Raw genomic sequence first — 111,412 nt, 5'->3', positions numbered from 1 at the left:
TCTTGCGAGCCCTGTTGCGCATATTTGGTTCTTAAAATCATTACCAAGCCGCATCGGTCTATTGCTAGACATGACGCTACGTGATATCGAGCGTGTGCTTTATTTTGAAAGCTATATCGTCACAGAACCTGGTCTGACTTCTTTAGAGAAGTATCAGTTGCTTGACGACGAAGATTACTTTAAAGCTCTTGAAGAATTTGGTGATGAATTCACCGCCAAGATGGGTGCTGAAGCCGTTCAAGATTTATTAAAAGACATCGATATCGATATCGAAATTGATGAGCTACGTGAAGCCATTCCACAAACCGGTTCTGAAACCAAGCTTAAAAAGATGTCTAAGCGTCTTAAGTTATTAGAAGCATTCCGTGATTCTAATAACAAGCCTGAGTGGATGGTAATGAACATCTTGCCAGTATTACCACCAGATTTGCGTCCTCTAGTACCGCTAGAAGGTGGCCGTTTTGCGACGTCAGATCTAAATGATCTATATCGCCGCGTGATCAACCGTAACAACCGTCTAAAGCGTCTATTAGAGCTAAGCGCACCTGATATCATCGTACGTAATGAAAAACGTATGTTGCAAGAATCAGTTGATGCCTTGCTTGATAACGGTCGCCGTGGTCGTGCGATTACGGGTAGTAATAAGCGTCCATTGAAATCTTTGGCTGATATGATCAAAGGTAAGCAAGGTCGTTTCCGTCAAAACTTACTTGGTAAACGTGTCGATTACTCTGGTCGTTCGGTGATCGTTGTAGGTCCGACTCTACGTCTACATCAGTGTGGTCTACCGAAAAAAATGGCACTTGAGCTATTCAAGCCATTTACGTATAACAAACTATTGTCTCATGGCTTAGCGACGACGATTAAAGCTGCTAAAAAGATGGTAGAGCGTGAAGAGCCGCAAGTATGGGATATGCTGGCCATGGTTATCCGTGAGCATCCAGTACTATTGAACCGTGCGCCAACACTTCATAGATTGGGCTTGCAAGCATTTGAGCCAGTATTGATTGAAGGTAAAGCCATCCAGCTGCATCCTCTAGTTTGTACTGCGTTCAACGCCGACTTTGATGGTGACCAAATGGCCGTTCACGTGCCATTGACCCTAGAAGCTCAGCTTGAATCACGTGCCTTGATGATGTCAACCAACAATATCCTGTCACCTGCGAACGGTGAGCCAATCATCGTACCGTCACAGGATGTTGTACTGGGTCTATATTACATCAGCCGCTCGTCAGTCAACGCCAAAGGCGAGGGCATGATTTTTTCTACCGTTAATGAAGCGTTACGTGCCATTGGTTCAAACGATTTACATGTTAATGCCAAGATTAAAGTACGTGTGACTGAAACGCATATCGATGATGATGGCAATCGTACCAAAGAGACAAATATCCAAGATACGGTCGCTGGTCGCTTGTTAATCTGGAATATCATGCCTGTAGGTATGTCGTTTGACGAATGTAACGAAGAGATGACGAAGAAAAACATCTCTAAGTTGATCAACTCTTGCTACCGTAAAGTTGGCGTAAAAGAGAGTGTTATGTTTGCTGACCAATTGATGTATCTTGGTTTTGCACAAGCGACGCTATCTGGTGTGTCTATCGGTATCGATGACATGGTCATTCCACCACTGAAAAAGCAGATCATCGAAACAGCAGAAGCAGAAGTTCGCGAGATTGAAGATCAGTTCGAGCAAGGCTTTGTAACCGCTGGTGAGCGTTATAATAAAGTGGTTGATATCTGGTCACGTACCAATGACAAAGTCGCTAAAGCGATGATGGATAACTTGGCTACTGATAAAATCATGAATGCCAAAGGTGAGGAAGAAGAGCAGAAATCATTTAACTCTATCTTTATCATGTCAGATTCTGGTGCTCGTGGTAGTGCGGCACAGATTCGTCAGTTGGCTGGTATGCGTGGTTTGATGGCAAAACCGGATGGCTCTATCATTGAGACACCGATTAAAGCCAACTTCCGTGAAGGTTTGACCGTACTTCAGTACTTTATCTCAACGCATGGTGCGCGTAAAGGTCTTGCCGATACAGCACTAAAAACCGCTAACTCAGGTTACTTGACGCGTCGTTTGGTTGATGTGGCACAAGATTTGGTTATTACTAGCGAAGATTGTGGTACTGAGCAAGGTCTGCTTATGAAGCCGCATATCCAAGGTGGTGAGATCATTGAGAAACTTGGTGAGCTAGTACTTGGTCGTGTAACAGCACGTGATGTCACTTACAACGATGATGCTGATAAAGTATTGATTCCTGCTGGAACCTTGATTGATGAGCATTGGGTTAAAGTACTCGATAATAACGCAATCGATGATATCTGGGTACGTTCAGTGATTACCTGTGACATCGAACATGGCGTTTGTTCACAGTGTTATGGTCGTGACCTTGCCCGTGGTCATAAAGTCAATATCGGCGAGTCAGTCGGTGTTATGGCAGCGCAGTCTATCGGTGAGCCTGGTACTCAGTTGACCATGCGTACGTTCCACGTGGGCGGGGCAGCAAGCTCAGCTTCTGTGGACAATAGCATCTCAGTCCGCAGTGCAGGTCAAGCGCATTTTGAGAACATGAAAACGGTACAGCATACCGACGGTCACTTGGTTATCGTATCGCGTTCAGCCGAAATCGCCTTAACGGATGAGCTTGGTCGTGAGCGTGAGCGCTATAAAGTACCTTATGGTTCAAGCGTGCTTGTAAAAGATGAAGAGCAAGTTGAAGGCGGTCAGACTATCGCTAAATGGGATCCGCACACGCATCCTATTATCACAGAATTTGCTGGTACCGCACGCTTTAGTGAAATCACTGATGGCTTGACGGCGACAGTAAAAGTTGATGACGCGACTGGTATGAGCTCGTTTGAGATTCTAGCGACTCGTGACCGTTCAAGTTCAGCAAAAGACTTACGTCCGGCGATCATCTTGAACACTGACGAAGGTAAAGAAGTGGTTTACTTCTTACCTGCTGAAACCATCATTCGCGTGAGCGATGGCGAAAAAGTTGCCGCTGGTTCGATCCTAGGCCGTGTACCACAAGCATCATCAGGTACCAAAGATATTACCGGTGGTCTGCCACGTGTTGCTGATTTGTTTGAAGCACGTCGTCCAAAAGATCACGCTATCATGGCAGAGATGACAGGTGTCGTAAGCTTTGGTAAAGAGACCAAAGGTAAGAACCGTTTCATTATCACCAATGAAGATGGCGAGATTCATGAAGAGCTGATCCCGAAATGGCGTCAGATCAACGTTTTCGAAAACGAAACCGTTGCTCGCGGTGAGATTATTGCGGATGGTCCACAAAACCCGCATGACATCTTACGTCTAAAAGGACAAACGGCGCTTGCTGATTATATCGTTAACGAAGTACAGGACGTTTATCGTCTGCAGGGCGTAAAAATCAACGATAAGCACATCGAAGTTATTATTCGTCAGATGCTGCGTAAAGTTGAGATTACAGACGGCGGCGATTCAAACCACTTTAAAGGCGATCAAGCAGAGTACGCTGATATCAAAGCATTGAATGCTAAGCTTGAAGCGGAAGATAAATTCCCAGTACAGTTTGAGCGTCAATTATTGGGTATCACCAAAGCAAGTCTTGCTACTGAAAGCTTTATCTCAGCGGCATCGTTCCAGGAAACCACACGTGTCCTAACGGCTGCTGCGGTCACTGGTAAAGTCGATGAGCTACGTGGTCTAAAAGAAAACGTCGTCGTTGGTCGCTTGATCCCTGCTGGTACTGGTTTGGCATATCATAAAACTCGTAAGGAAAAAGCAGAGCAAAAACTGCAGGACAAAGATCTAAATGCAGCGTTCGATATATCTGCAACGACTGATGCCACAGACTTTGCAAGCTTCGATGAAGCATTTGCTCAAGAGCTGAATCAGGGTAATCATTAATTCAGATTACGCTTAGCTATTTTCATCTATAAAAAAGCCAGCCTAAGTTGCTGGCTTTTTTTTGCTTTAAAATTCCCTCACGATATTTTTTTCTTGGGGAATGACTTTATAAAATAGTACACTGCTATAACTGAACCTTTTAAACACCGCTAGATTTTGGGTGTAATGTTCATAAGTCCTCATAGCTTCTCATCATTTTTAACCGTATTTACTCAAAAGGATAAGCGCATGGCAGATAAAACTCGCGTTGCCAAATACCAAGCTGACCGCACCAATCAAAAGCTGTATTTTTGCCGTTTGGCCTGTCAAGCCGCTGCAAATACTACTGACAAGCAGTTATATCAAGCGCATTGTGAGACCGCTATTTTTCATCTATACGGTACGTTTTTGGCTTTTTTACAAGAGCTGGGTCATTTTTATCATATCACGCTGACGACACCAACCTTGCGAGATATTGAAGAGGCACTAAGTGAGCGTACGCAAGTATCGCCTGAGATACAGCGCCTAAAACAATTACAACAGCAAGGGTTTTTAGCAGATATAGAGCATGCATACCAGCGTTGTCTATATGCCGTGATATCTGAGCATGTAGTAGATAAGGCGGTCGATGGCAAAAAAGAAGCGCCTGATTTGATTGTCAATGTTGTGACATTGTCCAATCAATGGTTGCCAGATGAGGCGACCATACGTGAATGGCGCCAGCAGTTTTTGGAACTGATTGAGCAGCTACGTGCTGGTATGGTAGAGTTTTAATCCTCATGAGATTATTGACTGGCTAGCTGCTGTTTATAAGCGGATTAGGATATAAGACTGTATGTAATGGGAATAGGCTCTATAAAAAAGGCTGACTCAGTATTTACTGAATCAGCCTTTTTGAACGTAACAGAATAGAAGAAGTAGAGGCTATAAGTGATTCATTACTCAGGCATGGCTGGCATACGTTCTACAGGCTTGACTACTAATGGCTTTTGCTTCTGCGCTGGGCTATTAGTAATACCATTATTGGTAGCTTCAGAGGTCTTAGGTTCCGGTGTCTCAACAGGTTTTGGCGCAGGTGGCTGGCGTTTTTGAACAGACGTCTTGACCGGTTTTTCAGATTTGCCGACGTCGGTTTCCTCACCCTCAAGCTCAGTAACTCCCTCATCCATCAAATCTATAATACTTTGCTTTTGTTTTTTTGATTTGGCGCGATTATTAATGGAAACCCATTGACTAGGGGTGTTTTTAAGCTGGGCTTTCATAAAATCCATCCAAACGGGTAGGGCTGCTACGCCGCCATATTCTCGCCGACCCATGGTTGCTGGTTGGTCAAATCCCATCCAGACGACGGTCGCATTGGTAGGGTGGAAGCCTGCAAACCAAGCATCTTTTGCCTCGTTGGTGGTACCTGTTTTACCACCAATATCATCACGTCCCAAAGCCCTGGCTTTAAACGCTGTACCTCGCTGTATCACATCACGTAAAATATCTGCCATCTCATAAGCGACTTTTGGTTTTAGAATACGCGGTGCTTGTTCGGCGCGCACATATTGCACAACGGGTGCTTTTAAGCGATCTGATTCTGGGCCGGCATCGTAAATGCTCAAGTCAGTATTGTTACTTTCTTTAGTAGTATCGCTGTTTTCCTGATTAGCTGCTACCTCAGTGTTCGTATTTTCATTTGCAGGTGATTCTGTCTCTTTATCAGCCTCAGCTACTTTTTTATCATATTCAGCAGCCAGCTTTTTATTGACATCGTCGAGCTGCTCATTAAAACATAGGGCACAAGCTTGCTGAGGATTGGCTTGAAATAAAAGCTTATTATTATAGTTGTAGATTTGTTCGATAAAATAGGGCTGTATACGATGCCCACCATTGGCGAAGGTGGCGTAAGCGGTGGCCATTTGCAATGGGGTTGCTTGACCTGTACCCAATGCTAAAGACAAGGTAGTTGGTAGCTTCTCTTTATCCAGTCCAAACTCATCTAATAAATTGCGAGCATCAGAGATACCAATCGCTTGCAAAAGACGAATAGACACGAGGTTACGTGATAAATAAAGTCCACGGCTCAACGTAATATCACCTAAAAAGCGGCCGTCAGAGTTTTTTGGCTTCCAATCGCCGACTTGTAGCGGGCGATCTGAGACTATGCTGTCTGGACGATACCCTTTTTCTAGGGCAGCAGTATAGACAAGGGGTTTAATGGTCGAACCCGGTTGGCGCCAACCCTGCAACGCGCGGTTAAACTTACTATGATTAAAATCAAAGCCACCGACCAAGGCGCGAACGCCACCAGTATCAGGATTGAGAGAAACCAAACTGCCTTGTACCTCAGGTATTTGACCAAGTTGCCAGCCACCATTCGCAGTCGGTATCAGGCGAATAATATCGTTTTTACTCACTATTTGACTGGCATTACTGGGAAAATAACCGATACGATCAGCAGAGATATATTTACGAGCCCAGCGCATACCAGACCAGTTAACGGTCACACTTTCGCCAGACAGCATGGTTGCCTCAAAACTACTGCTATTCACTTTAGTCACTTTGGCGGGGATCATGTTGCTATAACGACGGAACTTTTCCAGCGGTTCGCCGTTGGCCTCAGCACCGCGCCAGCCATGGCGATGCTCATAAGCGACCAAGCCTGTTAAAACTGCTTTTTCGGCATCAATTTGTGCTTGACTATCGACCGTCAGGCGCACCCGCCAACCGCCATGCATGACCTGCTCACCATAACGATCAACCAAAGCTGCGCGCGTCATTTCTGCCAAATATGGCATGTTAACATCCAGCTTTTCTTGATAAAGCTTAATGCCAATGGGCGCATTAATAGCTTCGTCATGTTGAGCTTTGTCGATGTAACCCAATTCATGCATGCGACCAATAATCCAATTACGACGCGTGAGCGCACGGCTTGGATTGGCAACAGGATTGTATTTAGAGGGGGCTTTTGGCAAACCTGCCAGCATTGCCATCTCGGCAATGGTGAGATTCTCAAGCGATTTACTATAGTATTTTTTGGCCGCTGCCCGAATACCATAAGCGCCTTCGCCTAAGTATATTTTATTGACATAAAGGGTGAGAATATCGTTTTTACTCAGCTCGTCTTCAATTTTACGAGCCAAAAACAATTCTGTCAGTTTGCGATTTAAGGTACGGTCTGGACTTAAAAAATAGTTTTTGGCGACCTGCATGGTAATGGTTGAGCCACCTGTTTGGCTTTCATCGTCCGTGACCACTTCAGTGACCGCGCGTCCCAAACCTTTAATACTAATACCACTATGTTGAAAAAACGAGGAATCCTCTGCTGCCAAAAAAGCGTGGGTCAAGTCTTCTGGTATCTCTTCAAAGGTAATAGGTAATGATAAACGATTGCCATATTGCCCAATCAATTTATCATCACTACTATATATCTGTAATGGCATCTCTAAAGTTGCCGTCTTAATCTCTTGCGTACTTGGCAACGTTGGTGATAAATACATCGCCATGCCATAGAAACCGATAGGAATGGCAAGCGCCAATACCACCGCTAAGGCTAGACAAGCAATGAAAAGCCCCACCAAAAAGTGAATGAGACGAACAGTGGCATTTTGTTTGGTCATAGTCAGACTTATCGATTAAGGTTTGCAACAGATGAAAAACATTATACCTTGAACAAAATAGCCAAGTAATAATAAATGTGTAAGTTGGCCTGTACAGGACATTTAAATGCTTGAATCTATCTGTTAAGTAAAGTATTGTACTAAATTATTACAAATAACTATCAGATTGTACACTTAATATAAGGTATAGAGTTTGTGAGGCTATTTACTTCTAAGAGTCGACATTTGATTGGCGTGGATATTTGTACCACCTCAGTGAAGTTGGTTGACATACAGCGCCAACAAGGCGTTTTCCACCTAAGATCTTATGGTACTGAAATATTACCTGAAGGCGTAGTCATCGACAAACTCATCGTAGATACGGAAATGGTAGGCAATACTATAGCAGGCTTGGCAAGGCGTTGCCAAGCGGCGGGTAGTAGTGCCGCTACAGCAGTTTCAGGGTCAGCGGTGATTACTAAAATCATCGATATGGATATGATGCTAAACGATGTCGAACGTGAGGCTCAAATTCGTCTGGATGCTGACCAGTACATTCCGTATCCGTTAGAAGACGTCAACTTGGACTTTGAAGTATTGGGTCCGTCTCTGATTAATGATGACATGGTACAAGTGCTGCTTGCAGCATCTCGTACAGAAAACGTTGATCAAAGGGTGGACGCTTTAGCCTTTGGCGGTCTGCAAACCAAAGTGATGGATATTGAGTCGCATGCCATTGAGCGTGCTTTTGGTTTGATGGCGCAGAGTCTGCCAAATTTACCAGACTTGGTGGCACTGATTGATATCGGGCACAATCAAACAACGTTATATGTCGCCAAAAATGGCGAATTTATCTATAGTCGTGAGCAGTTATTTGGAGGCAGTCAGCTGACAGAAGCCATTCAAAACCGTTATGGTCTGTCTGCTGAAGAGGCGTCTATTAGTAAGCGCGAGCGTGCTCTACCAGATGACTACTATACCGATGTTTTAACCCCATTTATAGAAAATACCATTCAACAAATCACGCGCTCTTTACAGTTTTATTTTTCTTCCAGTCAATACAGCAGTATCGACCATGTGGTCCTTGCTGGTGGCAGTAGTTCCATCGCAGGACTTGCTGGCATGGCGCAGCAGCGCTTGGGCGTGCCCGTCACTATTGCAAATCCTTTTATCAATATGACCATTGCGCCGCATATCGATCATGAGCAATTGGTCATTGATGCACCCAGCTTAATGGCCGCTTGCGGTCTGGCGTTAAGGAGCTTTGACTAATGGCTCGTATTAACCTACTGCCCTGGCGAGAAGAAGAACGCGCCCGCCGTAATAAAGAGTTTATCACCTTAGTGGTGGCAGTGACCTTGCTGTCTCTACTAGCAGCATTTGCAACGTGGAGTTATTTTAATAACGAACTCGATGAGCAATTGGATGCCAATGCACTGATTGAACAAGAAAACGCTCGTTTGGATAAAGCCTTGGTTGAGATTGACAGTTTAGAGCAGCGCCGTGAAGATATCATCTCACGTATGCAAGTGATTCAAGACCTGCAAGGTCGCCGTCCTGTACCTGTACGATTATGGGATGATCTTGCTAAAGCCATTCCGCCAGCGCTTTATTTGAACAATCTCAAGCGTGAAGGGGATGTACTGACATTGACAGGACTTGCTGACAATCCAAACGTGGTATCAAGCTTGATCCGTAATCTTGATAGCAGTAAGTGGATGGGCAATTCAGCCGTGAGCAACATTCAGCAAAACATCACCGCTTATCAAGCAGCACCCGTTTTAGAAAATACGGCCACTACGCCGGGTGAACAACCGCGCCCTATTTATCCTGAAGACAGCTATGTACAGTTTGTCATAACGACCAAAGTACAGTCTGAAACGGCTGTTCCTGTAGAAGGTGCTGATGGCGCTGTGGTACCCGGAGGCGAGTTATGAAGCTGAGCCGTAAAAAACCCCGTATCAAACTTAAAAAGACGGTGATAAAACAAAGAAAACAGTTTGATCTAAATGAATTTCGCCGCAGTTTTGAATCCTTGGATTCTGAAAACTATGGCAGTTGGCCGCTTCCTGTTAAGGTGACAGTCATTGGTTTTATTATTGCTTTGATCGCGGCTTTATCATGGGCATTACCGATCAGCAGTAAAATCGATGAAATCACAGCAGCAGAAAGCCAGCAGCAAACCTTACTCGATAGCTACCGCGAAAAAGAATCGCGCGCACGTCACTTGCAAGCTTATCAAGCTCAAGTGATTCAGATGGAAGCAGAGTTTAATACTTTGCTCGATCAGCTACCAAAAGACACCCGTGTATCAGAATTGGTTGAGGGTATCAATATGACGGGCGTCGGCAGCAATATACGTTTTCAAGACATCTCTGTCGAGCCTGAGATTGAAAATGAATTCTTTATTGAGCAGCCGATTCGTATCGCAGCGCTGGGCGATTACCACCAGTTTGGCAGCTTTATCAGTGGTTTGGCCGCTTTACCAAGGATTATCACCATGCACGACTTTGAAGTCAGTAATCCGCAGCCAACCTTAGATGTATTACCTGAGCTGAATTTGGTATTGCAAACCAAAACCTATCGTTCAAAAGAGGCAGATCCTGAAGGTGATGCAGCGGCTACTGAAGCTGCACCCACCGATGCTACTGCAGGAGGCAACTGATGACCAGCCAAACACTGTCTAAGTTAAGGTTATTGCTGTTAAGCGCTGCTGTTTTATCTATAACTGGTTGTACCGATCGTATCGGTTTGGCAGAACAAGCAATGGCTGATATCCGTAATCAGCCTGCGCAGCCGATTGAGCCGCCGCCTCAGGCGGAATTGGTAGAGGATTTTGTCTATAGTGCCAGTGCGCAGCGTAGTCCATTTTTGCCGCCAAGTTTGGTAAACGTACAAGGTCCTGCAACCTCTATCGATGGGGTGCGCCCTGACATAACGCGTGTAAAAGAGCCGCTTGAACAATATGAGCTGACGCAGCTTATCTTTCGCGGTGTGGTGATCTCGCCTGAAGGTCGACAGTATGCATTAGTACAGCGTCCTGATGGCTCAGTTGCGAGTGTGAGAGTAGGTAATTATCTTGGATTGAATGACGGTCGTATTGTTGAAATCACGCCGACTCAGATTAACTTGATTGAAATTGTGCCAGACAGCCGTGCTGGGTTTGTTGAAAAACCCCAGTCACTGGTGTCCCCTATAAGCTAAGTCGGCAGATTTTTTGAGGAATAAATAATGACAGTACGCAACAACAAGGTAATGATGATGAGCAACCGCGTATCTTCTACTTTCGCCATTTCTGCACTGGCTATGAGTATGGTAGCCGTAAGTAGCAGTGCCTATGCCGAGCAGCGCATCAACAATATTTCTGTGGTGCAGACAACGCCTAGTGTCACTCAAATGCGTTTGGGGTTTTCAGGTGCGCCAGTATTACCAGCCGCTTATCAGCTCGACAATCCTAGCCGTTTGGTGCTGGATTTTGAACAGGTACAAAATGGTCTAGCCAGTCGCTTTAATGAATATAATGTCGGTCTGGTCAATGAGGTCACCACCTTAAACAGTGACAATACCACCCGTCTTATCGTTGGTCTAAAAAAGACCGGCAACTATACTACTGCGATTGATGGCAATGAGCTATTGCTAACCGTTACTGACCCTAATCGTCCAGTGATTGCTCCGGTGGTCAAGAAAGTCATTACCAACGACCCCGTCCAAGATGTGCTTAATGGCAATGCGGCTATTACTACCACGGCTGTGGTCACGCCCATTGTTGAAACCAGTAGTGTGGCTGTTGCGCCGATTAGAACGACCGTCACCAAAGCCCAAGTACCTGCTGATACCATGGTGGTACGCGTCAATCCTTTATTAAGCCCGCAACTTGCCTCTGCACAAGTCAGTAAGCAGTATAGCTACGATGGGCTCAGCGCTGTGAATTTTTCAGCAGGGAATGGTGGCGGTGGTAACGTCAGTATCTCACTTGCCAATGAAGCGATTCCGGTAGATGTTCAGCGCCAAGGTAATAAGTTGGTTGTGCGTTTGACTGGTAGTACCGTCCCTAGGAATCTGCTGCGCCGCTTAAATGTGAATAGCGGCTTGGTCGATAGTATTGATACCAAAAACCAAGGTCAAAATGGTGTGATCACCATTAATCTGAAAGACGATTTTGAATACCAAGCCTATCAATCTGGCAATCAGCTAAATATCGGTATCAGACGACCTGAGCTGCTACGCGAACCGACACTTGAAGAAAAAGTCTATACCGGTGCAGCGTTATCGATGGAATTCCAAGACGTTGAGATTCGTAGTGTTTTAGATATCTTGGCGCAGTTTACAGAGATGAATATCGTGGCAAGTGATTCGGTCGCTGGTAACATTACCTTGCGCCTGATTAACGTCCCTTGGGATCAAGCGCTTGATATCATTCTTAAAAGTAAAAACTTGGGTAAGCGTGAAAACGGTAATGTCATTTTGGTTGCGCCCTCAACTGAGCTAGCTGAACAAGAGGCGCGCGAGCTTGAAGCACAGCAAGCGGTTGAGTCTTATGCGCCGCTACGCACTGAATACATCCGTCTAAGCTATGCAAAAGCGGCAGACGTTTTGACCCTTATCTCTCAAGGTAGCGGTAGCGCTGGCAGTAATAATGCCGGCGGTAGCACTACTGGCAATACTAATGATAGTAATAACTTGCTGTCTAATCGTGGAACTGTCACAGTCGATGAACGTACCAATACTTTGATTGTCAAAGACGTGGCAGCCAGCATTGAAAATATCCATAAGCTGATTGGTAAAATCGATATTCCTGTCCGTCAAGTGATGATTGAGGCACGTATTGTTAGCGCCACCGACAGTTTTAGTAAAGAGATTGGGGTTCGCTGGGGCATCTTGTCAAATGGCGCTGCCAATAACCGCAATTTGTTGGTCGGCGGTAGCAATCAAACCTTGTGGGATCTAAAAGATTTTGATGTGGAGACCACGACGATTAATGGTCAGACCGTTTCATATCCGAAATACGATATTACTCGCCCAGATAATTTAAACGTTGATTTGGGTGTTGACAATCCAGCGGGTCGTATTGCCTTTGGCTTGCTTGGTATTTCTGACTTTATGCTTGATCTTGAGTTGTCAGCGATGCAAGCTGATAACCGCGGTGAAGTGATTTCTACGCCAAAGATTTTGACGTCCGATAAACAAACGGCAAAAGTCTCTTCTGGTACGCAGATTCCGTATCAAGAAGCATCCGCAAGTGGCGCGACGACGACGAGCTTTAAAGAAGCTGCCTTAAGCTTGGAAGCCACGCCAAACATTACCCCAGATGGTAAGATTGGTTTGCAGCTGCTCATCACCAATGGCACACCGACCATTATCAATAATCAGGTTGCTATCGCTGAAGACTCTATTTCGACCAACGTTATTGTCGAAGACGGACAAACCATAGTATTAGGCGGCGTCTTCAAGAACCGTACCAATAACGGGGTCGATAAGGTACCCTTCTTAGGTGATTTACCCTATATCGGGCGCGCCTTCCGTAAAGATGTGCGCAGCAATACCAAAGAAGAGCTGCTGATATTCATCACGCCAAAACTGATCAACGATGGTATTAGCCGCTTAAATTAGTCAGGTTTTAAATCAAAGAAAGCAAGCCTTAGTGCTTGCTTTTTTAATGGTTGATTTTTACGCTGGCAAGGATTTTACTAACAATAATCACAGCGCATTACTAGCCAGAATATCAATGACGTTGTATCATACCTAATTTAGCTGAGTGAGTGCTATGGTTGAGGAATTACCGTCGGTATTTTTGGTAGGGCCGATGGGAGCAGGGAAGACCACAATCGGTAGATTATTGGCAAAGCAGCTCGGGCGAACGTTTGTAGACAGTGATTGGTATATCGAGTCGCAGACTGGTGCCGATATTGCTTGGATATTCGCCAAAGAAGGTGAAGCGGGCTTTCGCGAACGAGAAACGCGCGCAATTGATGAGCTGACCCAGCAATCGCAGATTGTCCTAGCGACAGGTGGCGGTGCGGTCATGGCAGCTGAAAATCGTGAATTTCTAAAGCAGCGCGGTATCGTTATTTATCTAAATGCACCTGTTGATGTGCAAATGGCTCGTACTGCTAAAGACAAATCACGCCCATTATTACAACAGCCAAACCCCAGAAAAATACTACAAGGTTTATATAGCGCGCGAGATCCCTTATACAGGGAAGTGGCGCATATCATCATGCCGACAGGGCATACCTATCCACGGCACATGGTCAATCAATTATTACATCAGCTTAACGCATTTTGTATCTCTACCGATTCAGAGCCCAAAAAAGACTGATGTTAAAAAATGATTGGTATAATCAATGATAGCAAATAGTTAGTGAATTAACTTTTATTCATAAGACTTTAGGAGATTTTCATGACATCGCCACTGTTCCATGCTGACTTGACAGTACATACGCACAGTCATGACTATCCTATCGTCATCACTGAAAACCCACTAGCAGAAAACCGCAGTATGGCAAGCCAAGTTGCGCCTTATATTACCGGTCAACAGGTATTGATCGTTACCAATGGAACCATTGCCCCGCTTTATCTAAAAGCCCTGCAGCAGCCACTAGAAGCACAATTTACTGTACAGGTTTGTGTGCTGCCAGATGGTGAGCAATATAAAAATCAGTCAAGTATCAATCAGATTTATGATGTATTGATGGCCGCGCATTTCAATCGTGATGTGACCTTGATTGCGCTTGGTGGTGGTGTGGTCGGTGATATGACAGGATTTGCAGCGGCAAGCTTTATGCGCGGCGTCAATTTTATTCAGATACCAACGACCTTGCTCTCGCAAGTAGACTCAAGTGTCGGCGGTAAAACCGGTATCAATCATCCGCAAGGCAAAAACATGATTGGTGCATTCTGGCAGCCACAAATGGTATTGGCTGACATGAGTACGCTCAAAACCCTGCCAGCGCGCGAGTTGTCAGCAGGCCTTGCTGAAGTCATCAAATATGCGCTGATTATGGATGCAGATTTTTTGACTTGGCTTGAGCACAATCTGCCTGCGATGATGGTCTTGGATTTGGCGGTACTTGGTGAAGCAGTGAAGCGCTGCTGCCAGTACAAAGCTGAGGTGGTGGCGCAAGATGAACGAGAATCAGGCGTACGCGCACTATTAAACTTTGGTCATACCTTCGGTCATGTGATTGAGACTCATGAAGGTTATGGCAATTGGTTACATGGTGAGGCGGTTGCGGCAGGCATGGTACAAGCGGCTGAGCTGTCGCAGAAAATCGGCTGGCTGACAAGCGATGAGGTTGCTCGCGTTAAACGCATCTTATCGTTGGCCAATTTACCGATCACGCCGCCGCCTATCAAGGTTCAGACAGCACTTGATTTGATGGGTCATGATAAAAAAGTGAAACACGGACAAATCCGTCTTATTTTGTTAAAATCATTAGGTAAAGCGGTACTAACCAATGACTTTGACCCGCATCTGCTTACCGATGTGCTTGCGATGCATGCACCGCAAGCGATGATATAACATCTATTGCAAATAACTATGAGCAGTTGGCTGTTTTTAAGATAGATTTTAAGAAAGAAATAGCACAGTGCTAGCAGTGATAATTTTCTTGCTTTTAACAGACTGTATACTGCTTAATTTTATCTATATGATTTTTATGACCTTATCCTAAGCACATCTTTACCAAGGACACCCCCATGGCAGCATCTCGCTCGACGACTCGCACCGCGAGCCAATTCTATCGCCGTCAAGCATTGATCTGGCTGATAGCGACTCTGATGTTGGGCGTGTCGACGGCTTTGGTCTGGATGTTTAGCCAAACGCCAGCGATGGGTGCCAAGATAGAAAACGCGCCCATAGCAGCGCCGAAAGCTTTAAGTGCAGAGCTTGAGCAGCCATTAAAAATTGAGTCGTTGCATGAGCTTGATACCGATGTACAGCCAATCAGCTTTGATGAAACGGTTCGTGATTTGCGCAGCTACCCTGATGAGTTTAAAGATAAACGTTATCTGCTTGCCAATAAGGGCAAGTGGACCGTACAGGTTATGAATGTCGCTGAAAATGATGTGATTGTGAGTTATCTAGAAGGGCGTGAAGACCGTAGCAAGTTTACATACTTTCGCTATCTTGATGAAAACAAGCAAGTGCGTTATATGCTAACATATGGCTTGATGGGTAGTCCACAAGAGGCAGTCGGTGCGGCTAAGCTGATAGATTTTGAGCTACCTGCCAACGTGCGCGTATTGCCTGAAGAGATCAATCGCTACGTTAGTATCATCGATAATTACGAGCGCCCTGATCCTGTAAAAGATCTGAGCACCAAACGCACTCGTGCCGTCAATCTGCGTCCAACCAAGCGCGAGGTGCCGTTACGTCAGAAAACATCAACGGAAAATAACAGCGAGCAAATCGCAAGCAGTGCGAACAACCGTACTCCTCAAGAATCAACCAATAGCAGTGCGCCTGAAAGCATACGTCAATCCGCTGATACCTCTGATACTTTAACCGTTAATGAGGAGCGTATTTTTGGTATGGAAGAACAAGGTTCTACTGCCTCAGGATCTAAGAATACTGAAGGTAATGCAGCGAAGAAACCGCCTGTGGTTGCCACGCCCAAGCCGCCAGCTGCCAGTACCAATAATGCCAATACTAATAACGGCAATAACGCAAATGCTAATTCTAATAATGCCAATGCGGCCAATGCTGCTAACAAAAATCAGAATACAGGCGCGGCGAATAAGAATGTTAATAATAGCTCTAACAATGCAGCACCAAAAGCCAAAAATGACAGCATAAAAGAGCTGATAGAAGAAAAGAAAGAGTAATTCTAAGTAAGAATATGCATGAATAAGCCCACTAAACACTATAGTGGGCTTTTTTTATGAATTATTTATTTATGGATTTTAATGTCTTATATAACCATTAATAATATAAACGCTTACAAAATCTGATGGATGAATGGACAGAAAAGACTAGATTTTTTGTCAATCATTCACTAAGATAAGGATGGGTGACGTTCTGTATAGTTATCGTAAATGGTCATTTATGAGCCAATTATCTGATCAGATTTTATCATATATAAGATAAGCGATTAACAGGAATTACCATATCTCAAGCGCTGCCACTTGCTAACGGGCTATTACTTATCCAATCTAGCCTGTATGTCGCAAATGGCGCAAACTCTCTTATTATCATCCTTATTAGGATTGTTAAGGCGCTTGAATATAGGCGTCTTATATTCACATTTAATGGATAAACTGCGTTTTTTCAGCCACTTGCCATTTTACTCTTTAACGATTATAAGATTCATATTGAAACCTATAACCAGCATAAAATCGACAAGTAATCGCGCTGAAGTGCTTGGTAACTTAAATTTATGATGAATACGGCGTTATTGATCAAGGTTATCTGGCAAACCGCGTTAAATTGATGTCTTAACTGACGCTAGGATGCATGGCACTTTGATAATTTTTTATCATACCCCGTGCACTGGCAATAATTTCTCTGCTCGCGCTTTATTTATCCGGATATGTAAATATAATCCAGCCCGTTCTGCTTGCGGAGAATGGTTTGTGCATCACATTGGTTGCATAGACTGCCGCTCACTTAAAAGGACCAGCTATGTCAATGATTTCCTCCCATACGCATTTGGCCTCGCCAGATGATTTTTCTGACAATTGTGGCTTTGGTTTGATTGCTCATATTGAAGGTCAAGCCAGTCATGACTTGGTGAAAACAGCCATTCATAGCCTTAGTTGCATGACCCATCGTGGCGGCGTTGCTGCTGATGGCAAAACCGGTGATGGTTGTGGTTTATTATTAGCGACACCCGTTGCTTTTTTTAAAGAGATTGCAGCAGAGCAACAGTTTACAATAACGGATAATTTTGCAGTAGGGATGGTATTCGTTAATCCAGATATGGCAATGGCCGAGCATAGCCAACAAGTTTTAAATGAAGAGCTTACTGCGCAAGGCTTAGAAGTAGCAGGCTGGCGCGATGTACCGCTTGATTTAACTATTGTCGGTGAGATTGGTCGTCAGACACTACCAGATTTTAAGCAAGTATTTGTCAATGAGCTAGAAGGCTTGTCTGCAGATGATTTTAACCGTAAGCTGTTTGTCGCCCGTAAAAAAGCCGAGCAGCGCTTGGTTGATGATGAGCTATTTTATGTCTGCTCACTGAGCTGTCAGACCATTATCTACAAAGGTTTGGTGATGCCATCAGATCTGCCAGCTTTCTTTTTAGATTTACAAGATGCGCGTTTGGCATCGCACATTGTGGTATTCCATCAGCGCTTCTCAACCAATACGTTACCGCGCTGGCCACTAGCTCAGCCCTTTCGCTATCTGGCGCATAACGGTGAGCTAAATACCATCTCGGGTAACCGCAGCTGGTCTGAGGCGCGTACGCCAAAATTAAAATCAGATAAACTGCCCAATTTGAATGAGCTAACGCCACTGGTTAATAGCAGTGGCTCAGATTCATCTAGCTTAGACAATATGCTAGAAGTCTTGATGTCAGGCGGTATGAGTTTGTTCCATTCGATGTCGATTTTGGTGCCACCAGCATGGCAAAATGTCGATAGCATGGATATGGACTTGCGGGCGTTTTATGAGTTTTACTCACAGCACATGGAAGCATGGGATGGTCCGGCGGGTCTTGTGATTCAAGATGGTCGCTATGCCGTTTGTATGCTGGATAGAAACGGATTGCGTCCATCACGTTGGGTGACGACAAAGAATGGCTATATTACGGTTGCCTCAGAGGTCGGGGTTTGGGACTATCAGCCAAAAGATGTCTTGGCAAAAGGTCGTGTTGGACCGGGTCAAATGCTGGTTATTGATACCCAAACCGGTCAAATTATGGACACCAAAGCCATTGCGACCTTACTTAAAAAAGCGCATCCATATCGTAAATGGTTACGTGAAGAGGCGACCCGTATCCGTGATGATGAGCGCTTAGAAGAAGAGCTCGCAGCGCAAGCATGTCGCGGCGAGCCGCTCAAAGCGTTGCAAAAGATGTATCACATCACCAATGAAGAGCGTACAGAAATCATCCGTCCTAATGCCGAAAACGCGCAAGAGCCAGTTGGTTCGATGGGTGATGATACGCCAATGGCTGTGCTGTCGCAGCAAATTCGCCATGTTGGTGATTTCTTCCGTCAACAGTTTGCACAGGTGACCAATCCACCGATTGATCCGCTACGTGAAGCTATCGTCATGTCGTTACAGACTTGCCTTGGTGCTGAGACCAATGTGTTTGCACCATCAGCGAGAGACGCCCATCGCCTTATCCTGTCATCGCCAGTATTGTCAGCAAGTAAGATGCAGCAACTTGCAACCTTGGATGATCCTGCCTTTAAGATGGCACGTATCGACCTAAATTATGATCGTACATTAGAGCTGTCCGCCGCCATTATCGCGATCTGTGAGCAAGTTGCTAGCAGTATTCGCGCGGGTTATACCTTGATTGTCTTATCTGATAAAGATATCGCGGTAGATAAAGTCCCTGCCAACGCTATAATGGTCACAGGGGCGGTGCATCATTATCTGATTGCCCAAGGTATTCGTACCGATGCCAATTTAATTATCGAAACTGGTCTAGCGCGTGACTCACATCAAGTAGCGGTACTGATTGGCTTTGGTGCGACCTGCGTCTATCCGTATCTTGCTTATGATGTCATCGATGATTTGGTTGCGACGGGTGAACTGCTTGGTGATCCGATTCAGGCACGGGTAAATTTCCGTAAAGGCTTGGATAAAGGTCTGCTGAAGATTTTATCAAAAATGGGTATCTCTACCATTGTCTCGTATCGCGGCGCGCAGTTATTTGAAGCGGTTGGTCTGTCTGAAGAAGTGGTTAACCTATGCTTTAAAGGCGTGCAAAGCCGTATTAAAGGTGCAACCTTTGCAGATTTGGCAGCAGATCAAGCTCAGCTTGCGGCAAATGCCTTTAAGCGCCGTGCACCCCTTGACCAAGGCGGCTTATTAAAATTTGTCTTTAATAAAGAGTATCATGCCTTTAATCCTGATGTGATTAATAGTCTACACCTAGCGGTACGAACGGGTAATTATGACAATTACCGTCAATATGCAGAAATCGTCAATAGCCGTCCGGTTGCCACTTTGCGAGATTTATTACAGCTTAAAACCGACAATCCGCTTGAAGTAGACGAGGTTGAAGATATCTCAGCTATTTTGTCACGTTTTGACTCCGCTGGTATGTCGCTAGGTGCGCTATCGCCAGAAGCGCATGAAGCGATCGCGATCGCTATGAATACCATTGGCGGTCGCTCAAACTCAGGTGAGGGCGGTGAAGACCCTGTCCGTTATGGCACCTTACGTAACTCAAAAATCAAGCAAATCGCTTCTGGTCGTTTTGGGGTCACACCCGCCTATTTGCGTTCAGCCGAGGTTATGCAGATCAAGGTTGCTCAAGGGGCAAAACCGGGTGAAGGTGGTCAGCTGCCGGGCGGTAAGGTCAATGCTTTGATTGCGCGACTGCGTTATTCAGTGCCGGGTGTGACGCTCATATCACCGCCGCCGCATCATGATATTTATTCGATTGAGGATCTGGCGCAGCTGATTTTTGATCTTAAACAAGTCAATCCTGATGCCTTAGTTTCGGTCAAGTTGGTTTCACGCCCAGGCGTTGGTACGATTGCGACGGGTGTGGCAAAAGCTTACGCTGATTTGATTACCATCTCAGGTTATGACGGCGGTACGGCAGCATCGCCACTGTCCTCTATCCATCATGCTGGCTCGCCTTGGGAGTTAGGTCTTGCTGAAACCCATCAATCACTACGGGTGAATGGCTTACGTCATAAGGTTCGTATCCAAACCGATGGCGGTCTAAAGACAGGACTTGATGTGGTCAAAGCGGCGATTCTTGGTGCGGAAAGCTTTGGCTTTGGTACCACGCCGATGATAGCAGTCGGCTGCAAATACCTGCGTATTTGCCATTTAAACAACTGTCCAACGGGCGTTGCTACGCAAAAAGCCCAGCTACGCGATGATCATTTCATCGGTGAAGCTGAGATGCTGATCAACTTCTTTAAATTTGTCGCAACTGAAACCCGCGAATGGCTTGCCAAGCTTGGTGTACGTACGATGGAAGAGTTGGTTGGACGTACGGACTTGCTTGATATATTAGAAGGCAACACGACTAAGCAGCAGCATCTCGATTTATCGCCTTTATTATTTAGCCATCCTGCTAGTAGCGGCAAAGCGCAAACGTGTCAGGTTGCGCGTAATGAGCCATTTGATAAGGGCTTACTTGCTGAGCAAATGATCAGCGATATGCTGCTTAATATTCGTCAAGGTAATGGCGGCGACTATAGTTATCATATTGGTAACTGTGATCGCTCGATTGGCGCGCGTATTTCGGGCGAGATTGCAGAGGTATGGGGCAATCTTGGCATGAGTGACAAACCTATTAAGCTGCACTTGACCGGCACAGCAGGTCAAAGTTTGGGTGTGTGGAACGCTGGCGGCCTGCATATTGAGCTTGAAGGCGATGCCAATGACTATGTCGGTAAAGGCATGGCGGGTGGCGAGATTGTGATTTATCCACCGAATGATTCTAGCTTTGTGACGCAAGATACTGCTATTGTCGGTAATACATGCTTGTATGGCGCGACAGGTGGCAAATTATATGCCGCAGGTACGGCAGGGGAGCGTTTTGGTGTTCGTAACTCTGGTGCTCATGCGGTGATCGAAGGTACAGGCGATCATTGCTGTGAGTATATGACTGGCGGCATCATTACCATACTTGGGCGCACCGGTCTCAACTTTGGCGCAGGGATGACGGGCGGCTTTGCTTATGTACTCGATTTGGAAGGGGACTTCTTTGATCGCTGCAACCATGAGCTGATTGACTTAAATCGTATCTCAAGCGAGCAGATGGAAAGCCACCGTATCTACTTACAGCACGTTATCGAGCAGCATGTCGATAAAACGGGTAGCGCATGGGGTCAGACGATATTGGCGGATTTTGAACATTACGCACGTAAGTTCTACTTGGTTAAGCCAAAAGCGGCAAACGTTGCAACATTGCTAAAAACCACGACCGCTGATCCACAATAATTGATCTGATTTATTGATAGCGCTGCGGAACCTACAGATATCATAAGTACATAGCGCTATTTTAAAGAGGAATTTATAGATGTTTTGAGCAGGTAAATGACCGTCAGTATCCGTAAATTTGCCTCGTTGAGGCTACAGATATGGGCGGTCGTTAGCCACGATAAAAGACCCCTATATAAAAGAGACAATACCATGGCAAAACGCTTAGAAAATAGTTTTCAGTTTTTAGATGTACCACGGGTTGAGCCGATCAAAAAAGACATTGCGACTCGTTCAACGGAGTTTGTTGAAATTTATCAGCCGTTTGAAAACGAATCAGTAGCACAGCAGTCGCACCGTTGTCTTGAATGCGGCAATCCATACTGTGAATGGAAGTGCCCCGTACATAACTACATTCCTAATTGGCTAAAGCTTGCCGCAGAAGGGCAGATTTTCCAAGCGGCAGAGTTGTGTCATCAAACCAATACTTTGCCTGAAGTCTGCGGACGTGTGTGCCCGCAAGACCGCTTATGTGAAGGCGCTTGTACGCTTAACGATGGTTTTGGTGCGGTAACGATTGGTAATGTTGAAAAATATATCAATGACACCGCTTTTGCCCTCGGCTGGCGTCCTGATATGTCAAATGTCGTTTGGACAGATAAAAAAGTTGCCATCATTGGCGCCGGTCCTGCCGGACTTGGGTGTGCGGATATCTTGGTTAGAAATGGCGTCAAACCGGTTATCTTTGATAAACGCCCAGAAATAGGTGGTTTATTAACCTTTGGTATCCCAGAGTTTAAAATGGAAAAAGACGTCATGCGTAACCGCCGTGTCATCTTTGAGGGCATGGGTATGGAGTTTCGTCTTGAGACAGAAATCGGTACCGATGTCACTATTGATGAGCTGCTTAGCGAATATGATGCGGTATTTATGGGTATGGGTACTTATACCTATATGCGCGGCGGTTTTGCTGGTGAAGAGTTAGAAGGTGTTTATGACGCCTTAGATTACTTGATTGCCAACGTCAATCGCTGTAATGATTGGGAAAAAGACCCAACAGAATATATCGACTTTAAAGGTAAAAAAGTGGTGGTGCTTGGTGGCGGTGATACCGCAATGGATTGTAACCGTACCAGTATCCGCCAAGGTGCACATCAGGTGGTCTGTGCTTATCGCCGTGATGAGGAAAATATGCCCGGCTCACGTCGTGAAGTGGTCAATGCCCGCGAGGAGGGCGTCGAGTTTCTATTTAACCGTCAGCCAACTGAAATCATCGGTCTCAATGGCAAGGTCAACGCGGTTAAAGTCATCACGACCCAACTGGGTGCGCCAGATGAGAACGGTCGTCAGTATCCTGAGCCAATTGCCAACTCAGAGGAGATTATCCCCTGTGATGCAGTGATTATGGCATTTGGTTTTCGCCCAAGCCCCGCTGATTGGTTTGAATCGCAGCAGGTTGCTATGGATACATCTGGTCGAGTGCTGGCCGCAGAAAAACAAACCTTTAAATTCCAAACCAATAATCCCAAAATCTTTGCCGGTGGCGATATGGTTCGTGGCTCTGATTTGGTCGTTACTGCCATCTGGGAAGGTCGTGAGGCAGCTGAAGGTATTTTAGATTATTTAGAAGTGTAGTAATCAGTCTGATTGACAGCCAAATGCTCGCTTACGGTGCTTTTCTCTGCCGATGTGATAGCATGCTCATGCTTTGACACTTAACGTCTTTTATCTTTTAATAGGTAAAAGGCGTTATTTTTATAGATTTTTTACTTTTAATTTGTTTAATCATAAGAGATGTCCTGCGTGAAACCGACTATCTGGCAGCGATTTACCGCACCGCTTATTGAACCTTATGCACGCTATCAGCATGCTGATGTGTTACATGCCATCCGCTTGGGCGTGGCTATTCTCGTCGCATTATTGGTCAATAAGCTCACGCATTTGCCACATGGTGAGTGGACGACCATTACTGTGTTCGTGATCTTAGGTTTATTACAGTATCAAGGGGCGATTTATACCAAGGCAAAAGAGCGCATATTAGGGACTTTGCTTGGGGTTGGAGTCGGTCTAAGTTTTCTGTGGCTGATTCAGGATATCGGTGGTTTTCTGTGGCTATACTATATATTAATTAGTGTTATTAGCGGCATTATTGGTTATGTAGCTGTGAAGCAGCTTGGCTATATTGGTTTACTCACGGGCATTACGATGCTGATGATTGTCTCAAGCCCCGAGCACAGCAATATTGCCCAAGACGGTCTTTACCGTGCCTTTAATATCTTGATTGGGGCAGGCGTTGCAGTCGCGGCAACTCTGATTTTACCGCTAAAATCGACGTTAATGTGGCGATTTTTATTGGCAAGTAACCTTGAAACGTGCAGCAACTTGTATGCAGGGGTTGGCAATCATATCGATTCTGAAGTTCTGGTGCCAAAGCCGTTTAAATATACCAAAGCGACCAGTTCAGCCAGTATTATTTACCCAGCAAGCAGCTCTGTACCTGATACCCCAGTCAATAAATCTTTGGTAAAAGCTTTACAAAAAATCAATAAGCGCCTGCTAGCCGTGCGTCCGCATATCGCTGCCACTGCCAGCGAATCAGGAATCAGTAAAGAGACGTTAGAGACGATTCAGCGTACGCACCGTAATATTATTGGTACGATTGATTTGTTATTAAGTGCGGCGCCGCGCTTGGCCAATATCGAGATTGATGATGAAAATCATATCTTACTGATCCACTATCAGCATGAGTTGACACAAGCGATGCAGCATATGGCAGCAGTATTGCGTAGCCCAAATGACGAAGTCTTTCGTCCCATTACCCGCATTGCGGTATCAGAATATCCAAGCGTAGAAAATTTAGGCTTTGAGTGGCAAGGCTACTTTTGGTTGACCCAAACCTTACAAGTGCAATTGCAGCAGCTCAGTGACTTATTACAGGCGACTAAACCGCAATGGTTTGCAGCCTCCGGTCTGCGCTACCAGCGCCGTGAGCAGCGCCGCATTGAACATAAAGGTAGCGAAACCGATTTGCACTTATAAATAGAAAAACAAATAAAAGACAAATAAAAAACGCTGTCTTAAATCGTCAGCGTTTTTTTATGACCGTCATGACTAAAGATAGCTATTAACCATCAGCCATTTATCCTCATATTTTAACCAATAAGAATTAACGACCGGTTTTGAGCTTATCCCAATACTGCTGATAAATTTGCAATGCTTCATCGCCAACATCTTCTTGGAACTCAGCTTTTGCTAGCACATCTTTACTTGGATAAATGGTTGGATTGTTTTTGACCTCATCTGGCATCATCTCACGGGCTGCACTATTGGGCGACGCATAACCTATCTCTTCACTAACGATTTTAGAGTTCTCTGGACGCAATAGATAGTCTATAAACTTGTGCGCCGCGTCGACCTGCTTGGCATTTTTAGGAATGACAAAGTTGTCCATCCAAAGAATAGCGCCCTCAGTTGGATATTTATATACCAAGCTGGTCAAACCTTCGTTATTGGCGATGATAGCTTCACCATTCCAGCTCATACCGACGCTGGTTTCACCTTCCATATATGGCATACGTGAGGCATCTGAGTTAAAGGTTTTGACATTTGGCATCAAGGTTGTGAGCTTCTCATAAGCGGCTTTGATCTCATCAGGATTTTTACTGTTGCCAGAGTAGCCAAGGGTCAATAGCGCCATGCCAAATACTTCACGCATATCATTCATTAGCATGACTTGTCCTTTATACTCAGGACGCCATAAGTCATTCCAGCTATTGACCGTAGCTGGATCGACAATCTCGCCATTGATAGCAAGTCCGGTGCTGCCCCACATATAAGGAATCGAGTATTTGTTTTCTGGGTCAACCTTGGTATTGGTAAACGAGGTATCAAGATTTTTAAAGTTACTCAATTTAGACTTATCAAGTTCTTGTAACAGACCCTCTTTTGCCATTTTTTCGACATAATAGGTCGATGGAATTGCTAAGTCATATTGGCTAGAGTCATCAAGCAGTTTTAGCTTAGCATACATGGCTTCATTAGAGTCAAAGGTGGTGTAATTGACTTTGATGCCAGTCTCTTCAGTAAAACCATCAAGAATCTCTTGCGGCATATACTCTGACCAATTATAAAGGTTAAGCGTCACATCAGTGGTCGCCGCTCCATCGGTAGACGCGTTATCAGATTTGCTACAGCCAGTAATAGCGAGCCCGATAGCAGCGCATAGCAATATTTTAGGCAGTGCTTTAATAGAGGCGCGAGTAGAGCAATTGGATGAAGATAAATGGGACAAGATAGCTCTCCTAAACAAGATAAGTAAGTTAAAAATAGGCGCATGATACAGATATGGTGCGGTTATGGTTATGATGCGCGGCAATTTAAAGGGCAGCAATTTAAAGGTTAATAATTCAAAGAGTAATGGCTTAAATGGGTTCGGCGTTAACCAATGCTAGAAATACTGCTCGCGAAATGATCTCCATCAATCATGCTATGATAAGCGTGATTTGGTCTTTAGCCAGCGCTTTCTAAGTATAGTCATACTCTAACCATAACATAATAATAAAGAATACAACATCATGGCTCAAACCGTTATTCCAGCATTCCTTACGGAGAAAGTCGCCATCGTCACAGGTGCCAGTCGTGGACTTGGTGCGCAAATTGCTCTGCAGATGGCAACAGCAGGCGCAAGCGTTTGCGTCAATTATTTACATAGTAAAGCAGCGGCTGAAAAGGTTGTTGCTGATATTGAAGCAGCAGGCGGGCGTGCTTTTGCCTACCAAGGTGATGTGACTGATTTGGTACAAATGCAAGCAATGGCAGCAGAAGTTATAGAACGCTTTGAAGGTATTGATATCTTGGTCAACAATGCTTTGCCAAGCTATCAGTTTAATCCAAGTGCTGATTACACCAGTATTGAGACGGTCGAATGGTCGCATTTTTCTCAGCAAATTGACGGCATTGTGAAAGGGGCGGTCAATACTGTGCAAGCGGTACTACCGCAAATGAAAACCCAGCAGATGGGTAAGATTATCAATATCTCAACCAACTTAGTCTATAATCCAGTGGTCACTTATTATGACTATACCACCGCAAAATCTGCGCTCATTGGTCTAACACGCAATTTAGCGGCGGAGCTTGGGCAATACGGCATTCGGGTGAACTTACTAGCAGGTGGACTATTAAAAACCACTGACGCGAGTCAATTAACCACTGAAGAAGTGTTTGACTATATCGCCACGACCACGCCATTACGCCAAGCAACCTCAGTTGCCGACTTTGCCAATTCCGTATTGCTGATGGCATCTGATTTGAGCGCGGCAATTACTGGTCAGTCAATTGCGGTTGACGGTGGTCTGACCATGCCATAATTGCTTTATGGTTAAATAAGCTTGAGCTGTACATGATTTAACTACCTAAGAGAAGTTATATGAGTAACCGTAAAATCGCTGGCATCGTTACTGCCGTGCTAGGACTGAGCGCCATTATTGCTTTTTTTAATAATGGTATGGATACGCCCATCTTAACTTGGCCATTAGAAGCTTATCTTGGCGTGGCATTCACGCTTGGCTGGTTGACCAGTATGCCCACGTTTTTGGCTTATTTACTGGCGGCATTGATATTTATTTTGCTTGCAATAGGGTTTTATAAGTTGGGTATCTGGGTTTATGGGTTAGTAGCGGGCCGAAGTTAAATGACTAGGTAAACAGCAGGCGAATATTAAACAGTAAAATGCTAACGAGATATCGGCAAGGGTGTTTACTGCTTTTAAATCCCCTTTTATGCTGGCAATAAATGCTTAACCACAGACTGAATACCATGCTCTTCAATCGTACCTGTGACAAAATCGGCACGTTCAATCAGCTCAGGCTTTGCATCGCCCATTGCCACCGCATAACCGACCAAGTCAAACATCTCCAAGTCATTTAGCCCATCACCAAACGCCATGCAGTCGCTGGCATCAATGTCAAAGTAGGCACATACATCCAATATCCCGCGTGCTTTTGAGGCGTCAATTGGCAAAATATCAGCGACAATCTCATGCCAAGGTACCAGTTTTAAGTCTTGCTCTGCAAAGTTCACCTTTTGCATTTTCTCATCTTGATCATCAAAAAATACTGAGCACTGGTATACGGTATTGAATCGGCAATAATCAGGATCGATGATGCTACAGCTCTTTATTTTATCGTGATATCTGTCTTGCCACTCATGTTCATCAGACCAAATAATATGAGTAGCAGAGTCAAATTTATAGACCAAGCTGTTTTGCTGACAAAGCTGCGTAATGGTAGAGGACTGCTCATCAGATAACGGATAGTGGCTGATAACGCCCTCATTATCAAAGCTATATTGCCCATTCATGCAGATAATGGCATCCAAAACGTCCGCTTCAAGCAAGGCGATGATATCAAGTGGCAATATGGGTTTTGAGCGTCCGGTTGAAATCACCAGTTTGATATCCGTCTTCGCCAGTGCTTCTAGGGTTGCTTTATTATGAGGGGCAATCTCACCATTTCGACTCAACGTATCATCGATATCAAAGAAGATAATTTTGGGGGTAGGATTTTGAGTAGCCATAATATCCTTGGCGATTTTGTCTTCGATAAACATAATGATCCTATGGTTTTTTAGTTTTTTTAATACTGATAATTCAGATACTACTACAATATGTCTAAAGATATAAATATCTATAGAGTAACTTAGGATGTTGTAAATTTACCTATTTATCAGGTATTTGCTTTGCTGGTGATATAGACAATACTAAATAAAGTAGATACACAGACCTATGCTGCGGGACTGTTACAAATTTTTCTTGCTTGCTGTTCCTACGTTGACAGAGGCTGCGTAAAATTTATTCCATTTCCGCTGTATCGTTTTTATATTGACCTGCCTCTACCGTAGACTCATGCATATTTGAAGAGTTAACAAAAACCCTAAATGATGTGACTAAATTAACAGTATCAATTTATTATAAGGTTATGTTTAATTGTCTAAGCTTCTAAAGAAAAAAGTTTCTAAATAAAAAAAAGACAGTGTGGTTTTATTGGCAATATCCCATCTATAAATGAGCATATGTTAAAGATGAAGCTATGCTATAGGAAAATAAAGAGTAGACTTGTGGCTTATTAGAATAATAATATCGCAGCAATGATGCTAATTTTTATAGTACAATTGTGCACTGATAATTATCGGCATTCTTTCATTAAAATCCTAGTGCGTATTTCTAGAAAGTAATAATGCTAGATGACAAAAAATTATGAAGAAAAAATATTATTGATCATACTTTATTTTGAAGTGTATCTTAAATTAGATTGGGTTTTTATAAATAAGGTTTTTCATGCATATAACACCAAGCCAACCTTCAGAAACTAGAAAAACGCATGGCGAGCATATTCTTATCAACATGACATACATTGCCAAGAATGTCGATCTAGATTCGGGAATTGAGCTGACGCGTGCTCTTGAGTATTGGCGAAGATATTTTGAAGAAAACGATATAGTTTCAGCCTTAGTCATTAGCGAAGGTTATTTCGTTCAAAGCTTTCAAGGAACAAGGCCTGCTATCAGCAGCGCTTTAGAAAAGATACTTGACAAGCATTCAACCATTTTTCCTAACATTGTTAGTATAGAAGAAATAGAATCGCGTCAATGGGATGGGTTTTTAATCAAACATCTAACATCGAGCGCTGAAAATGAAGAATACGCATTAAAAAGCTTCTCAGCAGGTCTTGATTATAATCCGTATCTTATGAACAGTACTCAGATTACAAGTTTTCTAAAAGCGATCTTTGAGGATAGCGCATCCAGCAAATTTTAATGACTATGATGCGTTTACTATCAAGATAATGCGCTTTAGATAGCGTAAAAAAGCCGTCTATACAGGGCGTATAGGCGGCTTTTGGCTCATTAATTGATCTTACATATTGAAACGATCAAACTTATTCTGCTACCTCAACACTGGTCACATTCTGAAAGCCCCGTGGCAACTGACCGCCACGACTACCGCGTTTAGAGGTGTAGTTGGCTAGATCCATCGGTCTCAAGGTTACATGACGCTTACCTGCCGTAATGACTAAGCTGTTCTGCAAGCTAAGCGGCGTGATAGTCAGCACCTCTTCATCGCCTTTTAAGTTAATCATCTTATTACCCTTGCCTCGAGCCTGCTCTGGTAAGTCAGCAAGCGCAAATATCAATAGATAGCCAGCATTGGTCACGACGGCGATATGATCAGGCGCTACATTTGCATGGGTATTGTTACCGTCAGCATTGGCAGTCGTTTCTACTTGAGAATCGATACGGGCGATGGGTAATAGGCGGCTATCAGCAGCTAGGTTAATGATGTTTTTACCCGCTTTTTGGTTGCTATCAAGATTGCCAAGGGTGTTGATAAAGCCATAACCTTGTGAGCTGGCAAGGATAATGCGCTGGTCATTGGCACCCGTTAATAGTTGTTCAAAAGTCGCGCCTGCTGGCGGTTTTAAGACGCTGGTGAGCGGATCGCCTTGACCACGAGCAGAGGCAAGATTATGGGCGTCGATACTATAGCTACGACCCGTGCTATCAAGGACATAGATTTTCTCATTGGATTTACCCCGTACGTGCGCTTGATAAGCATCGCCTGAACGATAGCTCATGCCAGCAGCATCGACGTCATGTCCTTTGGCCGCGCGGATCCAGCCAGCTTTTGACAAGATAGCGGTAATCGGCTCGCTTGGTACAAGGTCAGATTCTTTTAACGCCTGTGCTTCTTCACGCTCTGCCAGCGGTGACACCCGCTCGTTGCCGTGCTCTTTCATATCGGCGCTAAGCTCATCGATCATCAAAGTGGTCAGGCTATCGGGATTGTCCAAATACTCTTGAATGATGGCGCGTTCAGCCGCCAGCTCATCTTGCTCTCGGCGTAGCTCAATTTCCTCTAATTTTGCCAACTGGCGCAGACGAATGTCCAAGATAGCATTGGCTTGAATCTCAGTCAGATCATAATCCTGCATTAAAGATGATTTTGGATCGTCTTCTTCACGAATAATACGAATCACTTCATCGATGTTAAGATAAGCAATCAATAAACCTGCGAGGATATGCAAGCGCTTATCAATCTTATCAAGGCGATATTGTAGACGGCGCGTGACCACAGCGCGGCGGCAAACGAGCCACTCTTCTAAGACTTCTTTGAGGTTTTTAACCTGCGGCTTACCATTTAGGCCAATCATGTTCATATTGACGCGGTAATTGCTCTCAAGATCCGTGCTGGCAAATAAATGACTCATGACCCGCTGTACATCGACGCGGGTAGATTTGAGCTCTAAGACGATACGGCAAGCATTTTCATGATCTGATTCATCATGAATGTCTGTAATCCACGGCAGCTTTTTGTCGATCATCAGTTTAGCAATTTGCTCTTGGATTTTATTGCCAGATACTTGATAAGGAAGGGCGTCGATGATGACGAGATTTTTCTCTTTTGGGTCAATATGAAAAGTCGCGCGCATCTTGTAGCTGCCACGTCCGGTCTCATACATAGCTTGTAAGTCTTTTTTGCTGGTAATGATCTCAGCTGGCGTCGGCAAGTCAGGCGCGGGTATCGATTGGGTAAGCTGTTTCACTGACAGCTCAGGGTTTTTGAGCAGACGAATAGCGGCGCGTACCACTTCATTAAGATTATGCGGCGGGATATCGGTCGCCATACCGACCGCGATACCGGTCGTACCATTTAATAGAATATTGGGCAGGCGGGCAGGTAGGGTGGTTGGCTCCAGCATCGTGCCATCAAAGTTGTCTTGCCAGTCGACCGTACCTTGACCGAGCTCGGTAAGCAAGGTATTGGCATAAGCGGACATTTTGGCTTCGGTATAGCGCATAGCAGCAAAGGATTTTGGATCATCGGGGCTACCCCAGTTGCCTTGACCGGTGATCAGCGGATAGCGATAGCTAAACGGCTGCGCCATCAGCACCATGGCTTCATAACAAGCGCTATCGCCATGCGGATGATATTTACCCAAGACGTCACCGACGGTACGGGCAGACTTTTTCGCCTTTGCCGTCGATTTTAGCCCAAGCTCGCTCATGGCGTAGACAATACGGCGCTGGACAGGTTTTAGGCCATCAGCGATATTGGGTAGCGCCCGATCCATGATGACGTACATGGCGTAGTTGAGATAGGCTTGTTCCGTAAACTCCGCCACGGAGCGGGTATCCATCGGTTCATTCGTAAGGATTGGGTCGATCGTATGGTCAATAACATCGGACATAAGGTAGGTTTCACTTATCAGTTTTAATAGGTATCTCTAGTTGGTGCAAGCATATAAATAGGATGGTGCTATCGTAAAGGATATTGTCACAATTAAAAAGCCACAACTTGGTATAAACGACAGTGCATGACGTGCCTAAACTGATGGTTTTGTTGAGCCTGATAACCGCACGAAATCGCGGTCAGTAGCTTTTAGAAAGTAAGATCAGGGTCATGTCTCTTGAGATAATAAATATTTAGCAGTAAAAATGGGTTTTTTGACTATAATTCTAACTAACTCATTGATATCAATATAAATATGGGTCGTCAAGTGACTTTACGAACTCGAGTAGCATTTTTTTATATTGAGTAGTTTGTATAAAGTGTGTATGTTAAACCATAAAGGGCTATTTACTACTAAATTGTTGACTCAGCACCATATTTTTGCAGCGCCAGCCTTGCCATCACCACGCTAAGCTGTCGCACCGAATCTTTGCACGTTTATCACATTGTGATGATTATGAGTTTACAGTAGCGCACTATTTACTAGGAGAAGTAAGATTATGGAAAATCAAGGTAAACAAATTCGTCGTAATGATCAAGTATGGGTGAAAACTTATGAAAAGCTGGGTATTCAATACAATATTGATATGCCAGCTGCCAATACTTCTTTGATCGATTTATTTGAACAGAATTTTAGTAAGCACGCTGGTAAAACGGCGTTTGTCTGTATGGATGTAAAACTCTCCTACGAAGATTTAGATCGCTATAGCAAACAAATTGCTGCCTACTTGCAAGCGCTTGGGCTGCAAAAAGGCGATAAAGTTGGCGTTATGATGCCAAATATTTTGCAGCTACCTGTTGCGGTGTTAGGTGTTATCCGCGCTGGTATGACTTTGGTCAACGTCAATCCTCTTTATACCTCAAAAGAGCTTGAGCATCAGCTGACGGATTCTGATACCAAAGCATTATTTATTTTAGAGAACTTTGCCAAAACCTATGAAGAGATTGGTAAAGACCTGGTTGATCATGTAATCGTAACCTCGATGGGCGACTTGATGAGCCCATTAAAAGGTTTTATCGTCAATATGGTCGTACGCCATGTGAAAAAACTGGTACCAGATTATAATCTTAAAAATAGCACCAGCTTTAAAACGGCTCTGAATCGCTTTCCTGCGAAAAACTACAAGCGTCCAGATAATATCTGCCTTGATGATATTGCTGTTCTCCAGTATACCGGTGGTACCACAGGTGTTGCCAAAGGCGCGATGCTGACCCATGGCAACTTGGTTGCTAACTTGATTCAATGTGATACGTACCTTGGTGATGCTTTTGATAAGTTTGACGGTATGGCTGAGCAGCCTGTTATCATGACGGCGTTGCCGATGTATCATATCTTCTCATTTACCGTCTGTGGCATGTTCGGCTTGTATCGTGGCTGCATCGGTCTACTGGTACCCAATCCGCGCGATGGCGCAAGCTTAATCAAAGCATATAAAGACTATCCACCTGCGTTTTTCCCAGCAGTCAATACGCTGTTTAATGCGTTGGCAAATAGTGATGCCTTTAAAGCCTTAGACCATAGCAAGCTTGAGATGTCGATGGGCGGCGGTATGGCGGTTCTAAAAGACACGGCTGATAAATGGCAACAAATCACTGGCAATGTGATTGTACAAGGCTATGGTCTGTCAGAAACCTCTCCAGTTGCATCAGCAAACCCGCAAGGTACAGGTGAGTTTTCAGGCAATATTGGTCTGCCAATGCCAGCGACTGACATGGCTATCTTGGATGAAGAGGGCAATGAAGTTGCCCTTGGGGAGCGCGGCGAGATTTGTGTTCGTGGTCCGCAAGTGATGAAAGGCTACTGGAAACGTGATGATGCCACCGCTGAGGTTATGACATCTGACGGTTATTTTCGTACTGGCGATATCGGCGTGATGGATGAAGAAGGTTACTTCAAGATCGTCGATCGCAAAAAGAATATGATTTTGGTCTCAGGCTTTAACGTCTATCCAAATGAAGTAGAAGATGTGATGTCAGGCCATCCAAAGATTTTAGAATGCGGTGTCATCGGTATCGAAGACGAAAAGAGCGGCGAAGTGCCAAAGATATATGTCGTTCGTAGTGATAACAGTTTGACCAAAGATGAAGTGTTGGCATACGCCAAAGAGCATCTGACCGGATATAAGCGTCCGCGTTATGTTGAATTTATCGATGAGTTGCCAAAATCTAACGTCGGTAAGATTTTACATAAAGATTTGCGCGTCCTTGAAGAAAAAAACCACGGTTAAAACATGTACCATCAATTTTTAACCGTTTTTAGCTTTGTTGGTTATTGCTCATCAAAAATGTAAATGGCTTGATGAGTGCTAGTAAAAAATAGACAGTAATAGTAGCTATTATATATCGTTGTAAAGGATGGTTATCAATGATGATAAGGTCGCTTATATAGGACCTTATCATTTTTCGTTGTTCTATCGTGTTTTGGTGGTAGTCATAGAGAATTATCCGCAAAACTGATATAGTCCGTAACGATATTTTTTGCACTCGACGATAAAAATGTGGATTTTTTAGCCCAAAGCGTACGCAGCATGATTACCCTAAAGCACTTTAGTCGGGCTGGTTTTAGCGGTTTTGTGGTAAATAATAGCGTTGAGTGTGAAGATGATCATTTTGATTTGAAAGCGTTGTGAGTGACAAGGTTTTTTGCGGGTGAGCAAAAAAGCAGTCATATTCACAAGTCTTTGATTTTGTAAATGAGTGACTAACGACCACGGTGATTTCATTAGAAATATTTTATATTTTAACGGCCACATTTAAGGAAAATTATGACTGATAATATCAATAAAGAGATGACAGACCATAAAGCTGCGAATAATACTCAGTCAAAGGCTGAAACTAATGCGTTTCCGACGATGCCGACGATAGCGAGCGACAGTCCATGGTTAAGCGCTTATGAGCGCTATGGTATTAGTTCTACTATCGATATGCCAGATGACAATACCTCTTTACTTGATGTTTTTGAGCGTAATTTTAGCCGTTATGGGCAAAAAAATGCCTATATCTGTATGGGTGCTTCTATTACCTTTAAGCAATTGGATTTATATAGCCGTCAAATTGCCAGTTACTTACAGTCATTAGGGCTGGTGAAAGGTGATAAAGTCGGTGTTATGATGCCCAATATCCTGCAATATCCTGTGGTGGCTTTGGGTATCATTCGCGCAGGTATGGTGCTGGTAAATGTCAATCCTTTATATACCAGCCGCGAGTTGTCGCATCAGCTACATGATAGTGGTACAAAAGCCTTATTTATCGTGGAAAACTTTGCAAAAACTTATCAAGATGCGCAAGATAAAGGTCAAGTGAAGCATGTCATCGTCTGTAAAATTGGCGATATGCTGGGCACGGTTAAAGGAGCAGTGGTCAATCTCGTTGCGCGCCATGTCAAGAAAATGATTCCTGCTTATCGTTTGCCAGAGAGTACGAGTTTTAAGCAAGCCTTAAATGCGGTATCAGCCAGCAAATATAAGCGCCCTGATTTAAACTTAAGCGATGTGGCATTGTTGCAATATACGGGCGGTACGACCGGTGTAGCTAAGGGGGCGATGCTCTCGCATGGTAACTTGATCGCCAATATGCTACAGATCAGCGCGCTTATGGACAGTGCTTTTGAAGAGGATGTAGACGCGACGGATGTGCTTTTGACCGCGCTGCCGCTATACCATGTGTTCTCGTTTATGGTTTGCGGGATGTATAGTATGTACCAAGGTTGTGCTGGTTTGCTGATTCCGAATCCACGTGATCTTGATGGTTTGATCAAAGAGATGGGCAAATATAAGCCAGCCTTTATCCCCGCCGTAAATACCTTGTTTAATGGTTTGGTACATAAGGAAAGTTTTGCAGATTTAGACTTCTCTAGTTTAAAAGCTTCTATCGGTGGCGGGATGTCAGTACTACCAAGCGTGGCAAAAGAGTGGCATAAAATCACGGGCTTGCCGATCGTTGAAGGTTATGGCTTGTCTGAAACCTCCCCAGTAGTCGCCTTTAACCCGATGACCATTGCTGAATTCACCGGTAAGATTGGTATCCCAGCGCCCAGTACCGATGTCATTTTGATTGATGATAATGACAATACAGTCGCTATTGGTGAGCGCGGTGAGATCTGTGTCAAAGGTCCACAAGTCATGATTGGTTATCAAAATCGCCCTGAAGAAACCGCTGAAAGCTTTACTGCCAGTGGTCATCTTAAAACAGGCGATATCGGTATCATAGATGAAAAAGGCTTTATCAAAATCGTTGATCGCAAAAAAGATATGATTTTGGTCTCAGGCTTTAATGTCTATCCAAACGAGATCGAAGAAGCCATGAGCGAGCATCCAGGTATAGTGGAGTGCGGTGCGATCGGTATTCCAAATGAGGATCGCGGCGAAGACCCTAAGCTATATGTGGTCAAAAAGGGTAACGTGACCGAACAAGAGCTGCTTGATTTTGGCAAAAAGCAACTGACCGGCTATAAGCGTCCGCGTCATATTCAGTTTGTTGATGAATTACCAAAATCAAACGTCGGTAAAATCCTGCGTAAAGAGTTGCGTAAAATGGAAGGGTTAGAATAACTTTTACCACGATTTTTTCTCAAAACAGCGGTGCGATAGCGTGTGTGAATCTTGCTATTGCGCCGTTGTCACGTTAGGATAACCTAATATTTAGCCCCGCTAGCGCACTCAGCTGTCATTGATTGGCAGATATGGGTTTGCTGGAAATACTGACTGGCTCAGCACACAACGACAAACCTTTTGTTTTACACTACTGCTTTTACAACTTCGTACTAGGGAATTTTATGCGTATCGACAACCGTGAGCTTAACCAACTTCGCTCAATCACCTTTGAGCGCCATTATACTAAGCATGCCGAAGGCTCAGTATTGGTCAGCTTTGGTGATACCAAAGTATTGTGCACAGCAAGCGTGGAGTCTGGTGTACCTCGTTGGCTCAAGGGTAAAGGTAAAGGCTGGATCACCGCTGAATATGGCATGCTACCGCGCGCAACCAATACCCGTAATCAGCGCGAAGCGGCTCGCGGCAAGCAATCAGGTCGTACCCAAGAGATTCAGCGTTTGATCGGTCGCAGTCTGCGTGCGATGATTGATTTGAGTAAGCTTGGTGAAAATACCATTTATTTGGATTGTGATGTGTTGCAAGCGGATGGCGGTACTCGTACTGCGAGCGTGACCGGTGCCGCAATCGCCCTTATCGATGCCTTAGAGAGCCTTCAAAAAAGCAAAAAACTAAAAGCGGATCCGCTGATTGGTTTGGTTGCAGCCGTTTCTGTCGGTATGAAAGATGGCAAAGCGTACTTGGATTTAAACTACGAAGAAGATGCCAGCTGTGATACGGATTTGAACGTAGTGATGACCCAAAAAGGCGAGTTTATTGAGTTACAAGGGACTGCAGAGGAAAAGCCATTCACCCGCGCCCAAGCGGATGACATGTTGATACTTGCTGAAAAAGGCATCGCTGAGCTTATTGCTATGCAAAAGACCGCACTTGGCTGGTAGTTTCGCTGTTAATGATTTTTAATTGCCAATTAATAGGTAGTAATCCATGCTTAAGCTGACTGATGACGGCGCCAAAATCACTTTACAAGGACAGCCTCAAGCGTTGGACAATGGGCTGTTTTGGTTTGGTGCGGCGTTATTGGTAGGCGCAGTATGCGTCGCGCTGGCGATGAGTTTATTACCAGTACGCTGGTCAATTGGTGCGCTGGCGCTGCTGATTATCGGTAGTTTCTTTTTTAATCGCCAGCGTCAACAGCATAAAAAAGCGACAGCGGGTAATATCAGTAGCGGCATCTTATGGGTGCGAGCTGGTGAACTGGTACATGACAATCAAGGTAAGCGTACGCCTATCCAGCTAACTGACAGCGATACGATAAGTCTTGTCGGCGAGCAATTAGAGATTATTGATGGCAATTCTAAATGTAAATATCATATTAGCGGCTTTGATAATCTCCAAGAAGCCACTGCTACCAAAGCCATTCTACAAGGTCAAACCCTGACCAAACGTCACGTCACTATCAAAATGAGTCACGATTAAAGCCCTTATTATAAAATATTTTTTTAATATTAAAGTTTTTAACCTGCTCATTTTTCCTTATTTACGTACCGCTTATCCTTATATTTATACCTTTGGTCGCTCACTTAAACGTGATAAGGCTTGCAGAATCCTGTCCAAATGGTTTATAAGTAGGATTGAAAAATCTCAGCATATTTATAATGAACACGGTTATCGTTACTATGGTTATTGATATTATATTGACAAGGAGTTAGTCATGTCGCGTTTGCCCAAACGGTCAATCACAACGTCGTGCAGTGCATTATTACTTACTTTGGGTGCTGTCGGTCAGGTTCACGCCGATAGTATGAGCAGCTTAATTGCTCAAAAATCGTCTCTCACTGAGTATGGCGCCCGCTATACGCCATCGTATCCCGCTGTCCCTGCTGCTAAAATCAGTACGCGATCCACCATCCAACGTGCTAATACGTCTAATAGTTATCGTTCAAATACAAGTAATACCCAACCAAGCTATTCTAGTAAGAGCTATGCTAATAACAGCTATGCTAATAAAGGCAGCTTTAACCAAAACACTTATGCCGCTAACAACCAAACTCACTATCAGTATCCTGAAGTACAGCGCCAAGCATCAAGCGTTTTGCCGGCATTTTTATCAGGGAATTACGATAATGTCGATAGCGAGTATCTACCAATACTGAGTAATGCTGAGACGCACAGTAGTCCGGCTGCTCGTGAAGTGATTAGCACTGCGCGTAAAATGGCATTGAATGAGCGTACGATTATTCAAGGTGGCTGCTGGGATTATTTGAATGCGGTATTTAAACGGGCGGGGGTGACACGCGATACCATCCATAAAGGTACTTATGGTCAAGGCCCTTATGCCAATAGTGGCGAGATTGAAGTTGGCGATTGGCTTTACTATATCAATCATGGTTATAACGGTGTCGAGCACAGCGGATTGTTTGTCGGCTGGGTCGATGAGCAAGCAAAGCAAGCGCTGATACTCAGCTATGCTGGTGAAAGCCGCCGCGAGCCTGCGCGCTACCGTGTCTATGATTTGAGCAATGTTTATCAAATTATGCGACCAAATGTTTGATAGGAATCTTGTCAATATCATTTGTTTGGCTATAAAAAAGCGTCCATGACTTTATGAAGTGATGGACGCTTTTTTATTAAGCATTGCTTGGGCTAGATTTAGAGCTACAGCCTATGTTAAAAGGGTTTAACCACCACCAAAAACACGATAATAACTAAAGCAAAGACGGGCACTTCATTGAACCATCGCCAAAATACATGCGACTTATATTGTGGGTTATCGACCAGCTTTTTACGATAAAAACCACAAGCGCCATGATAAGCGGACAATAGTATCACTAAGAATAACTTTACGTGTAGCCAGCCTTGGATTTTATAGACATCCCAACCTAAAACCAGCATCCATAACCCAAAAGCCCAAGTCGCTATCATCGCTGGGGTCATAATGCCGCGATAAAGCTTGCGCTCCATAATAGTAAAGCGCTCTTGGCTAACCTTGTCATCGCTCATTGCATGATAGACAAATAGGCGCGGCAGGTAGAAAATCGCTGCAAACCAGCATACCATCGAGATGATATGCGCCGCTTTAATCCAATTAAAATAATCTGCCATGCGAAAGTCTCTTTGGTTATTTTAAACAATGATAAATGCGGGCAAGCTTAGCGTAGATTTCCTGATAATGGTAGCACTAAGCCAAAACTACTTAGCTTAGCTGGCCAAAACTACTTGCGATTGATGACCGCTCATAGCATCCATGACCGGCACTAGCTTTGGTGCACGAGGGGCGGCAAATTGTTTGGTCAAACCAAGTTCGCGCATCAGTCTATCGTCACCTGATTGACTGGCGTTGCCCGTAGTCAGCAGTTTATCACCATAAAAGAATGAGTTGGCACCCGCCATAAATGCCAATGCTTGCTCAGCGTCAGATAGGCTTTCGCGACCAGCAGATAGGCGTACATAGCTACTTGGACAGCAAATACGCGTCACAGCAATGGTACGAATCCATTCAAGCACTGACAATTGACCTTCTGCCAACACCTTATCACCGATTGGCGTACCTTGAATCGGCACTAATAAATTAACGGGGATAGACTCTGGTGCTTTCGGCATTTTTAGTAGCTCGTGCACCCAGTCAATGCGGTCGTCACGGCTCTCACCCATACCGACGATATTTCCACTACAGACATTGATACCTGAGTTGCGTACGTTGGTGATGGTATCTAGACGTTCATCGTAGCTGCGCGTACTGACGACCTGCTCGTAATAACTTCTTGATGTATCTAAGTTATGATTGTAATAATCAAGGCCTGCATCAGCCAATTGTGCTGCTTGGTCAGTATCTAGCATACCTAGCGTCATACAGGTTTCAAGTCCCAGTGCTTTGACTTCTTTGACCAGCTCGACCACATAAGGCATGTCTTTGGCACTAGGGTGCTTCCATGCGGCGCCCATACAAAATCTTGATGAACCTGTGGCCTTTGCGCGTTTGGCAGCAGCAATGACCTTATCGACTTCAATACGTTTTTCTGCCTGTAGCTTGGTGGTATCACGGTGGTGACCAGATTGTGAGCAGTAGCCGCAATCCTCAGGGCAATTGCCAGTCTTGATAGACAACAAGGTGCTGATTTGTACTTCATTGGCATTGAAGTGTTGACGATGTATGGTTTGTGCTTGCAATAATAAATCCATCAACGGCAAATCGAACAGTTGAGCAATTTGCTCGCGACTATATTTGCTGTCAGTAGATGGGGCGGCATCAGTCGTTAACGATGTTAAAAAATCATTGTCATTGCTGTTATTTGGCTCTGTAACATTAAGCAGTGCTGACATAGTATAAATCCTTTTATAGAGATATTAAGCATGGTCGTATATGGTAAGTATGGTCGTAGAAGATAAACAGCAACTGTCGCTCAGCTGTTTTAATTTTTTGGTAGTATAATCTACAATAAAAAAGGCTGCGCTATAGTATAGCGCAACCTTTTTAGAAAATCAGAATCTAGCGCAGCAGATATTTAGCTATCGCTGCTGATTATTCCATTATTTACCCAACTTGTGCTTAGCAACGCCGACCCAGTGATTGGCAAGTTTCTGGGCTTTATAAGCATATGGCTTGGCTTTTTGGATATAAGGTTTACATTCTTCTGGAATGGCTGGCACGATATGCTTAGCAAGTTTATTGAACCACATCATCAGGCTATAATCACCCTCGATGTTTAAGTTGCCTTCTTGTACAGCCGTCATAAAGGCAGGTAAGCTACCTTTAGTCAAAAGCTTGACCCCAGTCATAGAGTCTTTAAAGTTAATAGTCAGATTCGCGTCTTTAGCATGCCCACTATGTTGGCTAAATGCACCATTATCAAAGCTATAATAACGTGCCACATCCGCTTCAGTGCTGGCAAGCTCAATAGTAACCTTGCGATCTGCAAGTATGGCTTTTACCTCTTCATTATCGCTATCAGCGAGCATAGACAAGCGATAACCAATCACTGCCAATAAAACATCTAATGGATCAGACTTAATATCCAAAACCGGTACGGTAAACATAGACACACTCCTAAAAAATAAGACGCAAGATAATGCGTACTTTATAACACTTTTTGTGACAAATATATAAGTGGATTATAAATGATTGCTAGGGCTCAATTCTTTAGGAGTTACGTAGAGCATGTTAAGCATCTTGTAACATTCAATGACAAATATGGCAGACATAGTGGGGGACAGGTTTAATAAAAACGTGGCTGATAGTCGTCGTCATAGACAGGGGTGTGCTCGATATAGCGCGCCGCATGTCGCTCTCGCTCTTGTATCATGCTGCGACTGACATCTTCGTAACGCAGTGCTCGATATAACACCCAAGCGCCCAAAGGCAGCCAGCTGATACCCATCGCAACCACATAATTATGCCACTCTGACCATACAAACCATAGGGTCACTAAATGATGAATCACTTCGACCGCTAACCAGTATCCCATGCCACCAAACAGATACCAAAGCAACCAGCGCTGTGATGACAGGGCAATGGCAATAACTGCAATTAAAAATAAACCATAGCCCAATATGGCACTGGTACTCAACGCCTCGCTACCTGATATAGAAAATATTGTTAATAACATTGTTCATCTCGCTCTTCATAAGGTGAATGTCAACGAGGCTATTATGGAAGTTTGTAGCCCAAAGCTAAAGCCTCTAAAGGCGACTTTGCGACAACAGCTGACGTTTGATTTTTTAAAATCATAGAGCAAAATCACTGTCATATCTTGCAGAGATAAAAACCAAAAAAGCGCCACGATATGGGCGCTTTTTTGATAGTAAGATTTAATATAGTAAGTTCAATATAGAAGAGTTATGTTAAGAATAGCATTATGCTGGTATAAATTTCTCTCGCTTGCTGTGCGCTTTGCACTCCAGAGGCTTCGCAAAATTTATCCCAGCAGTACTGTATTGTTTTTAAATTGAATCGACTATAGCAAGAGTAGACAGATACTAAGGACGCAGGCTACGGCGACTCCAAAGTGATAAGGCAGTCACAAGAATAGCGCCCAATAGCATCAAGCTTAAAGTCGTCAACCACTGCGCGCCAGTAGGGTAGTGCCATGGCATAACATTATGGACAGCTTCACTATTTAATGTCCCTAGCGCATCGGTTTTCCATGGCCAAACTTTGACCAGTGAGCCTGCGATAAAGCCAATCAGTAGTGCTAAAGTCGCTTGATAATAACGGGATAATAACCATTTGAGCATACGGGTAAAGAGTAATAATCCCGTTGCCATACCAGCCACAACGGTCAAGATAATGGCAAAGTTTAAAGTATGGACCGCTTCAAGCACCGTATCGTAAGCGCCCATCAGCAGTAAAATAAAAGACCCTGAAATACCAGGAAGTATCATCGCACAAATAGCGATAGCACCGGCAACAAACAGATAAGGCAAGCTTGGCGTCGTGTTCATCAAAGGCAAGCTACTAATAACAACGGCGCTGGCTATTCCAAGTAAAAACAATAGTGTCCGCCCGATGTTCCAGCGTTTAATCTCACTCAACAACAAAAAGACAGTGGCAATAACCAAACCAAAAAAGAAAGACCAAATCATCAAAGGTTGATGGTCCAATAAATGCTTAATAATACCAGCAAGCGTGGCAAGACTGGTGGCAATACCCATCAATAAAAACAGTAAGAAAGTCGCATCGACTTGTCGCCATACTGCGATTAAACCCTTGATACCACCCTCTTGACGAAACACTTGCCAAAGATTGGGACCGACGCTGCTCAACGCGTTAATTAAGCGCTCATAAATACCTGCAATCAGCGCAATCGTACCACCAGAGACGCCCGGTACAATGTCAGCAGCGCCCATTGCTAGCCCGCGCACATAGACACCCAGTAACTGCTTAGGACTGTCGTGATAAATTGGGCTGCTCTCATCAGCCGCAGGTTGGTCAGCCGTAAGTTGATCAGCTAACTGGGTGGAAGATGACGGCGCATCTGGCCGTGGTGATTGTGATGCCGTCATGGACAATCCTTTTTATTGGATAAGATAAAGTTATTGAAACCGCTAAAAGTGGCAATACGCAATGACAATCGCGACTGGCAGTATAGTATAGTCAATACTAAATAAAGTAGATACGCAACACCATGCTGCGGGACTGGAATAAATGTTTACGCAGCCTCTGTCGACGTAGGTACAGCAAGCAAAAAGAATTTATTCCAGTCCCACTGTCTTCTTTCTATATTAACCAGCCTTTAGCGCCAAGAAACACTGTAAAGCAGAGAATAAACCATAAAAGCTGGACCAATTAAAATATATTGGCTCAGCTTTTTTAAATATAGATTGTGAGTAATTAAACTTCGCTACGGTCGCTGCTGCGCGCAAATGCTGGATAACCTAGTGCATAGAGCACCCCTTCAAGCCCCGTAACATTGATAGCGGCATCGGCGCGTGCTTGTACGATAGGTTTGGCATTAAACGCCACGCCCAAATCAGCCAGTGCCATCATCGGTAGATCATTAGCACCATCACCCACGCATACCACTTGTGACATATCAATCCCTAAGCGCTCAGCCGTATGCGTTACGATAGCTGCTTTTTTGGCACCATTAACGATAGGCAGCTGGATATGACCGGTGACCTCACCTTCCTCAATATCTAATGAGTTGGCATGGACCTCATCGATACCCAGTTGCTCAGCGATATAGCGCGCAAAATAGGTAAAGCCGCCTGAGACCAGTACCGTATGATAACCCAAAGCCTTTAGCGCGCTGATGGTAGCCAACGCACCTGTCGATAACGTCAAACGACTACAAATCTCATCAAGCACGCTGGTTGGAATTCCTTGCAATAACGCCACGCGCTGTGCAAAAGACTCATCAAAATCCATCTCGCCCCGCATGGCAGCTTCAGTGATGGCTTCTACTTGCTCACCAATACCTGCCGTTTTTGCCAGCTCAACGATGACTTCTTGTTCAATCAAGGTAGAGTCCATATCAAAACAAGCAAGCTTATGCGTGCGCAGCATATGACCGACCGATAAGATATGACAATCAACGACATCCAGATGATCGCTTACGGCGGCGCTTTGAGCGTTGTTATAAGCTTCAGTCAAGTCATGACGCAGGCGTGTGGTCAACTGATCATCGATGATATGAGCAGCTGCGGTTTTTTTGGCAGGATGCATCAGAGTATCAGTCACTGGCACCAATAAATAACGGAAGACTTGCACATCGACAAATGAGCGTTTGGCAAAAGGTTGCGTGGTGTCTATATCCGCGATCTCAACATCTACAACATTGGCATCGGCGTCTTCTGCGACCGTGACCAGATGCCAGTTTGGCTGCTCATCGACCCATGATTGTACATACTGGTGAATATCAAGTGAGGATACCTGTGTTGGCAATACCACAATCAAAGCAAAAATAGGCAAGGATTGTAGTGCGTCAAAATCCTGTACATTGGTCCCCTCTGGTAATAACGAGGCCACGGAATCAACCGCCTGTTGCCATGCTTTGCTGTCTTTTGGTAACGAGTAAGAGGTATTGTTTGGCATCGCTCAATTGTCCCTTGTATGCTGATATAAGATTAGGAATAATAACAGCTTTAGGGGGCAGCGACTATAGAGGAGGCGCAAAGTATCAGCGTCGAATAAAACAACAAATAAAACAGCGACTGTCGCCAAAAGCCTAAATAAAATTGAAATGACTCATTACAAAAAAATTATGATACGCGCTAACGCCATAACCCTTACTATGGTGATATAGTAGATATAAATGAGTGGACGGACGTGTAATAAATATAGCTTAAATGCCTGCGCCACACATAATTGCACAACATAACTACTGTACGATAGCAGCGTTTAATTAGCTGTCTTATAAAAGAAGATTATTTAGACAATGTGGTATTGAATTGAACAAATATAGCCGCATACTCTTGCAAAAATGAGCGAATGAGCACTAGCCTCGTTTTTTAACTCCATTTATCCAAAAAAGTTTCCCATATCATGACCTACTTAGCGCCGCGGCAAGGGTTGTTTGCCATCATTCTTCTGGTTAGTTTTTGTTTGCAAACCCTATTATTGGTCATCAGTACCGATCAACAGCTGAGCAACAGTCGTGCGCAAAAAGGCGAGCAAATGGTCGCCCAGCTCATCGATGAAGCACGCCTGTCTTTAGAAAACAAGGACCGCGTCAGCTTAAGTGTCATTGCCAATCGCTATACCAGCGAGCAGGACGTGACCCGTATCCTGATTAAAGACAATAATGGCGATATCTTGGTGCCGGTCGGCAATGCACCGATGCAGCAGGGCGACACCATTAGCCAGATTGCAACCAAAGGCGATGCGGTCATCGGCAGTGTGGCATTGACACTAAAAGACATCAGTAAAGGCGAAATCATCGCCATGCAATGGCCCTTTGTCATCGGCTCGATGGTGCTGCATTTATTGCTCTGGCTGATTTATAGCTATATCGCCCGCCCAACCAAAGAGCAAATCAATGCCATCAGCCGCGATGTTCAAGACTTGCATCGTGAGCAATATACGCAGTTTGATCAGCGCGGCTATGATCGTGAGCGAGAACGTCGTCATTCGATGTCTGCTGCTGACGAACATGGAAAAGGTAGTAGCCAAAGTGATAATGTAGGCAATCATGATCATGACTTATCCGGAGGAGGCTCTAATACCCAAACAGCTACTGGTACATCGAATAACCAGCAGCCTAATACGCGTAAATTAGATATCCATAGTGCGGTCAATCAGTATGTGAGAACCCAGCAGAATCAGGACTCGACGCCCGATGATGATACAAGTGGCACGACCGGTAATATGACGGACAGTGATGCTAATGATCCTACTGCCTATAAAGCTGACGACAATGGTCAGCATGCTAACCATCATGCCTCTCGATTGTCTGCCACCAGAGCATTTGATAGTGTCAGCGTCCAAATAGTCTTTCATGATGAGTTCAATATGCTTGAGCGCTTGGCGCCGTCGCAGCGCCTGCCATATTTGGCACTCTGTACGCAGCTACTAAACCAAGCGGTGACTGAGCTGCTAAAACAACCTTTGTTGTTGGGTGTAAGCGCAATCAATGAGCCAAATTTTGATGAAAGTGGCGCTTATGTGATGCTTAAAGCGGATAATAGCCATGCAAAAGTTGCATTGGCAGGCGTGATGCTGGCCAAGCTGTACTTGATGCTCAATAAAATCATCCATGACAAACATATTGAGTTGTCACGATTTGCCTTGCCCGCCAAAGCTGGCGTCAGTGATAACGCCCAAGTTGATGCCATGACGCATCTACTAGACAGTATTGGCAAAAAGGAGCAGATGCTGATTTTGTTGCCGAATGCGGGTTTAAAACAAATCAGTCATCATGTACAGGTACAAAGTGTCATGCGTCCAACGACTGTCTACGAGCGTGAGTGTGCGATATTTGATGGTGGCAATGATGCCATGATCCAGCGTTTGGCTGATGTACGTAATGCGGTATTGATGATCGATGACTCAGAAGAGTAGGGTGTACTATCCTATTTAACGGACAGAAATTGTCTACAATTGCCTGCTCGTTAATGACCAACAATGACTTGTTGTTGACTTGTAAATGCATCATAGTGATAAAAAGCATTGACAAGGCTCAATAGAGACTTTATAAGGCATATATATATTGATAACTTTTCAGTAATTTTGCCAAAAAAGATAGGAGTTGGTCATGAGTGATGCTGATATTGATGACGATTTTGATGATGATTTCGTTGACGATGATGATGCCAAGATGGTGGAAGAGGCTGAGACGAGTGTACGCACACGCTTAAGTAGCCTTGAGAAACGTCGTCTGATTGATAATTTGCTAGAAGAGAAACGTTTGGCCAAAGAGCTAAAAGACGATCTAGATGATATTGATAATTTCGATGAAGATGGTGATGATTGGGATGATGACGAACTTTGATTCGTCGTCATTACCGTGACGTTGATAGACAAATATTTTTATGATCATTGCTAAATGTTGATTGATTATTTTATGGCTATTAGCTGACCATCGTTAACTAATTGTCCCCATTATCCTAAGTATGCTGTGCTAAGCTGGTTAGGTTGTGCTTTTCATGGTAATCATAATATGAGCTATAATGCTGCGTATCAGTAATGATTACTACCTATTTAACCAGCTATGTTCTAACGCTTTACTTTAGCCATATGCAGTTAAAAATCTTTGGCTAAATCACCTGACTTTCAGATAATTATCATCTTTATTCCTCTCGTCATTTTATATAACCTATATTTGTTGCCTACGGCGCAATCCATCTTTTAAGGATAACTTCATATGACTAACCAACTCAGCTTTGATGAACTGCTTGATTATTTAGACAACGAAGAAAGCGCCTTTGTGCTTGATAGTGTTGCGACCCACGGTTTTTTGACCGCAACCGTTATCGGTCGTCCATTGCCGAATTGGTTAGAGGCGCTATTTGAAGATCATGTGAGCGAGATCCCAGCGAACGTGATTGACGGTATCCAGCGCTGGCGCGAATCTATCATCGCTGAGCTAAAAAACGAGACGCCTATTGAGCTACCATTTGGTGAAGATGCGGGCAATGAAGAAGTGGCAGTCGATTTTTCTGATGATTCAGATATCGTAGCGTGGTCCATTGGCTTTGTTGATGCGATGTATGGCGATGAAGCCACTGATTGGTTTGAAAATGAAGAAACGGCGGAAGATGTGGCAGTTTTGACCTTGCCGATGATTGTGCTAAGCGGTATTGATGATGAAGATCCTGAGCTTGCTGAGATGCGTCGTGACCAAGATAAAATGGTGCAAATGGTCAACAGTATTGAGGGCAACTTAACTGAGCTGTTTTTGTTGTTTCATACCAACGATTAACTCAAACGATAAGTAGCGCTAAAATAACTTGCGTGGCTATCGTTGACTAGCTATCGATGCCTAGTTATCGATAGCTAAAGGCTAGCTGAATCATTCTATAGATTACCAATAAGGTCGTGCTATGACTGTACAACTCTCCAATCTTGAGCACTTGCCCAACTATCAGATTACTGAGCGCTTGGATGTGGTATACGGCAGTACCGTACGCTCAAAACATGTTGGTAAGGACTTGTTTGCTGGTCTAAAAAACATCGTCGGCGGTGAGCTTACTGCCTATACCGAGCTGTTAGAAGAGTCGCGTCAAGAAGCGATAGATCGCATGATCGTCAAAGCTGAAGCATTGGGCGCTGATGCGGTCGTGGGCTTGCGTTTTTCGACCTCTAGCATTGCGCAAGGTGCCTCCGAGCTATTTGTTTATGGTACAGCGGTCAAAGCTGTGCCGATGCCACAGCAACCTGTTTATCAATCAAATCAATCATCAAACCAGCCGCCGAGCAATCACTCAGGTGATGCAGATCTCCCTAATCACGATCGCAATCAAGCAGCGCCTCAAGCGCCAAAAGCAGACGACGATTTACCGCGTTTTAATCCCTTTGGTTAATGAGCCACAAAAAAAGCCGCAGCGCTTTTTGATGATAAGCGAGGTTCCATGAATCAATCGTTCACCCAAATGCTGATGAACTATGCGCCTTTGCTGGTGTTATTTATCGTTGGCTGGTTCTTTGGGGCGCGTCATGAGCGTCAGCATTTGGCAAGATTGGCGACTGCCGAAGCTGAGCTGAGCTATATTATCATCTCAAGTGAGCGTTTTTATACGCCCATACTGGTGGACAATACAGAAGGTGAGCTGGTGCTTGGCAGCGTCGTTATCGCCCAAGATTATTTTAAAATGGTGATTGCCAAGGTGCTGAGCCTCTTTGGTAAAAATCTCACCACCTATGAGACCTTGCTTGAACGCGCTCGCCGCGAAGCCTTGGTACGTATGCGCACCCAAGCACAGGCAAAAGGCTATAACCATATCTATGGGGTACGTCTTGAGGTCAGTAATATCAATCAGTTGGGCAGCATGGTAGAAGCCATTGCCTATGGTACCGCCGTCCTTACTCCTGAACCTGTCAACAAGACCCTAAGTTAAACCTTGATACACGTATTTGACCTTGAATACCATTTCTTTAGCGCTAGTATCAACTATGCTCATTAATTACCTTCTATAAAATAGACAGCCTCGTTTCTGCTGTCCTTATCGCCTATTCGATCGCCCGACAAATTGGCTAAATTGCCATAGCATCTAACAAAATCTGCCCATCTGCGTTAAAATCACGATATTGATTATTAATCCTATTTTTTTGACCACATTCATTGTTAATAAAAGACCCTTCTATTATGAGTACATCCAATCCCACTATGACGACCCAGACCAATCTAACCACTTCTATCCAAGCGGCGCTTAGCCAACTTGAAAATGCCTACAATCCTCTACAAGTTGAAGCGGGCATGTATCAAGGCTGGGAAGACAGCGGTTATTTTAAGCCAAGCTTTGATAAAGACGAGTCATTTTCTATCGCCTTGCCACCGCCAAACGTCACGGGCTCGCTGCATATGGGACACGGCTTTAATAATGCCATTATGGATGCGCTGACCCGTTATCACCGTATGGATGGTGACAATACCCTGTGGCAACCGGGTACCGATCATGCGGGCATTGCAACGCAAATGGTGGTTGAGCGTCGTCTGGAGGCCGAAGGTATCAAGCGCCGTGACATGAGCCGCGAAGACTTTATCGATAAAGTGTGGGAGTGGAAAGAAGAGTCGGGCGGCAATATTACCCGTCAGATTCGCCGTTTGGGCAGCTCGGTCGACTGGTCGCGTGAGCGCTTTACCATGGATGATGGCTTATCTAATGCAGTTAAAGAAGTGTTCGTGCGCCTGTTTGATGATGGTTTGATTTATCGTGGTAAGCGCTTGGTCAATTGGGACCCTAAGTTCCAAACCGCGCTGTCTGATTTAGAAGTGGTCAATCATGATGAAAAAGGCAGCTTGTGGCATTTCCGTTATCATTTCACTGATAAAGGCATAACGACCCAAGATGGTAAAAACTATCTGGTCGTCGCCACCACGCGCCCTGAAACCTTGCTTGGTGATACCGCCGTTGCCGTCAATCCAAAGGACGAGCGTTACGCGCACTTAATTGGCAAAACCATCACCTTGCCAATCACTAATCGCATCGTGCCTATCGTTGCCGATGATTATGTCGATATCGAATTTGGTACTGGCTGCGTCAAAATTACCCCAGCCCATGACTTTAATGACTATGAGCTTGGCCGTCGTCATGAGCTGCCATTGATCAATATATTGGATGCTCATGCCCATATTCTGCCAGCGATGGAAGTCTATCCTGATTTGCAAACCCGTGAGCCAAATCTTGAAACCACGCCTAGCGACTATGCTGGGCTTGAGCGTTTTGCGGCGCGTAAGTTCCTTGTCGAGCAAGCAGGCGAGCAAGGTTGGTTAGAAGAGATTGAAGACTATGCACTCAAAGCCCCGCGCGCTGAGCGAGGCGGTGCCATCGTTGAGCCGTGGTTGACCGATCAGTGGTATGTCGCCGTTAAAGAGTTGGCTGGCCCTGCGATTGACGCGGTAGAAAACGGCCAAATTGAATTTGTCCCTGCCCAATATAAGAACATGTATATGGCATGGATGACTGACCTACAAGATTGGTGTATCAGCCGCCAGCTCTGGTGGGGACATCGTATTCCAGCATGGTATGACGATGCGACGGGCGAGATTTATGTTGCCCGTGATGAAGCGGAAGTGCGTAGTAAATATAACCTCGCCGCTGATGTGAAATTGCGCCAAGATAACGATGTGCTTGATACGTGGTTTAGCTCGGGGCTTTGGACGTTTAGTACCCTTGATTGGGCGGACGTCAATGCGGATCCACGCGTGATGGATACCTTTCACCCGACCAGCGTCTTGGTCACAGGCTTTGACATTATCTTCTTTTGGGTTGCGCGCATGATCATGATGACCATGCACTTTGTCAAAAACGAAGATGGCACGCCGCAAGTACCGTTTAAGACCGTTTATGTCCACGGTTTGGTACGTGATGGTAATGGCCAAAAGATGTCCAAGTCGAAAGGTAACGTCTTAGATCCGATTGACCTTATTGATGGTATTGATCTAGAAGCGCTGGTAGAAAAACGTACCAGCAATATGATGAATCCAAAAGATGCGGCCAAGATCGAGAAGCAAACGCGTAAAGAGTTCCCAGAGGGTATCCCTGCCTTTGGTACCGATGCGCTGCGCTTTACCTTTACCTCCCTTGCTAGTACTGGTCGCGATATCAACTTTGATCTAAAACGTGTCGAGGGCTATCGTAACTTCTGTAATAAAATCTGGAACGCCAGCCGCTTTGTCCTCATGAACTGTGTCGATAAAGAAGGTAATGCACAAGCGATTGACCAGACTGCCAACGCAGATGTTTGGGAATTGCCAGAAAAATGGATCATGAGTCGTCTAAACTCGACCATTAGCAATATCCATCAGCATTTTGCTCAGTATCGCCTCGATATGGTCAGTCATGATATTTATGAGTTCATCTGGAATGAATACTGTGACTGGTATGTTGAGCTTGCCAAAGCCAGCCTTAATGATGACTCGGTGACAGATGAGCGTAAAGCGCAAATCCGCTACGTGCTGCTGCATGTGCTCGAGACCGCGCTACGCTTTAGCCATCCAATCATGCCGTATTTGACCGAGCAAATCTGGCAGACGGTTGCGCCGCTACTAGATCGTAAAAACACTGATAGCATCGTCGTTGCTGACTATCCACAAACCGATACTGCCCAAATCAGTGAGCAAACTGAAGCCGATATGGAGTGGCTACAGGAACTAATCGCCAGCGTGCGTAATATCCGCGGTGAGATGAAACTGGGTAATGCCGTACGCTTGCCAGTACTGCTACAAAATATCTCTGCTGATGAAGATGCGCGTCTATCACGTATCAAAAACCAGTTTAAAGCGCTTGCCAAAGTTGAGAGCTTAGAGATCGTCAAAGAAGGTGATGAGGTGCCGCTATCGTCATCAAGTATGGTCGGTCAGCTACGGGTTCTCGTACCAATGAAAGGGCTAATCGATCCAACCGCTGAGCTGGCACGTTTGGGTAAGTCATATGATAAGCTGAAAGGACAAGCTGAAGGTATCGCGCGTAAGCTGGGTAATGAAGGCTTCATCAGTAAAGCACCTGCGGAAGTGGTCGAAAGCGAGAAAGCAAAATTGGCTGAGCTAGAAGGGCAGTTGACCGCGATGACGGCGCAGATGGAAGAGTTAAAAGCGTTGTAATTTGAAAGTAGATATCTGTATTAGCAAAGAACGCTGTTACAATTGTGATGGCGTTTTTTATTGTCTACTATTTAGTTCTCTAATAAATTATTGATCCTTATAAAAGCTGAATATTTGTATGCTATTATCATCAAAATTTTAATGCGTTACTAGCATTTAGCAAGGACAGTACGTATGAAATGTTGTTTCAAGAGTTGTAATAATAAGGTTTTTAAAACCCATGACAAGTGTGCGTTGCATTGCTTTAATAGTAACATTCAGGTAGACAAAGATGACTTTAACGTTTTTTGCAAGCTGCTTTTTAGTCTTTTATCTGAGAAAATATTAGAGCATCGACATTTTATTGAGAGCAAAGATGGTAAGATTTTAAATAACTATAGTGAATCTGATTTTAAACATATAAATATTACAGAGGATGAAGATCTAAAAATTAAGATAGGAAGAGTAGATATATCGATTGAAAATATAATTTTTCCTAAAAATGAAGATAAATACAATAATATTTTAAATTGTATGACTATAGCTAAATATTTAGGGCGTATTAATTTTATAAAATGCCAGTTTGATAACGATAATTTTATTGGAGTATATAATAGCTATTATGATAATTGTATATTTACAAGAGATATATCCATAATTCCACACCTGGTAATAAATACTAGAACGTTAATTCCTAGTGAGGATTATAAATATAAAAAATGTAGTTTTAAGGGTGATGTAAAGTTATCATCATCTATTTTCGGAAATAAAATAGATTACAATTTTTTCAAAAACTGTGATTTTGAAAATAATATATACATTAGTGGATTAACTATAGAAAATAATGTGTTTTCATTTTCGGAACTACCTGAAAGTAAAAAAAAGATAAAGGATTTTGATAATATAAAAAAATGCTATAAAATTAAAAATTTGTTTATAAGTGATTGTATTTTTGAGTCTAATTTCAAAATAAATGGAATTAATAAAAAACAAATAATGGATTTTAAGTTGTTAGGTTTTAGTTTTGAAGATGATACTTTGACTATGAATATTTTAGAGATAGTAAATACTAAGTTCAAATCAAAGTTCGAAATTAAGTATAGGATAATTGAAGATTTTAGATTTGAAAACTCTAATGTAGATGGTATTTTTGATGTATATAGAAGTTCTTTTATAAAAGCTAGATTCCATAAAAGTATTTTTGAAGAGTTTGCTGCATTTGAATATGTAGTATTCGGCGACGGTAAAAGAGAGAATATAACGGATTTTATTTATACTACTTTCAAAGATTTTTCTAACTTTAGGAATACAAAATTCACCTCAGGTCTAAATTTTTCTAGTGCAAACATAAAGCAAGAACCTAACTTCTTAAATACTGATATTAATTTAGAAGGAACAGATAGAGAGACTTTAAGGATAATAAAAAACTCATTTGAAAAAGTAAATAACAAGATAGAATCAAACAGGTTTTTTATATATGAAATGATAAGATATAGAAAAGAGATAAGTGGTGATGTTGAAGAAAGTGTAAATTTTTTAAAATTATTTTTCAGGGTGGTTTTTTCTTGCAATGAGTATGTATTAAATATAATAGGTTCAGGACATGTTTTCAAAAATATAATGAGTACTTTTTCTAAAAAATTTGTACTTAGTTCGAACTATTATATATCTAGATTTGGTGAGAGCTATATCCAACCGTTTATAATATTCTTATTTTCAATAAGTGTTTATACCGGTATTTTAGAAGTGCATAAAGATATTTTTAGTGAGAAACCTATAGCACGGTATGCTGTATTACTTAGAAATTTCGTAACACAAGACTGGTTTGTATCTCTGTCAAAAATTTTAAATGCCTGTGCTGCTAATGTTCCTCTATTCAGTAAAGCACTTGAAAACAAGAGTGGGATTCAGTTCATTAGCTTACTGTTTTTTATATGGTTCGGTATACTCACATGGCAAATTATCGTTGCTGTTAAACGGAATACACAACATTAAATAAGATTGGGATAGCTTCATGAACCTTACCGTCGGACAACGCTCGCCTTTAGGCAATCTTGCTATTGATGATACCGCACCAATCACGCTCAAGTTCACACGTCAAAGCCCGATAGAGATGGACATTAGTTGCTTTCCCTTAGACGCAGCGGGCAAACTGATCAATGATGATTACATGGTGTTTTATAATCAGCCAACCTCACCTTGTGGGCAAATCAAGCTAACCCATTACGAGTCGCAGCCAACGGCGAATAGAGGCATCCAAGCCGAGTTTGAAGTCAATTTATCCAAACTGGCTGAGAATATAGACAGCTTGTTTTTTGTGTTATCAGCCGACACGCCGCTGAATCAAATTCAATTGTTAGAGATTGGCATTTGGCAGCAGTCACAAAAGGTACAGGCAGCGTATCAAGCAGCAGACTTTGCTCAGCAGCAAGCCAGTATGCTCATGCAGCTTTACCGTAAGAGTGGCGTTTGGCGAATATCTAACGTGGCGCAAGGCTTTAATGGTGGACTTGCCGCCATCGTGCAGCATTTCGGTGGTGATGTAGAAGAGGGCAATTCGACAGCAGCAGACGTAACTGCAACGCCAGTTCAAGCAAAACCATCGTTAGAAAAAGTGATGCTAGACAAAGCGCCAAAACTCGTCAATCTAGCCAAAAAAGCCACGATATCGCTTGAGAAACGCCAATTGCAGCAATTAACCGCAAAGGTAGCGTTGGTGTTAGATGCTTCAGGTTCAATGAACAGACAATATAAACAAGGCCGCGTGCAAGAGGTGGTCAATCGTCTATTACCATTGGCAGTGAGCTTCGATGACGACCAAGCGCTAGACTGCTGGGCGTTTGCCCGAGATCCACAGTATTTGGGCGAGATTGGGCTGAGCAACTATGACGATTTCATTGATAACGCTCATGGCGGCTGGCGCAAATGGGCACTTGGCCCACATGTGAATAACGAAGCAGAAGTCATGAAAGCCGTGACCGAGTTTTATCAAAAAGACGGCTTGGATGTGCCCGTATACGTGCTATTCATCAGTGATGGCGGAGTGAATGACAATCGTGGTATCACGAGAGTGATGACGGAAGCTGCGAAACTACCGATATTTTGGCAGTTCGTGGGCTTGGGTGGTCGTGGTTATGGCATCCTAAAAAAACTAGACGACATGGCAGGGCGTGTGATCGATAATTGCGACTTTTTTGAATTAGATGACTTGGATGATATCAGTGAAGAAGCGTTATATGAAAACATGCTAGAAGAGTTTCCAAGCTGGCTAAAAGAAGCACGTGAGATAGGATTGATAGCGAAATAAATTGGGATAGTATCTTTAATAATAAAACCGTTCATAGCTTGGCTGTGAGCGGTTTTTTAATGGCAAAAATTTAGTTAAAGGGTGTGAGCTCATTTACCCAACCACTAACCAAACATACCTATTGATAGCAAAACCCTCGTAAAAATAGCCTTGTACCGTTTTGAGTGATATTGCATGCTTAGCTACCTATATAGGTAGGCAGTTTTATAAATGATTATCTGATCTATGATATTAGCTGTCTAACCTTTATCAAATATCAGCCACTCCATACCATTTAATGACAGTATTTTTATGAGCCAACACAAAAAAGCCTTTTATTATCGACCCAAGACCAATCAACATACCAGCCCAACCGTACGATGGACGTTTTTATTATTGGGCTGGCTATTTTTTGTCTTAGGGATTATCGGTGTGCTGCTACCAGTCATGCCAACTGCCCCTTTTATCTTGTTGGCGGCGGGTTGCTGGGCGCGTAGCTCACGACGCTTTCATTTTTGGCTGATCAACCATCGCTATTTTGGCAAATTCGTCCGCGATTGGGAGAATAATCATGCGGTGCCACTCTATGCTAAGTGGCTGGCGACAATAATGATGACCATTTCAACAACGATGTTATTTTTTAATATGCCCTCCGATATGATGTGGCTGGCATGGCTGGTAGCCGCGGTATGTACTGGGGTAGTAGTCTATTTGTTCCGTTTGCCAAATGCCTAAAAGGCATTGATTTTAGGGTCAAAAATAGTCAAAAACGGGCTTTGGTTACACGAAAGCTAAGATAAGACTTGCGAAAATGGGATCTTGCCCTTATAATACTTCCAAGCTTAAGAGCAGTTCTGCACCAAATCATTACCTCGTAGTATTAGTTATAATCCTTCGTTTTAATATTTATCGTTCAGTAGCTATTTGCAAGCGTTATCGGTCACTAGACCATTAATAAATTTAAAAGTAGGATTATATTATGTCAGACGTTCAAAAAGGTACAGTTAAGTGGTTCAACGAAGCTAAAGGCTTTGGTTTTATCGCTCCAGAAACTGGCGCAGACGTTTTTGCTCATTACAGCGAAATCACTGGCTCAGGCTTCAAAACTTTAGCTGAAGGTCAAGAAGTTGAGTTCACTGTAACTCAAGGTCAAAAAGGCCCACAAGCTCATAACATCGTTGCTATCTAATTTGTCTTTATAGACACTTAGAGCAAGATGAATAAAAAACGAACCTTTGGGTTCGTTTTTTTTCGTCTACGATTTAAGATAAGCTAATTATATTAAAATGAAATGGCTGCTAAATCAGACGATAAACCAAAAATGCCGATGACTATGCTAGTCATCGGTATTTTTTAAGCTATATAGCGAACGGCAAGGATGTTTGGTAATTTATGCTAACCAATCATGCTAATAGCAATATTAATCAAACCACCGCCAATGATCAGCCAAGCGAACATAATCGCTCCTAAAACCAGGGGTTTGACGCCAGCTTGTTTGATAGCGCCCAAATGCGTGGTTAGACCAAGCGCAAACATCGCCATGGTGAGCAGCACATCGTCTAGCAGCACCATACTACGTTCAAAGCTTGCGCTCATCGGCACCCAAGTGTGCAGCAATACCACCAAAATAAAAATAAAGGCAAACCAAGGGACTTTGACTTGTTGGACGCGATCTATAAACGACGGTTTTTTGTCATTGTCGCTGCTGTCTGTGGTTAGGGCAAACGATAAGATCAGTAAAAAAGGTGCCAGCATCATCACCCGTATCATCTTGGTGACAACCGCTGTATCACCCACTTCTGGGCTGACTGCATTACCAGCAACGACGACTTGCGCGACTTCATGAATGGTTGAACCCGTATAAATACCGTACTGCTGCGCATTTAACCAAGGTTGCAACCAGCCAAGATGGTATAAGAACGGATAGAGCAGCATGGCAACTGACCCAAAGACCACCACGGTTGCTACGGCAATCGTGACTTTGTGTGCGTCCGCTTTGACCACAGGCTCCGCTGCAATCACTGCGGCAGCGCCGCAAATACTCGCACCTGACCCAATCAATAGCGTCGTTTGTTTATCAACTTTTAACCATCGGGTACCTATCCAGTAAGTGAGTAAAAAAGTCGAGGTCAATACCAAGGCATCGCTCATCACCGCAGACATTCCGACACTTGATACTTGCGTCAGGGTCAGCTTAAAGCCATAAAAAATGATGGCGAGGCGCAATATTTGACCTTTGGCAAATGCCACGCCGACATTTAAGCGCTCAGCAACGTTAGGATAGACCGTATTGCCCAGCACCATACCAATAAGAATGGCTAAAGTGAGGGAAGATAAGCCAACGATACGCCCATTTGTCCATGTGTTTATACTGGTATTGAGCCATAAACAAAATAAGCTGCCTATTAACACGACGATAAGCCCTGCTAAGTGGCGGCTGCGCGGAAAATAGTGATTCATTGATTGGGTCAAGGCGTACATGACTGACTGTCCTATTATGTATGATCTATAATCGATATAAGCATAAGCTTATGAATAGACATTATAAGACAGGCTGATCTATAATAAAAACAGATTAATAAGATACAAACTATCGATTTTTTAGGTTAAGAAATCGCTTAGGGGATCAGAGAATTTATGAAAAAAGCCATGCAGGTATTACCAAAGATCACCCTCAAGCAATTATCGGTGTTTGTCAGTATTTATCAAACGGGCAGTACTAGCCGTGCTAGTGAAGCTCTGCACTTGTCGCAGTCGGCGGTCAGTAGTGCGTTGACAGAATTAGAATCAAGGTTACAGATGCCGCTATTTGAGCGCGTTGGGCGCAGGCTCAATCAGCATCCAAACGCCCATCCTATCTATATACAGGCGCAAGCTATCTTGGGGCAAGCCCTCACGCTAGAGCATTATCATAAGCACCAAGCAGGGCAGATTCATATTGGTGCCAGTACCACGATCGGCAATTATGTGCTGCCACCGCTGCTTGCTAAGCTATATGCGGCGCTGCCCGATGCCCATATCGATATGTATATCGCCAATACTCAAGAAGTGGTCAGCGAGGTTGAGCAGTTAAATATTGATATTGCGCTTGTAGAGGGGATGCCGCGCCCAGCTGATATGAAGGTGATTGAGCAGCGTGCGTGGCGGACAGATGCCTTGATAGTCTTTGCCAAGCGCGATAGTCAATGGTTAAAAGATGTAGCCGCGTATAACGATATGGATAAATGCTACGAGCTTAGTATTGAACAGCTGGCCAAACTGCCGCTATTGGTACGAGAGGCTGGATCAGGTACACGGCAAATCATCGATGAGCAGCTGCTTAAGCATTTGCCCGATGCAGAAATCGTCATGGCCATCCAGCAATCAGAAGCCATTAAGCATATGGTGAGTGCCGATATCGGTCTAGGTTGTCTGTCGCAGCATGTCATTCAGGCGGAGCTGACAGCAGGAGCGCTGGTACAAGTGAAAGTGGCGGGTATTGATTTATCACGTACGTGGTGGCTAGTGTGGCACAAAGCCCGCCATCAAAGCCCGATTTGGCAAAGCTTTATTGATATTCTGACAGAAGACTAATTTTAGTGATAAATGTAGAGGTATTAGCGAGAATATCTACTATACCAATAAATAATAAAAAAGCGCAAAGGTATACAGTGCGCTATTTTTGATAGGTTTAAATAATTTAGATACGACGTTAAGTCTTTTTTAAACTACTTATTAACCGGCTTATCCAGTCTCACCACCAAGCTATCGCAAGGGACGTTTGGCAGGATATTGTCTGCCGTCGCGCCACTAAGCCAAGCGGCAATACCATGACGTTCGTGACGACCGATGACCAGCAGATCAACCTCATGCTTATGACAATAGTTGACGATACCTTCACTGTTAGAAATGGCAGTGGTCACTTCAGAATTCACCGCATGCAAGTCATTACGCTCCAAAAACTGTGCCAATTTGGCGCGTGCTTCCTGACAGCGTTCATCATCAATTTCATCATATAAGCTGGAAGCTGGCACCAGCTCATAGCCGAAGCCGACCATGGTATCTTTGACGATATGCAATACCGATAACTTGGCGTTAGGACGATTCTCAACGATACGTTTGGCCTTTTGGGCGACCACATCAGCATCGGACATTAAGTCGGTGACCAATAAAATATGTTCGTAACTCATGAGCGGCTCCTTGTGTCAGATGATTTTAACTATAGCATTACTGATGGCTTCTGTTAAGTCATCATCGTACGTCATTACATAGATGATGTAGACAGCGTATTACTCTGCAAAGGGCTGGTCGAGCTGGACCACCAAGCTATCGCAAGGAATATTTGGCAAGATACTGTCGGCCGTCGCTTTGGCCAACCATGCGGCGATACCGTGGCGCTTATGGCGACCGATGATGAGTAGATCGACTTGATTGTTGCGGCAATAATTGACGATGCCCTTACTGTTCGAGATAGCAGATGTCACCTCAGAGTTGACCGCATGCAACTCATTACGTGCCAAAAACTGCGCCAGTTTTTCTCGTGCTTCTTGCCAGTGCTCGCCATCGACATCGCCTGATAGACTGGAGGCGGGCACCAGCTCAAAGCCAAAGCGCACCATGTCATCCTCAACGATATGCAATACAGAAAGCCTTGCTTCAGGAGAGCCCGCAATGATACGTTTGGCCTTGAGTGCGACGGCATCTGCATCAGACAATAAGTCGGTGACCAGTAAAATATGTTGGTAGCCCATCATCAGCTCCTATTAAGACGTGTATTTTATAGTAGCAGTGGTGGCGGTGTTTGTTAAGGGTTAAGTCCATTATTTTGTTATGGATATTCCTATGCAAACTATTTTTACAATACCCTAAGTCATCTATAACTTAACAAATAACCCATGATGCTCTATTGATCAAATGACTTGTAAAACGACCTGTAAGTCGACTCATAAAGAGAAGGAGCGACGTAGAATATTAACGCTCAGCTTGCTTGACTTATCAAAACAGTAGCCCCATCTACTACGGCACCATATATATTATAATTTGATAAGGATCACTATGACTGACACGCCATTTATCGCCGATTTAACGTTGCATCCAGCGTTTGAGTTGATTGAGCATCGCCATATCGAGGCGTTGTCAATGGACGTGCTGATCAGTCAGCATGTCAAAACCGGCGCGATGCATTACCATTTGGCACATCCGAGTGATGAAAATGCCTTTTTGGTTGGCTTTCGTACTCAGCCAATGGACTCAAAAGGCGAAGCGCATATTTTAGAGCATGTGGCTTTATGTGGCTCTGAGAAATTCCCTGTCCGTGACCCGTTTTTCTCCATGATTAAGCGTTCGCTTAATACCTTTATGAATGCGATGACCGCGGCCGACTGGACGGCGTATCCGTATGCCACACAAAATAAAAACGACTATTTTAACTTGCTTGCCGTGTATCTTGATGCGTCATTTTTCCCCAATATCCATCCGTTAGATTTTGCCCAAGAAGGCATTCGCGTCGAGTTAGACGAAAATGATAAGCCGCAGTTTAAAGGTATCGTTTTTAATGAGATGAAAGGTGCGATGAGCGGCGAGATTGACCAGTTATATCATACGGTCGCCCATCACTTGTTTCCAACGACGACCTATCATTACAATTCAGGCGGCGATCCTGCTGATATTCCTGACTTGACCCATCATGAACTGGTTGAATTTCATCAAAGCCACTATCACCCATCAAACAGCGTGATTATGAGCTTTGGTAATATTCCGGTTGCTGAAACGCAAGCAAAAATCCATGACGATGCCTTGGTTCAATTTGAAGCAGGCAAAAAACACGTCTCACGTCCAGAGCAGCGTTTGTCTGCACCGATTAGCGCGGTCGATACTTATACCGCTGACGAAGCCGGTCCTGATCAAACCCATCATGTGGTGGCGTGGTTATTGCCATCGATTACTGATCCAAAGCAGCGTTTGGCACTGCGTCTATTAGAAGGTGTGTTGGTTGAGCATGCTGGCTCGCCGCTGCGTGTGTATCTGGACAGCCATCCACTTGGTAAAGCGCCAAGTCCGCTATTAGGACTCGATGACAGTCATTACGAAATGGTCTTTTATACCGGTCTGCGCGGTTCAAACCCTGAGCATGCCGAAGTGGTAGAGCAGGGTATTATGGATTTGCTTAAAGAGGTCGCAAGCAAGCCGATTGATGATGAAACCATCGAAACCATATTGCACCAAATTGAGATAGATCAGCGCCATATCGGCGGTGATAGCATGCCGTATGGTCTAAATCTTATGCTAGAAGGCTTTAGTACGGCGATTCATGATGGCAACCCTATCGATGTCTGGGAAGTTGATGAGCATTTGCAGTGGCTACGTGAACAAGTAAAAGATGCGCAGTGGTTACCGAATTTAATCAAGACTCATTTACTTGATAATCAGCATCGTGTCCGTGTTACTTTGACACCTGATAGCGAAAAAACCGCCCGTTTGGCAGCAGCCGAGCAAACCCGTCTTGATACGATTGCGATGGATTTGACCGCTGATGATAAAGCTATCTTAAAGCAACAGGCTTTAGATTTGGCAGCGCGCCAAGCAGCGCCTGATGATTTAAGCTTGTTGCCAAAAGTTGGCTTAGAAGATGTCCCAACGGATATCAGCTTTAAAGAAGGCACGCAAAAACATGTGAATTTAAGCGGGCAGGATAGCACCTTATTTGAATATGAAGCGGGCACCAATGGCTTGTATTATTATCAAGTGATTGTGCCATTAACCGATGCGATTGGTAATCAGGATACCAGTAAGCTACCGGTTAATGAGGTGATTAATCATCCGCTATTGCCTATTTATCTGAGCTTATTGTCTGAGCTAGGCACTGACTCGCTAAGCGCTCATGAAATGCAAGCTAAGCAAGCGGCGCATTCATCAGGGGTGACGGCGCGTATCAGTCAGCGTACCAATATCGATGACAGCCAAGCGATTAGCAGCTATTTCGTTGTGGCAACGCGTGCGCTCAACCGTAAACCTGAAGCGATTGATTTGCTTAAAGAAGTCATGGAGCATAGCGTATTCACTGAGCATGACCGTATCAAAGAGATTTTGCAGCAGCGTCAAGCAGGCTGGCAATCAAACCTTGCCGGTTCAGGGCATTCATATGCGATGCAAACTGCCAGTCGCGGCATGAGCCGCCAAGCGCAGTTAGAATATGTGCGCAGCGGGCTGCCAGCACTAAACGCGCTCAAAAACTTTTTAAACCATGCTAGTACGGATGATGCGCAGTGGGATAAATTGGCTACCAGCTTGATGGATTTACATCAACGGTTAATCAGCTTGCCGAAACATGCGGTTATCATTTGTGAAGCAGAGCAAACCGAACGCTTAAGCAATTTGATTGTTGATAGCTGGAAAGACAGCCAAGCGCCAAAGATTGCGGAAAAAATCACAAACTCGACTGCGGGTATTGAAGACAATATCCCAAGTGAGTTTGCTGAGTTGCAACTTGAGGCGGCGTTAAATGGTGAGGTAGACGCGGTCAAAGCACTAGAAAGTGGTGTGGCGCTCGATGTTGAAGATTTGGCGTGGCTAGTTCCGACCAATGTCTATCATAATGCCAGTGCTTATACTGTGCCAGCAGCTGACCATCCTGATACAGCAGCCTTGATGGTATTAGCACCTTACTTACGTAATGGCTATCTGCATAGTGCCATCCGTGAGCGCGGCGGTGCTTATGGTGGCGGTGCAGGCTACGATGCCAATGCGTGCGCATTTAAATTCTTTAGCTACCGCGATCCGCAGTGTGCTGAGACCTTCGCCCATTTTGATGCCAGTATCGAATGGTTATTAAATGAGCCGCAAACCAATGAGCAGTTAGAAGAAGCCATCTTAGGTATCATCTCAGGTATGGATAAACCAGGTTCTCCAGCAGGGGAGGCGGTCAAAGCCTGTTTTGCAGATTTGCATCATCGCGGTGTCGACTGGCAACGTAAAATGCGTGCAGCGATTTTGGCTGTGACGGTCGATGACTTGCAACGCGTTGCTAAGCAGTATCTACAAGGGCAAAAGCATGTTCGCGCGGTACTAGCGCCTTATGATAAAGAAGCAGCAGTACAAGAGCTTGGCTTTAAAGTGTGTAAAATTAAGAGCTAATCTTCTTAAAGTCTGCTGATTTAATTGTTATATAAAAAACCGCCGCTTTCACTAAAAATGAAAGCGGCGGTTTTATTTTGGTTGAGTATTTTAAAGCACTATTTCTTAAAGGCTTACTTTTTAATTAAGTAATTTGCCAGCGCTTTATAAGCAGGAAGTGAAGTTGGGTCAATTTTACCGTTACTGGCATCTGGATAGGATGCAAAACGCACGATAACCATATCGGCTGCGGGATCGACATAGACCGTTTGACCATGTACGCCGCGTGCTGCATAGATGGGCGTGGGATTATTAAATAACCACCACATGCTCTTGTAGCTGCCGTTGGTCAGCTGTTTATAGCCCGCTTTTGCAAAAGCGCTTTTATCACCGCCAGTTTCGATATTATCAACGACCGCAGCTGGGAATAAACGCTCGCCATTAATCTCGCCTTTATTGAGCATCAAGCTACCGATACGTGCCATATCATGCAAGCCTGCGCTAAGACCGCCGCCAGCAAATGGCGTACCTTTAGCATCGACCGTCATATACGCGCTTTGTTCAGCACCGATTTTTTGCCAAATGCGTTCTGAGAGTAACTCATTGACCGCTTTGCCAGTGGTACGCGAGATAATCCAGCCAAGCGCATCGCTATTGATGGTTCGATAATTAAATGCTTCTCCATGCTTGCCATCTTTCTTAACCGTTTGTAGGTACTCAAAGTAACCATTAGGTCCGTTATAGTCCTTGGGTTTTGGTAGTGGGCTTGCAGCTTCTGAATATTGCCAAATATCGGCGTTAGGGTCAGCATAGTCTTCGCTATAATCGAGGGCGGTGGTCATATCCATCACTTGGCGGACGGTTGCATCACCAAAACCGCTGTTTTTGAGCTCTGGAATGATAGAGGCGACTAATGCCTTATCATCAAGCTTACCTTCGGTGACAAGGATTTCTGCTAGCAGCCCTGTCATGGATTTGGTCATCGACATCGCCGCGTGATTGCCAAGCTCATTGAGGCAGCCGTTTTGGCGCTCGTACACGACTTTGCCGTGATGCATGACCATAATGCCGTCTGTATAGTTGGCATCCAATGACTCTTTCCACGTCATCGGGCGCTTACTGTTAGTCGGGGTAAAGGTGATGGCATCGATGTTTTTATCTAGCTCGTAGTTGAGCTTGGAGGGCGCGCCGATACCGCGACTGACGTCAGTGGTGGGCATCAACTCACGGATATGACAGACTGTCCACCGTAGTTTTGGAAAACTAAAAAAGTCAGAGGAAGGCTGCGCAATAAGCTTGTCTTTGGGCGGCGGGAAACCTTGCATCCAGCCAAGCGTTTGTGGGTCTGATTGTTTGGCGGTTAAACGTGTGTCGTCGGCATGGCTTGGCATACTGATAAGAGTCATGGCGATGGTTAGCGGTAGTAGCGGCAACGCGCGTTGTAATAAAGTCAGCATGGTATCCTCGCAAGTCGGCTTAAACGATTAACTTTAGGCAATAAAAAACCAGTGATATAAGTAGGTCAATATAAAAAAGATACAGCGGGGCTGGGATAAATTTTTCGTAGCCTCTGTTAGCTTAGGGACAGCAAGCAAGGAAAATTTTTACCAGTCACGCAGCATAAATAGCATGGTGAAGCCATTTTATTTAGTATCGACTATAAATAGCTATATGCAAAACTTAGCATAATTCTTATCAATGGTTTTTACTACTGGCTTTTGTAAAGCGGCGGCTCTAAAACGCTTCTTACTAATAGCGCTTGATCGCTTGGTCTTTGCCGATGATGTCTTGATGAATGGGAAAGTCCTCATAACGATTGTATTGTTTGCGGTCAGCAAAATAGTTCTTTAAAGTACGACGTATCGCTTCAAAAGCAATTTTATCCCACGGAATATCTTCTTCGGTGAATAGGGCGCAGTCGAGACTTTCAGAGCCGATGCCATAGGCGCCATCTTTTAGCTCAGTGATATAAATGCTGTAGATTTGTCCGATATCTGGAATATCATAGAGGCCATATAAATGCGGATTGGTGACGACCGCTTCTGCTTCCTCAAAGCTTTCACGGGCTGCCCCTTCTGCCATGGTTTCGCCATTTTCCATAAAGCCTGCGGGCAGCGTCCATAAGCCATATTGTGGTTCAATGGCGCGGCGACATAATAATACTCTATGTTTATGTACGACCAGTGAACCACAAATCACTTTGGGATTTTCATAATGAATATAATGGCAATTGGGGCATACCAAACGCGGAATATTATCGGTGGCTGGTATCTTGCGTTCCGCTTCATGACCGCATTGTAGACAATAGCGCATATCAACTGCCTTATATAATGATAAATAGAAATGAGAGAAAGATGTTCGTTATTCTAAGAGTGCTGATTTTTGTTTTTATGATGTTAGCTGATAACAGTGCTTACGTCTAAGATAACACAAATGCTCAGCGCACTGACAGTGATAATAAAAACCCTACAGAGTTGCATGACAGCTTGCAGCTAAGGTTATGCTGACTTAGCATTATCTGAGCAGACACGATAAAAAAGGCTGCTTAGTCACATAAAGTATCTGCAGCCTTCTTCAGATTGCGCTAGGCTAGATTTATGATAAAACGTTGATGATGGTGCTACCAATAACGAGGATAATGGCGACCGCGACCGATATTATTATAAATAAGCGCCACCCCCACCAATGCCAGCGCACCGACCAAAGTAGGGGTAACCAAGAAGTGCCAATTTACACCGCCGAGCATCACAATCAATGGATTGGAGCCAGCGGGTGGATGCGGTACGCGCAGCAATAGCATCAGCGCAATGGCTGTACCTACGGCAAGAGATAAGCTCCACCACTCAACCCCAAATAAGGACATAAAAGCTAAGCCGGTAAAAGTCGTAATAAGATGGCCGCCAACAATGTTTCTTGGCTGTGCAAAGGGACTCTCTGGATAGGCAAAAATAAGCAAACAGCTGGCACCAAATGAGCCTAAAATCATCGCAATATTTTGCCAATTGCCTAATAATGCCAGTACGGCAGTGGCAAACGTACCACCAGCCCAAGCAATGGCAATGATAACTAAGGGCAATCTTTGCGGGCAATCATCAGACTTGCCCTGCATTTTATGTACTGAAAAAAACTTATCCACGTGCATATCCTAAAAACATTTGATGATGAGCATTGACTCTTGAATGGTCTATATTGGGATGGGTTGGCTAACTATGGTTTTATGGTTTTATAGTTTATGGCATTGTTGCTTCATACTAATAAAAAGATAAGGTAATAATAATGTTCCTCCCTCCGCAGTCGCTACGTTTTGATGAATTTTCAGTCGCTGTGCCGGATTTTATTCGTTATCCCACTATCAGAACGTTGGCGGAACGGGTGCAGCATGAAACCTTAAATGCCGTTACGAGTCCGGCGCTATATGATGCTAATACCTCTCGTAGCGCTCGCATTCTAGAGAGCTTATATCAGACACCCATTGCCGATGCCTCGGTATTGGTTGCCATCACTCATGAGCGTCATCCAAAACTGCTACTAACACGCCGCGCGGCGCATATGAACAGTCATGCTGGTGAGGTCTCTTGCGTTGGCGGCAAACATGATACAGGCGATGGTAATAATGTCATCACCGCCTTGCGTGAAGCCTGTGAAGAGACCGCACTCCCGCCTAATAAAGTCCAGTTAATTGGTCAATTGCCCATCCAAATATCCAAGAGTGGGATGAGCGTACGTCCTATTGTGGCGCTGATTGCACCGGATTTATTGTTAGTGCCTGAGCTTGGCGAGATCTCACGTATTTTTTGGGCGGATTTTGAAACATTATTGACTCAGCCTACCGTCGAATACGCAGTAGAGTATAGGATGCAAGAGCAGATAGCGACCCTTCTTACACCAAGCTGGCAGGTGGATGGTGAAACGGTATGGGGGCTGACAGGGCGTGTCATTGCCAGCTTGCTAGAAACAGGCTTTGATCGCCAACTTGAGTGGTATTATCGCATCCAAAATACGCGCAATTAACCTTTAAAGCGGCTGGCACCTATTTATTCATTTTCTTTTATCTACTATGCTTTATTTATAATCTCTTACTTATAATAATCGTCGTTTTTCTTAAGCCACCAGTTCATATTATCTTGGCGTTTGGCGCGGAAGGCTTCTAGTTTTTCAGCTATTGTTTGATTGTGCTGACGTGCGGTATCGAGCGCAAAAAGAATCGGCACGGAGGATAAGACACCAAAGCGGATCTTTGATTTTGGCAAAGCCAGTCCATCGCCGATATCATCGCCGACCAAGGTACGGGTCACGCTAGCGTTGACCATCTCAACGAAACGTCCGCGCCGATTGTCCTCACCCATCAGCTGCCGCGGCAAATCATGAAGCGCTTTGGCGAGCGGCTGTCCCATTTTAAAATCAAGCTGCTGAATCGATAAATAGGTATAGAGCCATTCCCAACAGGCGGCTTCATCTTTTGGCAGCCGGTCTAAGTCAACGCCCATCCAATAACTGGCAAGATTCCATAGATGCAAGATACCTTCTGCTTCTTCAGTACTGATGCGAGCGCCAAGTAGCCGTAACCCGCGCATAATCAGTAATGAAAATTGCAAATGAGTAGCAATCATATCTGTTTGATTGATAGGAATACCCCAATAATCAGTATTCCAGCTGCCATCTGGGTTGTGATGTTGGTCGGCATTTGGTATGACGCCCTTAGCAGCGTTGCCCTTACCCTTGAGCAGATTTTGCCGTACTAGGGTATGAATCTGCCGCACCTTGATAGATTGCCGCCAACCTTCTGAGCCAATCGCCAAGACGCGCTCGATAGGCTGATGCTGATTGCCTGCATTGGTATTTGGCTTATGCAATGGGGGGTGTTCAGAGACGGCTAGAATATAAGCGTAAGTACGCATCAGGCGGGGTAGGGCATCATGCATCAATGCGCCTGTCTGAATGAGCGGCAGGGAGAGGGCAGGGATGCTGTAGCCTGCCATCAGCGCCACATTGCGTAATAGCCAAATTAGCATCAGCGGATAACGGCGATAGGCAACCGCGCCGATTTGGGCAAGCTTGGGGTCAAACCAAGTAGGATGGCTGCTAAATTGCTCAGTTAAGGCATTAAATGCAGGATGTTTTATAAGATCAGCGTCAAAATCACTGCTGCCATCGTTGATAATAAATTGCGCTAACGGCTTTGCAAAACGCATACCATCAGCGGCTAACGTATCGGCTAGTGCATCGCCGATATCGTAGCCTGCGACTATTTCCTCTAATAAGTCTTGCGAGATAACAAAGTTTTTTGGCAATAAATAGCGCTTAATGCGTTTTAAAACTTGCAAATCGCTATGGTCATCAACGGCAGTGGTACGTCCATGCCGCTGGTAAAAAGCAGGCGTTTGATGAGGGCTAGCACCTTGCTGAGCATTGGCGACAGTTTTTTTGACGGTTTTTTTAGAGAGGTCGATGGCATCCATATTTATGAGCAACTCTGTAGCAACTGCTTTTTATTAAGTTGATTAAGCTACTTTGGCAGAAAGTCGCTTAATCGTTATTTAAGAGTGACGCGTTAAATCTACAGAGGTCACATTAACCTCATCTTTTAAAGTAGCTTTGAGCATCATGTAACCTGCGATACCAGAGACGATCGAACCCATAATGATACCCAAGCGCTCATCAAATAATGGCGTCTCACCGGCAAATGCAAGACCACCGATGAATAAACTCATGGTGAAGCCCACACCGCATAACAATGCAGCGCCATAGATTTGTTTATAATTCATGCCTTTTGGCATGGTAGAAATGCCCAGCTTAAAGATCAACCAGCACATCACCATGACGCCTATTTGCTTACCGATGAACAATCCGGCAGCGATACCAAGCGGTACAGAATGGAACAGCTCACCAATCCCTGCGCCCTTGAGTGAGATGCCCGCATTGGCAAAAGCAAATAGGGGTAAAATACCATAAGAGACGGTGTTTTGTAGATCGTGCTCAAGCTCTTCAAGTGGCGAGTGCTCAGGGTCAGTGCGATCAAATAAAGGAATGAATAGCGCCAATACAACCCCAGCTAATGTGGCATGGATTCCGGATTTGAGTACAGCGACCCACATGATAACGCCGATCAATAAGTAGGGAGTGATGCTAGTAACATTACGGCGATTAAGCAAGTATAAGAATGGCAAACATAACCCTGCGATGGCCAGTGAACCAAGCGATAAATCATTGGTATAAAATAAAGCGATGATAATAATCGCGCCGATATCATCAAAAATGGCAATCGAGACTAAGAATACCTTTAGTGAATTGGGTACGCGATTACCAAGTAAGCTCAAAATACCAAGAGCAAAGGCGATATCGGTTGCAGCAGGAATCGCCCAGCCTCGCCAAAATTCAGGTTCATTGTAGTTAAAAAACAGATAGACGATGGCTGGCATGATCATACCGCCAAGAGCCGCCCCTGCTGGCAAGATAATTTGCTTTACATTGGACAGCTCGCCGATTAACACTTCACGCTTAAGCTCAAGCCCCACTAAAAAGAAGAACACGGCCATCAAGCCATCATTGATCCAATGATGAGCATCTTTAGCGATTGAAAAGCTGCCAATTTGAATAGCAACCGGTGCGTGAATAAAGGATTCGTACCACGTATTTAAAGAGGTATTAGCAATAATCATTGCTGCGATAGCTGCCAGCGCTAGGACAATGCCGCCTGACGCCTCGAGATTAAAAAACGCTCTGATTTTATGTATTGCCATATTGTCCTCATTAACGAAATAAAACGTGCGAAAGTATGCAAAAGCTCAAGTATTTTTATATATCTGTAATGGCTCGGCCTTAAGTACGCGACCACATATGGGGACGAGTCTTTATTCGCACTGATGTTTATCATACCAGTGTCATAGATGGGTAGCCCTAGTTTCTCATATTCTTATTCATATAAACAAATGAAATAGGTTACCGTTTTTACCTTAGAAGGTAAAAACGTGCTGAAGTAAAAAGCTGTTTTAGGCAATAAATTTAACAAACTTTGTTGGGCTTATGGTTTTTTTTGCGGTTTTGTCTTTATAATAAGCCGCTTTCGGTCATGGCTAGCACCAAAACGGGCTTTTATAGCATCAACCGTTAGCAAAATAATATGCACATTGTCTCTTTATCTTCTTTGCCTGATATTCATTTAGCTACTTTACATGAGCGTTTTTAAACAAAAAATATCAAAGGTTTTTGTTAAAAAAATGCTACCAAAAGTCAGATTGCTTGGATTTTTAAGGCTTGTATCTCTTATATCATAAATTTTGCAGGTCAGTATCATGGATATATCCCTCTCTATCGAAGTTATTTTAATGTTGGCCGCTGTAGCTGCATTGGCAGGTTTTATCGATGCTATTGCTGGTGGCGGTGGTTTGCTGACCATTCCTGCTATGCTACTTGCCAATATTCCGCCTGTATTGACATTAGGGACCAATAAGCTACAAGCGGCATCTGGGGCGCTAGCGGCGTCTATTACTATGATTAAAAAGGGTGTGGTCAAACCTAAGAATATCAAAACGGCGATTATAGCTGCTTTTATAGGTTCTGTTTTTGGAACCATTGCCGTGCAATTGTCGCCGCCAGATTTGCTTGAAACCCTAATTCCATTTTTGATCGCAGCTATTGGGATTTATACTTTGTTTGCACCTCGACTTGGCGAAGTAGAAGCCGCGCCGCGTATCTCAGAAGGCAAGTGGCAAAAAGTGATTGCACCCTTAATTGGTTTTTATGATGGCTATATTGGACCTGGGACGGGTATGTTCTTTGCCTTAGGAAATGTGGCATTACGGGGTCGAAAAATCATTGAAGCAACCGGTACGGCAAAGGTGCTGAATTTATCTACCAATATTGGCTCATTGATATTTTTTATCTTGGGCGGTAATGTCTTATGGAAAGTGGGGCTTGCTATGATGGTGGGACAAACGATCGGGGCGTATTTTGGCTCACATATGGTGGTAAAAGGCGGTAGCAAACTTATTCGTCCGGTGATTGTCTTGGTTTGCATGGCAATGCTTACCAAATATGTGCTTGGTTAATATAATCTATTCCAAATAAAGCAGATAGGTTATATGGCAGCGCGGCACTGGGATAAATGTTTCTGGCATGCTGCGTCTACGCCGACAGAGGCTGCGTAATATTTATCCCAGTCCGGCTGTATCGATTTTAAAGCAGCTCTACTGAACGCATTGCTATTGATTCTTACGCCCATGGGACAATAAAAAACCTCAGACCCATTGGCTGAGGTTTTTTAACATCGCATGTAAGCTGTTTTTATTAAAAACTAGCCACGTTTGATATCGTCATACTCACTACCCATCACGCCATCATGAAAGACGGCTGATAATTCGCGCTCGCTATCAGCATCGATATGACCATCAAACATCTCTTTTGTACCTGCATCCGGATCATTATAAATAGCCAAATCCATCTCGCCTTCTGACTTTGCAACAATGGCGGTCACTGCCACATCGCCGCTGACGTTCACCGCGGTACGTAACATATCAAGAATACGGTCAACACCTAAAATCAAACCAATACCTTCAATAGGTAGACCGACTTGGGCAAATACCATAGATAGCATAATCAGACCGACGCCCGGCACACCTGCCGTACCGATAGAGGCCAGTACTGACATTAAGATAACAGTCAGATAGCCGGTAATGCCTAATTGGACACCATACAGATTGGCGATAAAGATGGTCGCGGTACCTTGCATGATCGCCGTACCATCCATATTGATCGTTGCGCCAAATGGAATGGTAAAAGAAGCCACAGAGTTATTAACACCCATACGCTTGGTGACCGTGCGTAAGGTAATAGGGATGGTTGCGTTCGAGCTTGACGTACTAAAAGCAAAGATTTGCACTTCGCGTATTTTTGCCAAAAAAGTTTTTACTGATAAGCCAGAAGTCAGCTTTAGTATCACCATCATCGTGACAAAAAAGTGGAAGACGAGCGCGCCGATCAATACCGCCACATAACCGAGCAGTGACCAGATAAGATCTAAGCCAAGCTCTGCCATTGCTTTGGTCAATAGGGCAAAGACACCATACGGTGCTAGATTCATAATAATAGTCACCATTTTCAAGATGACTTCATTAATCAGCTCTAAGCTTTGAACCAAACCTTTGGCAGGCTTACCCACCATTAAAATACTAATACCGATCAACATCGCAAAAAAGATGATCGATAGCATATCGCCATTTGCCATGGCGCTGATGGGGTTCGAGGGGATGATATTTGAGAAAACATCGATAAGGGGCGGCGCTGACTCGGCTGTAAATACCGCTTCGGTTTCGATCTCCATGCCTTTACCGATACCAAATAGCGAACCAAGCCCAATAGCAGTCGTAATGGCCAGTGCGGTGGTCACCATATAGATAAAGAAGGTTTTGCCACCAATACGTCCTAATAGACGAACATCTCCGATACCACAAACGCCACAAATCAGTGAAATCAAGACCAGTGGTACGACGAGCATTTTGAGCGAATTAACAAACAGCTTACCAACAATGGCAAGAAAACCATTGGTGATATAAGTATCAACGAAGCTGCCTTCCGTGCTCAAACCAGAATAGTTTAAAAATAGACCCAGTATAATACCAAGCCCCATGGCAACAATAATCTTGCCCGTTAAACCCATATTTTTCCACATAAACGCTATCCTTGGTGTCCGTTACGCACAACAACAGACACAATAGCGCGCTCAATACGAGTGCAATATTGCTGCTGTGACTGTTGCTGTGATGTCTATAAATATATGAACTGACAATCAAGTCAGATTTTGGGGGACAATATAAAAGAATAGTTAGGCAGACTGCAAGATTTTTTTATGACTTAAATGGCGTGACATTACAAGATTAGTATGTGTGAGATTTTTTTATTCATCAAAATTTATATAAATGTCAGTGAACGCTGTATTGTTGAAGCTATGTAGAGAAGCAACATGAGCGGCATACTAAAAAAGCGAGATGGCTCTGATAAGAGCATCTCGCTTACTTCAATCAATATAGATAAATGCCGATAGGTAGGGTGCTGCTAGTTAGACATTGTCGTTTTCATCACGGCGCAAACCGTCTTGCCATGTAGGGTCACTAGTGTCTGTTTGCGGCGCATGAGTGGCTTGTTCACTATCTGGGCTGGCAATACTATCTTTATCTAAGCGATGGTTATAGCTCATACGTTCATTTAGATGCGATGCTGCATCGCGGTGACGCGAGGCGAGGGCCTCTACTTCAGGATGTGAGTTCTGAAAGTCAGTTTGAGCCTTGATTTCCTTAGCAGTATCTTGTTCATCAACCATTTTTACATCGCCATCACTCTCATAGCCATGATCAGGGTTGGCATCGCCTGTTGGTTGGTCATGGTCTGGCGCCAAGTCAGTTGCTGCTACATGTTCAGAGGTTTGCTGCAAGTCGTCAGGGTTTAATGCTTGATTTAACTGAGCATCGTTCTTTAACTGAGCATCATTCTTTAACTGAGCATTGCTCTTTAGTTCAGCATAGTCAGTCAATCTATAGACAGCATTCTCTAGGCTGTGCGGATTCGCACGTTCTTGCACTTTTGCTAAATGCGCATCAAATGTATCGGTCAATAAGGAATCATAGCGTATTGAATTATAAGCTATTAGCTGCTCAGCTTCTTCTTCAGTAATGTCGCCATGTTGGCTGGCATAAACCACATGGTCTTCAAAGGTTAAACCTTCAAAGCTGTCTTTATGTTCTGCTTTTTTAAATCTTTGCCAGAGGGGTTCAACCTCTAGGAGTATTTGATAAGCATGCTCCATACGCCCTGTAACATCCTCGGGCTCAGTATTGTAATAAACCATGGTTTTAAGATAGTCGCGAAAAGGATTGGCTGCAAAGTCATCCATAAAGACATCACCCAATTGACGTTTGAGCTCATCGCTGACGGGGGCAAAAATACGACCACTTGGGAAAGTGACAAAGCGGACCAGTTTGGCAGCAAACTGATTTGGGAAGTTGGCAAATAAAGAGAGGAATGCTTCTTGAATCGTATAGAAGCTGTTTTTTAGCGCCACTTCAGCATGCAAGCGTTCAGCAACTGATTTGCTACCATATTCATAAAACTGCAAAATCGCCGTTGCGATAAACAGATGCGAATGGATGTCTGCTAAGCGCCCAGAAAGCATCTCTTTGCGTTTTAAGTCACCAGCGAGCAACCCTAATGAAATATCAGCGGTTAACGCAAAGCCTGCACTTAAACGGTTAATATCTTTATAGTAAGGGCGGGTAAAACTGTCTGCAAAGCTTGGCGCATCATTGCTGCCACCGACATAGCCTGCGACAAAGGCTTTAGCACCGCGATTAAAGGTATAGCCGAGATGTTTAAAGAATAGGTTATCAAACTCTTTTAACGCCGCTTCTTTATCTTCGCTTTGCAATAATTGCAGCTCATCGAAGAGGTAAGGGTGACAGCGCATCGCACCTTGACCAAAAATCATCAATGAGCGCGTCAATATATTGGCACCCTCGACGGTGATAGATACAGGAATGGCTTGATAAGGAATCGCTAAAAAGTTACGCGGTCCCATTTGTACTGCGCGACCACCAACCACATCCATACCATCATTGACCACTGAGCGCATGGTCTCGGTTGCATAGTATTTTGCCATTGCAGTCATCACAGAGGGCGTACCACCTTGATTTAGACCACAGGTGACCAGATGACGAAAGGCTTCTAGCATATAAGTATTACTGGCCATGCGGCTGGTAGCATCTTGCACGCCTTCAAATTTACCGACAGAGATTTTAAATTGTTCACGAACCTTTGCAAAGGCACCCACTGACAGATAGCTCATTTCACTGGCTGAGGTTGAAAGAGCAGGCAGGGAGATACCGCGCCCAACGCCCAAGCATTCCATCAGCATCCGCCAGCCACGTCCGGCGTTTTCTACCCCGCCGATGATATAGTCAAGCGGTATAAAGACATCTTGACCATCAACCGTCCCATTCATAAACGGCGAACCAATTGGATTATGGCGCGGACCGATGATGACCCCTTGATGGCTGGCTGGCACCAGCGCACAAGTAATACCGTAATCGGTTTTCTTAGGATCACCCAATAAACCTTCAGGGTCATGCATTTTAAATGCCAAACCAACCACCGTAGCAATAGGCGCTAAGGTAATCCAGCGCTTAGAAAAATTCATGCGCAGGCCTAGCACTTGCTCGCCTTCATGCATACCATAACAAACCACACCGGTATCAGGAATCGCACCAGCATCAGAGCCCGCTTCTGGACCTGTCAAACCAAAGCAGGGAACCTCATCACCTTTGGCAAGACCCGGTAACCAGCGCTGCTTTTGCTCATCAGTACCGTAATGCATCAGTAGCTCACCTGGACCGAGCGAGTTTGGTACCATACAGGTCACAGCAGCAGTCGGCGAACGCGATGCAATTTTGCTCATTACGCGACTTTGGGCATACGAGCTAAATTCTAATCCACCGTATTCTTTAGGGATGATTAAACCCAAAAAGCCATTGGCTTTGATAAATCGCCACGCCTCTGCTGACAGCTCTTTATCTTTATGCTGGATTTGCCATTCATTAAGCATGGCACACAGCACTTCGACTTCGTTATCTATAAAGCTCTGTTCTTCTTCTGACAATTCAGGATAAGGATATTTAGCAAAGGTATCCCAATCAGGCGCGCCCATAAATAGCTCTTTCTCCCACCAACTAGTACCTGCATCAAGCGCTTCACGTTCGGTGTCACTCATACTCGGCATAGCACCGCCCAAAGCCTTATAGACAGGCTTGGTTATCATGCTTTGACGCATAGGGGCGATCAGCAATATCAGACAAAGTAGCGCAATGGGTAACCCTAAGATAAGCGACCATGGGCTAATAAAAGCAGTAACGAGCACGGTAATTAAGGCAACGATGCTGCCCGTAACCCGCGATAACGACAACAAAAAGATGGCCAAGACCATGGCTAATTGAATGATAACTGCCAAAATAAATAAGCCAATGGCCATGACTGCCTCCTTTATAACACTTAATAAAAAGCGTTAAAATATAAGTAAATAAGAAAATTTTGAAATAACTATGATTGTTGTTTTATATTTCAGCCGTTCTTTTTTATAGTAAAAAATCGCTTTAATTCTTTGAAATAGATGATTTCAAATATAGCCAGTCTTAAGTAAAAAATTCGCGTTCAGAATAATGATATTGCCAAAAATGAAGTTAACTACCAATATGAAACAGTTGTTTATAACTATCAAGAGCGAAAACGCTACGCTGTGTCGATAATATGTATCAAGACTGGTATCTATGACCAAATAAGTTATTAACGTCAGCCAAAAGGTGCTAAAGCGTTTTCAGCATAAGATAAAGTTTCATTACGTCCAACGATGACATGATCGATTAAAGATAAATCTATCAACTCGCAAGCTTTTTTAAGCTCATAGGTCAATAGGTTATCCGCCGTTGATGGTTTGGCGTCGGTATGTGGATGATTGTGAGCAATAATCAGCTGGCTTGCGGCGTGACTTAGCGCATGGCGCAGCACATGCTTGATACAGACGGAGCAGGAAGAGATGCCGCCCGTGAACAATATCTCAAAATTGATTAGATTTAAGGCATTGTCCAAACATAGTACCGCAAATACTTCTCGTGGCTCACCGCGCAGCTGGGTGTTGATATAGTCTTTGACCATTTGCGAGCGCCCAAGCCCTTGCCCTGTTTTTAGCTGACTGTCCAAATAGCGTCTGCCCATCTCAAGTGAGGCGAGTATCTGCGCGTATTTTGCAGGACCGATACCATGGCATGCGAGAACAGTCGCTTGCGGGGCGGCTAACAACTCTGCTAGGCTACCAAATTGCTCAATCAGATGGCGTGCAAGCTCAATAGCTGACTGCGACTGCGTACCTGTGCGCAGAAATATTGCCAATATCTCAGCGTCAGATAAGCGCGCTGCGCCAAATTTTAATAGCTTCTCACGTGGTCTGTCATCTTCATGCCAATCTTTAATCGCCATTGCCACTCCTTGAGTTGTCACTGCCATGAGATAAATTCAGAAAACTTTCCCTAACTTATCGCATAATTGCTACTATAAGCGCAATTTTATCTTTCAATTTTTTGTTGATACTCTCCTTATGTCAAATATTCTGCTTGCTATCACCGGCGGTATCGCCGCTTATAAATCTGCTATGTTTGCTCGTCTATTAATCAAGGCAGGCTTTGAGGTTCGCGTTATTATGACCTCGGGTGCTCAAGCTTTTATCACGCCGCTGACCTTACAGGCTTTGACTGGTAATGAAGTGCATATCTCCTTGCTTGATGAAAAAGCAGAGGCAGGTATGGGTCATATCGAGCTTGCTAAGTGGGCGGATCTTGTGGTTATCGCACCGGCATCTGCCAATACATTGGCGCGCCTTGTCATGGGTATGGCTGATGATTTATTGACCACTGTATGCTTGGCAACGACGGCGCCCGTTATTCTTGCACCAGCCATGAATCAGCAAATGTGGGCACATCCAGCAGTAAATCTGAATGTGCAGACCCTGCGTGATATGAATTATCAAATCATCGCGCCTGCCAGCGGTGAGCAAGCCTGTGGTGATATAGGGGCAGGTCGATTACCTGAGCCTGAGCAGTTATTAGAAGAGATACTGCTGTTTCAAGCAATGCAGACGACCCCTCAGTTATTGGCAGGCAAAAGAGTGGTGATTACCGCAGGACCAACGGTTGAAGCCATAGATCCGGTACGTTACTTGTCCAATCATTCTACTGGCAAAATGGGTTTTGCATTAGCGCGTGCCTGTGTTGCTGCTGGTGCAGACGTTATTTTGATCGCTGGGGGCAAAATTGCTTTGCCAACACCGCTTAATGTCACGCGCATTGATGTCCTATCAGCTCAAGATATGCTGGTAGCAGCGCAGCAATGTGTGGCAGGTACGCATAGTGCGCTACAGTATCTGGTAGAAGATGAGCATGATCATTCTCACGACCACGACCATGACCATGACCATATGCACGAGCACAGTCATCATCATGACCATGCCCATCATCATGGCGATTGTGATTGCGATGAAGCACACGAACATGAAGCGCAAGAGCTAGAAACACACGAGAATAGCATCGATGCTGCTATAAAAGTCGCTGATATCTTTATCGCCACAGCAGCAGTAGCTGACTATCGAACAGCAGAGGCGGCACCGCAAAAAATAAAAAAAACTCAAGAGGCGATGACGCTAAGCTTGGTCAAAAATCCTGATATCTTAGCGACCATTTCACTTGCCAATCCTGAGTTATTTGTCGTTGGCTTTGCCGCAGAGACGCAAGATGTGGAGCGTTACGCTCGTGGTAAGCTGCTTTCTAAAGATTTGGATTTGATTGCTTGTAATGATGTCTCACGAGCCGATATTGGCTTTGCCAGTGATGATAATGCGATGGAAGTGTTTTTCTCAGCCCGTTATGAGCACGATAGCATCGTACTTGAAAAAGCGAGTAAGGATAAAATTGCTGCGCAGCTAACGACGATTATTGGCGAAGCAATTTGGCAACGTCACAAGGCTCAGTAAAAGGCTTAGTACAAGGATCAGTAGTATTCAGTTCAGTATCGCTGAGCATGCTTATTGTATTGATGATGACAGTGATTAATGCAGTGATCAACACAGTGACTTGTTACATAAGCATAATGGGTATCGAAAAAGATACTAAGTCCTGCTTGGTAGGGTTGATATGATAGAGAGCGATAGTACCCAGACGTTATTACTCATTGCGATTTTTGCGCTAGCCTCCTTACTACATGGCATTAGCGGCTTAGGTATCACTCTGGTGACGACGACGGCGCTTGCCAGTATCTATCCTTTACCTCATGCGATTGTGTTGGTGATATTTCCATCGTTATTACTGAATATGATGACTTGGCTGGCAGGTGGCGGTCGCACCATTTGGCAGAACTTTATTTACTATGGCAGACATTATTGGCTGCTGGCATTAACCAGTCTGCTTGGTAGTATTCTAGGCGCAAAGCTATTGTTATGGGTGGATAGCGCTTATATTTTATTGGTATTGGCAACTGTGATTGGATTTTATGTGATCAGCAGTTTGCTCGGTAAGCAAATTCGCCTACCGGCTACCAAGCCTGTATTGATTATCGTTGGGTTTAGTGCAGGCGTGATTGGCGGCGCGACCAATGCCATGTCGACCATATTGATGATGTATTTGTTGTCTGCGAGTAACGATAAGCATACCATCGCTAAAGTCGGCAATATGTGCTATTTCTTGGGTAAAATTGCTCAAATCATGGTATTACGCGAGCCTATTATGGCGCTTAGCAGGGGTGAATGGCAGCTGATTGCCTTACTTAGTGTCATGTCAATCACGGCGCTCTTAGTCGGTATCCGCTTACGACGTTATCTACCACAAGCCCGCTTTCGTCAGCTTATCTTAGTGATTCTCACCATACTTGGTATGCGTATCGGCTGGCAGGGTATTATGTCATTTATGGCTTAGCAGCAAGGTTGACATTGCCGCCAAATGTTAAGCAGTCGCCTTATTAAAAAATATTTGCTGCGCCAGTCGAAAGGTATTGCAGTGTGCTTCAACCACATCATTGATATCTTCTGAATAACCACCGCCCATAACGATAGCGATTGGAATATTGGCGGTTTTGGCTTGACGTAAAACATATTCGTCACGTGCCTTACAGCCCTCTATCGTGAGTCCAAGTTTGCCCAATTTATCCGTTGCCAATACATCGACAGCAGATTGGTAAAATATTATATCTGGCGCAAATTCGCTGATTAAACGCGGTAATGTATTTTCTAATATCTGTAAATATTGCCCATCATCGGTATCATTATCCAGCTCAATATCCAAATCTGATACTTGCTTGCGAAACGGATAGTTCTTTGCGCCATGCATACTAAAGACAAAAACGCGCGGCTCAGCTGCCATAATGCTGGCATTGCCATTGCCTTGATGGACATCCAAGTCAACGATCAAAATCTTTTTTGCTTGTCCGCGATTGAGTAATAAATTGCTCGCGACACAAACATCATTAAAGACACAAAATCCCTCACCATGATCAGCAAAGGCATGATGAGTACCGCCTGCGACATTCATCGCGACGCCATATTGCTGTGCAAAAAGTGCGCATTCATAAGTGGCGTGAGCAATATAGCGACCACGCTCTACCAACTCATGCGTCATCTCAAAACCGATGGCGCGCGCTTCTTTTCGGGGCAGGGTTTGGGTCTTAAGTTGATACCAATAGTCAGCAGTATGGGTCGTTAAAATCTCATCTTCACTTAAACGTTTTGGCGCAAAAAAATTCTCATTATGGATAGTTCCCTCTGCCAATAAACGCTCAGGAATTAGGGTATATTTTTGCATGGGAAAGCGGTGTTTTTCAGGCACTGAATAACGAAAAATATCAGAGTAGGCGATTTTTAGCATAGTGTTTTTAACATCGTATTGTTTTTCTAAAGAAGTCGTTGGCAAATGGGGTGTACTACAGCAGTTACCTTGGATGCTTGTTTTCGTAGGGGTAGGTTCGCTATAACCAATTTCAAATAAAACTGATAGCTTATATTGCAGCGCAGAACTGGGATAAATCTTTCTGGCTTGCTACTTCTGCCAAGCCGATAGAGGCGGCGTAACTTTCATCCTCTTCATCCCTTTCATCCTCGTCGCGCTGTATCGTCTGAATACTGAATTCAGTATATTAACTTACTGTACAAACTGAGTAGGCAAAAAGAAGGTTCTTGAATCGGATTGTTGGCGTAGCTGCAGCAGTAGATCTGCTAATTGTTCAGCGGGGTCTTGATTGTTAATCAAATCACTAAATATCTCATGAGCAACCGTGGTCATAGCCACAACGCTTTGTAATAAATACTCAAGGATATCGTCGTCAAGACCGACCGCTTCGACATCAGTGGCGTTTTTATAGCGTATCTCACCATCATTGACATCCATTTCTAAGTTACCAAGAATCATGTCGTAGTTAATTTGAGTAATCAATAATATAGCGGCATTTTGGTGACTCTCTGGTATCAAAAATGGCAAGATGCCGTAGACTGCCAGCAATTTATTATTTTCTTGTACCCGAAATAAATAGCCACAATCAAGCTGCTTATTGCGCATCCTTAGAGACAGGTAATGGGATTTTTGGCTGTTTCTTACTTTAGGCTGATAATAATTGTAAGGCCATTTTTTGTCATCGAAGTATTGTTTTAAATAATCGACAATGGGTATATCGCTTTCACTTTTCTGCGCTGCGGCATTTTCAAGATCTGAATCAGTACTGGTTTCAGCGGTCATAGGCTTATTTATGACAGCGCTGTTATTATTATCGGCAACATTGATGTCTTCGCTACTAGTTTTATGAAATGCATCGTTATTGCTGTCAGTGCTGATATTGCTGTCCATGTTGCTAGGGTCAGTTTCTTTATGATCCGTATTAATATCATCAGTCGCTGTTTGTGCAGCAGTCATCTGATTATCAACCTCATTCAAGTCAGAATTTGGCAAATCCTTGGAGGATTTAATATGATCAATAACAGAGCGCACAGTGGGTGTGGCTAGCAGCTGCTTTATTTTTTGCCATAAGCTGAGTTTGTGACGTTGACTCATAAATAGTGTGCTAACCAACAAATGAAATATAAAGATTAAGAAAATACCCAAACAAGCAGATAAAAATATATTACTGATGGTTCAAACCCAAACTGTCTTTGATATTGGGCTGACTATAAAAGGCTTTTAGCATCTCTCGCAGATGGTCGGTCAGCCATTCGCTATCAATAGCATCATAAATGACAGGCAGCAGGGTAGTAGACAGCTGCTCAATCGCTGCCTCATCGATATGTAAGCTTTTTGCCACCTGTGCGATGGTATCAGACTGATGATTGCGATACCAAGTATCGACGCTCGCTGCTACAAGACTGTGCAAATACGGTGACATGCGCAAGCGGTTATAACTCTGCTGAATACTGGCTTCAATATGATCGATGCTACTGTTATCAGGCTCATCACGCAGATAGGTTTGGATATGGCTAATCGGCTGCTCTTTAATCCGCGCCCAACCAGTGACCACTAATCGCGATACCTCTTCATTGGATAGATGCTCTTGGGCATTGGCTTCAGCGCGATGCGCCAAATCTTTGATATTGCGATGCAAGTAGGTCTGCAATTTTTCATCAAGGTTTCTGTTGGTTGCCTTTTCAAAGGAGCTGCGCCCAAGCTTCATCAGTTTACCAACACCGCCCGCTTTATCTAGCGTATTTTCCATAAAGTCGTTGATGGCGTGGTATAGCGTTTGGGTCAACAAATCGGCAAACGTATCATTGCCAACCAAGGTATGAATCAAGATATTGCGCTGCTGCTCATGGCTGCCGATATAGTCGGCCAGCGTTACAACCTGCGTATCGTCAATAAGCTCTGATAATGGCACATTGTCATTGGCTGGGTGATAGATAATGCTATGCAAGATATCGCGGATATCGCTGCGCACTACCTCGCTTAGAGGATGGTCTAGTAGCCAATCATTAAATAGGCGCTGTACATCATCGCTACTGATATATTTAGCCAGTGGCTGAGCACCAAGCCACTGCCACGCTTCCATGCTCAGCGGTTCAGCTTGCTTACGTAACCACTGCTGCATAAACGTGATTTGCGCATCGATTAAGCTGTTTGCTGTCAGCATGGGGGCGTCTGATTCTTGAGCTGGGTTTTGAGTATCTTTTGATGTCTGCATAGGTTTTGAGGTCATAGTAATCGACAATTTGTTATACTGTGTGGTTAATAGGCATAAAGTATTATGCCACGAACATCGTCTTTGTTTGTGATGAATATCGACTACAGCTCAATAAATAATAAGAGGTTGTAATGACGGCTTTAAATACTGCCTTACTTGCGCTTGATGAGCTGACCGTTCAGCGTGGTGAAATCCCTTTATGCGAAGGGGTTTCGCTCAATCTGGCTGCTGGCAGTATTTGTCATTTAATTGGTGCCAATGGTACTGGTAAGACGACATTACTTATGCAGCTGGCTGGATTATTGCCGGTACTAACCGGTGAGACTTATTATCAAGGGGCTGTTAGCTTACCGATTCAGCCTCTATATGTGTCGCATCAATTGGGTATTCATCCCAATCTCACCGTTGCTCAAAACCTGACCTTTTTGCTCAATTTATATGGTATTAGCCCAAGTACTGCTGATATTGACGATGCACTTACTTGGGTAGGGTTGCAGGGATTTGAGACCATAAGCTCAAGTCATTTATCCGCCGGTCAAACTCGGCGAATTACCCTAGCGCGCTTATATTTACTAACGCCTGACGTGACGCCATTATGGTTACTTGATGAGCCGTTTACCGCACTCGATGTCGATATGGTGGCGCGTATGGAAGACAGATTACGCGAGTTTGCTCATGAGGGCGGGGCGATATTAATGACCAGTCACCAAGCAGTCGGCGTTGCCAATCAAGTGCTCGATTTATCCGATTATATGGTATGAAAGCGATCAATATCATTGTCAGTATAAATGCGATACGCATCAGTAGAAGAGCAAATAAATGATAGAGTCAGATACTCGAAAACAAACCGTAAATACCAGCTCAAATGCTCATATGCGCAGTATCAGTTTTATGCAGCTGTGGCGCCGCGAATGGCAGGTCAAGCAGCAAGGGGCAGTGCAGTGGTTGTATCCGCTGGTGCTGTTTTTAGTGATTATTACCTTGTTTCCGTTAGCGGTTGGCAGTGAGCCTGCGCTATTACAGCGCCTTGGGGTGTCAGCGGTGTGGATTGCCGCTTTACTGTCGCTGGTGATGGGCGTTGATGGTTTGTTTAAGCCAGCGCTTGATAATGGCACATTGGCACAATTGGTCGTCGCTAAGGCGTCGCTGCCATTATGGGTGCTGATTCGTTTGGTGATTCACTGGATTTTTAGTAGCGGCATTGTGGCAGCATTAAGTTTGCTTGCCGTGCCTTTATTTCAGCTGAGCTGGTTTGAGGCGTGGATATTGATGGCATCGATTGTCACGGGTAGTCCGATGCTGCTGATGCTATCTGCGGTTGCTAGCAGTTTGACGTTATCATTAAAGAATGGCGCGGTTCTCGTACCTTTAATCGCTTTGCCAATGCAGTTACCGGTATTGATTTTTGCCACTGGTGCAGTTGATTTATTTGCCACTGGTCTTAACGGTCTGCCGATTTTGGCGTTGCTACTGGCAGGTAGTATTATCTCAGTGCTGGTGATGCCATGGGTCATTGCTATGACCTTAAAAATGTCGTGGCTAAATTAACAACCTATACTGGCAGGTTTTTCTTCTGTTATTAAAGCCTTTTATATTAACAACATGATGAAAACCGGCAACTTTGCTATAATGGTCTATTAAACAAACACTCACGTGTAGATCTTACTCGGCGTTTAACGCCAGTAGGCTAGCAGGTAGTTGTACGACTCATACGTGTTACTCGATAATCACCAGCTGCGTAATAGGTTTATATCCATGCCCAACCTAAATAATGTCTCATCTCCTAGCCTGTGGCAACGTATTTGGCAAGTTTTCTTGACCACAGTGGGTACCAAGGAATTCTTTCGGATCTTCTCGCCTTGGGTTAAGTGGCTGGCGATACTGGCGAGCCTTTGCTTGCTCATTGGTAGTATTTGGGGTCTGGCATTTGCGCCGCCTGATTATTTGCAAGGCAATAGCTACCGCATTATCTTTATCCATGTACCGGCAGCAAGCCTTGCTATTTCCATTTATTTTGCTTTAGCGGTACTTGGGGTCATTTATCTGGTTTGGAAGATAAAGACCGCAAGCCTTGTAGCGCAAGCAATTGCTCCTTTGGGGTTTTTATTGTGTGTGATTAGTTTGCTGACCGGTTCTATTTGGGCAAAACCCACGTGGGGTACTTATTGGGTTTGGGATGCGCGGCTGACATCGATGCTGATTTTGGCGTTTTTATATGCAGGCGTGATGGCACTGTTTGCCGCCTTTGAACATACGGCAAATCGTGGTAAAGCTGCCGCTATTTTGTCGATCGTTGGTGCTGTGAATTTGCCGATTATTAAATACTCAGTAGAGTGGTGGAACACCTTACATCAAGGGGCGACTTTTACTTTGACTGCGGCACCTAAGATGTCAGCAGATATGTGGCTGCCACTGTTACTGATGACTATCGGTAGTTATCTATTGGTGGCAACTTTAGCGATTTATCGTACCAATACGCTAATCCTACATCGTGACCAAGGTAAAGCGTGGGTAAAAGAATACATTCGCGGGCAACACAAATAACGGCTAGGAAAATATGATGCAGCCTTACTTTTATAGTTTTTCTGAGTTTATTGCCATGGGTAAGCATGGGGTTTTTGTCTGGTCATGCTGGGCGATTACCGTTGGTATGATGCTGGCATTTGTGTTTTACAGCCGTCGCCAAAGACAAGCCCTTATTAAGCAGCTGGCGATTCAGCAAGCCCGTCAAGCACAGCGCACGACCAAAACGTCTACGCCAGTGATTAAAAGTACCAAATAAAAACCATTAAGAACCCTTTTATATTATGCCTTTGCTAGCTGCATTTTTGAACATCGCTGATATGTCTTATATATAAATAAGTCGGCAAAGGTTTTACTGAAAAGCCTTGGTCTTATTGAGTTATCGGTAAAATGCTCCCATATAGTTATTAGAAGAGTACGATTAGAAAGACATTTTTAGAACGTTTTTCTAATCGTGGTTTCTTTAATATTTTCTGTTTTATAGATGGATAGTGTCTAAAACAGCGACTCATCAATGAGGTATTAGTATGAACGCAGTTCGTCGTAAAAAACTGATGTGGGTTATGTTTACGCTTGCAGGGGCAGCCATAGCCGTAGTGTTGGTGATTTATGCTATTGGGCAACAGACTGATTACTATTTTGACGCAACCGCCATTGCAAATGGTGAAGCACCGCAAGATAAGCGTATCCGCGCAGGTGGCATGGTGGTTTCAGGCAGTGTACAGCGTGCGCCAAACGATCCACTGAGTGTTGAATTTGCTATTACCGATTTTCAGTCAACGGTGCCGGTGACTTATCAAGGTATCTTGCCAGATTTGTTTGCTGAGAACTCAGGGGTGGTGGCGACAGGTAAAATGCAAGGTGATATCTTTGTCGCCGGTGAAGTATTGGCAAAGCATGATGAGAATTATATGCCGCCAGAGGTTGCCAAATCGATGAAAGAGAACAATCGTAATGGCGTAGTCCCTTCTTCTGAGCAGTACAATCCTGCTGAAAAGCTTCATGAGACCAAAACGCTGCAGCAATAACAATAGTGTGTATTTAAAGCATAAAAAAGCCAGTGATCAGACATCACTGGCTTTTTTTAGTAATCTCATACTTAAAGTAAGTAAGGGATATTTATTAATCATCCCATTCTGGAGAATAATCTGGATGCTTAATTTTACGGCCGTCGCTACGCGCTAACGTGTTTATCTTTTCAATCTCATCATTATTCAACTGCACATGGATAGCATCCAAATTGCCTTGTAGATGGTCAGGATTAGAGGTTTTTGGAATCGCAATACGTTGCTTATCGGCTAATATCCAAGCCAGTGACACTTGTGCTGGCGTAACATTATGACGATCGGCAATCTCCTTAATTATCTCATTATCAAACACATCACCGCGGGCGAGCGGCGAGTAGGCTTCTAATAAAATGTGATGGTTATGCAAAAAAGTCTGCAAGGTGTGCTGTTTAATAAAAGGATGGAATTCGACCTGATTGACGACAATTGGCACATCAGCATGCTTTTTGGCTTCGATAATATTGGCGATATTAAAGTTAGATACGCCAATATTACGGGTCAAGCCCTGTTTTTGCAGCGCGCACAGCGCCGGAATGGTTTCTGACAACGGCACACGGTCATCAGGCCAGTGTAATAGCAATAAATCAACATAGTCTGTATCTAGATTTTCCAAAGAGCGCTTAGCAGCGGCTACCAATTTCTCTGGCTCAAACTTCATATCATCAGGAAATATTTTGGTGGTCAAAAAGAATGTGTTTCGAGCGACGCCTGATTGCTTGATACCCTGACCGACTTCTTTTTCATTACTATAAGCTTGCGCCGTATCGATATGCTCATAGCCCATTGTTAACGCTTGGCTGACGATATCGATACAGTCTTGCCCCGTTGATTGCCAGGTACCCAGCCCAAGTACCGGAATATTGGCTTGTCCTGCCGTACGAATATTATAATGTTTAGCGTGCATATTATTATCCTTATGCTGTAAGAGATTTATCAATAAAAGAGTCAGTATTGGAATACTGCTTTCTACTTAGCTCATTTACTATAAGAAAAATCATGCGCCAGCGATAGGGCAGGTGACGCTTTCCTACAAACCACAAACAGGCTGTAACCTCATTTTTATCGTTGCCTACTTAAACAATAAAGCAAAAGAAGCCCATTATTAAGCAATAATGGGCTTCTTTTATGCAAGATGACTCACTGATTTAAATGAGCTGTCTCAGATATAACCTTTTTTATGACGGCTTTAGCTATTTGGCAGCTTCAGCAACCGGAGCAGCTACAGCAGTGTCAGTACCCCAAATCTTTGGATACTTGTAACCAGGGAAGCTGTCATGAGCATACTTTTTAAAGGCCTCTGAGTTATAAGCGTTGGTCACGTCTTTAACCCATTTTTTATCTTTATCAGCCGTTTTAACCGCAGACCAGTTCACATAAGCAAAGCTTGGCTCTTGGAATAGGGCTTCTGTCAGCTTGATGCCTGAATCGGTCGCATAGTTACCATTAATGATGGCAAAGTCGACTTCATCACGTGCACGAGGCAACTGAGCCGCTTCTAGCTCAACGATTTTGATGTCGTATTTGCTATTGTCAGCGATATCAGCTTTTGAGGCGGTCAATGGATCGATATTGTCTTTTAGCGTAATCCAGCCAAGCTCATTCATCATGACCAATGCACGGGCAAAGTTACTTGGATCATTCGGCGCAGAGACGCTCATACCTTTAAAGGCTTCGTCGATTTTGGTTTTCTTACCTGAATAAATACCAAGTGGTGCTGTTGGTACTTGGAAAACTTCTACCAAGTCAAGGTTGTTTTCTTTTTTGAAGGTATCAAGGTACGGCTTATGTTGGAAGATGTTGATGTCTAAGTCGCCATCTGCTAACGCAACGTTTGGACGGACATAGTCAGTAAAGGTGACCAGCTCAACTTCATAACCTTGGGCTTCTAATGAGCCTTTGACTTGGTTACGCACCATATCGGCAAAATCGCCTTCGGTTGTACCGATAACGATTTTACTGTGTTCAGGGTCGATATCACTGGTTGTAGTAGCTTCTGTATTGGCCGTTTCAGTTGTACCTTCAGTTGCGCCTTCAGTGACTGGCTCTTTGGTAGCTTCTGGGGCTGATGAGTTGTTGCAACCGACCAATACAAGACCTGATACGCCAACAGCAGCAAATGCAGTCGCTACTTGACGGCTGATATCTGTTAATTTCATGGAACTTCCTTAATAAGGGTAGGGATCAAATAATAAATGGTGAGACTCAAAACAGGATTAAAACCGCATTAAAAAAGCAACATTATAAATAGTAATGCTGCTAAGTTAACGAGTGTTAAGATAGTCTCAAAATTAAAGGGAATCCGTTACAAAGTCAAGCATTTGCTTAGGATGAATCAGCATTAGACCCTGTGAATTATTCATATCAAGCGTTATAGAATCAATAGTCTCTTATATTAAGGCGCTTAAATAGCCAAGGACTCACAGCTTATTAACGTTTATCTAATCGCGTCGCGATCCAATTACCCAAGGCCTGAATACCAATAACCATGATCGATAGCATAATCACGATAAATACCATGACCTCGGTTTGATAGCGATAATAACCATAGCGAATCGCCAAATCACCCAAGCCGCCGCCGCCAATCATACCGGCTGCTGCTGAAAAAGACAGCAAGCTGATGCAAAGGATGGTTACGGATAACACCAAGCCAGAACGTGCTTCATTCAGAAGTACTTTAATAATGGTAAACGGTCTTGCACCCATTGATTCAGTCGCTTCGATAATACCGCGCGGTACTTCACGTAAGTTTTGCTCAACCAAGCGCGCAAAGTAAAACGAGCCGGCAATCGCAAGCACCAAGGAGGCGGCGATCGGACCAATACCAGTACCGACAATGGCTTTGGTAAAGGGGCTCATGGCGATCATCAAAATCACAAACGGAAAGGCACGCATAAAGTTGGTGATAGCACCAAGCACGCCATACAGCGTTTTGTTTTGCAAAAACTGTTTGTCACTGGATAAAAATAAAAAGACGCCAAACAGACCGCCGATCAGTATGGCAACTGTGGTTGAGATACCCAGCATAATAAAAGTATCTAAAAACGCCTGCCAAATCTCTTTACGCAGCACAAGCAGCTTGTCTATCGAGGCGGATAATTCTGCACCGGTTATCATGTTTATCTCTCCTGCCTCATTAGTCTTCTTGGACTAAGCCTTTGCCTATTGGGGTGGTGGCCTGAATGAGACCGTCGCGGATATCTGCGACTTCTAGTAATTGCCCTTGATGTAACAATGCCGCACGGTCACATAGTCTACGAATCACGCTCATCTCATGAGTCACAATGACGATGGTAACGCCAAGCTGCTCATTAATATCACGTAAACAGGTTAATAGACTGCGCGTGGTGGCAGGGTCAAGCGCGCTGGTCGGCTCATCAGCCAATAGCACTTTTGGGCTTGGCGCAATGGCACGGGCAATACCAACGCGCTGTTTTTGTCCGCCTGATAGCTGTGCAGGGTAGTGCCCAGCGCGGTCGGTTAAATCAACGATGTCCAAACAATCCATAACCCGCTTATGAATATCAGCACTAGGATAGCCTGCCACCGTTAAGTTAAAGGCGACATTGTCAAAGACAGTACGGTTAGCCATCAAGTTAAATTGCTGAAAAATCATACCGATATTGTGACGGGCAATACGCAAGTCACTGGCCGATAAGGTGGTCAGATCTGTACCATCGATAATCACTTGTCCTGAATCAGGACGCTCAAGCAAGTTAATCAGCCGTAAAAGCGTTGACTTGCCGGCACCTGAATAGCCCATCAAGCCAAAGATCTCGCCTTGCTGGACGGTTAGTGACGTCGGCTCAACAGCAGTAAACCAATGTGGCTTGCCGTCTTTACCTTTTATAGACCGGTCACTCAAAAAACGCTTGGTCACATCGTTTAAGACAATCATGTCACTCATGGAAGGCTCAAAATTTAATAAATGTTTTCGTGGTTATGAAATGGTCATCGTCTCTCTAACGGCTTAACCGCTGAGTTAAAACAACCTTCAATAACCCCATAATAAGGGGCGCTAATATAGCATATTATGCAAGGTTTTGGATATGGTCATCCGTGATTGCCTGATAACTCAGTTCAAACCATCACAGATGTGCATCATAAAAGTATATGGAATTTAAGATAGGGCTTAACGGGCTTAAGGGGTTAGCGCTAGAAGGTGGTTTGAAGGGGCACAAATTAAGAGTAGCGTATAGGCGCTTATACGCTATTCGTTGCTATAAAACGATGACTTATAAGTTATCATAATGGTTGTAGTGAGGATCAAGCTTGACAGGTAATACCACCAAAAACCGCGTATGACCATTGATAGTGTCAGTAGTGATTTTTCCTTGATGGGCAGTGACAATCTGTGATACCAAAGATAGACCAAGACCTGAGCCTTTGTTTTTTTGCTGCAAACGTACAAAGGGGCTAAATACTTCTTCGCGTTTGTTTTCAGGGATACCGTTCCCCTCATCAATCACTGCTAATACCACATACTTTGGCAGCGGACGTGTTGGCTCCGGCTTAGATTTTTTGAGATGTTTGCTAAACAGACTTTCTTTACGGGTAGTATTTGTCGGGTCAGTACTTTCTTTATGGGCGGCTTTATCACTATCTTTTATCGCCACATCACCATCTTTATGAACTTTATCAGTATCTGTTTTATTATTAGTAACATTGTTATCGGCAATGTCTTGACTATTATTATCAGAAGCTTCAGAAGATGCTTTCTTTTCAGGCACAGCACGCCACCTGACTTTCTTCAGCTTATCGGTTAAGTCCGATGTAAAGCTATGATAGTTATCAAATAATGAGGAATTACCAACCTTTTGATGAGGCTCGCTGGTGTTGGTAAGCGCTGCTTGTTCTAAAGTGGCACCATCGCCCTCTTGATTCGCAGTATTATCAGATTCATTGTCGATGCTAACATCCGCATCAATCACTACATTTTCACCATTTTGGTAGATAGGCGGTGCTGGCAATACAACGACAGACTCACTATTTGCTACCTTTGGCTTTGCAGGCACTGTATGAGTAGCCTCATCTAGTGCTGACACTGTCTCTTGGTCATGAGCAAGCGCATTTGTATGATGACAGGTTTCATCAGAATAAAAATCTGAGCTGTTATAGTCTACAAAGCCACTACACAGTACTGTCTGCAATAAAAAATCAGGGATATCTTCAGCGTCTTCAATATTTTGTACGCCATATAGCAGCACAGTAACCGGTGGTTTGCCATGCAGCATGGCATTGGTTAATAGGTTACGAATCAAATGGGTGAGCATCGATGATTGACCGTCAATCACGATGTGCTCGCCAATCAACGTTGCTTCAGGGTAGTGCTGGCGTTCTTGGTTGACCAAATCATATATATCTAACTGCTCAACTTGCTGTAAGGCATGACCAGCGTCCAAACGGCTCACCAATAGAATGCTTTCAACCAAGTCATTAAGCCCTGAGAGATCACGATTGATGGCTTGAGCGCGTTTATCGAACTTGGCCTTATTATCACTTGGCAGAGAATCTGTCAGCATATCCATCATCTCAATCTGTAGACGAATACGGGTGATGGGCGTACGCAGCTCGTGAGAGGCATGTGCAAGTAATAAATTATTGGCATCGATCAGGTGTTCAATCTTTTGCGCCGCTTGATTAAAGCCACGTGCCAGTGAGGCAATTTCATCATTGCCGCGGGCATTTACCCGTACGGTAAAGTCACCATCGCCAAGCTGAGCCATCTGTAGACTCATCTGATTGATACGCCAAGTAATGGTGCGCGCAATCCACCAAAGGACGCCTGCCATAATAAGTAGCAATAATAGCGTACCGGTAAACAAATTCAGCGCCGCAGAGAGAACAGGCTTTTTGGGTGGCAAGCGTGATTCATACAAGAGTGTATAGCCTGTGCTGCTATAAACTTGTGCTTGCTTGGTAGGCGATGTCTCTGAAAAAGAGGGGAAAACGCGTGAAAATAAAGAAGGCGGAGCAGGGAGCTCTAGTGGCAAATCGCTGTTATCGGTTTGCATGAGCAGATGACCTTCGCTGTCATACAAGCCCATTTTTGCCTGCAATGACTCATCAAAGATATCGAAGCTTTTTTTGACCACGGCCAGCATAAAACGCGATTGTAAGCGATTTTCTTTACTAACTGCAATATTTAGCTCGTGCAAAAAAGGATCAATCTGTCCCAAGATTTGCGTCGCTAATACCTCTGAGCGAATGCCCGCATCCTTGTCATGTACCAGCTGCGTTAATAATACCATCGCAACAGCAAACAAGATAAGCGCCAACATAACACTGGCAAATAGCTTGGCAAATACGGAACGAAAACCCAATTGCTGCATTAAATCATCTCTATTATCAAAAGCTTATGCCATCTTATATGGTCGAACATAAAAGGGGTCATCACCTGTATGATACCCCCTTTGATACGCTGTTTTAAAGCTGTTTGATGGTTTATTTACCAGCAGTTTGCTATTGATTATACTTGGTCAGTGGCGAACTGATAACCGACGCCGCGCACCGTAATAATACGCTTTGGCTGACGTGGATTGTCTTCAATCAACGCCCGAAGACGCGAAATATGCACGTCAATGGCACGATCAATATTGTCTGAGCTGTCATCATTTGGCATAGCTTGCCATAACTGCTCACGGTTTAGGACTTTGCCTGAATGAGTGGCAAAATAATGTAGCAATTGAAACTGATGCGTCGTCAAACGCACAGGTAAGTCATCGATAGTGACTTCGTGACTGTCAGGGAACACACTTAAACGACCAAAGGTTAAGCTATCTGATTGACTGTCGGCTTGATTTGGCTGCTCATGACGACGGATAACCGCACGAATACGGGCCAGCAGTTCACGTGGCTCAAACGGTTTGGCGATATAATCATCAGCGCCCATCTCAAGACCCAATACACGGTCTGTGGTATCGCCTTTTGCCGTCAACATAATGATCGGCACTTTATTGGTCATATTGTTTTTATTGCCGCGAATTTTTTGACAGACCTGCATACCATCCATATCGGGTAGCATAAGATCGAGTACGACCAAATCAATCTCACGCTCTTTGGTATCCAATAGATCCAAACCTTCTTGACCAAGACCTGCATGATGCACATCATAATAATTCATGGTCAGATAATCGCTGATCAACTCTGCTAAATCTGGATCATCTTCAATTAGTAAAATTTGCTTACTCATAATATTTCCTCTAGTAGTTGTTATAATTTGTCTGAACGCACTTTTACAATACGTAAAAGAGGCGTCTGCCCTTAGTTTTCAATTCTTCCAAATGCTCATAAGATAAATATATCAATCAAAAGTAGCTATCAATATATAAGATACAAGCCGCGCTTTTAAGTTATGGATCTAAGTTATGCGATAAAAGCGCGCCATTCATACTAGCTATAATACGCTATATTGCCTAAACAGGATGTTATTAAACAAGGCATGCTTTGTTAATGTTTCTACATAATGTAACTGCGTGGCACGCTACTTAAGACACCACTACTTTTTTGCCTTTAGATTCAATGGGTAAGTTTGCTAAACAAATTAAACTGTCATTGCTAATACCTGCAATTAAATATTGTTCGGTTAGAGGATTATACTCAATGACTTCAATAGGCTGACGGGTTAAGCGTTTATCCTGACCTATAATCCAGATATTAGCCGTCAAAGAACGCAGCGGTTTATAAGGTGGCACCTGTATTGACGTCAAATCGACATTATGTAAGGCAGTTTTGGGCACAATAGTCCCTACTTGTATCTGTCCATAATCAACGCGACCAGTGACTTGCATGTCAGGGGCAAGTTGTTTGCGATTGATTTCATTATTGATTACATTCACATAAACCAAAAGTTGGATGGGTTGTTTTATTGCCTGTACTTTACTGACTTGACCAGTAAAGTTATCCACCCTGTCTTTGGCAGTAAAATTGACGGTTTGACCAACAGAGATTTGCGATTCGGCTTCAATCGGTAATGTTGAGATAAAATGTAATTCTGTTTCGTCACTGAGCGTCAATAACGCTGTTTGAGCCTCTATCTTTTGTCCCACTTGTAGCGACAGGTTCTCCACGCGTCCTGAAAAGCGCGCCCGCAAGGTTATCAATTCAGAGGTCTTTTCGGCCGTCGTACTGTTTTTACTATTATCAGCGACATCATCACTGTTAGAAGCTTCAGAAGTGCTGGTGCTATCAGTATTGCTAGCAGTGTTATTTACCTCTGCTTCTATATTGGGTTTAGTATCAGCTGAATCTGTTGGGTTATTCAATACTTGCTGACGTCGAACCGTAAGTAGCGGCGTGCCTTTTTTCACCCATTGGTTGTCGCTAACTAATACTTGCTCCACCATCAACGGCTGCGCCGCCACAAGGTTAATACGTTTACTCGGTTCGATACGCCCTTGTAAGCCAAGACTTGGCTGATAACGGGTAGGTTTGATGCTCAAAATATGCTCAGGTGTGATGGTGACGCTATCGGCACTAATAAGCGGGATATCAGCTGACTCATGACTGTTGCTATTTAAGGCTTCATTAGGAGGCGTCGGCTGGCAAGCCATAATAAATAGGGCACTCAATATATAAACGCTCTTTTTCAACGGCGCAAAGCGTAAGCATATAAAACGCATATAATGCAGCAAGCGCATAAAAAATGTCATACCAGTCACCCTTAGAAACGATTTTTTATTATATAGGGAATTACAGACAGGGGAAATGGTTCTACCGTATTGTGTTTCATGGATGGTTGGGTGCTAAATAAGATGCAGTACATTGTCGCTTTTACATAGGAGATATTGGTTAAGTAACTCAGTTCAATACATTAATTTGAACATAATTTCACTAATATCTGGATAATAGTTGGCAACTGTGATAAAACGAACATATCAAAATATATTGATACATTTTTATCACAAAGGTAAATTATTCAGTAAGATGAGTGTATGTTCTATATAATAGCTGTCATTGAAAATATGACCTTTAATAAAGAGGCTGTTTATCTGTCATTTAGCCGATTTTGTCGATTTTCAATAGAGTAGGTTCTTGATGAAACTAAATATTCAACGGTTTTTATGACAAACAATAGTGAATAAGACGTACTCGTTTGTCGATAGAGTACGCGATGACATTGTTCATTGTTCATTAATTTTGTCTGCCATAATTAATGGTTGCAGAGTATGAGTAATCATTGAATTTATGGCTATAATAACGCTGTACGAAATTTAGCATAATGCCCAACATACTAAGATAGTTCATTGTGAGTAAACAGCACTATGCATCAGTAGTACTGTAAATATATCGCATGATGAATAGATAGTCGTTAATAGGACAATAAGAATGGAAAATAATTTTGATGGTTTAAAAGTAATGGTTATTGATGACTCAAAGACAATTCGCCGTACCGCAGAAACCTTATTGCAAAAAGCGGGATGCGAAGTTGTCACTGCCATTGATGGATTTGATGCCTTGGCTAAGATTGTCGATCATAATCCAGATATTATTTTCGTGGATATTATGATGCCACGTTTGGATGGTTATCAAACTTGCGCCTTGATTAAGAATAACCCTGACTATGCCAGTAAACCTGTGATTATGCTGTCATCTAAAGATGGTTTATTTGATAAAGCCCGTGGGCGTATTGTAGGTTCTGATGAATATCTGACCAAACCGTTTAGTAAGGATGAGCTTTTTGAGGCAATTAACCAGTATCGTTAATCACTAAAATGATCATAAGAAATGGTCAAGAGTTTTCATATAACGATCAATTATTGTTGTCATAATCAGTAATATATATTCAGTTCAGCATAAAATATTACTCCAAACGGTTTGTTTTAACATTCTATATCTAATGGATATCATCGAAAATAAAGGAAATAACCATGACTACTGTATTAGTCATTGACGATTCACCATCTGAGATGGCGAAATTTCGCGACATGCTTTCTAAAAATAACTATCAAGTCTTGGAAGCAACTAATGGTGAACAAGGCTGCCAGATGGCCATTGCTCATCTGCCAGACGTCATTCTGATGGATGTGGTTATGCCTGAAATGAACGGTTTTCAGGCCACTCGCAAGATCACTCGTGATAAGGCAACCGCACATATTCCTATCATCATGATCAGTACCAAAAACCAAGAAACCGATCGGGTATGGGGCAAGCGTCAAGGCGCAAAAGAGTATCTTACCAAGCCTATCGATGAAAGCGGTCTGGTCCAGATCATACGTAAAGTAATGGAGTAGCTTATGGCATCAAAAGGATTTATTGAGCTTCTGCGTCTAGCAGATATGGCACGTTCGCGTAAAAGCGGACGCCGCGGTGGACAGGAATTTGACTGGCAAGGGGTGGTATTTGAGATTGGTGGTCAACGTATGGTTGCGCCAATGGGTCAAGTAGCAGAAGTATTGTCTATGCCAGAATACACCAGCGTGCCCTTAGTAAAGCCTTGGATGCTTGGTATTGCCAATATTCGTGGACGTTTATTGCCGTTGACCGATTTGTCTCGATTTTTACAAGTGCCAAGTCGGTTAGCACAAATGAGTCAGCGTAAGGTGATGGTCATTGACCATGATAATGTGTTTTCAGGGCTGCTTGTTGACCAAGTGATTGGTATCGAGCAGTTTACTCAAGACCAATATCGTCCAGAAGCCATTGAGCCAAACTCACCATTTGCTCCTTATAACCACGGCAAGTTTTTCAAAGATGAACAAGATTGGTATGTGTTTATGCCAAGCTTACTGACACAGGATCTACAGTATACCGATGCTGCAATATAACTGTCTCTAATGACTCATTATGTTTAATCATGAGGGGTTCATTAAAATAATGGCAGAAGAATCATAGCTGACATGATCCGGTGGTGTGTCAGCATTCATACAGGCTTTGTTCATCACGGTTGTTTTGATAACACTATGATTTCAGAGTCAGACTCAATAAGACTTTGACGATTGTTTGAAAGGAATAAGTGCGATGAGTGATGCTATAAATAACCCTGTAAGTGGCGTAAGTAAAGCTGCGACAAATACTGACAGTCAGTGGAAACTATTACTAGGCGGATGTGCTCTAGTAGCTATCGGCGCTCTATTGGCGATGATTAATGCCATAGCATCGGTCAGTGCGTATTTAACAGATTTTAATCAGTCCGTCATAATACCAGTAGTTGTCTTTGTGCTCAGTGTACTGGGTATCTTTTTCGCTTTTTACCAGTTGTTACAGCAGCGTGGTGGCTCAGAACGTTTACTGATTGAAAAAGAGACTTTGCGTCGTCGTCAAGAAGCAGAAGCTGAGTCTGAACGTGCACGCCAAATTCAAGAAGAAAACGAGCGTAACCAGATTGCTATTTTACGCCTGCTTGATGAGTTGGGTGATTTGGCAGACGGTGATTTGACGGTCAATGCAACGGTATCAGAAGACTTTACAGGTGCGATTGCTGACTCGGTTAACTTTGCTATTGACCAACTACGCCAATTGGTATTGGTTATTAATAGTACCGCTGAACGCGTTTCGCAGTCATCAGAGCAAACGCAGATGAATGCAGTCGAGCTTGCGGCGGCTTCTGAGCATCAAGCACAAGAAATCGCGGGCGTGTCTGCCGCTATTAATGAGATGACGGTGTCCATTGATCAGGTTTCAAATAACGCGGCAGAATCTGCAACGGTTGCTCAGCGTTCTGTTGCCATCTCTTACAATGGGGCAGAGGTCGTACAGCGCTCTATTGAGGGTATGAACGTTATCCGTGATCAGATTCAAGAAACCTCAAAGCGTATTAAACGTCTTGGTGAATCTTCGCAAGAAATTGGTGATATCGTTGGATTGATTAACGATATTGCTGACCAGACCAACGTTTTGGCATTGAACGCGGCGATTCAGGCATCGATGGCAGGTGAAGCAGGACGAGGATTTGCGGTTGTTGCTGATGAGGTTCAGCGTCTTGCTGAGCGTTCAGCCAATGCCACTAAACAGATTGAAACGTTGGTAAAAACCATTCAGGCAGATACCAGTGAAGCGGTTATATCGATGGAATCAACGACGTCTGAGGTTGTACGTGGTGCACGGTTGGCAAAAGATGCGGGTGAAGCACTAGAGGAGGTGCAAACCGTTTCTAATACTTTGGCGGATCTTATTCAGAATATTTCAAATGCTGCTTTGCAACAGGCAGAATCGGCAGGCCACATCTCTCATACCATGAACATTATTCAAGATATTACCTCTCAAACCTCTTCTGGTACGATGGCGACCGCCCGCTCTATTGGTGAGCTAAGCGAAATGGCGGCAGCATTACAAGAATCAGTCACCGGCTTTAAAATCTCAAATGATGATGAGCAGCTGAATCATGAATATCTCGATATGGATGAGAGAGTCTCGGTCAATATGTGATAACTGTCGGCAGTAGCGATAATGTTTTTATGGAGACGTTAAGCAAGGAGACGTTAACCAAATTGCTGCTCTAAATAGATATTATGAAATGTGTAGCAGTAACATTAATAGCAGGTTGCATGAATCATCATATTCAAAAAAGCAGTAATAGTGTCCATATAATTGAGGCTGCATCAATAGATAGCCTCAAGCAAGACCATGTAAAAACAGTACGGCAGGTTGAGTACTTTGATGCTAGACAATGGCAACGCTATATAGAATGTGAGATTGGTTTTGTATTACCCAACATTCAACGCAATTGGTTGGAAAACGCGGTGATTCAGACAGCATGGTCTTATGGTGTGACTATCGCCGAGCTGTGGCAGCAGTTGCCATTTAATGATGAGTTGCGCCAGCACTTGCTCAATAGAGTGTTGATCCATGAAAGCCGGTTTTTCCGTCATCTGCCTTCTATCAATTTTGTCACAGAATGTGCAGAGCAGCATCAGCACGCTAAGCGCATAACTGCCGATGCTAGTGAGATGTTTTGTATATGGAGTGTGGGCTGCGCAAGTGGACAAGAGACTTGGTCTTTAGCCATGAGCTTGGCTGCAAAGCAATTGAGCAATTATACGATCTTGGGGACAGATGTCAGTCAACAAGTACTTGCACAGGCACGCGTTGGTCAATACGACGCTAAGCAGCAAGCATTAATCCCGCCATATTGTCAGCAGTTTGTGCAACCATTATTACCAGCAGCCATGGCTGACGAAGCGAATATTGATAATGCTGGTAATGCTTTTATAGATAAAGCCAAGGTAAGTAATAGCACTGGCTACTGGCAGGTGACAGCAACATTAAAGTCTCAGGTTCGTTTTGCTTTACACAATATTATGGATGAAAAACCGCCTACCGCGCATCTACAGCAGATGATTGTTTGTCAAAACATGCTGTTATATTTTCGCAAGTTTGATCAGCGCGATATTTTGGCCCGATTGTCAAAGCAGTGTGCTGTAGGGGGTTATATTATATTGGCTCCAGGTGAGGCGCTATTTTGGCGTCCTTCAAATATGCGCCGTATTGCGCATCCACATCTCAATGCGTGGCAAAAAATCAGTACCTAAATTAGCGCCTAAAAGAGTCAGGATGAATCTATGAAAAACCAGCCCAATGACATGGTAACGCTTGAGTGGTTATTGCCACTGTTTAATCAGTACTTAACACAGGTAGCTGATGGCTGGCAATTAAAGGCAGCACGCACTAACGATGAGCAAATGGCACAGTATTATCATGAGATTGCTGGGGCACTGATCATGAGTAATCTGCCTGTTCTAGCAAGCTTAGCAAATAACCTTAGCCTGCTAGCAAAAGCCACTGTTTTTGATGATCTAGACAGTGATAAGGTAGACAATGATGAATTAGAGATAAGTTTGGCTGCTGAGAGATGCAGAGTAGGGAAGATTGCTCATAAAGTATTACAGCGTGAGCTAGAATATTATGGGCGCACAGGCAGCTATCATCGTGTTTTGATGAATAAAACGCTGACTGATCTGGCGCAAGTTTTATCACAGTTTGATATCGTCACAGAGCCGCTTGCAAATACCTTATCATTGATGACAGACGCTCATTTGGCTGGCTTATCGCATTATGATGATATTGACATCAGACTACCTGCGAGTAAGACAATATCAGATTTAGACACTCAACAGCATCAGCAGTTATTATTAGTGTGGCGCCAGCAGACGCAAGAATTACTGGCTGCTAATATGAATAAACCTGCGATTCTGACGGTGCTACAAAAGGTCAGCCATTATTTATGGCAAACGGCTCAAGAAACTGACTCTCAGCGCTTGTGGTATCTGACTGAGATTTGGCTACAAGATCTTGGGCAAAATGAGAAACCACTACCTGAGCAGTATGCAGGGATATTAAGTCAGCTCGATCAGTTGATAGCCAATCATCAAGAGCAGATTGAGCCGCCTATAAGCGAGATTCAAAGTCTCATTGGTTATATTCATAGTGAACTAAGTAGCCTTGTTAATAACAGTGATAGTGCTCAATCTTTATTAAATGGCAGTGTACAGTCAGACGCGAAATCGCGTCTTTTACCTCGTATATTGAGTGAGATTGAGACAATTATTTTTGCGCTTGATAAGCCTCATACTTTACTAAAGCCTTTAGCGAAAATAAACAATCAGCTTAGAAGTCGTGGCTGGACGCTATTTGCCCCACAGATTGACTCTATTGCAGCTAATATAGAGCGTAGCCTCTCATCAGAGCAGGACTTTGCGCAAGAGCAATGGCAGATTGAACGTCAGCTACAAGAGCTATATAGCGCTGTCTATCATATAGAGCAAATGATCTCTACTAAGGCAGATGAGGGAGCGGCATTCACTACTTCTGTGGACATCGATAATGAGTTGCCATCAGCAAGCAGTTTAGAGGCGGCTCTTGTTCATGGGGATTTGCGTGAGCTGCGTATTGCAGCTGAAGAAATTAAGCAGGATTTTCATACCTATATACAGCGCCAACAATTATCGTTACTGCCAAAGCAGGCCAGTCTTACGAGCATGAGCCATGCTTTTAATAGCATGGGACTGCCAGCGCTTGGTGAAGTCATTGATAAAATAGCCGCTATATTTGCACAGCTACATACTCATAACCTTGCCATATTGCGCTGGGACATTACCGAAGCGTTGGCAGAGAGTTTGAGTGCCATTGAGCTGCTATTGGATTATCTTGCGCAGCAGTTTTTTGATCAAACGCTACTAGAAAAAGCAAATGCGTATATTGAGACGGCTGCCAAGCTACTTAATGCATATATCGATGCGCCTGAAGCAATCAACCACACTTTGCCCATTCAAAAACAAGTCGCCAACGATGTCTTACGCTATGACGACAGCGGTGAGATTGCGCCTAGTACTGAACCATCTTTTGATAGCGAAATACTGACGGATTTATTATCAGACAATGAAAAATCTGTAGGGACTGTAGGGGCTGACAGCGCAGAGAATAGCGAAGCTTTATTGAAAATACGTCAGCAGCTTGAATCTGATAACTTCGATATTGATGAGGACATTCGAGCAATATTCATTGAAGAAGTCGAAGAGGTGATCGCTGATCTAGAAGACTTTTTACCCATATGGCAAGAAGACGCACAAGATTTAACGCCTTTAACGGAACTACGGCGCGGTTTTCATACCTTAAAGGGTTCGGGACGTATGGTTGGTGCTGTTAGCATCAGTGAGATGGCATGGTCTATCGAAAACCTGCTCAACCGTTTATTGGATAAGACCTTATCGGTAACGGATGATGTGGTGACATTAATAACAGAAACCACCCAGCGGCTACCCGCTATGTTAGCTGACTTTACAGCACAGCAGCCACCAAGCTTTGACCCTGCTATCACTATTTTGCAAAGTCATAATTTGATGACTTTGCAACCACTGAATGCAGGTCTGATAGCAGTCGAGCCTCCCTTAGCAGCAGCGGATATGGAAGCAGCGTACTCTTCTGCAGATGATGATGCACTTGACCATGACTTACATTTGCAAGCCATAAGCATAGTCTCTAAGCCAGATCATAGGTCAAATACATTGTCAGATTTACAGCTACCTTTGCTATTACAGCCATTTATCTTAGAAGCAGAGTCGCTAGCGACAGATGCAAACGATGCTGATCAGGATATTAAAGAGATATTTATAGAAGAGGCCAAAGAGGTCTTAGATGAGATCATCCCTTTATATGAAAATTGGCAGTTATCGCCTACTGATTTGACTGAACTAAAAGACATACGCCGTGGGTTTCATACCCTAAAAGGCTCTGGTCGTATGGTTGGCGCTCATTACAGTGCTGAATTAGCTTGGTCTATAGAAAATATGCTAAACCGTATTTTGGATAAAAGTATTACTGCTTCAGCAGATATACAGCAGCTGATTGGTGATGTATTAGCCGCGTATCCTGAGTTATTAAACACTTTTGAGCGTAAAAGCCAAGACTATCCTACTATGGTGCCATTGTGGGTTGGCTGTGCTAATGCTTATAGCAAACAGCTAGGCGATGAATTCAGCTACCGTGCCTTGTACGATCAATGGTCACAGCCTGATAAGCAGACATCGATACCTATTGATGCAGACAGTCATATTCAAGATATAAAAGACGATGAGGCAGTCGATCGTACTTTGCAGACGATTCATTCGGTCAATGAAAAAATGGCAGAAGCACCGGTGATATTGATGCCTCAAAGTGAAGAAGAACAGGCGTTCTTTGATATCTTTATTGAAGAGGCAGAGGAGCTGTTAGAAGGCATTAACGACTTTGTACGCCATCATCAATATGAGCCATATGTCGAGGTAAGTGACGAGATTGTACGGGCCTTTCATACCTTGAGAGCAGCTTCTGGCTCGAGTGCATTAACTGCCATTAGCGATGTGAGTGCGACGATCGAGCAAAGCTTAGAGCTTCTACAGCAGCAGGATGTGCCGATGAATGCCAGCCATTTAACGGCGCTGGCCCAATCGGTCACGCTTATCGATGGTTATCTCTATAACTACAAACAGCATGCACACCAGCAGGATATGTCGGCAGAGCATATGCAAAGCGAGCAGGATATCGCCTCTTTGCAAGCATTGCTTGAAGAGCAAGACGATGATAGTGAGGCAAGCACTGAGGATAAACCAACCATTAATGATTTGTTAGCTGGCAATATTGATGAATTATTAGACGCCGAATGGCTATTAGATAAAGCGCTTAACGATGCTGATATGGCGCAAATCCAAACCTATATCGCTAAGCAAATCTCACAAATTAGATATCTCACTGAAAAAGCACAGGCCTTTCCAAAGTTTGTCTCTATTCTCGATGCTTTACAAGATGCTTATCATTATTTGAGCCAGTATCCAAAAGAGGCGGCAGACAGTCACATCCAAGAAATTCTACTTGCAGGTCATGCGCAACTAGTCGGTTTGTTTGATGCTTTGGCAGGCAGTACCTCATTAAAAATTGATGAGCAAGTACTAGAGCAGTTAGAGAGTATTAAGCAAGTCAACACCGTACAAGCCAGTATCGTACAAGATAAGACTCAAAGTAATGAAAATATAGCGGATGAAGAACAGGCTACTGTACAAAGTATTGCCGCAGCTAAGCTCGAGCTTGAAACGATCGATACAGATATTGAGCTACTAGAGATTTTCTTAGAAGAAGCGCAAGAGCTTGATGACGCGCTGGTTGATAGTTTCAGCAAGTGGCGTGCAGACATTACCCATATTAATACCTTAAAGGTACTCCAACGCCATCTGCATACCATCAAAGGCGGTGCGCGTATGGCGGGTATCCGCAGTATTGGCGATTTGACTCATGAAGCAGAAAGCGTCTATGAGGCGTTCGTAGAATATAAACGTGAGCCAACCGCGCAGTGGCGTGAGATTATGCAAGTGGTACAAGATACTTTGTCATTACAAGTAGCACACATTGTACGTTATAAAAAATCGTTTTTTGCGCCTGAGCTCATGGCGCAATTACAGCAATTTTTAAAAGCACAAGCATTGCCAGAAACGGTACAGCTTATCGTACCTGTGCCAAATAACCATGTGCTAGCTGAGCCTCAAGTCTTTGCCAATCAAGATGCCCAGCCTGTAGAAAATGCAGCAGATAGGTTGAGTTTGGATAACATTATCCAGCAATCATGGACGCATGAATTGCCCGATGCTGATATTTTAGAAGTGTTCTTAGAAGAAGCCGCTGCACTCACCAATCGTAATGAATATCTACAGCTATTCTTAGATAATGTTAATGATATGGTGGCGCTGCAAGTATTACAGCGTGACTTGCATACGCTAAAAGGTGGCGCACGCATGGTCACTGCTACTGGTATTGCTGATCTTGCTCATGCAATGGAAACAGTTTATCAAGACTTTGTTGCTCAGCGCCGCCCTGCAACCACGCAAGTGCTAGAGTTGCTGACCGCTTGTTATGACTGGCTAGCAGACGCGGTCTTTATCCTATCGCAGCAAGTGAATCCGCCAACGCCGAGCTTATTGATCGAGGCGTTACAGCAATTTAGTCAAAACCCTGATAGCTTGACGCAGATACCAGTAGAAACCTTGCAAGCGCAGCGTGAATCGATTTTAATTGCCAAAGAAAATAAAGAAACGATCGGTATCCAAAAAGATATCAGTGCCATGCCGCCGATGGTGAGCGAAGTAACTGAGCAAGAGCAAAATGCCAATAGTAATGAGATGATCCGTATCTCAGGCGGTCTGATTGAGCATATGATCAACCTATCAGGTGAGTCTGCGATTAACCGTGCTCGTATCGATATGGGTATCAGTAGCTTGACCAACAGTATCGAAGAGATGGGCACTACCGTACAGCGCCTAGCAGATCAGCTCCGTCGTATGGAGATTGAGCTTGAGGCACAGATTTTATCGCAGATTGATGAAGATCTGGTCAATCATGAAGGCTTTGATCCGCTTGAGATGGATCAGTACTCGTCTTTAAATCAGCTGTCAAAATCTTTGTCAGAGTCGGCATCGGATTTGGTCGAAATTAACCATACTTTGTTAGAAAAAACGCGCGACAGTGAAAGTCTACTATTGCAGTTATCGCGAACGCAGACTGAATTACAAGATGGCTTGATGAACTCACGTATGGTGCCTTTTACGCGATTGACACCAAGGCTTGAGCGGATTGTGCGCCAGACGGCTAATGAGCTAAATAAGTCAGTTGAGCTAAAAATTATCAATGCTGATGATGAGATGGATAGAACCATTCTAGAGCGCATCACCTCACCGCTTGAGCATATGTTACGTAACGCGGTCGATCATGGCATCGAAAATGTGACAGAAAGGTTAGCAGCAGGCAAAGAGCGCAATGGTCAAATCACGCTGGAAGTATTACGAGAGGGAAGTGAAATTGTCATTTTGCTCAATGACGATGGACAAGGGATTGACGTAGAAGCGGTACGTGAAAAAGCCATCTCTCAAGGTTTGATTGACACCAAAGACAGAAGTCTTAGCGATCTTGATATCATGCAATATATTTTTAATGCCGGTCTTAGTACCAGTAAACAGGTCACGCAGATATCAGGGCGCGGCGTCGGTATGGACGTGGTTATCAGTGAGATTCGTCAGCTAGGCGGTGCTGTATCAGTGGTATCAGAGCTTGGTAAAGGCTCAAGCTTCACCATACGTGTGCCATTAACAGTGGCAGTATCTGATGCGTTAGTGGTTCGAGCAGCCGATCGTTACTATGCTATACCTTTGGTGCAGATTGAACGCGTTGTCCGTATCAATCCTGAAAAAGTCTATGACTATTATCAATCGGGCGAGGCGACCCTTAATTTTGAAGATACTGATTATCGTGTCCGCTACTTAAATGAGATTTTATCGGGTCATAAGCTCAATGAGCTGGTCGTTAAAACCAATACCAGCGTGCCACTTATTATCATCAAAAATCGCAGTGGCCAACATATGGCCCTACAGGTCGATCAAATAGCAGGCTCACGTATTGAAGTAGTCGTAAAACCTTTGGGGCAGCAGTTCTCAAATGTATCTGGTATCTCGGCCGCCACCATTATGGGCGATGGCTCAGTGATGCTTATTTTAGACTTAATAGCCTTGATGCGTAACGCAGCTTTGGTCAAAGAGGTGACGCATTCTAAAGCTGTTGAACAAAGAGATGTGGGGTCTAATACTACGATTTTGGTCGTTGACGATTCAGTCACCGTCAGAAAAGTAACCTCACGATTCTTAGAGCGACAAGGGTTCAATGTGGTACTTGCCAAAGATGGTATTGATGCGCTTGAGATACTCCAAGAGATGACCCCTGACTTAATGCTACTAGATATCGAAATGCCACGTATGGATGGTTTTGAAGTGGCTACCCAAGTCAGACATAATGGACGCTTGCAGCATCTGCCTATTATCATGATTACCTCACGAACCGGTGAGAAGCATCGTGAGCGCGCCTTTGAGATTGGGGTTAATGATTATATGGGCAAACCTTTCCAAGAAAACCAGCTGCTTGATAAAATCCAAAGTTTATTAGATGAAAAGGTTCACCTCATTCATCATGGGTAATATACGCACCTTGGCGTTACAAGATAAAAGTAAGATTAAAGTGCTGGTGGTGGCAGACAACCATCAGCAGCGTATGGCGTTCTCTGATACGGTGCGCAGCTGCGGCTTGCATCTGGTAGGCTGTGTTACAGCAGCGCAGTTGAAGGATAAGCTGGTTGGTTATGAAAGCGCTATTGATATCTGGTTGATAGACAGTGATTACGATGAGCATCTAGCGACCATGACATCTGCTTCCAATCCTGTAGCGATGTTGGTCGGCTTTAGTAAAGCGCCTTATCTTAATGAGGCGCAGCAGTACGCTAAATGGCAACGTAAGCTTAAACGTAAGCTTGCGCAGATGCTAGATTTGCCAACGCTTATCGATACTTCTGTCTATAAAGAAGAAGGTAGTGAGTGGCGCTATGTGGTGTTTTTAGGGGCATCTATGGGTGGCCCTAGTGCGGTTAAGGAGTTCTTAGACCACTTATCGCCCGCACTGCCAATCAGTATTTTATTGGCGCATCATTTTAATCAAACCATGATGACCACCTTGCCACGTATATTGAATCGCCATAATAACTGGCACTGCCAGATGATTACTTCTTCGCAGCGTATGCGTACAGGTCAATGTCTGATTGTCCCTATTGATAAACAAATTGTCTGTGACTCAACTGGTCGCATTATCTTATTAGATCAGGCTTGGGCTGGGGATTATAAACCTGCTATTGGTCAGATTCTCAAAAATACCAGTGATGTTTATGGTAGCGATTTGATAAATATTATCTTTTCAGGTATGGGCAATGATGGCTCGCAGTATTTAGACTTGATTCAAGATAATGACAGTCAATTATGGGCACAAGACCCAAGCTTGAGTACTTGTCCCAGTCAGCCACAGGCTATTATTGACTCAGGGTATTGCACCTTTATTGGCAGTCCTCAAGCACTAGCAGACAAGCTGACCAACTATATTGCTGATAAAGCGGCAAACGACACTACTCCACATTCATTTATTGTGAGCGACTTATGAGACAGCTGTTAAAACATTCATTTGAGGCCGTGAGCTTATTGACCACCAATAATGGTACGCTTGATGTGACGATCATTCCAGCGCTTGACCAGCCGGACTGGCTTGTTCCTAGCAGCTTAATTTTAAGCGTAGAGGCGTACAGCGAGTATACGCAAGTTTATGAATGGCAACAGCAAAAATTCGCTGTGTTCCATATGTTACCGAGCCATCAAACGCCAGACACGATGGTGGTATTAGAAGGAAACACATCAGCGCATCGTATTGCTTTACAGACTGTCGGTGAGGTGCGCCAGCTACAGGCGCGTATCTCTGATGTGAAAGATGTTGAGCTACCTGAGCATTTTATCAACTCAAATAGCAATATCGATACGGTTCATGAACGTGTACAAGAAGAAGTTGTGCTATCCTATCTTTTTCAGACGGTCATGATTGATAATACGCTGTATCTGGTGCCAGATTTGGATAAAATCGCGCATCAATTGGTGGAGCTAGACGGCTAGTTTGCTCATTAGGTAGTGACTGTCTCTATCTATGCCTAAGCGCTTATTAAGCAATCAGTAGCGACAAAGGTGACACAGTACATTTATGAATACTACTCATTCCACTCTAACAAAATGGTCCTTTGCCAGTCGGTTTTTTCACTGGATCAGCGCGATTTTACTGCTGATTACGTGGGTCATGATTTTTTTGTATGACAACCTTGATAGCAACCTTTATATCGGGCTACACAAAGCCTTTGGGATTAGCCTATTATTTTGGATGATAGCGCGAGTGATTAACCGCATCTTTACCAAAGCGCCACCAGCGGTATTGATGCCAAAATGGCAAATGCTGATCTCCCAATTGTCGCATTTTGCACTCTATGCTTTGCTGATTGCCATGCCAATAGCGGGATTATTGATGTCTTTGTATGGTGGTCGTCCGGTGGATATGTTTGGTATATTTGAGATACCAGTATTTGTAACCCCAGATAGAGGGCTGGCTCGACTCTTTAATGACTGGCACGTAGATATTATTTGGCCCATGATTATCGCCTTTACTGTGCTTCATATCGGGGCAGCTTTATATCATCAGTTTGTAAAAAAAGACAACCTCATAGCCCGTATCAAATAATAGACTTTTAAGGTCGTTATGGCATATCAAAAGTTATGCTCATAGCATTTTTTTAAGCGGTAGCAGGGATTTTATACAGACAGCAGGGCAAAACCTACCCGTAAAAAAGCCCTATGTATGCTACATAGGGCTTTTTCTATTATCGATATCAGTATGGTACTGACTACAAATTTACTTTTTATGCTCAGGCAAACTGATATTCATCTCAAGTACATCAAGGCTATCTTCAGAACGGTGATTGATGTTCACATCATCAATCTGTACGCCATTGACATATTTATTGACCACTTCCAAGATTTCACGCTTCATCTTTTCGATACGATCTGCGGTCAAGCGATTGTTTAAGCGATTTTCACTTGCGACGATAACCTTTAAGCGCTCAGTTGCCATATTGGCACTGCCTGCATTGCTGTCATCAGTGCCAAATAAGCTACTCCAAAATCCTTTTTTCTTACTCATTTTTAACCCCCAAACCAGCGCTGTAGTAAACTCTTTTTCTTCGCATCAATATGACGTAACGGACGCTCTTCACCTAAAAAGCGCGCGACAATATCATCATAACATTGACCAGCGATAGAGTCAGTATAGTGAATCACGGGCTCACCGTGGTTAGAGGCTTCGAGCACTGAATGACTCTCAGGAACAACACCCAATAGTGGAACCTTTAAGATGTCATTTGAGATGGTTTCAATATCCATCATCTCATTGGCTGCGGCGCGCTCTGCATTATAACGCGTGATGATTAAATGCTCACGTACGGTCCCTTGGTTTTCAGCCACCTTTTTAGTCTGGCTTTGCAGGATACCAATGATACGATCTGAGTCACGTACTGATGAGATCTCAGGGTTGGTCACGATAATGGCTTCATCTGCATGATACATGGCAAGCTGCGCGCCGCGTTCGATACCAGCAGGGGAGTCGCAGATAATATAATCAAACTGCTTAGAAAGCTCTTCCATAATTTCTGCCACACCATCGTCGGTCAGCGCATCTTTATCGCGTGTTTGACTGGCAGGTAGAATATAAAGGTTTTCTAGTTGCTTATCTTTGACCAGCGCTTGTGATAGGCGGGCATTACCATTGATGACATCGACAAAGTCATAAACAATTCGATTTTCGCAGCCCATAATCAAGTCTAGATTACGCAAGCCTACATCAAAATCGATAACAACTGTCTTATAGCCACGTAATGCTAAACCGGCGGCAAAAGAAGCACTGGTCGTGGTTTTACCCACACCGCCTTTACCCGAAGTGATTACAACTATCTTCGCCACAATGGCACACTCCTATAAATTGATGAATTGATGAGATATTTATTATATAAAGCAGCATATATATTTTATATAAAACATGATGTTTTCTGGGCATTCATACGCTGTATATATACTCTCTGCGAGCGTAAGCCTAGCATAAATCTAGCAGAACTTATAGCAAGTCTCTATTAAAGCATACAAACGGCTAAGATATAAAATTAAGCGATTACCTAACTGATATATAAGGACGTAGGTGTGGTAAATAGTGGCAGAGCTAAAAATTCATCATAGCGCAGTTTTGTTAAATAAACTTACTACAATATTAATTAAAACAGGTTTTGCTATAGATACTCTTTAAACGCAAAAATACGTATTTA

At 43.8% G+C, this 111,412-nt stretch carries 83 protein-coding genes and 1 pseudogene; 51 read left to right on the top strand and 33 right to left on the bottom strand.

Features of this window, described 5'->3' with window-relative positions; translation table 11 throughout:
• Both rpoC and ABYU67_RS03090 read left to right on the top strand, forming a co-directional pair.
• Nucleotides 1–3,898: DNA-directed RNA polymerase subunit beta' (gene rpoC / locus ABYU67_RS03095; protein ID WP_372843551.1), on the top strand; the 3,898-nt coding region annotated here is incomplete at its 5' end.
• Nucleotides 3,899–4,126: 228 nt separating this feature from the next.
• Nucleotides 4,127–4,651 carry a DUF6586 family protein gene (locus tag ABYU67_RS03090; RefSeq protein WP_372843550.1) on the top strand — a complete coding sequence of 175 codons (525 nt, stop codon included), beginning with the start codon at nucleotides 4,127–4,129 and terminating at the stop codon, nucleotides 4,649–4,651.
• A 164-nt stretch (nucleotides 4,652–4,815) separates the two neighbouring features.
• On the opposite strand, the gene ABYU67_RS03085 is transcribed toward ABYU67_RS03090, so the two are convergent.
• Entirely contained in the window at nucleotides 4,816–7,482 is a 2,667-nt protein-coding gene (locus ABYU67_RS03085; protein ID WP_372843549.1) for a penicillin-binding protein 1A, read from the bottom strand.
• A gap of 195 nt (nucleotides 7,483–7,677) precedes the next feature.
• On the opposite strand from ABYU67_RS03085, the gene ABYU67_RS03080 reads away from it, so the two are divergent.
• From ABYU67_RS03080 to ABYU67_RS03030, 11 genes are all read left to right on the top strand, one after another.
• Entirely contained in the window at nucleotides 7,678–8,733 is a 1,056-nt protein-coding gene (locus ABYU67_RS03080) for a pilus assembly protein PilM (RefSeq protein ID WP_372843548.1), read from the top strand.
• Nucleotides 8,733–9,398 (top strand): PilN domain-containing protein, encoded by a 666-nt coding sequence (locus ABYU67_RS03075; RefSeq protein ID WP_372843547.1) that lies wholly within the window; start codon nucleotides 8,733–8,735, stop codon nucleotides 9,396–9,398. The genes ABYU67_RS03080 and ABYU67_RS03075 overlap by 1 nt, the downstream gene beginning before the upstream one ends.
• Nucleotides 9,395–10,126 (top strand): type 4a pilus biogenesis protein PilO, encoded by a 732-nt coding sequence (locus tag ABYU67_RS03070; protein WP_372843546.1) that lies wholly within the window; start codon nucleotides 9,395–9,397, stop codon nucleotides 10,124–10,126. The genes ABYU67_RS03075 and ABYU67_RS03070 overlap by 4 nt, the downstream gene beginning before the upstream one ends.
• Nucleotides 10,126–10,665: a pilus assembly protein PilP gene (locus tag ABYU67_RS03065; RefSeq protein WP_372843545.1), complete on the top strand. Its 540-nt coding sequence runs from the start codon at nucleotides 10,126–10,128 to the stop codon at nucleotides 10,663–10,665. Before ABYU67_RS03070 ends, ABYU67_RS03065 begins: the two co-directional genes overlap by 1 nt.
• 27 nt (nucleotides 10,666–10,692) lie before the next feature.
• The gene (pilQ, locus tag ABYU67_RS03060; protein ID WP_372843544.1) at nucleotides 10,693–13,071 is read left to right on the top strand and encodes a type IV pilus secretin PilQ; all 2,379 of its coding nucleotides are present in this window, start codon (nucleotides 10,693–10,695) and stop codon (nucleotides 13,069–13,071) included.
• A gap of 154 nt (nucleotides 13,072–13,225) precedes the next feature.
• Nucleotides 13,226–13,780 carry a shikimate kinase AroK gene (aroK, locus tag ABYU67_RS03055; protein ID WP_372843543.1) on the top strand — a complete coding sequence of 185 codons (555 nt, stop codon included), beginning with the start codon at nucleotides 13,226–13,228 and terminating at the stop codon, nucleotides 13,778–13,780.
• An 81-nt stretch (nucleotides 13,781–13,861) separates the two neighbouring features.
• Nucleotides 13,862–14,983, top strand: coding sequence for a 3-dehydroquinate synthase (gene aroB / locus ABYU67_RS03050; protein WP_372843542.1), 1,122 nt, complete (start codon nucleotides 13,862–13,864; stop codon nucleotides 14,981–14,983).
• 176 nt (nucleotides 14,984–15,159) lie between these two features.
• The gene (locus ABYU67_RS03045) at nucleotides 15,160–16,287 is read left to right on the top strand and encodes a hypothetical protein (RefSeq protein ID WP_372843541.1); all 1,128 of its coding nucleotides are present in this window, start codon (nucleotides 15,160–15,162) and stop codon (nucleotides 16,285–16,287) included.
• A gap of 796 nt (nucleotides 16,288–17,083) precedes the next feature.
• Nucleotides 17,084–21,547, top strand: a complete 4,464-nt coding sequence (gene gltB / locus ABYU67_RS03040; RefSeq protein WP_372843540.1) for a glutamate synthase large subunit — start codon at nucleotides 17,084–17,086, stop codon at nucleotides 21,545–21,547.
• Between the two features lie 192 nt (nucleotides 21,548–21,739).
• Complete coding sequence (locus ABYU67_RS03035; RefSeq protein WP_372843539.1) at nucleotides 21,740–23,161, top strand: glutamate synthase subunit beta; 1,422 nt, start codon at nucleotides 21,740–21,742, stop codon at nucleotides 23,159–23,161.
• A gap of 159 nt (nucleotides 23,162–23,320) precedes the next feature.
• Nucleotides 23,321–24,565 (top strand): FUSC family protein, encoded by a 1,245-nt coding sequence (locus ABYU67_RS03030; protein ID WP_372843538.1) that lies wholly within the window; start codon nucleotides 23,321–23,323, stop codon nucleotides 24,563–24,565.
• 127 nt (nucleotides 24,566–24,692) lie between these two features.
• Here ABYU67_RS03030 and ABYU67_RS03025 read toward each other — a convergent pair whose 3' ends face one another.
• Nucleotides 24,693–25,817, bottom strand: a complete 1,125-nt coding sequence (locus ABYU67_RS03025) for a PotD/PotF family extracellular solute-binding protein (RefSeq protein ID WP_372843537.1) — start codon at nucleotides 25,815–25,817, stop codon at nucleotides 24,693–24,695.
• Nucleotides 25,818–26,100: 283 nt separating this feature from the next.
• On the opposite strand from ABYU67_RS03025, the gene ABYU67_RS03020 reads away from it, so the two are divergent.
• Both ABYU67_RS03020 and ABYU67_RS03015 read left to right on the top strand, forming a co-directional pair.
• Complete coding sequence (locus ABYU67_RS03020) at nucleotides 26,101–26,892, top strand: 3-oxoacyl-ACP reductase (RefSeq protein ID WP_372843536.1); 792 nt, start codon at nucleotides 26,101–26,103, stop codon at nucleotides 26,890–26,892.
• Nucleotides 26,893–26,951: 59 nt separating this feature from the next.
• Entirely contained in the window at nucleotides 26,952–27,215 is a 264-nt protein-coding gene (locus tag ABYU67_RS03015) for a hypothetical protein (RefSeq protein ID WP_372843535.1), read from the top strand.
• Nucleotides 27,216–27,301: 86 nt separating this feature from the next.
• Here the strand turns inward: ABYU67_RS03015 and ABYU67_RS03010 are convergent, their stop codons facing one another.
• Nucleotides 27,302–28,132 carry a Cof-type HAD-IIB family hydrolase gene (locus ABYU67_RS03010; protein WP_372843534.1) on the bottom strand — a complete coding sequence of 277 codons (831 nt, stop codon included), beginning with the start codon at nucleotides 28,130–28,132 and terminating at the stop codon, nucleotides 27,302–27,304.
• A gap of 727 nt (nucleotides 28,133–28,859) precedes the next feature.
• On the opposite strand from ABYU67_RS03010, the gene ABYU67_RS03005 reads away from it, so the two are divergent.
• A complete protein-coding gene (locus ABYU67_RS03005) occupies nucleotides 28,860–29,339 on the top strand; it encodes a BLUF domain-containing protein (RefSeq protein WP_372843533.1) in 480 nt (159 codons plus the stop codon).
• A gap of 121 nt (nucleotides 29,340–29,460) precedes the next feature.
• Here ABYU67_RS03005 and parC read toward each other — a convergent pair whose 3' ends face one another.
• Complete coding sequence (parC, locus tag ABYU67_RS03000; RefSeq protein WP_372843532.1) at nucleotides 29,461–31,770, bottom strand: DNA topoisomerase IV subunit A; 2,310 nt, start codon at nucleotides 31,768–31,770, stop codon at nucleotides 29,461–29,463.
• Nucleotides 31,771–32,311: 541 nt separating this feature from the next.
• Here parC and ABYU67_RS02995 point away from each other — a divergent pair.
• From ABYU67_RS02995 to ABYU67_RS02975, 5 genes are all read left to right on the top strand, one after another.
• The gene (locus ABYU67_RS02995; protein ID WP_372843531.1) at nucleotides 32,312–34,039 is read left to right on the top strand and encodes an AMP-binding protein; all 1,728 of its coding nucleotides are present in this window, start codon (nucleotides 32,312–32,314) and stop codon (nucleotides 34,037–34,039) included.
• A gap of 537 nt (nucleotides 34,040–34,576) precedes the next feature.
• A complete protein-coding gene (locus ABYU67_RS02990; protein WP_372843530.1) occupies nucleotides 34,577–36,361 on the top strand; it encodes an AMP-binding protein in 1,785 nt (594 codons plus the stop codon).
• Nucleotides 36,362–36,585: 224 nt separating this feature from the next.
• On the top strand, nucleotides 36,586–37,302 hold the full coding sequence (gene rph / locus ABYU67_RS02985) for a ribonuclease PH (RefSeq protein WP_372843529.1): 717 nt from the start codon (nucleotides 36,586–36,588) through the stop codon (nucleotides 37,300–37,302).
• A gap of 46 nt (nucleotides 37,303–37,348) precedes the next feature.
• Nucleotides 37,349–37,840 carry a hypothetical protein gene (locus ABYU67_RS02980; RefSeq protein ID WP_372843528.1) on the top strand — a complete coding sequence of 164 codons (492 nt, stop codon included), beginning with the start codon at nucleotides 37,349–37,351 and terminating at the stop codon, nucleotides 37,838–37,840.
• Between the two features lie 235 nt (nucleotides 37,841–38,075).
• On the top strand, nucleotides 38,076–38,915 hold the full coding sequence (locus ABYU67_RS02975) for a hypothetical protein (protein ID WP_372843527.1): 840 nt from the start codon (nucleotides 38,076–38,078) through the stop codon (nucleotides 38,913–38,915).
• Between the two features lie 116 nt (nucleotides 38,916–39,031).
• Here ABYU67_RS02975 and hemJ read toward each other — a convergent pair whose 3' ends face one another.
• The 6 genes from hemJ to serB form a co-directional block, all read right to left on the bottom strand.
• Complete coding sequence (gene hemJ, locus ABYU67_RS02970) at nucleotides 39,032–39,466, bottom strand: protoporphyrinogen oxidase HemJ (RefSeq protein ID WP_372843526.1); 435 nt, start codon at nucleotides 39,464–39,466, stop codon at nucleotides 39,032–39,034.
• Nucleotides 39,467–39,562: 96 nt separating this feature from the next.
• A complete protein-coding gene (gene bioB, locus ABYU67_RS02965) occupies nucleotides 39,563–40,684 on the bottom strand; it encodes a biotin synthase BioB (RefSeq protein WP_372843525.1) in 1,122 nt (373 codons plus the stop codon).
• Nucleotides 40,685–40,891: 207 nt separating this feature from the next.
• Entirely contained in the window at nucleotides 40,892–41,398 is a 507-nt protein-coding gene (locus ABYU67_RS02960; protein WP_372843524.1) for a hypothetical protein, read from the bottom strand.
• A 179-nt stretch (nucleotides 41,399–41,577) separates the two neighbouring features.
• Entirely contained in the window at nucleotides 41,578–41,967 is a 390-nt protein-coding gene (gene aciT / locus ABYU67_RS02955; RefSeq protein ID WP_372843523.1) for an AciT family ciprofloxacin tolerance protein, read from the bottom strand.
• A gap of 370 nt (nucleotides 41,968–42,337) precedes the next feature.
• Nucleotides 42,338–43,363, bottom strand: coding sequence for a DUF368 domain-containing protein (locus ABYU67_RS02950; RefSeq protein ID WP_372843522.1), 1,026 nt, complete (start codon nucleotides 43,361–43,363; stop codon nucleotides 42,338–42,340).
• Nucleotides 43,364–43,691: 328 nt separating this feature from the next.
• The gene (serB, locus tag ABYU67_RS02945; protein WP_372843521.1) at nucleotides 43,692–44,894 is read right to left on the bottom strand and encodes a phosphoserine phosphatase SerB; all 1,203 of its coding nucleotides are present in this window, start codon (nucleotides 44,892–44,894) and stop codon (nucleotides 43,692–43,694) included.
• A gap of 450 nt (nucleotides 44,895–45,344) precedes the next feature.
• On the opposite strand from serB, the gene ABYU67_RS02940 reads away from it, so the two are divergent.
• From ABYU67_RS02940 to ABYU67_RS02895, 10 genes are all read left to right on the top strand, one after another.
• Complete coding sequence (locus ABYU67_RS02940) at nucleotides 45,345–46,859, top strand: hypothetical protein (protein ID WP_372843520.1); 1,515 nt, start codon at nucleotides 45,345–45,347, stop codon at nucleotides 46,857–46,859.
• A gap of 193 nt (nucleotides 46,860–47,052) precedes the next feature.
• Nucleotides 47,053–47,289 (top strand): PA3496 family putative envelope integrity protein, encoded by a 237-nt coding sequence (locus ABYU67_RS02935; protein WP_011281113.1) that lies wholly within the window; start codon nucleotides 47,053–47,055, stop codon nucleotides 47,287–47,289.
• A gap of 372 nt (nucleotides 47,290–47,661) precedes the next feature.
• The gene (locus ABYU67_RS02930) at nucleotides 47,662–48,219 is read left to right on the top strand and encodes a UPF0149 family protein (protein WP_372843519.1); all 558 of its coding nucleotides are present in this window, start codon (nucleotides 47,662–47,664) and stop codon (nucleotides 48,217–48,219) included.
• Nucleotides 48,220–48,340: 121 nt separating this feature from the next.
• Nucleotides 48,341–48,820: a YbjQ family protein gene (locus tag ABYU67_RS02925; protein ID WP_372843518.1), complete on the top strand. Its 480-nt coding sequence runs from the start codon at nucleotides 48,341–48,343 to the stop codon at nucleotides 48,818–48,820.
• A gap of 48 nt (nucleotides 48,821–48,868) precedes the next feature.
• A complete protein-coding gene (locus ABYU67_RS02920) occupies nucleotides 48,869–49,354 on the top strand; it encodes a YbjQ family protein (protein ID WP_372843517.1) in 486 nt (161 codons plus the stop codon).
• A gap of 248 nt (nucleotides 49,355–49,602) precedes the next feature.
• Nucleotides 49,603–52,560, top strand: coding sequence for a valine--tRNA ligase (locus tag ABYU67_RS02915; RefSeq protein WP_372843516.1), 2,958 nt, complete (start codon nucleotides 49,603–49,605; stop codon nucleotides 52,558–52,560).
• Nucleotides 52,561–52,734: 174 nt separating this feature from the next.
• Nucleotides 52,735–54,534 (top strand): hypothetical protein, encoded by a 1,800-nt coding sequence (locus ABYU67_RS02910; RefSeq protein WP_372843515.1) that lies wholly within the window; start codon nucleotides 52,735–52,737, stop codon nucleotides 54,532–54,534.
• 19 nt (nucleotides 54,535–54,553) lie between these two features.
• Nucleotides 54,554–55,846, top strand: coding sequence for a VWA domain-containing protein (locus ABYU67_RS02905; RefSeq protein WP_372843514.1), 1,293 nt, complete (start codon nucleotides 54,554–54,556; stop codon nucleotides 55,844–55,846).
• Between the two features lie 291 nt (nucleotides 55,847–56,137).
• On the top strand, nucleotides 56,138–56,560 hold the full coding sequence (locus ABYU67_RS02900; protein ID WP_372843513.1) for a YbaN family protein: 423 nt from the start codon (nucleotides 56,138–56,140) through the stop codon (nucleotides 56,558–56,560).
• Between the two features lie 244 nt (nucleotides 56,561–56,804).
• A complete protein-coding gene (locus ABYU67_RS02895) occupies nucleotides 56,805–57,014 on the top strand; it encodes a cold-shock protein (protein WP_045453470.1) in 210 nt (69 codons plus the stop codon).
• A gap of 206 nt (nucleotides 57,015–57,220) precedes the next feature.
• Here ABYU67_RS02895 and ABYU67_RS02890 read toward each other — a convergent pair whose 3' ends face one another.
• Nucleotides 57,221–58,306 (bottom strand): YeiH family protein, encoded by a 1,086-nt coding sequence (locus ABYU67_RS02890; RefSeq protein ID WP_372843512.1) that lies wholly within the window; start codon nucleotides 58,304–58,306, stop codon nucleotides 57,221–57,223.
• A 156-nt stretch (nucleotides 58,307–58,462) separates the two neighbouring features.
• On the opposite strand from ABYU67_RS02890, the gene ABYU67_RS02885 reads away from it, so the two are divergent.
• The gene (locus ABYU67_RS02885) at nucleotides 58,463–59,398 is read left to right on the top strand and encodes a LysR substrate-binding domain-containing protein (protein ID WP_372843511.1); all 936 of its coding nucleotides are present in this window, start codon (nucleotides 58,463–58,465) and stop codon (nucleotides 59,396–59,398) included.
• Between the two features lie 134 nt (nucleotides 59,399–59,532).
• Here ABYU67_RS02885 and ABYU67_RS02880 read toward each other — a convergent pair whose 3' ends face one another.
• Entirely contained in the window at nucleotides 59,533–59,994 is a 462-nt protein-coding gene (locus ABYU67_RS02880) for a universal stress protein (RefSeq protein ID WP_372843510.1), read from the bottom strand.
• A 99-nt stretch (nucleotides 59,995–60,093) separates the two neighbouring features.
• On the bottom strand, nucleotides 60,094–60,555 hold the full coding sequence (locus ABYU67_RS02875) for a universal stress protein (protein ID WP_372843554.1): 462 nt from the start codon (nucleotides 60,553–60,555) through the stop codon (nucleotides 60,094–60,096).
• A 304-nt stretch (nucleotides 60,556–60,859) separates the two neighbouring features.
• Here ABYU67_RS02875 and ABYU67_RS02870 point away from each other — a divergent pair, with 304 nt between their 5' ends.
• Complete coding sequence (locus ABYU67_RS02870; protein ID WP_372843509.1) at nucleotides 60,860–63,937, top strand: insulinase family protein; 3,078 nt, start codon at nucleotides 60,860–60,862, stop codon at nucleotides 63,935–63,937.
• Nucleotides 63,938–64,050: 113 nt separating this feature from the next.
• Here ABYU67_RS02870 and ABYU67_RS02865 read toward each other — a convergent pair whose 3' ends face one another.
• From ABYU67_RS02865 to ABYU67_RS02855, 3 genes are all read right to left on the bottom strand, one after another.
• A complete protein-coding gene (locus tag ABYU67_RS02865) occupies nucleotides 64,051–65,373 on the bottom strand; it encodes a serine hydrolase domain-containing protein (protein ID WP_372843508.1) in 1,323 nt (440 codons plus the stop codon).
• Nucleotides 65,374–65,665: 292 nt separating this feature from the next.
• Nucleotides 65,666–66,229 (bottom strand): NUDIX hydrolase, encoded by a 564-nt coding sequence (locus ABYU67_RS02860; RefSeq protein WP_372843507.1) that lies wholly within the window; start codon nucleotides 66,227–66,229, stop codon nucleotides 65,666–65,668.
• 307 nt (nucleotides 66,230–66,536) lie between these two features.
• Nucleotides 66,537–67,058 (bottom strand): HPP family protein, encoded by a 522-nt coding sequence (locus tag ABYU67_RS02855; RefSeq protein WP_372843506.1) that lies wholly within the window; start codon nucleotides 67,056–67,058, stop codon nucleotides 66,537–66,539.
• 134 nt (nucleotides 67,059–67,192) lie between these two features.
• Here ABYU67_RS02855 and ABYU67_RS02850 point away from each other — a divergent pair, with 134 nt between their 5' ends.
• Nucleotides 67,193–67,927 (top strand): CoA pyrophosphatase, encoded by a 735-nt coding sequence (locus ABYU67_RS02850; RefSeq protein WP_372843505.1) that lies wholly within the window; start codon nucleotides 67,193–67,195, stop codon nucleotides 67,925–67,927.
• Between the two features lie 65 nt (nucleotides 67,928–67,992).
• Here the strand turns inward: ABYU67_RS02850 and ABYU67_RS02845 are convergent, their stop codons facing one another.
• A complete protein-coding gene (locus ABYU67_RS02845) occupies nucleotides 67,993–69,375 on the bottom strand; it encodes an oxygenase MpaB family protein (RefSeq protein ID WP_372843504.1) in 1,383 nt (460 codons plus the stop codon).
• Between the two features lie 78 nt (nucleotides 69,376–69,453).
• Nucleotides 69,454–70,656, bottom strand: coding sequence for a Na+/H+ antiporter NhaA (gene nhaA, locus ABYU67_RS02840; RefSeq protein ID WP_372843503.1), 1,203 nt, complete (start codon nucleotides 70,654–70,656; stop codon nucleotides 69,454–69,456).
• Between the two features lie 552 nt (nucleotides 70,657–71,208).
• Between nhaA and ABYU67_RS02835 the strand changes: the two genes are divergently transcribed.
• Nucleotides 71,209–71,964, top strand: a complete 756-nt coding sequence (locus tag ABYU67_RS02835; protein ID WP_372843502.1) for a TSUP family transporter — start codon at nucleotides 71,209–71,211, stop codon at nucleotides 71,962–71,964.
• 245 nt (nucleotides 71,965–72,209) lie between these two features.
• Here ABYU67_RS02835 and ABYU67_RS02830 read toward each other — a convergent pair whose 3' ends face one another.
• The 3 genes from ABYU67_RS02830 to radC all read right to left on the bottom strand — a co-directional run bounded on the left by ABYU67_RS02830 (nucleotide 72,210) and on the right by radC (nucleotide 77,929).
• Nucleotides 72,210–73,583, bottom strand: a complete 1,374-nt coding sequence (locus ABYU67_RS02830; protein ID WP_372843501.1) for a dicarboxylate/amino acid:cation symporter — start codon at nucleotides 73,581–73,583, stop codon at nucleotides 72,210–72,212.
• Between the two features lie 387 nt (nucleotides 73,584–73,970).
• Entirely contained in the window at nucleotides 73,971–76,928 is a 2,958-nt protein-coding gene (locus tag ABYU67_RS02825; protein WP_372843500.1) for an acyl-CoA dehydrogenase, read from the bottom strand.
• Between the two features lie 317 nt (nucleotides 76,929–77,245).
• Nucleotides 77,246–77,929: a DNA repair protein RadC gene (gene radC / locus ABYU67_RS02820; RefSeq protein WP_372843499.1), complete on the bottom strand. Its 684-nt coding sequence runs from the start codon at nucleotides 77,927–77,929 to the stop codon at nucleotides 77,246–77,248.
• Between the two features lie 118 nt (nucleotides 77,930–78,047).
• Here radC and coaBC point away from each other — a divergent pair, with 118 nt between their 5' ends.
• On the top strand, nucleotides 78,048–79,475 hold the full coding sequence (coaBC, locus tag ABYU67_RS02815) for a bifunctional phosphopantothenoylcysteine decarboxylase/phosphopantothenate--cysteine ligase CoaBC (protein ID WP_372843498.1): 1,428 nt from the start codon (nucleotides 78,048–78,050) through the stop codon (nucleotides 79,473–79,475).
• Between the two features lie 160 nt (nucleotides 79,476–79,635).
• Nucleotides 79,636–80,412, top strand: coding sequence for a sulfite exporter TauE/SafE family protein (locus tag ABYU67_RS02810; RefSeq protein ID WP_372843497.1), 777 nt, complete (start codon nucleotides 79,636–79,638; stop codon nucleotides 80,410–80,412).
• Between the two features lie 27 nt (nucleotides 80,413–80,439).
• Here ABYU67_RS02810 and ABYU67_RS02805 read toward each other — a convergent pair whose 3' ends face one another.
• The 3 genes from ABYU67_RS02805 to ABYU67_RS02795 all read right to left on the bottom strand — a co-directional run bounded on the left by ABYU67_RS02805 (nucleotide 80,440) and on the right by ABYU67_RS02795 (nucleotide 83,653).
• A complete protein-coding gene (locus ABYU67_RS02805; protein WP_372843553.1) occupies nucleotides 80,440–81,357 on the bottom strand; it encodes a histone deacetylase in 918 nt (305 codons plus the stop codon).
• 273 nt (nucleotides 81,358–81,630) lie between these two features.
• Complete coding sequence (locus ABYU67_RS02800) at nucleotides 81,631–82,533, bottom strand: hypothetical protein (protein ID WP_372843496.1); 903 nt, start codon at nucleotides 82,531–82,533, stop codon at nucleotides 81,631–81,633.
• Nucleotides 82,534–82,603: 70 nt separating this feature from the next.
• Nucleotides 82,604–83,653, bottom strand: a complete 1,050-nt coding sequence (locus ABYU67_RS02795) for a hypothetical protein (protein WP_372843495.1) — start codon at nucleotides 83,651–83,653, stop codon at nucleotides 82,604–82,606.
• A gap of 131 nt (nucleotides 83,654–83,784) precedes the next feature.
• Between ABYU67_RS02795 and ccmA the strand changes: the two genes are divergently transcribed.
• The 5 genes from ccmA (at nucleotide 83,785) to ccmE (ending at nucleotide 87,204) form a co-directional block, all read left to right on the top strand.
• On the top strand, nucleotides 83,785–84,414 hold the full coding sequence (gene ccmA, locus ABYU67_RS02790; protein WP_372843494.1) for a heme ABC exporter ATP-binding protein CcmA: 630 nt from the start codon (nucleotides 83,785–83,787) through the stop codon (nucleotides 84,412–84,414).
• Nucleotides 84,415–84,526: 112 nt separating this feature from the next.
• Nucleotides 84,527–85,201, top strand: coding sequence for a heme exporter protein CcmB (locus ABYU67_RS02785; RefSeq protein WP_201532521.1), 675 nt, complete (start codon nucleotides 84,527–84,529; stop codon nucleotides 85,199–85,201).
• A gap of 207 nt (nucleotides 85,202–85,408) precedes the next feature.
• Complete coding sequence (ccmC, locus tag ABYU67_RS02780) at nucleotides 85,409–86,197, top strand: heme ABC transporter permease CcmC (protein ID WP_372843493.1); 789 nt, start codon at nucleotides 85,409–85,411, stop codon at nucleotides 86,195–86,197.
• A gap of 16 nt (nucleotides 86,198–86,213) precedes the next feature.
• Nucleotides 86,214–86,435: a heme exporter protein CcmD gene (ccmD, locus tag ABYU67_RS02775; protein ID WP_372843552.1), complete on the top strand. Its 222-nt coding sequence runs from the start codon at nucleotides 86,214–86,216 to the stop codon at nucleotides 86,433–86,435.
• Nucleotides 86,436–86,703: 268 nt separating this feature from the next.
• Nucleotides 86,704–87,204 carry a cytochrome c maturation protein CcmE gene (gene ccmE, locus ABYU67_RS02770; protein ID WP_372843492.1) on the top strand — a complete coding sequence of 167 codons (501 nt, stop codon included), beginning with the start codon at nucleotides 86,704–86,706 and terminating at the stop codon, nucleotides 87,202–87,204.
• A gap of 94 nt (nucleotides 87,205–87,298) precedes the next feature.
• Here ccmE and ABYU67_RS02765 read toward each other — a convergent pair whose 3' ends face one another.
• The 7 genes from ABYU67_RS02765 to ABYU67_RS02735 all read right to left on the bottom strand — a co-directional run bounded on the left by ABYU67_RS02765 (nucleotide 87,299) and on the right by ABYU67_RS02735 (nucleotide 95,891).
• Nucleotides 87,299–88,147 (bottom strand): aldo/keto reductase, encoded by an 849-nt coding sequence (locus tag ABYU67_RS02765; RefSeq protein WP_372843491.1) that lies wholly within the window; start codon nucleotides 88,145–88,147, stop codon nucleotides 87,299–87,301.
• A 286-nt stretch (nucleotides 88,148–88,433) separates the two neighbouring features.
• On the bottom strand, nucleotides 88,434–89,399 hold the full coding sequence (locus tag ABYU67_RS02760) for a MetQ/NlpA family ABC transporter substrate-binding protein (RefSeq protein ID WP_372843490.1): 966 nt from the start codon (nucleotides 89,397–89,399) through the stop codon (nucleotides 88,434–88,436).
• Nucleotides 89,400–89,670: 271 nt separating this feature from the next.
• Nucleotides 89,671–90,357 carry a methionine ABC transporter permease gene (locus tag ABYU67_RS02755; protein ID WP_372843489.1) on the bottom strand — a complete coding sequence of 229 codons (687 nt, stop codon included), beginning with the start codon at nucleotides 90,355–90,357 and terminating at the stop codon, nucleotides 89,671–89,673.
• A gap of 19 nt (nucleotides 90,358–90,376) precedes the next feature.
• Nucleotides 90,377–91,147 (bottom strand): methionine ABC transporter ATP-binding protein, encoded by a 771-nt coding sequence (locus tag ABYU67_RS02750; RefSeq protein ID WP_372843488.1) that lies wholly within the window; start codon nucleotides 91,145–91,147, stop codon nucleotides 90,377–90,379.
• Between the two features lie 328 nt (nucleotides 91,148–91,475).
• Nucleotides 91,476–93,572, bottom strand: coding sequence for an ATP-binding protein (locus ABYU67_RS02745; protein WP_372843487.1), 2,097 nt, complete (start codon nucleotides 93,570–93,572; stop codon nucleotides 91,476–91,478).
• A 137-nt stretch (nucleotides 93,573–93,709) separates the two neighbouring features.
• Nucleotides 93,710–94,432: a response regulator transcription factor gene (locus ABYU67_RS02740; protein WP_372843486.1), complete on the bottom strand. Its 723-nt coding sequence runs from the start codon at nucleotides 94,430–94,432 to the stop codon at nucleotides 93,710–93,712.
• Between the two features lie 295 nt (nucleotides 94,433–94,727).
• Complete coding sequence (locus ABYU67_RS02735; RefSeq protein ID WP_372843485.1) at nucleotides 94,728–95,891, bottom strand: efflux RND transporter periplasmic adaptor subunit; 1,164 nt, start codon at nucleotides 95,889–95,891, stop codon at nucleotides 94,728–94,730.
• 676 nt (nucleotides 95,892–96,567) lie between these two features.
• On the opposite strand from ABYU67_RS02735, the gene pilG reads away from it, so the two are divergent.
• The 9 genes and pseudogenes from pilG to ABYU67_RS02690 all read left to right on the top strand — a co-directional run bounded on the left by pilG (nucleotide 96,568) and on the right by ABYU67_RS02690 (nucleotide 109,782).
• Nucleotides 96,568–96,945 (top strand): twitching motility response regulator PilG, encoded by a 378-nt coding sequence (pilG, locus tag ABYU67_RS02730; RefSeq protein ID WP_011514416.1) that lies wholly within the window; start codon nucleotides 96,568–96,570, stop codon nucleotides 96,943–96,945.
• Between the two features lie 164 nt (nucleotides 96,946–97,109).
• Nucleotides 97,110–97,472 (top strand): PleD family two-component system response regulator, encoded by a 363-nt coding sequence (locus tag ABYU67_RS02725; RefSeq protein ID WP_011514415.1) that lies wholly within the window; start codon nucleotides 97,110–97,112, stop codon nucleotides 97,470–97,472.
• A 3-nt stretch (nucleotides 97,473–97,475) separates the two neighbouring features.
• The gene (locus ABYU67_RS02720; RefSeq protein WP_372843484.1) at nucleotides 97,476–98,006 is read left to right on the top strand and encodes a chemotaxis protein CheW; all 531 of its coding nucleotides are present in this window, start codon (nucleotides 97,476–97,478) and stop codon (nucleotides 98,004–98,006) included.
• Nucleotides 98,007–98,532: 526 nt separating this feature from the next.
• A pseudogene (locus ABYU67_RS02715) lies at nucleotides 98,533–99,606 on the top strand (methyl-accepting chemotaxis protein); the annotation flags it as partial.
• 119 nt (nucleotides 99,607–99,725) lie between these two features.
• Nucleotides 99,726–100,709 (top strand): protein-glutamate O-methyltransferase CheR, encoded by a 984-nt coding sequence (locus ABYU67_RS02710; protein ID WP_372843483.1) that lies wholly within the window; start codon nucleotides 99,726–99,728, stop codon nucleotides 100,707–100,709.
• Nucleotides 100,710–100,739: 30 nt separating this feature from the next.
• On the top strand, nucleotides 100,740–107,663 hold the full coding sequence (locus ABYU67_RS02705; protein ID WP_372843482.1) for an Hpt domain-containing protein: 6,924 nt from the start codon (nucleotides 100,740–100,742) through the stop codon (nucleotides 107,661–107,663).
• The gene (locus tag ABYU67_RS02700; protein ID WP_372843481.1) at nucleotides 107,656–108,669 is read left to right on the top strand and encodes a chemotaxis protein CheB; all 1,014 of its coding nucleotides are present in this window, start codon (nucleotides 107,656–107,658) and stop codon (nucleotides 108,667–108,669) included. Before ABYU67_RS02705 ends, ABYU67_RS02700 begins: the two co-directional genes overlap by 8 nt.
• Nucleotides 108,666–109,169, top strand: coding sequence for a hypothetical protein (locus ABYU67_RS02695; protein ID WP_372843480.1), 504 nt, complete (start codon nucleotides 108,666–108,668; stop codon nucleotides 109,167–109,169). Before ABYU67_RS02700 ends, ABYU67_RS02695 begins: the two co-directional genes overlap by 4 nt.
• Before the next feature lie 85 nt (nucleotides 109,170–109,254).
• On the top strand, nucleotides 109,255–109,782 hold the full coding sequence (locus tag ABYU67_RS02690) for a cytochrome b (protein ID WP_372843479.1): 528 nt from the start codon (nucleotides 109,255–109,257) through the stop codon (nucleotides 109,780–109,782).
• 171 nt (nucleotides 109,783–109,953) lie between these two features.
• Here ABYU67_RS02690 and minE read toward each other — a convergent pair whose 3' ends face one another.
• Together minE and minD are read right to left on the bottom strand one after the other, a co-directional pair.
• Nucleotides 109,954–110,241, bottom strand: coding sequence for a cell division topological specificity factor MinE (gene minE / locus ABYU67_RS02685; RefSeq protein WP_317199176.1), 288 nt, complete (start codon nucleotides 110,239–110,241; stop codon nucleotides 109,954–109,956).
• A gap of 2 nt (nucleotides 110,242–110,243) precedes the next feature.
• On the bottom strand, nucleotides 110,244–111,056 hold the full coding sequence (gene minD, locus ABYU67_RS02680) for a septum site-determining protein MinD (RefSeq protein ID WP_372843478.1): 813 nt from the start codon (nucleotides 111,054–111,056) through the stop codon (nucleotides 110,244–110,246).
• Nucleotides 111,057–111,412: the final 356 nt, after the last annotated feature.

This window comes from Psychrobacter sp., from assembly GCF_041554015.1.
Taxonomy (GTDB): domain Bacteria; phylum Pseudomonadota; class Gammaproteobacteria; order Pseudomonadales; family Moraxellaceae; genus Psychrobacter.
Note: the sequence above shows the minus strand (reverse complement) of the source record. Positions and strands in the feature narration are given on the sequence as shown.

Bases quoted from the DNA above. Each gene is read 5' to 3' on its own strand.
- nhaA (WP_372843503.1), bottom strand. From the start codon at position 70,656: ATGGCAATACATAAAATCAGAGCGTTTTTTAATCTCGAGGCGTCAGGC.
- ABYU67_RS02755 (WP_372843489.1), bottom strand. From the start codon at position 90,357: ATGATAACCGGTGCAGAATTATCCGCCTCGATAGACAAGCTGCTTGTG.
- ABYU67_RS02695 (WP_372843480.1), top strand. From the start codon at position 108,666: ATGAGACAGCTGTTAAAACATTCATTTGAGGCCGTGAGCTTATTGACC.
- radC (WP_372843499.1), bottom strand. From the start codon at position 77,929: ATGGCGATTAAAGATTGGCATGAAGATGACAGACCACGTGAGAAGCTA.
- ABYU67_RS02785 (WP_201532521.1), top strand. From the start codon at position 84,527: ATGCGCAGTATCAGTTTTATGCAGCTGTGGCGCCGCGAATGGCAGGTC.
- hemJ (WP_372843526.1), bottom strand. From the start codon at position 39,466: ATGGCAGATTATTTTAATTGGATTAAAGCGGCGCATATCATCTCGATG.
- ABYU67_RS02990 (WP_372843530.1), top strand. From the start codon at position 34,577: ATGACTGATAATATCAATAAAGAGATGACAGACCATAAAGCTGCGAAT.
- ABYU67_RS02870 (WP_372843509.1), top strand. From the start codon at position 60,860: ATGACTGACACGCCATTTATCGCCGATTTAACGTTGCATCCAGCGTTT.
- ABYU67_RS02750 (WP_372843488.1), bottom strand. From the start codon at position 91,147: ATGAGTGACATGATTGTCTTAAACGATGTGACCAAGCGTTTTTTGAGT.
- ABYU67_RS02765 (WP_372843491.1), bottom strand. From the start codon at position 88,147: ATGCACGCTAAACATTATAATATTCGTACGGCAGGACAAGCCAATATT.
- ABYU67_RS02910 (WP_372843515.1), top strand. From the start codon at position 52,735: ATGAAATGTTGTTTCAAGAGTTGTAATAATAAGGTTTTTAAAACCCAT.
- rph (WP_372843529.1), top strand. From the start codon at position 36,586: ATGCGTATCGACAACCGTGAGCTTAACCAACTTCGCTCAATCACCTTT.
- pilG (WP_011514416.1), top strand. From the start codon at position 96,568: ATGGAAAATAATTTTGATGGTTTAAAAGTAATGGTTATTGATGACTCA.
- ABYU67_RS02850 (WP_372843505.1), top strand. From the start codon at position 67,193: ATGTTCCTCCCTCCGCAGTCGCTACGTTTTGATGAATTTTCAGTCGCT.
- ABYU67_RS02725 (WP_011514415.1), top strand. From the start codon at position 97,110: ATGACTACTGTATTAGTCATTGACGATTCACCATCTGAGATGGCGAAA.
- ABYU67_RS02920 (WP_372843517.1), top strand. From the start codon at position 48,869: ATGAATCAATCGTTCACCCAAATGCTGATGAACTATGCGCCTTTGCTG.
- ABYU67_RS02890 (WP_372843512.1), bottom strand. From the start codon at position 58,306: ATGTACGCCTTGACCCAATCAATGAATCACTATTTTCCGCGCAGCCGC.
- aroK (WP_372843543.1), top strand. From the start codon at position 13,226: ATGGTTGAGGAATTACCGTCGGTATTTTTGGTAGGGCCGATGGGAGCA.
- ABYU67_RS02805 (WP_372843553.1), bottom strand. From the start codon at position 81,357: ATGCTAAAAATCGCCTACTCTGATATTTTTCGTTATTCAGTGCCTGAA.
- ABYU67_RS02930 (WP_372843519.1), top strand. From the start codon at position 47,662: ATGACTAACCAACTCAGCTTTGATGAACTGCTTGATTATTTAGACAAC.
- ABYU67_RS02810 (WP_372843497.1), top strand. From the start codon at position 79,636: ATGATAGAGAGCGATAGTACCCAGACGTTATTACTCATTGCGATTTTT.
- ABYU67_RS03085 (WP_372843549.1), bottom strand. From the start codon at position 7,482: ATGACCAAACAAAATGCCACTGTTCGTCTCATTCACTTTTTGGTGGGG.
- ccmD (WP_372843552.1), top strand. From the start codon at position 86,214: ATGCAGCCTTACTTTTATAGTTTTTCTGAGTTTATTGCCATGGGTAAG.
- ABYU67_RS02795 (WP_372843495.1), bottom strand. From the start codon at position 83,653: ATGCAGACATCAAAAGATACTCAAAACCCAGCTCAAGAATCAGACGCC.
- ABYU67_RS03010 (WP_372843534.1), bottom strand. From the start codon at position 28,132: ATGTTTATCGAAGACAAAATCGCCAAGGATATTATGGCTACTCAAAAT.
- ABYU67_RS02825 (WP_372843500.1), bottom strand. From the start codon at position 76,928: ATGGCCATTGGCTTATTTATTTTGGCAGTTATCATTCAATTAGCCATG.
- ABYU67_RS03015 (WP_372843535.1), top strand. From the start codon at position 26,952: ATGAGTAACCGTAAAATCGCTGGCATCGTTACTGCCGTGCTAGGACTG.
- ccmE (WP_372843492.1), top strand. From the start codon at position 86,704: ATGAACGCAGTTCGTCGTAAAAAACTGATGTGGGTTATGTTTACGCTT.
- bioB (WP_372843525.1), bottom strand. From the start codon at position 40,684: ATGTCAGCACTGCTTAATGTTACAGAGCCAAATAACAGCAATGACAAT.
- ABYU67_RS02690 (WP_372843479.1), top strand. From the start codon at position 109,255: ATGAATACTACTCATTCCACTCTAACAAAATGGTCCTTTGCCAGTCGG.
- ABYU67_RS02760 (WP_372843490.1), bottom strand. From the start codon at position 89,399: ATGAAATTAACAGATATCAGCCGTCAAGTAGCGACTGCATTTGCTGCT.
- ABYU67_RS02975 (WP_372843527.1), top strand. From the start codon at position 38,076: ATGTCGCGTTTGCCCAAACGGTCAATCACAACGTCGTGCAGTGCATTA.
- aciT (WP_372843523.1), bottom strand. From the start codon at position 41,967: ATGTTATTAACAATATTTTCTATATCAGGTAGCGAGGCGTTGAGTACC.
- ABYU67_RS02860 (WP_372843507.1), bottom strand. From the start codon at position 66,229: ATGCGCTATTGTCTACAATGCGGTCATGAAGCGGAACGCAAGATACCA.
- serB (WP_372843521.1), bottom strand. From the start codon at position 44,894: ATGCCAAACAATACCTCTTACTCGTTACCAAAAGACAGCAAAGCATGG.
- gltB (WP_372843540.1), top strand. From the start codon at position 17,084: ATGTCAATGATTTCCTCCCATACGCATTTGGCCTCGCCAGATGATTTT.
- ABYU67_RS02895 (WP_045453470.1), top strand. From the start codon at position 56,805: ATGTCAGACGTTCAAAAAGGTACAGTTAAGTGGTTCAACGAAGCTAAA.
- ABYU67_RS02935 (WP_011281113.1), top strand. From the start codon at position 47,053: ATGAGTGATGCTGATATTGATGACGATTTTGATGATGATTTCGTTGAC.
- ABYU67_RS02720 (WP_372843484.1), top strand. From the start codon at position 97,476: ATGGCATCAAAAGGATTTATTGAGCTTCTGCGTCTAGCAGATATGGCA.
- ABYU67_RS03035 (WP_372843539.1), top strand. From the start codon at position 21,740: ATGGCAAAACGCTTAGAAAATAGTTTTCAGTTTTTAGATGTACCACGG.
- ABYU67_RS02835 (WP_372843502.1), top strand. From the start codon at position 71,209: ATGGATATATCCCTCTCTATCGAAGTTATTTTAATGTTGGCCGCTGTA.
- ABYU67_RS02905 (WP_372843514.1), top strand. From the start codon at position 54,554: ATGAACCTTACCGTCGGACAACGCTCGCCTTTAGGCAATCTTGCTATT.
- ABYU67_RS02865 (WP_372843508.1), bottom strand. From the start codon at position 65,373: ATGCTGACTTTATTACAACGCGCGTTGCCGCTACTACCGCTAACCATC.
- ABYU67_RS02940 (WP_372843520.1), top strand. From the start codon at position 45,345: ATGACCTACTTAGCGCCGCGGCAAGGGTTGTTTGCCATCATTCTTCTG.
- ABYU67_RS03070 (WP_372843546.1), top strand. From the start codon at position 9,395: ATGAAGCTGAGCCGTAAAAAACCCCGTATCAAACTTAAAAAGACGGTG.
- ABYU67_RS03005 (WP_372843533.1), top strand. From the start codon at position 28,860: ATGCATATAACACCAAGCCAACCTTCAGAAACTAGAAAAACGCATGGC.
- ABYU67_RS02800 (WP_372843496.1), bottom strand. From the start codon at position 82,533: ATGAGTCAACGTCACAAACTCAGCTTATGGCAAAAAATAAAGCAGCTG.
- ABYU67_RS02925 (WP_372843518.1), top strand. From the start codon at position 48,341: ATGACTGTACAACTCTCCAATCTTGAGCACTTGCCCAACTATCAGATT.
- ABYU67_RS02700 (WP_372843481.1), top strand. From the start codon at position 107,656: ATGGGTAATATACGCACCTTGGCGTTACAAGATAAAAGTAAGATTAAA.
- ABYU67_RS02745 (WP_372843487.1), bottom strand. From the start codon at position 93,572: ATGCAGCAATTGGGTTTTCGTTCCGTATTTGCCAAGCTATTTGCCAGT.
- ABYU67_RS02915 (WP_372843516.1), top strand. From the start codon at position 49,603: ATGAGTACATCCAATCCCACTATGACGACCCAGACCAATCTAACCACT.
- ABYU67_RS02885 (WP_372843511.1), top strand. From the start codon at position 58,463: ATGAAAAAAGCCATGCAGGTATTACCAAAGATCACCCTCAAGCAATTA.
- coaBC (WP_372843498.1), top strand. From the start codon at position 78,048: ATGTCAAATATTCTGCTTGCTATCACCGGCGGTATCGCCGCTTATAAA.
- ABYU67_RS03030 (WP_372843538.1), top strand. From the start codon at position 23,321: ATGTCCTGCGTGAAACCGACTATCTGGCAGCGATTTACCGCACCGCTT.
- ABYU67_RS03020 (WP_372843536.1), top strand. From the start codon at position 26,101: ATGGCTCAAACCGTTATTCCAGCATTCCTTACGGAGAAAGTCGCCATC.
- ABYU67_RS02875 (WP_372843554.1), bottom strand. From the start codon at position 60,555: ATGGGCTACCAACATATTTTACTGGTCACCGACTTATTGTCTGATGCA.
- ABYU67_RS02950 (WP_372843522.1), bottom strand. From the start codon at position 43,363: ATGACGGCATCACAATCACCACGGCCAGATGCGCCGTCATCTTCCACC.
- ABYU67_RS02880 (WP_372843510.1), bottom strand. From the start codon at position 59,994: ATGAGTTACGAACATATTTTATTGGTCACCGACTTAATGTCCGATGCT.
- ccmC (WP_372843493.1), top strand. From the start codon at position 85,409: ATGCCCAACCTAAATAATGTCTCATCTCCTAGCCTGTGGCAACGTATT.
- ABYU67_RS02980 (WP_372843528.1), top strand. From the start codon at position 37,349: ATGCTTAAGCTGACTGATGACGGCGCCAAAATCACTTTACAAGGACAG.
- pilQ (WP_372843544.1), top strand. From the start codon at position 10,693: ATGACAGTACGCAACAACAAGGTAATGATGATGAGCAACCGCGTATCT.
- aroB (WP_372843542.1), top strand. From the start codon at position 13,862: ATGACATCGCCACTGTTCCATGCTGACTTGACAGTACATACGCACAGT.
- ABYU67_RS02830 (WP_372843501.1), bottom strand. From the start codon at position 73,583: ATGTGGAAAAATATGGGTTTAACGGGCAAGATTATTGTTGCCATGGGG.
- ABYU67_RS03065 (WP_372843545.1), top strand. From the start codon at position 10,126: ATGACCAGCCAAACACTGTCTAAGTTAAGGTTATTGCTGTTAAGCGCT.
- ABYU67_RS03090 (WP_372843550.1), top strand. From the start codon at position 4,127: ATGGCAGATAAAACTCGCGTTGCCAAATACCAAGCTGACCGCACCAAT.
- minE (WP_317199176.1), bottom strand. From the start codon at position 110,241: ATGAGTAAGAAAAAAGGATTTTGGAGTAGCTTATTTGGCACTGATGAC.
- parC (WP_372843532.1), bottom strand. From the start codon at position 31,770: ATGTCCGATGTTATTGACCATACGATCGACCCAATCCTTACGAATGAA.
- ccmA (WP_372843494.1), top strand. From the start codon at position 83,785: ATGACGGCTTTAAATACTGCCTTACTTGCGCTTGATGAGCTGACCGTT.
- ABYU67_RS03045 (WP_372843541.1), top strand. From the start codon at position 15,160: ATGGCAGCATCTCGCTCGACGACTCGCACCGCGAGCCAATTCTATCGC.
- ABYU67_RS02900 (WP_372843513.1), top strand. From the start codon at position 56,138: ATGAGCCAACACAAAAAAGCCTTTTATTATCGACCCAAGACCAATCAA.
- ABYU67_RS02960 (WP_372843524.1), bottom strand. From the start codon at position 41,398: ATGTTTACCGTACCGGTTTTGGATATTAAGTCTGATCCATTAGATGTT.
- ABYU67_RS02855 (WP_372843506.1), bottom strand. From the start codon at position 67,058: ATGCACGTGGATAAGTTTTTTTCAGTACATAAAATGCAGGGCAAGTCT.
- ABYU67_RS02995 (WP_372843531.1), top strand. From the start codon at position 32,312: ATGGAAAATCAAGGTAAACAAATTCGTCGTAATGATCAAGTATGGGTG.
- ABYU67_RS02710 (WP_372843483.1), top strand. From the start codon at position 99,726: ATGAATCATCATATTCAAAAAAGCAGTAATAGTGTCCATATAATTGAG.
- ABYU67_RS02735 (WP_372843485.1), bottom strand. From the start codon at position 95,891: ATGACATTTTTTATGCGCTTGCTGCATTATATGCGTTTTATATGCTTA.
- ABYU67_RS03075 (WP_372843547.1), top strand. From the start codon at position 8,733: ATGGCTCGTATTAACCTACTGCCCTGGCGAGAAGAAGAACGCGCCCGC.
- ABYU67_RS02845 (WP_372843504.1), bottom strand. From the start codon at position 69,375: ATGGATGCCATCGACCTCTCTAAAAAAACCGTCAAAAAAACTGTCGCC.
- ABYU67_RS02740 (WP_372843486.1), bottom strand. From the start codon at position 94,432: ATGAGTAAGCAAATTTTACTAATTGAAGATGATCCAGATTTAGCAGAG.
- ABYU67_RS02705 (WP_372843482.1), top strand. From the start codon at position 100,740: ATGAAAAACCAGCCCAATGACATGGTAACGCTTGAGTGGTTATTGCCA.